This window comes from Microbacterium aurantiacum, from assembly GCF_021654035.1.
GTDB lineage: Bacteria > Actinomycetota > Actinomycetes > Actinomycetales > Microbacteriaceae > Microbacterium > Microbacterium aurantiacum.
Genome location: NZ_JAJPDW010000001.1, coordinates 1 through 114761, shown reverse-complemented (window position 1 = coordinate 114761; position 114761 = coordinate 1). Strand labels below are relative to the sequence as shown.

Here is a 114761-nt window from a genome sequence, read left to right as displayed (position 1 = left end):
CGACCGCGCGACCCAGGTGGCGCGGGAGATCAAAGCCGCCGACCTGCGAGCCCGGCGTGAGTACGCCGAGCGGCGGGCGCGCGGTGAGGACATCGAAGAGCCGTGGTTCGACGAGCGCGGCCTGGATGAGATTCGCGCGGATGTGGTGATGGACATGCTCCTCACCGCCGCGCCCACGATCGACCCCACCGGCGGTGGGCTCGCAGCGATCCGCGCGAGCGTGCAGGTCAGCATCCCCGCCACCACCCTCGCCGGAACCACCTCGGGTGGGGCGGAGCTGAACGGGAAGTGCGCGATCGACCCGGCCACGGTGCGGATCCTGACGGGGAATGCTCCCGGGTTCGACCGGGTGTTCCTCCACCCCGTCACCGCGGAGGTCTTGACCACGGATCGGTACACCCCGACGGCGGGGATCAAGAGGTTCCTGCAGGCCCGATACGTGCGGTGCGCGTTCCCTGGCTGCCGGCGACCGGCGATGCGATCCGAGATCGACCACCACCAGGAGTACAGCAAGGGCGGCAAAACCAAGGGCGACAACCTCGGCCCCTGCTGCACCCGCCACCACGTGACCAGGCATGCCGCGGGATGGACCGTCGAACAACTCCCCGGCGGAAGACTGCGATTCACCGCACCCTCCGGAGCGGTCTACATCGAAGACCCACCACCCCGAGTGATGTTCCTCCCCGATCCAGAACCCGAACCGGAACCGGAACTCGCGAACGCACCCTTCTGACCTCAGCGTCCGACGCTGTGCTGCGACGACGTCCAGAAGTTGCAGGCCGGGACCATGGTCTACCGCGCTGGCGATCAGGCCACGCCCGAGAAGGCTGGCGAAGCGTGATCTAGCGGGATTCGGTCTGACTCTCCGTCCGCGGGGCGAGACCGAAATGAACAAGCTCCGGGTCGGTCAGCATGCGCGAACGGATGAGGAACCGCATGCCGGTCGGACCCTCGACGCTGAAGCCGGCACCACGGCCGGGAACGACGTCGATGGTGAGATGCGTGAATTTCCAGTACTCGAACTGCGACTCCGACATGTAGACCTCGATCGGATCGTCGAGACCGGCATCGATCGTCCCGAGGAGGACGTCGCTCGGACCGGTCAGGAACATCCCGACCGGGTAGCACATCGGGGCGCTGCCGTCACAGCATCCGCCCGACTGATGGAACATCAGCTTCCCGTGCTGAGCGGTGAGGGTGCGCAGCAGGGCCGCCGCCGCGTCGGTGACGGCGACCCTGCTCAACGTGGGCTCAGTGCTCAAAAGAAGCCCATCGCGCCTTCGGCGTACGACACCAGCAGATTCTTGGTCTGCTGGTAGTGATCGAGCATCCTCAGGTGGTTCTCGCGCCCGATGCCGGACTGCTTGTAGCCACCGAACGCCGCGTGCGCCGGGTACTGGTGATAGGTGTTCGTCCACACGCGACCGGCCTCGATCGCGCGACCCGCACGGTAGGCGATGTCACCCGAGCGGCTCCAGACACCGGCACCGAGACCGTAGAGGGTGTCGTTGGCGATGTGGATCGCGTCGTCGAAGTCATCGAACGACGTGACCGAGACGACCGGACCGAAGATCTCCTCCTGGAAGATCCGCATGTCGTTCGTGCCCTCGAACACCGTCGGAGCGACGTAGTACCCCTCGCTGAGATCGCCGCCGAGGTCGACGCGCTCGCCACCGGCGAGCAGCTTCGCACCGCCCTCCTTGCCGATCTCGATGTACGACAGGATCTTCTCCAGCTGATCGTTCGAGGCCTGCGCACCGATCATCGTCGCCGGGTCCAGCGGGTTGCCCTGCACGATCTTCGACACCCGGTCGAGGCCGTCACCGAGGAACCGGTCGTACATCGACCGCTGGATGAGCGCACGCGACGGACACGTGCACACCTCGCCCTGGTTCAGCGCGAAGAACGTGAAACCCTCCAGCGCCTTGTCGTAGTACGCGTCGTTCTCGCGCGCGACGTCGTCGAAGAACACGTTGGCGCTCTTGCCCCCGAGTTCCAGCGTCACCGGAATGAGGTTCTGCGACGCGTACTGCATGATGAGGCGCCCGGTGGTGGTCTCGCCGGTGAAGGCGACCTTCCGGATGCGCTTGTGCTGCGCGAGCGGCGCCCCCGCCTCGATGCCGAAGCCGTTGACGATGTTCACCACACCCGCCGGCAGCAGGTCGCCGATGATCTCGAACAGGAACAGCAGGGATGCCGGGGTCTGCTCCGCCGGCTTGATGACGACGCAGTTGCCCGCGGCGAGAGCCGGAGCGAGCTTCCACGTGGCCATGAGGATCGGGAAGTTCCACGGGATGATCTGCCCGACCACACCCAGCGGCTCGTGGAAGTGGTACGCGACGGTGTCTTCGTCGAGCTGGCTGAGCGACCCCTCCTGGGCCCGCAGCACACCGGCGAAATAGCGGAAGTGGTCGACGGCGAGCGGGATGTCGGCGGCGAGCGTCTCGCGGACGGGCTTGCCGTTCTCCCACGTCTCGGCCACCGCGATCTTCTCGAGGTTCTCCTCGATGCGATCGGCGATCTTGTTGAGGATCACCGCGCGTTCGGCGGGCGTCGTGCGCTTCCACGACTCGAACGCCTTCCAGGCGACATCCACGGCACGGTCGATGTCTTCCACGGTTCCGCGGCCGACCTCGCAGAACGGCTTCCCCGTGACGGGGGAGATGTTCTCGAAGTACTGGCCTTTCACCGGCTCGACGAACTCGCCGCCGATGTAGTGGCCGTAGCGGGAACGGTACTCAGCGACCGATCCGCGCTGTCCGGGGGCGGCGTAGACGCTCGAGACGCCTTCTTCGACGATGGTCATGCTCTCTCCTCGTGTCCTCTTCGACAGGGGGCGCGACGGGCGATGTCGCGCGGTGCGTCGACGCTACGTCGCGGAACGTTGCATCCCGTTGCAACGGTGAGCCGGGCTCGTCACCCGTGCGCGGCGAGCCGCTCCAGGCGCGCCACGAGCGGAGCGCGCTTCGGGGAGCGGGCCGGGAGCATCCGCAGACACAGCTCCAGGAGCTCCGCGTCATCGTGCCCGAGGTCGGTGTCGGCGAAGGCGAGGAGGACGTCGACGCTCGCCTCCGTCATCAGCGCATCGCGGAGCGAGGTGCGCACGGTCTCGCGCACCTCGGCGACGCCCGGCGCGACTGAGTCGGGGAGGACGTCGCCGTGGAAGGCGGCGAGCGCCACCCGATGCGCGCCGCGGTGCAGGAGCGACAGCACCTGGTGGGCGTCGGTCTCGAGCTCCACCGTCAGCCGGTAGGGCCGCGACGCCGGGACGAGGGCGGCCGCAGTCCGCTCGAGCGCGCGGCGGAGCCGCACCATCTCGGCGCGGAGGGTGACGGCGGACGAGCCGGCATCCTCTCCGTAGACGAGGTCGCCGAGGCGCTCCGCCGACATCCCCTGACGGTGGGTGGCGAGGACGAGGAGTAGCTCCGCGTGCCGCGGCGACAGCTCGATCACCGTCTCCGTCCCCTCCCGGACCACCTCCAGCAGCGCGCGATCGCGACCGAGCACGCGCAGAGTGAACCGGTCGGCCTCGGTCGCCCGCGTGGACGGGCGGGACGACGGTGGCCGCGAGGACGGGCGCGACGCGCGGGCGGCGTCCTGCGCACGCGCCCGCAGCCGGGCGACGAGGAGCTCGCCCTCCACGGCGCGCACCGTGGCGTCCACGAGGAGCTGGGCCTGAGGCGTCACGGCCTCGGCCTCCCCGGTCACATCGATCACCCCCAGGATGCGGCGCGTCTCGGGATCGTGGACGGGCGCCGCCGTGCACGACCAGGGCTGCACGAGCCGGTTGTAGTGCTCGGCGCCGCGGATCTGGACCGACCGGTCGAGGCGGAGCGCCGTGCCGGGTGCGGCCGTGCCGACGGCATCCTCCGACCAGTTCGCCCCCTCCACGAACCCCATGTCCCCCGTGAGGGAGCGCACGCGTCGATCGCCCTCCACCCAGAGCAGGCGCCCGGCGGCGTCGCCCACGGCGACGGCCACCCCCGAATCCTCCGGCGTCCCGGGGAGGAGGAGGGCGCGGACCATGTCGATGACGGACGCCAGCGGATGCGCGCGGCGATACTGCTCGAGTTCCTCTGCGGACAGGTCGAGCGGCGGCAGGTCCTCCGCGCCGACGAAACTCTGCAGCGATCGTCGCCACGACTCCCGCACGAGCGGACGGATGTCGGCGAGTCGATGATCCTCCGGATTGCCGGCGACGAGCTCGTCGTGGGCGCGCTCGATCAGCAGGCGCGAGGTGGCGGGTGCGACCTCGAACCGCGCGGACCACGGCGACGTCATGCGGCTCCGATCATCGGCGAAGGAGCGGTGGCGTCGAGTCTAGGTCGGACCGCCCTCGGAGGACAGGGCGCGGGCCATCATGGAGCCATGGCATCCACACGGTCCGTCGCCCAGTCCCTCGTCCGCCGCCTGACGCGGTGGGGCGCGGCATCCGTCCTCATCGGCGGTGTCCTCGCGATCGCTCCCCGCTCACGCGCGTTCGGGCTGCAGACGCTGATGTGGGGCGCGATCGACCTCGGCATCGCCGTGTTCACGGGGAAGCGGACGTCGTTGCCGAAGAAGTCCGCCCTCCGCCGCATCCTGCTCGTGAACACCGCGCTCGATGTCGGCTACGTCGCCACCGGGGCCCATCTCGCGGTGCGCACACCCGCGTTCGGCGGCCGGCTCACCGCCGCCGACCCGCGCGGTCACGGGTTGGCGATCATCATCCAGGGCGCCGCGCTGTTCGTGTTCGATCTCGCCGCGGCCCGCCGCCTCTCGCGCTGACGCGAGGGTAGCGAAGGCCCCCACGGGACGGAAGACCCTGTCTCCGGGCGCCCCGACACCTCACGCTGGAAGGGTCCACGAGAGGAGAACGTCATGAAGGCAGTCCAGTATCGCGAGGTCGGCAAGGGCCCGGAGGTCGTGGAGGTCGACGTCCCCGAACCCGGTCCGGGGCAGATCCGGCTGAAGGTGACCGCTGCGGGGCTCTGCCACTCCGACTGGTTCGTCATGGACCTTCCCGCCGAGCAGTACTCCTACGGACTCCCCCTCACGCTCGGACACGAGGGCGTCGGGGTGGTCGACAAGCTCGGTGCGGGGGTCGAGGGGATCGAGGTCGGCGGATCGTACGCCGTCTACGGTCCCTGGGGGTGCGGCCTGTGCCACGCCTGCGCGACGGGCCGGGAGAACTACTGCCCGCACGCCGCCGAGCTCGGCATCGCCCCTCCCGGGCTGGGGGCCCCCGGCGCTATGGCCGAGTACATGATCGTCGACGACAAGCGGCACCTCATTCCGCTCGGCGACCTCGACCCGGTGCAGACGGTGTCTCTGACGGATGCCGGGCTCACGCCGTACCACGCGGTCAAGAACGCCCTCCCCAAGCTGCGCCCGGGATCGACGGTGCTGGTCATCGGGGTCGGCGGTCTCGGTCACGTCGGCATCCAGATCATCCGCGCCCTCAGCCAGGCCCGCGTCATCGCGGCCGATCTCGGTGAGGACAAGCTCGCCCTCGCCCGCGAGGTCGGCGCCCACGAGACGCTCATCTCGGGCGCCGACACCGCCGACCGCGTGCGGGAGATGACCGGCGGTCGCGGTGTCGACGCCGTCTTCGACTTCGTCGGCGCGGGTCCCACGCTGGAGACGGCACGCGCCGCCGTCGCGGTCGACGGGCACATCGAGATCGTCGGGATCGGCGGCGGCACCCTGACCGCCGGGTTCTTCGCGACGCCCTTCGGAGCGACCGTCCGCGCACCCTATTGGGGTTCGCGGTCGGAGCTGATGGAGGTGCTCGACCTCGCCCGGGCCGGCGCGATCTCGGTCCACGTCGAGACCTTCGGCATCGACGACGCCGTCACCGCCTACGGAAAGCTCCACGACGGCACCGTCCGCGGACGCGCGGTCGTCGTGCCCTGAGGCAATCCCACGCGCGAAGCGCCCGGTCCGACAGAACACCTCTGCCGGACCGGGCGCTTTCGCGTGCGCTTCTACTCCGTGCGGGCCCGCATCCGTGCCCGGGCGACGAAGGTCGCCGCGGTTCCGAGGAGCCCGAGGATCAGCGCGCCGATCACGAAGGGCGCGGGGCTCGATCCACCGGTGACCGCCAGGTCACCCGGATCGGATCCGGATGCCGGAGCCGGGGTGGCCGACGAGGTCGGCGTCGGCTCGGCCGTGGGCGTCGGGTCCGGCGTCGGGGTGGGCTCCGGGTCCGGGGTCGGGTCCGGGGTCGGGTCCGGCGTCGGCTCGACCGGGAGCTCAATGCGGATGTCGTCCCAGCCGATCAGGCGGCTCTCCGCGCCGAGCACGGCGAGCTTGTGATCGCCGAGCGGCATGTCCTCGGGGATCGTCACCTCGATCGTTCCCGTCACCTCGAACTCACCGAGGTCGATCGGGTCCGAGAAGAGCAGCACCGAGACGGTCGGGTCGCTCCCGGGGATCGTGACGGTGATCGTCTCGCCCGGGGCGGCCGTGTCGGGAACGCTCACGCCACCGCGGTTCTCATCGACGAGGTCCTCCTCGATGACCGGTCCGGGCGGGGTGACCGCCGTACCTTCGCCCGCGGCCCAGAAGATGGCCCGCGCCACATCGCTGAACGCCCCCACCGGGTGGTTGCGGTACGACGGCGAGGTGCCGAAGACGAACGCGCGGGTGCCCGTGGGGCCGACCGCCGAGAACGCCGAGGGCTGGCCCGCGGCGTCCGCCTGGGTGCGTCCGGCCTGCGAGCCCGCCCAGTGCCCGGAGACGAACAGGTCCGCCGCGGCGTAGGACTGCTCGACCGTGGCGTTCTCGCCGAGTCCGGTGAACCAGACGAACGACGAGCCGAACGCGGTGTCCTGGGGGTAGTCCCCGAGGATGCCGTCGGCCGGCGTGTCGACCCGCGCGATGCCGTTGGACCCGCTCGTTCCGGTCACCGACGTGGCGGTGGTGACGCCGAAAGTACTCGCGAACGCGGCACCCGGGGCACCGCGACCGACCACGGGCTTGCCCGCGGCGATGTACGCGGCGACGGCGTCGCGGCCGGCCTGCTGATTCTGGTTGAAGGTCAGGTTGGCACCCACGAACAACAGGTCGATCGAAGACAGGTCGACCGTGCCGGCGGTGATCGTCGCACTCGTCACCGGCACGAGGTCGGTGAATCCGAGCTTGGTGAGCATGTCGCGATCGTCCGAGACGTTGACGTAGCCGATGCGCGGGAGGCGCAGCGCCGTGCTCTCGCCGTCGCGGATGGCGCGCCCATCGACGGCGACGAAGTCCACGCCGTAGATGTCAGCGACCGCGGCGGCAGCCGCCGCCCCCGCCTCGTCACGACGCAGGATCACCGTGCCGTCGGGGATCTGCGACAGCGCGATGCCCTCCCCGAGGAGCTCGACGATCGCCTGGTGGTCGGCAACGCCGCGCGGCTCGAAGGCCAGGTAGGTGCCGGCATCCGGAATCGATCCCGTCAAGGGCGCCTCGGTCACCGGCTCGACCGAGACCGCGGGGGCTGCATCCGTCGTCGTGCCGATCGCGTCGACATCGGCGCCCCACAGCAGCGACAGGCTCCATGCGGAGATGTCGTACATGTCGGGGACGCGCTCGGAGATGTCTGATCCGTCGGCGAGCAGCACGTTCGCAAGACCTCGGAGCGGCTGGTGCATGTCGACGTAGAACGAGCCGGGCTCGTAGGTCACGCCGTCCACGGTGAAGGGCGCGGTCGTCCGCGACACCTCGATGTTGTTGACCAGCAGCATCTGGGCGAGGGTCTGCGCGTCAGACTCCGAGCGCTGGTCATCCCCGGCCGGGATGACGTAGGCGCGCGGGTAGTCGGCGTTGTAAATGTCGGTCTCGTCCCAGATGTCGACCCACTCGGTCGGCACGCCCGCGGGGAGCTGTTCGGCGGTGATGTCGGCGGGGATGACGACGCTCGGTTCACCCGCGAGGCCGCGACGGAAGATCTCGATCTGATTGTCGAGGAGCGCGGCGCCGTTGTCGGCGACGTAGTCCACGACCGTCTCGACGACGATCTCGGCGACCTCGATGTTCACCGCGGCCCGCTCGGCGTTCCGGGGGTCCGACGCGGGGTTCAGGCGCCCGAGCGGCAGCTCGACCGTGTTGGTGATCGCGCCCTGGTACGCCACGTACTGCGGTGCGAAGATCGGGGGCCAGTCGTCCCAGCCCGAGCGGATGTCGCGGTACGGGATCTTGATCTTCCCGGTGTTCGTGGTCGTCGCCGACCCGTTCTCGGCGAGGTAGGTGTTGCCGGGGATGTTCGCCTCGACGACGGCCTTCTCGATCTCGAGCGCCGTGGAGTACGCGTGCGGGAGGAACAGGTCGTACTCGTAGTTCTCGCCGTGCGGGGGTCCGCAGGGCTCGACCTGAAGCACATTGGTGTACCCGTGGATGTCGATGAAGTACGTCGGCTGGATGACGCTCGCGAGATCACGGGTCAGCGACGCCTCGGCCGAGGCGCCGGTGATGAAGTCGCGGTTGGGGTCGTAGCCGTTGACCGTCCCCCGCTGGCCGAGCGCGCGGCCGTCGGGGTTGTTCGTCACGGTGAAGTACAGCCGGTTGTTCGAGATGAAGTCGAGCACCGCCGGGTCATCGCTGGTGGCGAGCTTCTCGATGTAGTTCAGGGTGGCGTCGGTGCCCTCCCACTCGTTGCCGTGGATGTTGCTGTTGAACCAGACGGGGATCTTGTAGCCGTCCTTCAGCGCGGTGTCCGCGGCCGCGGCCGCAGGGTCGTACTTGACCTTCGTGCGCCAGGCATCCTGCTGGGCGGTCTGCTCGGGCGTCTCCGGGCTCGTCACAGTGACGAGGTAGATGTCGCGGCCTTGCTGGGACGTCCCCACGACCTGGGTCGACACCCGGTTCGACTCCGCCATGACGCGCGTGAGGAACGGTGCGATCTCGTCGTAGGGGATCACGCCGCGCAGGATCGAGGCATCCGTCTCCAGATCCGGGAAGACCTGCAGCGCCGGCTGCACCGGGTACTGCGTCGGCATGTCGATCAGCGGCGATGCGGGTCGGACGAGGGGGATCGCCGGCGATTCGACGGCGGCGAAGGCGGGGGTGGCGACGACGGCGGCGGTGGCGAGGACCGCGGCGCACCCCACCCCGGCGATGAGGCGTTTCAGCACGGATGGGCTCCACTTCAGGTTGGTCGCCGTCACCCTAGGGACACTGTGTTTCCGCCGAGCGGCGCGATGTTACCGCTCCATCAAGCGGCGTGAGACAAACGCCACGCAGACATGGGGAACGCATGCGGTTCTGTCAGAATCTGCGGGTGCGTTTGACTCGATCCCTCCCCGTCCTGGCCGCCCTGACGGCCGCCTTCCTCCTCAGCGGCTGCACCGCCTCCGTCGGCGACCTCACCGGAGGCGACACCGCCGTCCGCGACGAGGACAGCGGAGAGGTCACCGAATCGGGCCAGGCCGACGTCTTCACCCTGTCCGTCGGCGACTGCCTCGACGAGCAGACCGGCGAGGAGATCTCCGACGTCCCCCTCGTGCCCTGCAGCGAGCCGCACGACATGGAGGTGTTCGGCGAGATCACCCTCGACGACGGCGAATGGCCGGGCGTCGACGTCGTCGGCCAGCAGGCCGATGAGGGCTGCTACGCCCAGTTCGAGGTATTCGTCGGCCTGCCGTACGAGGAGTCGACGCTGCTGTTCAGCTCGTATATGCCGACCCAGCAGGGCTGGGAGGAGTTCGACGACCGTCTGGTGTCGTGCCTGATCATGGACCCGGCCGGCAAGACCACCGGCTCCCTGAAGGACTCCGGGATCTGAGCTTCGACGGCGCCGGCTCGCCGGGGGTCAGCGCGACGCCCACCAGGCGAGCAGGCGCCGCTCGGCCTCCTCCTCGCCGACGATGCCCTCGTCCAGGCGCAGATCGAGCAGGAAGCGGTACGCCTCGCCCACCTCGCGACCCGGGCTGATGCCGAGCACCTCCTGGATGCGGTTCCCGTCGAGTTCCGGGCGCATCGCGCCCAGCTCCTCCGCCTCGGCCAGTTCGTCGATGCGGCGCTCGATGTCGTCGTACGCGCTCGCCAGCCGTCGCGCTTTGCGGGCGTTGCGGGTGGTGACGTCCGCGCGGGTGAGGATGTGCAGGCGCTCGAGCTCATCGCCCGCGTCGCGGACGTAGCGCCGCACGGCGGAATCCGTCCACGCCCCCTCGGCGTACCCGAAGAACCGCAGGTGCAGCTCGATGAGTCGGGTCACCGCCGTGGTGGTCGCCGCGTCGAACCGCAGGGCGTTCAGGCGCTTGCGCGCCATCCGCGCACCCTTGACGTCATGGTGGTAGAACGTCACGCCGCCGCCGCTCTCGAGGCGGCGCGTGGCGGGCTTGCCGATGTCGTGGAGGAGCGCCGCGATGCGCAGGGGCACATCCGGCGCGGCCCCCGGGTGGCGCGCGTGCTCGAGCTCGATCGCCTGCCGCAGAACGGTCAGCGAGTGCTCGTAGACGTCCTTGTGGTGGTGGTGCTCATCCACCTCGAGACGGAGGGCCGGTACCTCCGGGAGGAACTCCTCCATCAACCCCGTCTCCACCAGCATCCGGATGCCGCGCACCGGGTCGTCGGAGGCGAGGAGTCGCACCAGCTCGCCCTGCACCCGCTCGGGGCTGACGATCGACAGCGACGAGCGCAGCCGCGCCATGGCCGCGACCGTGTCGGAAGCGACCTCGAAGCCGAGCTGGGCGGCGAAGCGCGCCGCACGCAGCATCCGCAGCGGGTCGTCGCCGAAGCTCACCTCGGGATCGGCCGGGGTCCGCAGTGTCAGGGCGAGGAGGTCTTCGACACCGCCGGTCGGGTCGACGAGCGTCTTCGCGGGGACACGCAGCGCCATGGCGTTCACGGTGAAGTCGCGGCGGACGAGGTCGCCCTCGAGCGTGTCGCCGAACTCCACGGTGGGCTTGCGCGTCACCCCGTCGTAGCTGTCCGCGCGGTACGTGGTGATCTCCACCTGTTCCCCGGCGACCTTCGCGCCGATCGTGCCGAACGCGCGTCCGACATCCCACTGGACGGAGGAGATCGGGGTGACGATCGCGAGGATCTCGTCCGGGCGCGCATCGGTGGTGAAATCGAGGTCGTTCGTCGTGCGTCCGAGCAGCGCGTCGCGCACCGGACCACCGACGACGGCGAGATCGCGGCCCGCCGCGGCGAACGCGTCGGCGAGCGTGGACACCACGCGGGACTCGGCGAGCGCGCCGAGACGCGCGATGCCCTCGGCCATGTTGAGCATCCCTTGAGCCTACCGAGGCCCGCCCTCGGCATCCGGTGCGAAGCCGAGGAATCCCGTGAAGAGCAGCTCGCGCACGCGCGGCAGGAGATCGGCGCGCAGGGCCCCGGCATCCACCTCGAGCAGCTGGGCGATCGCGTCGATGAGCGCGCCGACGGCGAGATCCCCGTCGCACGCGCCGACGAGGGCGGCGAGCGCCGGATCGACCGACAGGGAACGCGCGAATCCGCCGCCCTGGCGCAGTTCGATCACCGTCGGGTCCTCCTCGCCCGGGCGATGATGACGCACCTCGGTGACGTCGCCGGAGACTCGGAGGACGGATGCCGCGACCGCCGCATCGTCCATGTCGGCGAGCCGGTCGTGGGCCGCGAGCGCCTCCGCGAGGTGCGCACCGAGGCCCCCCTGAGGAAGGGGCTGGGTGACCGTCTCGTACCGGGCGAGGGTCGGCGCGTCACCGCCGGCCGGGCGCCGGAGCAGGACGTAGCCGAACCCGATCCCGGTCACGCCGCGCGCGGCGAAGTCCTCGAGCCAGGCATCGAGGAGCCGATCGAACTCGCGGGTGCCCGGGACGGTTCCGCCGTCGCGGATCCACAGCTCGGCGTAGGCGAGGGGGTCGGTGCGCTCGCGCTCGACGACCCATGCGTCGACCGGAACCGGCGACGTGTCGACCCATTCGCGCACGCGCTCCAGCCCCGGGACACCGTCGCGCGTCTCCCAGTTGCCGAGCATCTGGGCGACACCGCCGGGGACGAGATGCTCGCCCACGTCGCGGATGACGGAGGCCACGAGCGCATCGCCGATCATCCCGCCGTCGCGGTACTCGTACGCGGGGACGCCGGTGCGTCGCGGGGTGATGACGAACGGGGGGTTCGAGATGACGCGGTCGAAGCGCTCCCCGGCGACCGGAGCGAACAGGCTCCCCGCACGCGCGTCGATCCCGGTGACGCCGTTGAGGGCGGCGTTCAGCCGCGCGAAGGCGAGGCCACGCTCGGAGATGTCGGTCGCGACGACCTCCGCGACGTGCTCCCGGGCGCGCAGGGCCTGGATGCCGCATCCGGTGCCGAGGTCGAGGGCGCGCGCGGCGGGGGTCGGCAGCTGCAGCTCGGCCAACGTGAAGGACGCGCCCCCGACCCCCAGGACGTGGTCCTCCGGCAGTGGTCCCGCCAGGGCCGCCTCGTCGAGGTCGCTCGCGATCCACCAGTGGCCGTCGCCGGTGCCGACGGCGTAGCTCTGCGGGCGGATCAGCGCCGTCGGGGCCACGCGGGTGCCGTCGGTCGTCGCGAGTCCCAGAGCGCAGAGGCCCGCGACGCCCGTGCGCGGGAGGGCGGCGGCGACGGATGCCTCGTCCTGCGGCATCCCGAGCACGAGGAGTCTCGCGAGGACGGCGAGGGCGTCGCCGCGGTCGCCGAGGACACGTAGCGCCGGCCCGCGCACGCCGCGACCGACCGCGTCGTCGTTGTCGGCGCCCCACGCGGAGCGCACCCCGTCGGCGGTGAAGCCGGCGGCGCGGAGATCGGCGGCGAGTCGTTCGCAGCCCTCGCGGTCGGCGGTCGGGAGGGGAAGCGGCGGGACGGCGGGCGGGGTGGCGGGCGGGGTCACCCCACCATTGAACCCTGCCGCGCGTCATCCGGTCCGCGTGTGCCCTCGCGGAGCGTTCTCAGGGGCCGGAGGGGAAGCGGACCGTAGAATCGCCTTCGATTCGTGCGGTCGACATCGCACGGGAGCGAACCGAACGTATGACCGTGATCCCCCTCGCCCGTCCCGCACGCCGTCCTCCGCGACGCCGGCGCGTCGGCGCGACGGTCGGCGCAGCGCTCCTGAGCCTCGTGCTGCTCCTCGCACCGACGACCGCGAATGCGGCCACGACCCCCGCGCCGACCCCGACACCGACCGCGTCCGCGGCGGTGTCCGAGCCCGGTGAGGTCGCCTTCACGCTCTCACCGCTGGGGGCCGGCATCCTGCGCCCCGGCGAACGACTCGCGGTGTCGGTGACCCTCACCAACGGCACGGATGCCGCCACCCCGACGGTTCCGGTTCGGCTGTGGCTCGGCGGCGAGGCCGTGCGCGACCGGGCCGCACTGACGGCGTGGCTCGACGGCGAGGGACGACTCGACGGGCTCGAGGAGGTCGCCGCGACCGAGCTCGAGGCGGTGCCCGCGGGCGGCGAGCGCACCGGAGGGATTTCGGTCGAGGCCGACGACCCCCGGCTGTCGGGACGCGCCCCCGGTGTCTACCCGCTCGCGGCGAGCTACGACCTCGACGGGGAGACCGTCACGGCGGTCAGCGTCGTCGTGGTCCCCGATGACGGTGCTGAGACGACCATCGGGGTCGTCGTCCCGCTGACCGCTCCTGCCCTGAGCACGGGCCTTCTCAGCGCGACGGAGCTCGCCGCGCTGACCGCTCCCACCGGGGCGCTGACGAGTCAGCTCGACGGGGTGGAGGGCACACCGGCGATCCTCGCTGTCGACCCCGCCATCCCCGCCGCGATCCGCGCGCTCGGCTCCCGCGCCCCCGCCTCCGCGACGCAGTGGCTGGAGAGACTGATTGCCCTCCCCAACTCCCGTTTCGCCCTGCAGTACGGCGACGCCGACGTCGCGGTCCAGCTCGCGGCGGGCCTCGAGCGGCCCCTCCGCCCGCTCGGGCTGGCGTCCTTCCTGACCCCGCAGGACTTCGTTCCGGTCGCTCCGACCCCGGGCAGCACCCCGACCCCCGCGGACACCCCGACGCCCACGCCCACCGCGACGGTCGTCCCGGGCGAACCGGTAATCCCCGACACCGACGAGCTGCTCGACATCGGCGGCGGTCGCGACGCGGTGTTCTGGCCGGCACCGGGAACCACCTCGCCCGCTTCGGTCGCCCAACTCGGCGGCATCGAGGCCGACAGTCGCTCCTCCCTGACGATGCTCCCCTCCACCGCGACCACCGCCGGGGCAGACGGTGGCACCGTGCCGGCCCGTGGTGACGCGGACGGCGCGGCGGTGCTGGTGTACGACGCGGCGGTCTCCGACGCGCTCCACGAGGCGAGCCTGCGCGAAGAGGGGTCCCTCCGCGGCGCGCCCCTGGCGGCGGCATCCGCTTATCTGTCCTTCGCGGCCGCCGAGACCCCGGGCCTTCCCGTCATGGTGACCCTCGACCGCGAGGCCGAGCGTTCCCGCGTCGCGCTGCGGGCGGTCCTGACCGCCGCCGCGCAGTACCCCGGCGCCACGGCGGTCACGCTCGGGGCCCTCGCCTCTTCGCCGGCCGTACCGGTCACCCCGCTCGACGGTGCCCCGTCCGCCGAACGCGTCGACGCGGCATCCGCTCTGATCGCCGACGAGGATGCGCTCGGCCGTTTTGCGACGATCCTCGACCAGCCTTCCCTCCTCACCGGACCGGAGCGCGCCGAGGTCCTGCAGCTCCTCTCGGTGGGATGGGTCGATCAGCCCGATGCCGCCGCCCGTGCCGTTCAGCTGCACCGCGGCACCACCCGGACGACGCTGAGTTCCGTGGAGCTCCTCCCGACGAGCACCATCAATCTCTTCGGCTCCGGCGCAGGGCTGCGGTTCTGGGTGCGCAACGACCTCGAATGGCCGGTCAACCTCGTGCTGTACGCCACCCCGGGCGATCTCCGCCTCGACGTGCAGCGCGCGACGCCGGTGGTCGCCTCTCCGCAGAGCAACACCCGCGTCGAGGTGCCCGTGCAGGCGCGTGTCGGCAGCGGCGACGTCGTCATCGACCTCCAGCTGCGGAGTCCCGCCAGCATCGCGATCGGAGACTCGGAGCGGGTGGAGGTCAACGTCCGCGCCGAGTGGGAGGGCGTGGGCATCACCGCGCTGGCCGTGCTCGTCGGGGGGCTCTTCGTCCTGGGTGTCGTCCGCACCGTCCTGAAGCTCCGGGCGCGACGGCGTGGAATGTCCGCCACCCCGTGAGCCGGCCCCGCGCGGACACCCTCCGTTCACCTGCGCGGGAATGGGCGACAGCTACCATGGGTTGATTCATCGAGCAGGATCGATATGTCCACATCCCGTGAGAACCGCAGAGAAGGGGGCGCAGTGCGTCACGTCATCATCATCGGATCCGGCCCCGCCGGGTACACCGCCGCGATCTACGCCGCACGCGCGAACCTCGAGCCCCTCGTCGTCGCCAGCTCCGTCGAAGCCGGCGGTGAGCTGATGAACACCACCGAGGTGGAGAACTTCCCCGGCTTCCCCGAGGGCATCATGGGTCCCGACCTCATGGCCAAGATGCAGGCCCAGGCCGAGCGGTTCGGCGCCGAGGTCCTCTACGACGACGTCGTCTCGCTCGACGTCTCGGGCCCCGTCAAGCGCGTTACGCTCGGCAGCGGCGCCACCCACGAGGCGCACAGCATCATCTTCGCCACCGGCTCCGCGCCGCGGAAGCTCGGCATCGAGGGCGAAGCGCGCCTCTCCGGCCACGGGGTGTCGTACTGCGCCACGTGCGACGGGTTCTTCTTCCGCGAGAAGGTCATCGCCGTCGTCGGCGGCGGCGATTCGGCGATGGAAGAGGCGACGTTCCTGACGAAGTTCGCCTCGAAGGTCTACGTCATCCACCGCCGCGAAGAGCTCCGCGCGTCGAAGATCATGCAGGAGCGCGCATTTGCGAACGAGAAGATCGAGTTCGTCTGGAACAGCGCCATCGTCGACATCCTCGGACAGGATGCCGTCTCCGGCGTCGTGCTCGAATCCACCGTCGACGGCTCGCGTCGCGAGCTCCCCCTCGACGGCGTGTTCGTCGCCATCGGCAACGACCCGCGGACGCACCTCGTCCACGGCGCGCTCGACCTCACGCCCGAAGGCACGATCGCGGTCGACGGGCGTTCGTCGCGGACCTCGGTTGCGGGCGTCTTCGCCGCCGGTGACGTGCTCGACCCCACGTACCGTCAGGCCGTGACCGCAGCCGGAAGCGGTACGGTGGCGGCACTGGACGTCGAGCACTACCTCGCCGGCCTCGGCGAGGCCGGTGCCCCTGAGCCGGAAGCCGACCCGATCGAAGGCCGGCCCGAGGTCAACGTCGCCTGACGCGGCATCAGGAACAATCCTCCGGCGTCGTGTGTTGACGCCCCTGTACGACTTCCGATCGAAGGAGAAAACATGACTGCCAAGGCGACGTCTTCGGCGACCTGGGAGCAGGACGTGCTCCAGGCCGAGGGACCCGTGCTCGTGGACTTCTGGGCGGAGTGGTGCGGCCCGTGCCGCATGGTCGCTCCCGTTCTGGATGAGATCCAGAACGAGAACCCCGACAAGCTCACGATCCTCAAGCTCAATGTCGACGAAAACCCCGACCTCGCGATGAAGTACCAGATCACGTCGATCCCGGCGATGAAGGTCTTCAACAAGGGCGAGGTGGAGACGACCATCATCGGTGCGAAGCCCAAGTTCGCTCTGCAGCAGGATCTCGCCAAGTACATCGGCTGATCCCGTTAGCGAAGAATCCCCGCTCGGAAATGAGTTCTGAGCGGGGATTCTTTGCGTTCGGGCGATATATGCGCGATCCGGAATGTCTGTTTACGAGGCGTCGACGCGCACCGTGGCGTCCCAGCGCCGATGAGTGTTCGCCTCGCCGAGGAGTCTCCACACCGCCGTCGTCAGCTCCGGGTAGTCGAGTGAGATCTGGCGGAGGACGCGGTAGTGACGAGCGGCATTCGGGCGGGATCCGCCGTTAGCCGCGATGTTCTCGGCGCGCAACGTGAATACCACGAGCTCATCGACGGAGGGAAGGTCCTCCATGAAGTCCCAAGGATCTTCGCCCCCGCGGAGGCGCTCCGCGATGAGAACGGAGAGCTCGTCCGCTGCTTCGGCACGGAGCAGCTCGAGACTGGCTCGGCGCTGCGGGGAGTGATCTGCGGAACTCACACCACAAGCCTACGTCGCCGAACCCGATCGCGGGCTGGGTGTAGACAGCTCCTCTCAGGCTGACCCGTATCCCGATTCGCCCAGCTCCTCCAGAATGCGATTGAGATCCTGGATGCTGGCGAAATCAATGTTGATCTGGCCCTTTTTCGCGGCAAGGGTGATCTTCACACGCGTGTTCAGGCGATCTCCGAGGCGCTCCGCGAGGTCGTCGAGGTGTGCACGGCGCGCGCCGGCTTGTGCCTTCCCCGGCCGGGTCCCGGCGCCTTCGAGGGTCTTGGCGGCAGCCTCCGCCGCGCGCACCGAGAGATCTTCGTTGATGATCTTGTCGGAAAGGCGCTGCATCGCCTCCGGCGTCTCGACGGAGAGGATCGCCCGCGCGTGGCCGGCGCTGAGGACGCCCGCGGTGACGCGCTGTTGAACGGGAACCGGCAGCTTCAGGAGCCGGATGGTGTTGCTGATCTGCGGACGCGAGCGACCGATCCGGGTGGCGAGCTCCTCCTGGGTGATTCCGAAGTCGGCGAGGAGCTGCTCGTAGGCGGATGCCTCTTCCAGCGGATTCAGCTGCGAGCGGTGGAGGTTCTCCAGGAGGGCGTCACGGAGAAGGTTCTCATCAGACGTGTCTCGCACAACCGCAGGGATCGTCTCGAGGCCGGCCTCGCGAGCGGCCCGCGTGCGCCGCTCCCCCATGATGAGCTCGTAGGTACCCTCATCCGTGGGGCGAACGACGACGGGCTGCAGCACGCCGAACTCGCGCACGCTGTGGATGAGCTCGGCGAGATCATCGGGATCGAAGTGGGTGCGCGGCTGCCGCGGGTTCGGCACGATCGTGTGCGGATCGATCTGCATGAGCCGGGCACCGGGAACGGCGACGAGATCCTCGGTCGAGTCCCGCGTCTCGTCGCTGCTCACAGCCACGGACGCGGCTTCCGAGGAACCGATCGCCTCGGGTGCGGCATCCGACGGCGCGTTCTTGGGGAAGAAGACGTCCGAGGGGCGTTCTTCTGTCGGTTCGGCGGTGGGGATGAGCGCCCCGATCCCGCGACCGAGGCCTGTGCGCTTGGCCATCAGGCGCTTCCTTCCTTCGATGACGCGTGATCGCGTCGAATGAGTTCCACCGCGGCTTCGCGGTAGGCGATCGCGCCGGCGGACTGGCCGTCGTACGCGATGACGGTCTGTCCGAAGCTCGGGGCTTCCGAAACACGGACGGACCGGGGGATGACGGTGCCCATCACCTCGGAGGGGAAGTGCTGACGCACCTCCTCGGCGACCTGCTGCGCGAGGCGCGTGCGTCCGTCGTACATGGTGAGCAGAATCGTGGAGAGGTGAAGCCGAGGATTCAGGTGCTTCTGGATCATCTTCACCGTGCCGAGCAGCTGGCTGAGGCCTTCCAGCGCGTAGTACTCGCACTGGATCGGGATGAGCACTTCGCTCGCGGCGGTGAATGCGTTGATCGTGAGGAGCCCCAGCGACGGTGGGCAGTCGATCAGGACGAAATCGAGGTGGTGGTCCTCCGTGGCGAGGTAGTCGTCGAGCGCTGTGCGCAGACGATGCTCGCGTGCGACCTGTGAGACGAGCTCGATCTCGGCGCCGGCGAGGTGGATCGTGCTCGGAGCGCAGAGCAGCCGCGGCGATTCGGGGCTGACCTGGATGATGTCAGCGAGGGGGAACTCATCGATCAAGACGTCGTACACACTCGGGGTGTCCGCGGTGTGGGGGACACCCAGTGCCGTCGACGCATTTCCCTGCGGATCGAGGTCGACGACGAGGACCTTCGCCCCGACGGATGCCAGCGCGGCGGCGATGTTCACCGCGGTCGTCGTCTTTCCGACGCCGCCCTTCTGGTTCGAGACCGTCAGGACGCGGGTCTTTCCGGAGAGTTCGACGTCAGTGCTCTCGAGACGCCGTCGTCGTGCGGAGAGGTCCGCGAGTTCGCGGGCCAGCGGGGTGTCATCGAACGAGAAGGATGCGGAAGAAGACTCCGTCTCCTCGGGTTGTTTCACGTGAAACACTCTCCCTCTCGCGCGTCAGAACAACGTCCTCCACTCTAGGCGATCCCACCCCCACCACCCGCCTCCCGGTGATCGAGACCGGTCTCGATACACCGCGCTCCGCGCGTTCCCCGGTGATCGAGTAGCCGCGCAGCCGCGTACCGAGATCCCCCACCCCACCCCACAGCCTCAGCACACGGCGCTCCCCGCGTTCCCCGGTGATCGAGTAGCCGCGCAGCGGCGTCCCGAGATCCCCCCCACCCCACAGCCTCAGCACACGGCGCTCCCCGCGTTCCCCCGGTGATCGAGTAGCCGCGCAGCGGCGTACCGAGATCCCCCACCGCACCCCAAAGTCACAAGACGTCGCGCTTCGCGCGTTCCCCGGTGATCGAGTGGCGGCACAGCCGCATACCGAGATCCTCTACCGACGTTTCACGTGAAACGCTTCTTACCTAGCCGTGACACCGCGCCCATATCGCCGGCGACCAGCGCGAGGCGCTTTGCCCGGCCCCATCCCTGGACCTGCTTCTCCCGACGAAAAGCATCCTCGACGCGGTCATACTCCTCGGAATAGAGCAACACGACGGGAAGCCTGACCGCGGTGTATGCCGAACCTTCTCCGAATTGATGCTCCTCCACACGACGTGAGAGGTCGAGCGTACTACCCACGTAGAGAGAACCGTCCGCGCACTGAAGGATGTACATCCATGCCATCACTGCATCTTTGTGGGTTTGCGTGAGCTGACGGCATGAGGATCTGGGATCGGTGGACAACACAGGTCGGCGCGTCCCCGGGGGAGGAGGGGATCTCGGTACGCCGCTTCGCGGCTACTCGATCACCGGGGGTGACCCCATCCCGTGGTCGAAACCGGCGGGGATCTCGGTCCCTGCACCGCGGCTACTCGATCACCGGCATGACTCGCACGAGTTTCACGTGAAACATTTCCCGCTGGCTTTGCTTCGGTGGTCGAGTGCCGCGCGGAGCGCGGTGTACCGAGACCGGATGGGGGATCTCGATACGCCGCTTCGCGGCTACTCGATCACCGGGGGGGTGACCCCATCCCGTGGTCGAACCCGACGGGGGATCTCGGTACGCCGCTTCGCGGCTACTCGATCACCCGCATGACTTGCACGCGTTTCACGTGAAACATCCCCCGCGCCGGCTTAGTTCCGGTGGTCGAGTGCCGCGCGGAGCGCGGTGTACCGAGACCGACTGAGGGATCTCGGTACGCCGCTCCGCGGCTACTCGATCACCGGGGGGTGACCCCATCCCGTGGTCGAACCCGGCGGGGGATCTCGGTCCCTGCACCGCGGATACTTGATCACCGGCATGACCCGCACGCGTTTCACGTGAAACATCTCCCGCGCCGGCTTAGCTCCGGTGGTCGAGTGCCGCGCGGAGCGCGGTGTACCGAGACCGGCTGAGGGATCTCGGTACGCCGCTACGCGGCTACTCGATCACCGGGGGTGACCCCCTCCCGTGGTCGACGCCGGCGGGGATCTCAGTCGCTGCACCGCGGCTACTCGATCACTGGCATGACCCCCACGCGTTTCACGTGAAACATCTCCCGCGCCGGCCTTGTTTCGGTGGTCGAGTGCCGCGCGGAGCGCGGTGTACCGAGACCGGCTGAGGGATCTCGGTACGCCGCTCCGCGGGTACTTAATCACCCGGGGGTGGCACCATCCCGTGGTCGACGCCGGCGCGGAGGACCTCGGAACACCGCAACCCTGGGGTCAGCGGCGGATGGTGCCTCGGAGGACGCGGGTGGGCTCGGTGAGAACACCCTCACCCACGATCTCGACACGCGCATCGACGACGCTGAACTTCCGAAGTTGCTTCTGCGCCGCGGCGATCTCGTTCTGAGCGTTCGCGCCCTTGAGCAGAACCAATTCGCCGCCGTCACGAACGAGAGGCGCGGTCAGCGGCAACAGCGTGCGCAGCGCACTCACTGCCCGCGCGGTGACCGCATCCATCACGGGACCCCGACTCCAGTCCTCGGCACGGGCGCGCACAACCTCGACGTTGTCCAGCTCGAGCTCGCGTACCTGCTCCCCAAGCCACTGCACACGGCGTTCCATCGGCTCGACCAGGACCCACTCGACGTCCGGGCGCGCGATCGCGAGCACGAGACCCGGGAGGCCCGCGCCAGAGCCGATGTCCGCGACACGCCCCGAAAAGAAAGGCGCGATGATCGCGCTGTTGAGGACGTGACGCGTCCACAGGCGGGGAAGTTCCAGAGGACCGATGAGGCCTCGCTCCTCGCCCTGCTCCGCCAGCGCGGCTGTGAATTGACGCGCGACAGCCAGGCGCGAGCCGAAGATCTCCTCAGCGGCTACCGGCTCGGCCTCGACCGTCGCAGCCGGCGTTTCACGTGAAACGTCGTCCGACACGTCAGGCGCGGCGGATCACGGTGTGACGATCCGCTCCTTCACCGTACGACTCCGAAACGAAGCCGCGCTCGGCGACGACATCGTGCACGAGCTTCCGCTCATAGCTTGACATGGATGGGAGCGACGCCTGCGAGGCACCCTCTTCGATCTTCTGGATCGCTCGATCCACCAGACCTGCCAGCTGCTGCTGACGGGTGTCGCGAGATCCACCCACATCCAGGATGAGGCGCGAGAATCGACCCGTCTTCGCCTGAACCGCGATGCGCGTGAGTTCCTGCAACGCCTGAACCGTATCGGGATCGGCGATCAGTGAGACCGAACCTCCCTCGGGGGCCTCGACGGACACGTACGCACGACCGTTTCGCACGTCGAGATCGAGGTCTCCGTCGATATCGGCGATGTCGAGCAGGCCCTCCAGGAAGTCTGCGGCGACGTCCCCTTCCTGCTCGAGCTCCTCGATCGTCGGTTCGGTACGGTCCGCGCTCACGCGGGGAGTATCGATGTTCGTCATGACTGTTCCTTCGTGGAGGGGTCGCCGCTCACGCGGACGACGTGCCGTTGTCGCCCGGGGTCGAACCCGGCTGCTTCTGGGCCTGCTTCTTCGCCCGCTGCTTACCGACCGGCTGCTGCCGCTTCGGCGTCGCCGCCTTGGCATGCTCCGCCTCTTCGTACAGACGCTTCTGCTCGGCGAGGTACTTCTCCATGGGGACGACCTTGCCCGACACGTCGATAGCCTTGCCCTTGCGAGCGAGGCGCTCCTCGCGCGCCTTCGCGGCCTCGGAACCCGGCGTCGGCATCTCACGGATGACGAGGAACTGCTGACCCATCGTCCACAGGTTCGAGACGAACCAGTAGATGACGACACCCAGCGGGAAGAAGACACCGGAGAAGACGAACGCGAACGGCAGGACGTACAGCATGATCTTCTGCATCTGGTACGCCTGGCCGGTCTTGGCCTCGGGCGACAGGTTCTTCGAGATGATCTGCAGCTGCGTGAAGAACTGGGACACGATCATCAGGACGACGAGGACCAGCAGAATGACGATCGCTGTCGTGTTGCCCGTGTTGAACGCGTCGATCAGCGTCTCGTGGAGCGAGGCGACCCCGAAGAGCTTCGCGTCGTAGAACTCCTGCGTCAGCTCCGCGGTGAGGAGTCCGACACCGCCGATGCCCGCCTGCGCTTGACGCGTGACGTCGTTCAGCACGCTGAACAGGGCGAAGAAGATCGGCATCTGGACGAGGAGCGGGAGGCAGCTCGCCACCGGGTTCGTCCCGTGCTTCTTGTACAGCGCCATGGTCTCGCGACTCATGGCCTCACGGGAGAGCTGATCCTTCTTGCCCTTGTACTTCTCCTGAACTTTCCGCAGTTCAGGGGCGATTTCCATCATCTTGCGCTGGCTCTTGATCTGCCGCACGAAGAGCGGGATCAGGGCGGCACGCACGATGATGACCAGGCCGACGATGGACAGCACCCAGGTGATGCCGTCGGCGGCCGGGAGGCCGATGGCCGTGAACAACGCGTGCCAGGCGACGAGCACGAGCTCGACGACCCACTTCAGCGGCCACAGGATGGTGCCGATCAGGTCGAAGCCGCCACCGCCGGCGGGAGCCGGAGTGGACGAAGCGGTGGCGAGCAGAAGATCCATGCGGAGGATCAGTCCTTTCCGGTGGGGGACGGCACGACGAAACCCCGGGAGGTCAACGCGTGCGGGAAGTCTCTGTGGGGCGGGACGTCATCTTCGCCGCCGAGGGCCCAGGGATGGCATCGCGCGAGTCGCGCCGCTGCAATGACCGTTCCTTTGACGACCCCGTGCTGCTGGACCGCGCCGACCGCGTACGCGGAACACGACGGGTAGTACTTGCAGACGTCTCCGTACATAGGAGACACCGTCGCACGATATCCATGGAGAAAGGCGAGAACCGCATTCCTCGGGAGGAGGGGAACCGAGCGCAGGGAGTCGGATGCCGCGAAATGCGCGTCGCCGACGGCATACGACGGCAGGACGCTCATGCGCGGACTCGGGAGAGGGACCGTGTGACGTCGTTGCGGAGCTCGACATACGGAGCAGTTGCCGCGCTGGGTAGCGCGCGGATCACCACGTCCGTCCCGGCGTCGACCTGCGAGTCCGCCAGACTCGCGGCGGATACAGCTTTGAGCCGTCGGCGCACAGTATTGCGCACGACGGCTCCGCCGACCTGCTTGCTCACGATGAAGCCGAAGCGGACGGCATCCGATTCCCCCGTCGTCCTGACGTAGGTGATCGTGTGCGCGCCCGCACTCCGACGCCCCCGACGGACGACGGCTTTATAGTCCGCGCCGCGGGTGAGTCGGTTCGGCCTCGCGAGCACCGCTCGGGCTCAGGCCGAGAGCTCGGTGCGGCCCTTGGACCGACGCGCGGCGAGGATCGAACGGCCGGCACGCGTGCGCATGCGGGCACGGAAACCGTGCTTCTTGGCGCGACGACGGTTGTTGGGCTGGAAGGTGCGCTTGCTCATGGGATATCTTCCGGGTCAGGGTCACCGGGACGCTCGAAACCGGGGACTCTCGTACATGGGGACTGGCCGATAGGCACAAGTCAACCGATTAAGGGTACGTCGAGAGGCGCCAGAACTCAAACCGGGAACTGAACGGGCCAGTATGCACGAGCGTCCGAGCCTCGCGAAGATGCGACACACCGCGCGCCTCAACCCTGCGGGCTTGATACCGGGGGCGCCGCTGACTAGCGTGTCTGAGTCAGTTATCCACAGGTCCGGCGTGATGTTTCCGCGGGAGTGTGCACAACAATCAACACCCCCGGGGGGACCATGTCACCGCACGATGTACCGGATGTCCCCGTCTGGTCCGCGGTGCTGGGCGAACTCGCCGTCGACGATCGCATCACTCCTCAGCTGCACGGCTTCCTGAATCTTGCGGTGCCGCAGGGCGTCATGGGCGGCACGCTGTACCTCGACGTGCCGAACGACCTCACCGCCGCGCAGTTCACCAAGCGCATGCGGATGCCGATCATGGAGGCTCTCGCGAGGGTTCCTCAGGATGAGGCTCCGGCCTCGACCTTCCGTGTCGTGGTCAACCCCGAGCTGATCGAGAGCGCCGACTCCGAGCCGGAGCCGGAGGCGATCCCCGCCACGATGACGGCGGCGCAGACGTTCACCCTCCCGCGCTCACCGTTGGAGGAGCCGGTGGAGGTCTCTTCGGCGGCCCCCCGTACGGACACGCGACTCAATCCGAAATACACCTTCGACAACTTCGTCATCGGTCAGTCCAACCGCTTCGCCCACGCCGCTGCGGTCGCCGTCGCCGAGGCACCGGCGAAGGCATACAACCCTCTCTTCGTCTACGGCGATTCGGGTCTCGGCAAGACCCACCTCCTCCACGCCATCGGCGACTACGCCATGAGCCTGTACTCCGGCATCCGCGTCCGGTACGTCTCGAGCGAGGAGTTCACGAACGACTTCATCAACTCGATCGCGAACAACCGCGGTTCGGCGTTCCAGGCGCGGTATCGGGATGTCGACATCCTCCTGATCGACGACATCCAGTTCCTGCAGGGTCGCGCCGAGACGCAGGAGGCGTTCTTCCACACCTTCAACACCCTCCACGATCACGACAAACAGGTCGTGATCACGAGCGACGTGCCGCCCAAGCACCTCACCGGCTTCGAAGACCGCATGCGGAGCCGGTTCGAGTGGGGTCTCATCACCGATGTGCAGGCTCCCGACCTCGAGACGCGCATCGCGATCCTCCGGAAGAAGGCGCAGTCCGAGCGGCTGCACATCCCCGACGAGGTCATGGAGTACATCGCCACGGTGGTGTCCTCGAACATCCGCGAACTGGAAGGCGCTCTCATCCGCGTCTCGGCGTTCGCCAGCCTGAACCGGTCGAACCTCGACACGTCTCTCGCACAGACGGTGCTTCGCGACATCATCGATCAGGATGACGCGAACGTCGTCTCGCCGACGGACATCATCACGGCCACGGCGCAGTACTTCAAGCTCACCGTCGACGACCTGTACGGCTCGAGCCGCTCGCAGTCGGTCGCGATCGCCCGACAGATCGCCATGTATCTCTGCCGGGAGCGGACGAGCCTCTCCCTCCCGAAGATCGGTCAGCTCTTCGGCAACCGCGATCACACGACCGTGATGTACGCGTACAAGAAGATCAGCGATCTCATGAAGGAGCGCCGCTCCATCTACAACCAGGTGACCGAGATCACCACGCAGCTCGGCCGCAACGGCCGCTGACCTCTCCTCGGCCGCGCGAAACGGTCGGAAATCACTTGACACGATCGCGTCGGCGGCGGCACAATCCGCGTTTCGCCCGCGTTCTGCACAGTGTGGAAAAGCTGTGGATAACTTTCCGCGACGCCGGAATCCCTGTGCACGATCCGGGGATGCCTGTGGATAACTGGGGATAACCGTCGCGGCGGTCGTGAACCGATCACAACTCCGTCCGCAGCCGATCCACAACTCACACGAATGTGATTCCGGTGTCCCGCAAGTGATCGAGCGAGTTGTCCACAGTTTCCACAGGCGTTAACACCATGACAAAGAAAGAGGGATTAAGGGTCGAGCCGGTGACCTTGTCGTGAACCGACCGGGGAAACGGATGCCGCTCCGCGACGCCCGCACATCCGACACAGGTGCGGGGTTCACCGGGGACTAGCATGAGAGGCCCAGCCCGCTGTCAAGGGAGCATTCGTGAAGTTCCACGTCAATCGTGATGTGTTCAGCGAAGCCGTGTCGTTCGTCGTCAAGCTTCTTCCGCAGCGGAATCCGCAGCCGATCCTGGCCGGTGTGCTGATCGAAGCCGGCGAAGACGGTCTGTCGCTGTCCGCCTTCGACTACGAAGCATCGGCCCGCACCACGATCGAGGCGACGATCGACGACCCCGGCACGATCCTCGTGCACGGGCGTCTGTTGTCCGAGATCGCCAGCCGTCTCCCGAACGCTCCGATCCAGATCGAGGTCGATGACGACGGCGGCATCCTGCTCTCCTGCGGTTCCGCACGCTTCACGCTCTCGTCGATGCCGGTTCAGGAATACCCCGCGATCCCCGAGGTCACGGGCGACTCGGGGCTCGTGCCGGGTGAGGATTTCGCCACCGCCATCGCGCAGGTCGCCTTCGCAGCCTCCCGCGACGACGTCACCCCCGTCCTCACCGGTGTGCAGCTCGAGGTCTCGGGCACCCATCTCAGCCTCGTCGCGACCGACCGTTACCGCGTCGCCCTCCGCGAGATCCCGTGGGACGGCGGCGGATCGGCCTCGGACGAGGCCACGACCGCGCTCGTCCCCGCCCGTACCCTGACCGAGGTCGGCAAGACGTTCTCGCACTCCGGGGACATCTCGATCGCCTTCTCGGGATCGGGCGACCGCGAGATCATCGCCTTCACCGCCGGCAACAAGACGGTCACGTCGCTGCTGATCAAGGGCAACTTCCCACCGGTACGCCGGCTGTTCCCCGAGCAGACCGAACACCACGCCGTCGTGAACACCGCCGAGCTCGCCGAAGCCGTTCGCCGTGTCGCGCTCGTGCTCGACCGCTCCGCTCCGCTGCGCTTCACCTTCACCACGGATGCCGTGTCGATGGACGCCTCCGGAACCGAGCAGGCGCGGGCGACCGAGTCGGTCGACGCGAACCTCGTCGGCGAGGATGTCACGCTGGGTCTCAACCCCCAGTACCTCCTCGAAGCGCTCGGCGCGGTCAAGAGCGAGTTCGCGCGGATCACGTTCACCTCGAGTGACAACGCGAACAAGCTGAGCCCGGTCCTCATCACGCCGCAGACCTCGGTCGATCGCGCCGGCGAGGAGTCCTTCCGCTACCTGCTGCAGCCGAACCTGCTCCTGCGGTGACGGATGCCGGCACCGACGTCCTGTCGGCGCCGCTGATTAGGCTTGACCGGTGATCGTCGAGCACCTGAGCCTCCGTGACTTCCGCAATTACGCGGAAGCGGAGGTCGCGCTCGTCGCCGGGCCCAACGTGTTCGTCGGCAGCAACGGTCAGGGCAAGACGAACCTCGCGGAAGCGATCGGTTTCCTCGCGACGCTGGGGTCGCACCGCGTGTCGACCGACGCGCCGATGGTCCGCGACGGGGTGGATGCCGCGATCGTGCGAGCGCGCCTCCGTCACGCCGACCGGCAGGTGCTGCTCGAGGTGCAGATCAATCGGCAGGGGACGAACAAGGCCCGTATCAACGGCTCTCCGGCGAAGCCCGCCGAACTCCCGCGCTACGCCCAGATCGTGCTGTTCGCGCCGGAAGACCTCCAGATCGTGCGCGGCGATCCGTCCGCGCGGCGCCGCTTCGCCGATCAGCTCCTGGTGCAGGTGTCTCCGCGGATGTCCGGGGTCCTCGGGGACTACGACCGCGTGCTCAAGCAGCGCAACGCCCTGCTGAAGTCGGCGCGGGCGCGCGGCATCCGCGGTGAAGCGCTGTCGACGCTCGATGTCTGGGACGACAAACTGGTCGCCCTCGGCACGGAGATCATCCGGATGCGCGGGCAGCTCGCCGACGAACTCGCCGGTCCGCTCGCGTCCGCGTACGCGTCGATCGCGGGCGCAGACCATCGCCCCGAGATCGAGTGGTCGCGTTCGATCGAGGGTTTCGATCCCGATGCGGAGGACGCACCGCCCACCGCCGACCCGGCAGCTTCCGGCGCGACCGATGACACCGGGGAGGGAGATGTGATCGCGGCGCGGTTCCGGGCTGCTCTCGCGGCGAAGCGCTCCGCGGAACTCGAGCGCGGGATCACGCTCGTCGGGCCCCACCGTGACGATCTCCTCCTGCGTGTCCGCGGGCTGCCGGTGAAGGGGTACGCGTCGCACGGGGAGTCGTGGTCGGTCGCACTCGGACTGAGACTCGCCTCGGCCGAGCTCCTGCGCGCACAGTCGTTGCGCGGGGATCCGGTCCTGATCCTCGATGACGTGTTCGCCGAACTGGATGCCGGACGCCGGACACGATTGGCTTCCCTCGCAGCCGACTACGAACAGGTCATCGTCACCGCCGCGGTCGAAGAGGATGTCCCGGAGGCGCTGACCGCACGGGTCGTGCGTGTCGAGGCCGGCACGATCGTGGGGAACGCGGATGCCGGAGAGTGACACCGGCGCGCCCGTCGCGGAGGTCCCAGAGACGGTGGCGACGTACCTGCGGTTGCGTGGACTCGAGCCGTCGTCCACGTCGTGGCGGCGCAAGAAGCGTCGGCGTCGGGACGACGACGAGAATCAGCCCTTCACCACAGGTCGCGATCCGAAGGGGGTCGCCGATGTCCTCGCCGACCTGACCCGGGAGTCCGGGTGGGATCGCGAACTCGCCCGTGAGGATGTCGTGCGTGCGTGGGCGGAAGTGGCGGGTGAGGGGACGGCGCAGCACACCCGACCGGTGGCGTTCACCGAGGGCGCCCTCACCGTCCAGGCCGATTCCACAGCCTGGGCCAAGCAGCTGCAGCTCATGCGTGCGCACATCCTCACAGAGATCGTGCGCCGGTTCCCCGAGGCGGGGGTCGAGACCATCCGTTTCGTCGGACCGGACGTCCCCTCGTGGAAATGGGGTCCCAGAACGATTCCAGGGCGCGGCCCGCGCGATACCTACGGCTGAGCCACGTCCGATATCGTCCGGAACGATTTCCGCGCGCCACAGGGGCGTAGAGGCGTTGCCGGCGAGGCAAAGTTGATAGACTGGCCGGGCCCCTGCCCATCGATGTGGAGCGCTCTCACTTATGACGTCCGATAACCCTGGAAGCGTTCCCGAGGAACCCGAATCGCGACCGTCCTCCGCGGTCCCCAACGAGTACGGTGCCGACGCCATCCAGGTGCTCGAGGGACTCGAGGCCGTGCGCAAGCGTCCCGGCATGTACATCGGCTCCACCGGTGAGCGGGGTCTGCACCACCTGGTCTACGAGATCGTCGACAACTCCGTCGATGAGGCCCTCGCCGGCTACTGCGACGCGATCGAGGTCACGATCCTCGCCGACGGCGCGGTGCGCGTGGTCGACAACGGTCGCGGGATCCCCGTCGACATGCACAAGACCGAGGGCAAGTCCACGGTCGAGGTGGTCCTGACCGTCCTGCACGCCGGCGGAAAGTTCGGCGGCGGCGGATACGCGGTCTCCGGTGGTCTGCACGGCGTCGGCTCGTCGGTCGTGAACGCCCTCTCCTCCCGCCTCGAGGTGGAGGTCAAGCGCCAGGGTTCGGTGTGGCGTCAGTCGTACGCGACCGGTGGTGTCTCCCAGGCGCCGCTCGCCAAGGGCGAGGACAGCACCGAGACGGGGACGACGATCACGTTCTGGCCCGATGACACGATCTTCGAGACCGTCGTCTTCGACTACGACACGCTGCGCACCCGCTTCCAGCAGATGGCGTTCCTCAACAAGGGGCTGCGCATCAGCCTCCGCGACGAGCGCCCGGAGGGGCTCGTCGACATCGACGGTCTCGCCGATGCGGATGCCGCACCCCAGCCTCGCAGCGACAGCTTCCTCTACGAACGGGGCCTCGTCGACTACGTCGAGCACCTCAACCGCGTCCGTCACGCGGAGGTCGTCAACGACGAGATCATCGAGGTCGAGTCCGAGGACACCGAACGGAAGATCGCGATGGAGCTCGCGATGCAGTGGACGACGAGCTACACCGAGAACGTCTTCACCTTCGCCAACACGATCAACACGCACGAGGGCGGCACGCACGAGGAGGGGTTCCGGGCGGCGCTCACCACGCTGGTGAACCGCTATGCCCGCGCGCAGAACCTCCTCAAGGAGAAGGACGACAACCTCACGGGTGAGGACATCCGCGAGGGGCTCACCGCCGTGATCTCCGTGAAGCTCTCCGAGCCCCAGTTCGAGGGTCAGACCAAGACCAAGCTCGGCAACACGGAGGCGAAGGCCTTCGTCCAGAAGGTCGTCGGCGACAAGCTCGGGGACTGGTTCGACCGCAATCCCGTGCAGGCCAAGAACGTCATCCGCAAGGCCATCGACGCGGCATCCGCGCGTATGGCGGCACGCAAGGCCCGCGAGACCGCGCGACGCAAGAGCGTGTTCGAGTCGGCGGCGATGCCCGACAAGCTGAAGGACTGCACGAGCAAGGATCCCTCGATCAGCGAGATCTTCCTCGTCGAGGGTGACTCCGCAGGTGGTTCGGCCGTGCAGGGCCGCGACCCGCACACCCAGGCGATCCTGGCGTTGCGCGGAAAGATCCTGAACGTCGAGCGCGCGCGCCTGGACAAGGCGCTGTCGAACAAGGAAGTCCAGGCGATGATCCAGGCCTTCGGCACGGGCATCGGCGAGGACTTCAGCATCGACAAGGCGCGGTATCACAAGATCGTGCTGATGGCGGATGCCGATGTCGACGGTCAGCACATCACCACGCTGCTGCTCACCCTGCTCTTCCGCTACATGCGCGGACTCATCGAGGCCGGCTTCGTCTACCTCGCGCAGCCGCCGCTGTACCGCCTGAAGTGGTCGAACTCGCCGCACGAGTACGTCTTCAGCGATCGAGAGCGCGACGCACTGCTTGCCGACGGCATCGCCTCCGGCAAGCGGATCCCGAAGGACAACGCGGTGCAGCGCTACAAGGGTCTGGGCGAGATGAACGCCAAGGAGCTGTGGGAGACCACGATGGACCCCGAGACCCGCACCCTCAAGCAGGTGACGATCGATGACGCCGCCGCGGCCGACGAGATCTTCACCGTGCTCATGGGCGAGGACGTCGAGTCGCGGCGCGGGTTCATCCAGCGCAACGCCAAGGACGTCCGCTTCCTCGACATCTGATCTCGTCGCCTCACGCGCACGGAATTCACCGGAATCGAACTGAGAACACATGACTGACGAAGAGCGCCCCGCCGCTGCCGCACACAACCACGGCCACATCGACCAGGTCGACCTGCAGGCCGAGATGCAGCGCAGCTACCTCGACTACGCGATGAGCGTCATCGTCGGTCGCGCGCTGCCGGATGTCCGCGACGGACTCAAGCCCGTGCACCGCCGCGTGCTCTACGGCATGTACGACGGCGGCTTCCGTCCCGACAAGTCGTTCTCGAAGTGCGCCCGCGTCGTCGGCGAGGTGATGGGTCAGTACCACCCGCACGGCGACTCGGCGATCTACGACGCCCTCGTGCGTCTCGTCCAGCCGTGGTCGATGCGCTACCCGCTCGCGCTCGGGCAGGGGAACTTCGGTTCTCCCGGGAACCAGGGGGCCGCGGCCCAGCGCTACACCGAGACGAAGATGGCTCCGCTCGCGCTCGAGATGGTGCGCGACATCGAAGAGGAGACCGTCGACTTCCAGGACAACTACGACGGTCAGACGCAGGAGCCGACGGTCCTGCCGGCGCGGTTCCCGAACCTGCTCGTCAACGGCTCGGTGGGTATCGCGGTCGGTATGGCGACGAACATCCCGCCGCACAACCTCCGCGAGGTCTCCTCCGGCGCGCTGTGGGCGCTGGAGAACCCCGAGGCCACCCGCGAAGAGCTTCTCGAGGCGCTCATGGAGCGCATCCCCGGCCCCGACTTCCCGACTGCCGCGCAGATCCTCGGCACGAAGGGCATCAAGGAGGCGTACCGCACCGGTCGCGGCTCCATCACGATGCGCGCCGTCGTCAGCATCGAAGAGATCCAGGGCCGCACGTGCCTGGTGATCACCGAACTGCCCTACCAGGTGAACCCCGACAACGTCGCGGTGAAGATCAGCGACCTCGCCCGCGAGGGCAAGATCACGGGCATCGCCGACATCCGCGACGAGACCTCCGACCGCACCGGCCAGCGCCTGGTCATCGTGCTCAAGCGCGATGCCGTGGCGAAGGTCGTGCTGAACAACCTGTACAAGCACACGCAGCTGCAGGAGAACTTCGGCGCGAACATGCTCGCGATCGTCGACGGTGTTCCCCGCACCCTGCCGCTCGACGGGTTCATCTCGTACTGGATCACGCACCAGATCGAGGTCATCGTCCGCCGGACGACGTATCGCCTCCGCGAGGCCGAGAAGCGCATGCACATCCTGCGTGCGTACCTCAAGGCGCTCGACGCGCTGGACGAGGTGATCGCGCTCATCCGCCGGTCGCCGACCGTGGATGAAGCCCGCGGGGGTCTGAAGTCGCTGCTGGACATCGATGACATCCAGGCCGATGCGATCCTGTCGATGCAACTGCGTCGTCTTGCCGCGCTGGAACGCCAGAAGATCATCGACGAGGCCACCGAGCTCGAGGCGCGGATCGAGGACTTCAAGGACATCCTCGCCACCCCGGCCCGGCAGCGCTCGATCATCCACGAGGAGCTCACCGCGATCGTCGACAAGTTCGGCGACGACCGGCGCACCCACATCCTCCCCGGCTTCGACGGCGACATGTCGGTCGAAGACCTCATCCCCGAGGAGGAGATGGTCGTCAGCGTCACCCGCGACGGCTACATCAAGCGGACGCGCAGCGACAACTACCGTTCGCAGCACCGCGGTGGCAAGGGTGTGAAGGGTGCACAGTTGCGCGCCGACGACGTCGTCGAGCACTTCTTCGTCACCACGACCCACCATTGGCTGCTGTTCTTCACGAACAAGGGCCGCGTCTACCGCGCCAAGGGCTACGAGGTCCCCGAGGCCGGTCGCGACGCGAAGGGTCAGCACGTCGCCAACCTCCTCGCGCTGCAGCCGGGTGAGGAGATCGCGCAGATCCTCGACATCCGCGACTACACCGCCGCGACCTACCTGGTCCTGGCCACCCGCAGCGGCCTGGTGAAGAAGACCCGTCTCACCGAGTACGACACCAACCGTCAGGGTGGCATCATCGCGATCCGCCTCCGCGCTCAGGACGAGGAGGACGGCGACGAACTCGTCAGCGCTCTCCTCGTCGACGAGGACGACGACATCCTCCTCATCAGCCGGCACGGCATGTCGCTTCGCTTCACGGCGACGGATGCCTCGCTCCGACCGATGGGTCGTTCCACCGAGGGCGTGAAGGGCATGGACTTCCGCGGCGACGATTCGCTGCTGTCGGCATCCGTCGCCCGAGATGATGCGTTCGTGTTCGTCGTGACCGAGGGTGGTTACGCCAAGCGCACCGCCGTCGACCAGTATCGGACGCAGAATCGCGGTGGACTCGGCATCAAGGTGGCCAAGTTGCACGAGGAACGCGGTGATCTCGCGGGCGGTCTGATCGTCTCGGAGGTGGACGAGGTCTTGGTGGTTCTTGCCAGCGGCAAGGTGGTACGCTCTGCCGTGGCCGAGGTCCCCGCCAAGGGTCGCGACACGATGGGTGTCGTGTTCGCCCGCCCCGATGACGAAGATCGCATCCTCGCGATCGCTCGGAACGGTGAGCGAGGCCTGGCCGAGGAGGCGCCCGTCGAGAGCGACGAGGCAGCCGAGCCCGCATCGGGCACCGAATCCGAAGCCCCTTGATCCCGCCGAAGGGCGCCGTCCGAGAGAGTATTGACGCATGAGCACGGTAGCCGACAAGCTCGCCCGCAAGTCCAGTAGCAAGACCAGTGCGAAGCAGGTCCGCCTGCGCCTGGTGTACGCCGATTTCTGGTCGGCGGTCAAGCTGTCCTTCCTCGCGGCGATCGCCCTCGCGATCGTGACGGTGGTGTCCTTCGTCCTGATCTACCTCGTCGTGCAGACGACGGGTCTGATCGACCGGGCTGACGAGTTCTTCGGCAGCTTCTCGGACGGCAACTTCCTGCTGTCGCAGTTCATCAGCCTTCCGCAGGTGCTGGCATTCGCCGCCGTCGTGGCGATCCTGAACCTGGTCGTGGTGACGGTGCTCGGGGCGGTCACCGCGGGCATCTACAACCTCGCCGTGAAGGTGACCGGCGGCCTGCTGGTCGGCTTCACCTCGAACTGACCCTCCGGACGTCGCTCCGATTCGTGAAAACCGCGCGATTCGGGTAAAGTCTTCGAGGTTGACCGACGTGCGAACGCCGGTCGCAAGCGGGGCTATAGCTCAGGCGGTTAGAGCGCTTCACTGATAATGAAGAGGTCCCAGGTTCAAGTCCTGGTAGCCCCACCACCGCACATTTCGGGGCCTTAGCTCAGTTGGTAGAGCGCCTGCTTTGCAAGCAGGATGTCGGGAGTTCGATTCTCCCAGGCTCCACAGGACAGGAAAGCCGGCCTTCGGGCCGGCTTTCGTCGTTTCCACCGTGATCCCCATCCGTCGTAGGGTGAAGCATGGATTTGCGGGTCGCGGCGTATGCCGTCATCGTCGACCCGGATGATCGACTTCTCCTGGCGCACTGGAATGAGGGGCGCCGCGCCGCGTGGACGCTTCCCGGCGGCGGACTGGAGGCAGGCGAGGATCCCGAGCGCGCGGCTCGCCGCGAGGTGCGGGAGGAGACCGGCTACCGGGTGGAGCTGAAGGGCCTTCTCGGCATCCACTCGCGGGTGATCCCCCCGACACGGCGGCTGGTCGACGACGCGACGGTGCCTCTGCACACCCTGCGTATCGTCTACCGCGGCGAGGTCGTCGGAGGGAAGCTGCGCAACGAGGTCGACGGGTCCACGGATCGCGCGGAGTGGTTCCCCCGTGCGGGAGTGCGGCGCCTGCAGCGGGTGAAGCTCGTCGACATCGCTCTGCGCATGTACGACGACGCGTGAGTCCTCGAACCCGCGCGGACCGATGCCGTCAGCCGAGCGGCTGGGAGATGTCGGCCACGATCGCATCGTAGGCGGAGATCAGGTCGTCCGCGTCGACGAAGAGACTGAAGCCGTGGGCGCCGGCGCCCATGGCGATGCGCTGTCCGGCGATGCGCTCATCGGCGTAGACGGGCCACTCGGTCGCGCTGCCGATGGGGACGATGGTCCCGCGCTCATAGCCTGTGGCGGCCAGTGCCCGATCGGGATCGGGGAGTTGCAGCTTGTTCACGCCCACGACCGTGCGGAGCTTCGGCCAGGAGATGCCCCGGTCGCCGGGGACCAGTGCGAACAGGTACGTGTCGTCGCTGCGCTTGACCACGAGGGTCTTCACGATCGTCGACGGCGACACACCGAGAAGCCCGGCCGCCTCCTCGAGGGAGTGTGCGGCCGGGCGTTCCCGGAACTCGACGGTCAGGCCGCGTGCCGTGGCGGCATCGCGGACCCGCGCGAGAGGATCACTCATCCGGTGCGCGCAGCGGGTCGTCCGCCACCCACAACTCGTCGTCGGCACGGAGCGTCTGCCACGCGGCGTAGATGACGCCCAGAGCGGCAGCGGCACCGAGGATGATGGCGATGACGCCGCCGGCGCCCATCCCCTGCTTCTTCGGCTGCAGGCCCGAGAGCTGCGACGAGATCTTCTTCGTCGCCTTTGCACCGTACTTGTCGGCCTTCTTGGCGTACTTCTTCGCGTCGGGGAGGGACAGGCCCTTGCCGGCGGCGAAACGGGCACGCGTGTCGTTGGCGGCATCCCACACCGACAGTGCGGAGCCTACGACGGCACCCGCGGCCGGAACGACCGCGTCGTTGAGCACGCGCCGCGACACGGTCACGCTCTTGTCCACATAGGGGGCTGCGTACTTCTCGTACCCCTGCTTCACCTGCGGCGTGATCTGCTCGCGCCGGAAGTTGCCGAGCTGGTGCCCCGCCTCCCGTGCGATGCCCGCGGCTTCGTTCACGAGAACCTGCTGCGACTCCCACAGGCTGTTCGCCTGCTTCTGGAGCTTGCGGAGTTCCTTCTTGCGCTTACGGCTGAGGCTCACAGTGCCCTCCATTCGGCCCGGACTGATGTAGTCCCATCCTGCCAGACCGCCTTCTCGACGGCAGGGGTTGGACAGAACTCTGGAAGAATGTTACCCATGCCCATCCACACCGCTGTCGCCACCCTGCACACCAACCACGGCGACATCGTCGTCAACCTCTTCGGCGACCACGCCCCCCGCACGGTTCAGAACTTCATCGGCCTCTCCGACGGCTCCGCGTCCTGGACGCACCCGTCCACCGGCGCCGCCGGCGAGGGCCCTCTGTACAAGGACGTCATCTTCCACCGCATCATCGCGGGCTTCATGATCCAGGGCGGAGACCCGCTCGGTGTCGGCACCGGCGGCCCCGGCTACACCTTCAACGACGAGATCAGCCCGGAGCTGACCTTCACGGAGCCCTACAAGCTGGCCATGGCCAACGCCGGCTCGCGCCGCAACGCCATCACCGGCGAGGTGCAGGGCACCAACGGTTCGCAGTTCTTCATCACCGTCCCCGGTCAGGGTGGTCGTGGCCCCGAGTGGCTGCAGGGCAAGCACACCATCTTCGGTGAGGTCGCCGATGACGCCTCCAAGGCCGTGGTCGACACGATCAGCGGCGTTCCCACCGCGGCCGGTGACCGTCCGGTCGAGCCCGTGGTCATCCAGTCGATCGACATCGTCTCGGTCTGATCCGCCCTTCGTGACCAGCGATCAGTTCCGCCGGAACAGCGAGAACTACTGCTACCGGCATCCGGACCGGCAGAGCTTCGTGCTGTGTCAGCGGTGCCTGCGCACCATCTGCCCGGAATGCCAGACACCGGCCGCCGTCGGCGTCGTCTGCCCGGAGTGCATGAAGGAGCAGCAGAAGGCGCAGTCCCCGGCGCAGAAGAAGGCGGAACGTCGCTGGTCGCGCGCGCGTCCGATGGCGATGGCGGTCTCCGGGGGCCGCCCGATCGTGACGTACGCGATCATCGCGCTGACCGCGTTCGTCTTCCTGCTCCAGCTGATCCCCGTGCTCGGCCCGCAGGTCGAGAACGCCCTGCTGTTCTGGGCGCCCTACATCTACTCGGAGGGGGCGTTCCAGCCGTGGCGACTGGTCACGGTGGCGCTGGTGCACTCCGGCTTCTGGCACGTGGGACTGAACATGCTCGCCCTGTGGCTGATCGGCCGCAGTCTCGAGCCGCTCCTCGGGCGATGGCGGTTCCTCACGCTCTACGTGCTGAGCGCGATCGGCGGATCGGTCGCGGTCGCGCTGCTGTCACCGCTCACGCCCGTCGTCGGGGCATCCGGCGCGATCTTCGGACTCTTCGGTGCCCTGCTGATCATCGGCCGCCACATCGGCGCGAACATCACGGGCATCGCGATCATCCTCGGGATCAACCTCGTGATCGGCTTCATCCCGGGCTTCAACGTGTCGTGGCAGGCGCACATCGGCGGCCTGCTGACGGGACTTGCGATCGGGTTCCTCTTCACGCGGACGAAGAAGAAGAGTCAGCGGACGGTGCAGATCCTCCTGCTCGCGGCGGTCGCCGCGGTCCTGGTGGCGCTGCTGTTCGTGCCTGTGCTCATCTGATCCCCGGCCACCCGGAGCGGGAAGTTATCCACAGGCCTATCCCCAGTTGGGGATGAATCACACGGGTGTAATTCCTGGAATCCGACCGGTTCTCAGCGCCAGCGCGTGGTCATCAGGAAGCCGATGAAGGCGATGCCGAAGCCGACGACCAGGTTCCATCCGGCGATGCCGGGGATGGGGAACTGCATGCCGCTCAGGTAGAACACGAGGATCCACACCAGTCCGACCAGCATGAGGCCGATCATGATGGGCTTGAACCACACCGGGTTGGGCGCGGCCTCACCTTCTGCGCGCTCGATCAGCGAGTCTTCGTCGTTGCCGCGTCGTGCCATGCGCTCGATTCTAGCCGGGAGGAACCTCCCACCGCCCTATGCGAGAATCGCCGGGTGGAGCAGACCCGAGCGAGCAGGCGTCAGGCCGCGGCGCGCCCGCGCCCTCGGCGGCGCGTCTCGATCATCGGCGTCTTCGGCGAACTGCTCATCACCGCCGGTGTGCTGGTCATGCTGTACGTGGTGTGGCAGCTCTGGGTCGGCGACCTCATCTACGGGGCGCAGAACAACGCCGCCGCGGAGGAGCTGTCCCAGACGTGGGCCGAGCAGTACACACCGCCCGAGCCGGACGGTGAGGTTCTGCCACCTGAGGAGCCGGCATCCGTCGAACCGGTGATCCTGCCGGAACCTGCCGACACCGAGGTGTTCGGCATCATGCGCGTCCCGCGTTTCGGTGACGACTACGCCGTGCAGATGGCGGGCGGTGTCACCCGCGCCGGAACCCTGGACACCATCGGCATCGGCCACTACCCGGGAACGGCGATGCCGGGCGAGGAGGGCAACTTCGCCGTCGCCGCGCACCGCACCACCTACGGCGCGCCCTTCAACCGCATCGCCGAACTGAAGGTGGGCGACGCGATCGTGGTGGAGACCCCCGCCGGGTGGTACACCTACCGCTTCCGGACGCTGGAATACGTCACCCCGAGCGAGACCGATGTGCTCCGCCCTGTGCCGCAACAACCGGATGTCCCCGCCAACGGAAAGTACATCACCTTGACCAGCTGCTCACCGATGTTCTCCCTGGCCGAGCGCATCGTCGGCTACGGCGTGTTCGAATCGTTCACGCCGTACGCCGACGGCCCGCCCGCGGCCCTCAGCGAAGGACTGGCCTGATGTACGGCGCCCTGTGGCGGATCCTTCCCGGCCCGTGGTGGATCCGGCTCCTGATCGTTCTGATCCTCCTGGCCGCGGTGCTATACGCCCTGGCGTTCTACGTCTTCCCGTGGGTGAGCGAGTTCGTCAACCCGCAGGAGGTCACGGTCGAGTGAGCGCACGCGCGTGAACGCCGTGCTCGTCGTGGACAACCACGACAGCTTCGTCCACACCCTCGTCGACTACCTGCACCAGCTCGGGGCCACCACCGACCTGCGCGAGGCCGACGACATCACGGATGCCGCAGCAGCGGTCCGCGGATATTCCGGGGTGCTGGTCTCCCCCGGTCCGGGCCGTCCCGCGGACGCCGGCGCATCGATCGACGCCGTCCGCGCGGCCGTCGATGCCGGCATCCCCCTCCTCGGCGTGTGCCTCGGACACCAGGCGATCGCGGAAGCGTACGGGGCGCGCGTCGACCACGCGCCGGAGCTCATGCACGGGATCACCTCTCCCGTGCATCACGGAGGCGATCCCCTCTTCGCCGGACTCGCCGAGCCCTTCACCGCCACGCGCTACCACTCCCTCGCCGTGATCGAGGAGACCCTGCCGGCGGAGATCGTCGTCACGGCGCGGACCGAGAGCGGCGTCGTCATGGGGATCCGCCACCGCAGCGCACCCGTCGTGGGCGTGCAGTTCCATCCCGAGAGCGTCCTCACCGAGGGTGGGCATCGGCTCCTCGGCAACTGGCTCGCCGATCTGGGGTTCACCGACGCCGCGGAGCGGGGCGCGCGACTCACTCCGCGTCAGGCGCCGGTGCAGTAGGTGAGCGTGATCTCGGAGCGGTAGGGCACGTCGCCGGGGGCGAGGGACTGCGCGGTCACCGTCGGCTGGGGCGTCGCCGTGCAACCGCCGTCCTCCTGCGGGATCACGGTGAGTTCGAGCGCCTCCAGCTCACGCGTCGCGGCATCCAGCCTGTACCCGGTGACGTCGTTGATCGTCACGCGACCGGAGGCGACCACGAGGTTCACCGCGGTGCCCACCGCGATGGAGGATTCCGCCGTCTGGTCGGCGGAGATCACGATGTTCTCGGCAAGCGCCGGGTCGTTCCGCGAGCTCACGGTCCCGAGGGTGAGGCCTGCCTGCTCGAGCGCCGCGGTGGCTTCGTCGCGGGTCAGCCCCGCGAGCTCGGGGACGGTGGCCAGCTCCTGACCGCGCGAGACGAACACCCGCACCTCCTGCCCGGGCGACATCGAGGTGCCGGGGGCGGGTTCGGTGCGGATCACGTTGCCGACGGCGACGTCGATGGAGTCCTCCTCCACGCGGATGGCGAGGAGGTCGGCGTCGGCGAGCTCCGCGTTCGCCCGGTCGTACGTCATGCTCGAGACGTCCGGGACGACGGCGGCGTTGGTGGGGACGTCGGTGGGCTGCAGGGAGAGCACCCAGATGACGACGGAGATGAGGAGCACGGCGAGGACCGCCACCCCCGACCAGATCCACGCGACCGGGGGCCCGGCCTGCGTGCGCTTCATCGTCGTGTCGGTGCTCAGCTGGCGGAGCGAGCGTGCCGTCTCGGCCGCCTGACGGGGGTTGGGACCGTACAGCTCGCTCGTGAGCGCACCGAGTGCGCGCTTCGACGGCGCACGCCCGTCGATGGTCGCGTCGAGTGCCTCGCGGAAGCTCGCGGCATCCTGATACCGCTGGAAGGGGTCCTTCGCCAGCGATCGCAGCGCGACGGCGTCGAGCGATCGCGGGACGGTGTCGCGGATCTCGGACGGCGCGACGGGGGCTTCGCTGACGTGCTGATAGGCGACGGCGACCGGCGACTCGCCGCGGAACGGCGGCCGTCCGGCCAGCAGCTCGTAGAGCACGACGCCGGTGGAGTACAGATCGGCGCGCGCGTCGACGGGTTCGCCCTTGGCCTGCTCGGGCGAGAAGTACGACGCGGTTCCGATGATGGCCGTCGTCTCGGCGACGGTCGAGGAGCTGTCCGACACCGCGCGGGCGATGCCGAAGTCCATGACCTTCACCTGTCCGGCATCCGTCACCATGACGTTGCCGGGCTTGATGTCGCGGTGGACGACACCGGCGCGGTGCGAGTACTCGAGGGCCTCGAGGATGCCGTCGACGTATCGGATCGCCTCGTCGACGGGAACGGGGCCCTCGGCGATGATGTCCTTGAGCAGTGCGCCCTTGACGAGCTCCATCACGATGAACGGCACGGGGCGGACGACGCCGTCCTTGCCGGTCTCGGAATCCTCGCCGGCGTCGAAGACGCGGACGATGGTGGGGTGGGCCATGCGGGACGCCGCCTGCGCCTCGAGGCGGAAACGCGTACGGAACGCGTTGTCGCCGGCGAGGTCGCGATCGAGGATCTTGATGGCCACCTCGCGCCCGAGGGTGAGGTCGTATCCGCGGTAGACGCTGGCCATACCGCCGCGCCCGATGGGCTCGTCGATACGGTAGCGGCCGGAAAGCACGCGCGGATCAGCGGTCACTGTCTCCCCCTGTCTGGAACATCAGCCACACTAGCCGAGCGCCCGGGCGGCGACCTGGGAACAGGCCGCCGCCCGGGCGATGTCGGATGCGTGCGCCTTACTCGTCCGTGGTCGGGTTCGGGTCGGGCGTCGGGCCGGGGGCCGGGGGCTGCTCGATCGTCGCGGTGGCCTCCGGGGAGGTCGGCGAGGTGCGCTCACCCGACGGTCCGCCCGAGCAGGTGACCGTGTAGGTCACGATGAGCGTGCCGCTGCCGTTGTTCGGGATCGTGATCTGCGCGTTCCGGTCGTTCGCGCCGAAGGACGAGGACGACTGCCCGTTGGCGAACGTGCCGTTGGAGGCGGTGAGGTTGTACGCGCTCGGAGACCCCTCGCCCGACGGACAGGTGTACCCGGGCCAGCTGACATCGATCGCGCCGCCGGGGGCGACCGTCGCCGAGTTCAGCGCCGGGGCTCCCGGGGTCTCGAGGGCCGTCTGCTCGCCGTACGCGGTGAGGTTGATCGTCGTCCCGGCGGGGACGCGTCCGGTCGGGTCGACGGTGTAGACCAGTCCGACCTCGCCCTCGGTGGGGGCGGCGTTTCCGGTGGTGCAGCTGGCGACGAGGTCGACGCCTTCCAGGACTCCCCGCGCGTCGTCGCACGACAGGCCGATGAGACCGAGGGAGTTCACGTCGACCCGCTCCTCCGTGGGGGTGGGATCGGGTGTCGGGGTCTCTTCGGTCTGGGTGGGGGTCGGTGTCGTGGGGGCGGGCTCGGGGTCGCCCTGGTTCGCGAGCACCGCCCAGAGCGTTCCGCCGAGGACCAGGAGGAGGAGGACGATGAGCGCGATCAGCGGCCACGTCCAGGGGCTCCGCTTCTTCTTCTCGGTCGTCGCCTCGGCGTCGGGATCGGCATCCGCGTCGAGGGGGACGGCGGCCGTGGCGGGGAGCAGGCGGGTCGCGGCCTGGGTGTCGCTTCCGGCGGTGAGGAGCTGTGTGACGTCGTCGACGCCCGCCGCACCCGCGATGGCGGGGACCGCGGCCACGGCGGCGGCCATGTCGCCGTGGCGGAGCGCGGTCGCCGCCCGGGCGACGGCAGCCGCGGTGGCGGGGCGCTCCTCGGGCTTCTTGGCGATCATCGCCATGACGAGGTTCTGCACCGGGACGGCGACGGTCGCCGGCAGCGGCGGGGGCTGCTCGTTGATCTGCGCCATCGCGATCGCGACCTGCGATTCGCCGGTGAACGGTCGACGACCAGCCAGGCACTCGTAGGCGACGATGCCCAGGGAGTACACGTCCGTCGCGGGGGAGGCCGGGTGGCCGGACGCCTGCTCGGGCGAAAGGTACTGGACCGTCCCCATGACCTGGCCGGTCGCGGTGAGCGGAACCTGGTCGGCGATGCGCGCGATGCCGAAGTCGGTGATCTTCACCCGACCGTCGGGGGTGATGAGGAGGTTGCCGGGCTTGATGTCGCGGTGCACGAGTCCCGCGGCGTGCGCGGCCTGCAGCGCGGAGGACGTCTGCGCGACGATGTCGAGGGTCTTGTCGCTGGAGAGCGACCCGTCGCGCTCGAGGATCGTCGACAGGGCCTCGCCGGGGACGAGCTCCATGACGAGGAACGCCGAGCCCGCCTCCTCGCCGTAATCGAAGACGCTGGCGATGCCCTCGTGGTTGACGAGGGCGGCGTGCCGGGCCTCGGCGCGGAAGCGCTCGAGGAAGCCGGGATCCCCCATGTACTCGTCTTTGAGGATCTTGATCGCGACGGTCCGCCCGATGACATGGTCGGTGGCTTCCCACACTTCACCCATGCCGCCGATCGCGATCCGCGAATCCAGCTCGTAGCGGCCGCCGAAGGTCACTCCTTGCGTCGGTCTCATCTGCCCAGCACCGCCTCCATGACCTGTTTCGCGATAGGCGCGGCGATGGTGTTGCCGCTGCCCGATTGTCCCTGACCGCCGCCGTCCTCGACCACGACGGCCACGGCGACCTGGGGGTCGTCCGCCGGAGCGAATCCGGTGAACCACAGTGTGTACGGCGCACCCGCGCCGTTCTCCGCGGTACCGGTCTTACCGGCCACGTCGACCCCGTCTATTCTTGCACCCGACGCCACGCCGTCTGAGACATTGGCGACCATCATCTCGAGCAGGTCCGCCGCGACATCCGGCTCCATCGCGCGGCCGTACTCGGTCGGGTCGAAGGTCTGCTGGACCGACAGATCCGGGCCGATCACGCGGCGGATCATCTGGGGGTTCATCACGAGTCCCTCGTTGGCGATGCCGGCGGAGACCATGGCGATCTGCAGCGGTGTCGCGGTGACCTGGCCTTGGCCGAACCCGGTCAGCGCGGTCTGCGCGTCGTCGAGTCCGCGGGGGTAGCTCGACGGTGTCGAGGTCAGTGGGATCTCGAAGCTGGAGTTGAACCCGAACTTCTCCGCTTCCTCGCGGATGGCGTCATCGCCCAGCTCCACGGCGAGCTCGGCGAAGGGGATGTTGCAGCTCAGCCGCATCGCCGTCTCCAGCGTCACCTCCGCGCCCTCTCCGCACGTGCCGCCGCTGGCGTTGCGCAGAACGCTGGAGGACTGGGGCAGACGGTAGGAGGCCGGGTTGGGGAAGGTGGATTCGGGCGTGTACTCGCCGGAAGCAAGGGCGGCGGAGGCGACCACGAGCTTGAACACGGATCCGGGCGGGTTCAGGTCGCCCGCGATCGCGCGGTTCGACAGGGGCTTGCCCGGGTCGGCGACGAGTGCGTCGTACGCCTCGTTGACCTCGGCCGTGCGATGAGAGGCGAGCAGGTTGGTGTCGAAGCTCGGGCTGGACACGAGGGCGAGGATGCGGCCCGTGGACGGGTCCATCGCCACGACGGCGCCCTCGAGGTCGCCGAGTGCGTCGTACGCGGCCCGCTGAACCTCGGCATCCAGCGTCAGGGCGACGTTCGACCCGCGCGGCGGCTGACCGGTGATGATGCGGTCGAGGCGCGAGAAGAACTGCGACCCGGAGGTGCCGCTCAGCGGCTGGTTCATCGCCAGCTCGAGACCGGTCGCCGCGCCCAGCGCGGGGTTGATGTAGCCGGTGACGGGCGCCCACATGTCGGGGTCGACGTACTGACGCTGCCAGCTGTACACGTCGTCGGACGGAACCGAGGAGGCGATCACGGCGCCGCTGGCGATGATCGACCCCCGCTGGACCTCGTAGGAGTCGTAGAGGGCCCGGGTGTTCTGCGAGTTCTGCTGCAGGGCATCGGCCTGCACCACCTGGATCCAGCTGACCGATCCGAAGAGGGCGAGGAACATCGCGAGCATCACGATGCTGAGACGTCGGAGTTCTTTGGTCATGTCAGCCGATCACCACCCGGGGACGACTGCGGACGGCATCCGAGATCCGCAGCAGGAGTGCCACGATGATCCAGTTCGCCACCAGGGAGGATCCGCCGGCGGCGAGGAACGGGGTCGTGAGGCCGGTGAGCGGGATCACCCGTGTCACACCGCCGACCATGATGAACACCTGCAGCGCGATCGTGAACGACAGCCCCGTCGCGAGGAGCTTGCCGAAGTCGTCCTGTCCGGCGAGGCCGATGCGGATCCCGCGGCTCGTGAACACCATGTACAGGCAGAGGATCGCGAAGACGCCGATCAGGCCGATCTCCTCGCCGAGGCTCGGCAGGATGTAGTCGCTCTCGGCGACGGGCGTCAGGTACGGCCGACCCTGGCCGAGGCCCGTGCCGACGAGACCGCCCTGGGCGAGACCGAAGATGCCCTGCACCAGCTGGTAGCTGCCGCCGGGGGCGTCGATCACCGCGGGGTTGAAGGCGTCGAGCCAGTTCGTGAAGCGTCCCTGCACGTAGGGGAGCACGCGGGTTGCCGCGAACGCGCCGACCGCGACGAGGACGAGGCCGATGAAGACCCAGCTCGTCTTCCCCGTGGCGACGTAGAGCATCGCCACGAACATGCCGAAGATCAGCAGGCCCGTGCCGAGGTCGCGCTGGAGCACGATGATGCCGAGGGAGACGAGCCAGAAGACCAGGACCGGGCCGAGTTCGCGGGCGCGCGGCCACGTGATTCCGAGGATCTTGGTGCCGGTGGTGGTCAGGCTCTCCCTCGTGCGCACGAGGTAGCCGGCGAAGAAGATCGCCAGGCACAGCTTCGCCAGCTCGCCCGGCTGGAACGTGAAGAAGCCGACGTCCACCCACACGTCGGCGTTGCCGCCGGCGCTCAGCCCCGGAATGACGGGGAGGACCAGCAGCAGGATGCCGACGAAACCGAAGATGTAGGTGTAGCGGAAGAGCACCCGATAGTTCTTCAACAGCACGACCACGGCGATCGCGAGGACCACCGCGATCCCCGCCCAGGCCAATTGGCGCGTGGAGAACGCGCCCCAGCCGAACCGGATCGCGGCGATGTCGAGCCGGTAGATCATCGCGATCCCGAGCCCGGTGAGCAGGGTGGCGATCGGCACGACGAACGGGTCGGCATCCCGTGCCACGAGGCGCAGCACGATGTGGAGGGCCACGACGAGCGCCGTGAGGCCGCCGCAGTAGATGAGGAAGCGCCAGTTGATCTCTCCGAGCGCGCCGAGCTGCACCAGCGCGACGGCCGACCAGGTCAGCGCGAGCGCGAAGATCAGCAGGGCGAGCTCGCGGTTGCGCTGCGTCTGCGGGACGCGGAGGCGCCGCAGGGCCCGAATGACGGCGGTGTCGCTCGAGACCGTATCGGGTGCGTCGGGGCGTGCCGGTGCCGCGCTCATCCGCCTCCTCCTGCCGTCTCACTGATCGTGGCGACGATACGACGTGCGTCTGGGAGGGAGCTCGCCGAGATGGTCTGCTCGATCGTCGCCTGCGCGAACTCCGGAAGCGAATCGAGCGGGATGCCGGTGTCTTCGTAGGGGTTCGACAGGGAGATCGGGCCGATGTCCTGTTGGACGCCGCGGAAGATCACCACGGTGTCTTCGTCGGCGCCGACGTAGTAGCGCGTCTGCGTCCACTGGTAGCCGCCCCACAGGCCCACCGCGAGGATGCCGAGGACGAGCACCACGCCGATGATCCAGCCGAACCGGCGGCGGCGGCCGCGTCGACGGTCTTCCTCGATGAGCTCCTCGAGGAACTCCGCGGCGGGCTCGAAGTGGGTCGGTTCGTTCGCCGCCTGCCGGTTGGGATGCAGCCAGCTGGTGCGTCCGGGGCGGGCTGCGGGCACCTCGATGCCCTGCGGGTTCGACGCGGAGCCGACGATCGTGGGGGTCCCGGAGAACACCGGATGCGCGCCGCCGACGTCGGCGATGACGATCGTGACGTTGTCGGGAGCGCCGCCGTCGAGGGCTTGCTTGAGCAGGATGTCGGCGGTGCGGCCCGGGGTGAGTCCCTGGCTGAGCGCCTTCGCGGTGTGGGCGTCGTCGACGACGCCGGAGAGGCCGTCCGAGCAGAGCAGCCACCGGTCGCCCGGCTGCGTCGGCATGATGAACGTGTCGAGCTCGGGGTTCGGATCCATGTCGCCGAGCACCCGCATGAGGACGGACCGGCGCGGGTGGTAGCGCGCCTCTTCGGGCGTGATGCGGCCCGAGTCGACGAGGCGCTGGACGAACGTGTGGTCGGTGGTGATCTGGGTGAGCTCGTCGTCGCGGTACAGGTAGATCCGCGAGTCGCCGATGTGCGCGATGACGGCGTAGTCGTTGACCATCACCATGGCGCTGACGGTCGTGCCCATCCCGGCGAGTTCGGGGCGGACGTCCACGGTGTCGATCAGCGCGCGGGCGGTCTCCGAGACGCCGTCCCGCAGGGCCCGTTCAGCATCCGACGGCGACGCGTAGGGGTGGTCGAGACGTTCGAGCCGGGTGACGGCGATGCTCGAGGCGACGTCGCCGCCGGCGTGACCGCCCATGCCGTCGGCGACGAGGAACAGGTTCGATCCGGCATAGCCGGAGTCCTGGTTGTTGGAGCGCACCTTGCCGGTGTGCGAGATCGCGGCGCTCGAGCCCTGGAAGACCATGTGGAGGGTTCCGCTTACGCCCGCAGCTCGAAGGTCGTCGCGCCGACCTTGATGGGAGCGCCGAGGGTCACCGGGACGGGCGTCGACACGCGGGCGCCGTCGTGCCAGGTGCCGTTGGTCGAGTCGAGGTCCTGCAGCATCCACTGCTCGCCCCACAGGATCAGGCGGGCGTGGTGGCTGGAGGTGTAGTCGTCGCGGATCACGAGACCGGACTCGCTCGAGCGGCCGATCGTGAGCGGTTCGTTTCCGAGCGGGAGCTCGAGTCCCGCTTTCGGGCCCGACGTGATGACGATGCGCGTCGCCGACGTGGTCGTCGCCGGCCCGCCCTTGGCGCCGTCGCGCGGAGCGGAACCGGATGCCGGGCGGTCGGTCACGGGCGCGGTGGTGTTCGCTCGGGGCGCGGCCGGCGCCGGCGCGGGGGCCGCGGCCGCGGGTGCACCGGCCTCGGCGGGCTCCGGCATCCGTCGCACCTTGACGCCGAACAGGTCGGCGCGCAGCGAGTAGACGACGCCGAAGACGAACGCCCACAGCAGGACGAGGAAGCCGATGCGCAGCAGGAGGAGAGTCAGTTCGCTCATGCGAGGGGTCCGCCTTCGCGCAGATCGTAGGCCCGCGTCGCGTCGGCCGCAGGGAGGGGCGGACGCGGCGGAGTGGCGGCCTGGGCGACCACGCGGAAGACGATGTCGGTGCGTCCGATGGTCACCACGGAGTCGGGGGCGAGGGCGGCTTCGCCGACCTTCTGGCCGTTGAGTTTGGTGCCGTTGGTGGACTTCAGGTCGCGCACCATGGCGCGCTCGCCGTCCCACAGGATCTCGATGTGCCGGCGCGACGTTCCGGAGTCGGCGATGGTGATGTCGGCGTCGCTGCCGCGCCCGATGACGGTGCGGGACTTCGCGAGGGTGTGACGTTGACCGTCGATGTCGACGACGCCGCGCCAGGAGACCTCGCCGCCTTGGGCGGTGGCGCTGTCGACGCGGAGCGTTCCGGTGGACAGTTGGGGATCGCGCTCGAGGGTGATCGAGACGGGGCCGGCGAAGCTGTAGCCCTGAGCCTTGGCGTGCTTGTGGACCAGCGTGTCGAGCTCGTGGATGAGGGCCCCGCCGAGGGCCGCCATCTTCTCGTCGTCGGCGGGGGCGAGGCGCACGGCGAACGTGTTGGGCGCGAGGATGCGGTCGCGGGTGACGACGGCGGCCTTCTTGTCGAGTTCGCTGCGAAGAGCGGAGGCGATCTCGACGGGCTGGATGCCGCTGCGGAAGGTCTTCGCGAACGCGCTGTTCACGGCGCGCTCGAGACCTTTCTCGAAGCTGTCAAGTAGTCCCACGGGGCTCCTCGGAGGGCGGTTCCGGTTGGTACATGGTAATTGCACATGAGCATCGGTGCCGTGCGAGTGGACGAAGGGAGGGAAGTGCGGGCGGTCGGGCCGTCGTCGGGCGGGTCGGGTGCGTCCTCGGGTCATTCTGCCCCGTCGGGGCGCTCGGGCGCGATTCCGCGGGCGGATTCGGGCGTGATATCCTCGCACAGTTGCGTCGGCAGGGGACTGCCGTTCGCGCGAGTGGCGGAATAGGTAGACGCGCTGGCTTCAGGTGCCAGTGCCCGCAAGGGCGTGGGGGTTCAAGTCCCCCCTCGCGCACAGCGAGGCCCTGTATGGAAATACAGGGCCCTGTGTTTGGAAATACGAAGAACGACGCGGCCGGAGCGATTTCGCTCCGGCCGCATCGTTCGTTTCGGGGTTCGTGGGCGTCGCGCGCGGGACTGGGAGCCCGGGGGCGCTGTCGGATGCAACACGAGTAGCCCCTTTCGGGGCTGCTCGCGGTGGTGTTCAGTTCGGGTGTGGCTGTTCGCTCAGTGCGGGAGCGGGTTGCCGTGTTCGTCGGTTCGTCGGCGCTGGCGCTGCTTCGGTGAGTCGTCGATGGCGGCCTTGTATTTGGCTTCGAGGAAGCTGACGATGCGTCGGATGTTCGACAGCGCGAATGCCATGGCGGCGCTGAGTGCCTGGTACGCGTAGCCGCGGGGGCGGCGCTTTTCGGGGTTGCCGAGGTCGGTGGCTGCGTCGGATTTGACGTACTGGTTGTTCGACTCGACGTGGCTGCGCAGTCCGTACCATGCCCTCCACTCGTCGCTCTTGTGCTCGAAGGCCTGAAGGCGCTTGATGACGCGCATGCTGACGGCGTCCTCGGGGGCGAGCGTGAACGTCCTCTTCTTCAGGACGGGCTTGACCTGCTTCTTGGTGGCAGGGTCGATACACATCACGTTCGACAGATCGGGGTATGTGAAGCGCAACCGGCCCTCGTGGTCGGGGCGGCCATGGTCCTTCAGTTGATACGCGGTGCGTGACGCGAGCCGCGCCTGATAGGTCCGCTGGTCGATGCGGCCGGCCTTGAAGTCGACGCGTGCGGTGACGAGATGTTCGGGCATCCACTTCACGTAGGGGCGGCCGCCGACGAAGATGACGTCGTCGATGGCGCCGTGCAGCCCGCTGTTCTTGACCTTGTAGTCAAAGACGGTGCGGAATCGCTTCGCCATCAGGGGCTTCTGGAAGTTCTCTACCTTGGAGCCGTCGCGGTAGAGGCGGTCGCCGATGAGGAGTGCGCGTTCGTGCTCGCCGAACTCGCGGCAGTGGTAGTCCACAGCAATGCGGGGACCGTGCTTGGTGTGGCCGGGCTGGTGCATGACGACGGCGGTGGTGAGCACTGCTCGACGACGTCTCAGCGGAGTGGGCGGCGCGCTACCGGAGCATCGCTCGCCTTACCCGGAACCTCGGCCGCTTGCCCCGCCGCAGCGACGACGGCGTCGAGAACCGGGACGTCTCCTGGGTCGCCGACCAGCGGCGCTCAACCACGCTGACACCGACGCAGTGGCAACTGCTGTCCCTGTTGCCGGGGTGGGCCGAAGGGACGCGGGATGTCCAATGGTTCGAGCGCGCCGAGGAGCGGCGGGTGTTCATCACCCGCCACGGCCGTCTTCCCCTGTCCGAAACGCCGAGAAGCCGGAGCGGTCACTGGCGCACTGGTACTCCCGTCAGTGCGTAGCGGTCCGCGACGGCCTGCTATCTCGGGAGCGGGACGAGGCGCTCGCCTACGCGATGCGCGGACTGCCCGAGTGATGGGTAGGGGTCGGCGGCGCCGGGAGACTCCGGAGAGCAGCCCACGCCCACGTTGATAAAGTTATCAGCGCTCATTCCTGGCCGTGGGCGCCGATGACGTACCGGCGCACCAGGGGCGATGGCTGGAGAACGCCGCGGACTTCGAGGCCACCGTTACAGTGTGGGCCATGGCAGATGATGGGATTCGCACCTACAACACCGTCGTCGGTTGATTCATCGCGATTGGGGTGGCGTTGTTCGCGGGCCTCATGTGGTGGGCGGCCGGCTCCCCCGGTCTCGGTGACATCGGCAAGCCGCTCCTCGCCGGCGAGTACGGCTGCTGGAGCGGCGGCGGCCAGGGGCTCGGTGCCACGACAGGGCCGACCCTCACCGTCCGCGACGGCGAGGTCGTCGGCGCGTCCTACTTCAACATGACCACCGGGGACGATGACCCGGTGCCGTTCAGCAACGTCGAGATCCTGTCGACGACAAGAGTAAGAGTGGACAGTGTCCATCCGCTGGGCGACAACATCCCCGGCACCTTCGTCTGCGAGAAGTAGCCGCTCCCACCGGCCCGCGATCGTCTTGGGGACCGCGCCATGCGATCTGCGGGCGCGGACGGGGTCGCCGGGGGAGGGTTCGGTTCGAAACCGATGGCTGGGTAGGCCACTTCGCGGATTGAGCATGTGTCGGCTGCGGTCCGAGTGCTCGCTGCATCTCGGCGGCCGGGGCGCCTGGCATTCGAGCTTTACGACCCGGCGCCGAGCCAGGTGATCCAGTCGACGATGGCAGGCACGGGGTGGCCCTGCTCGAGCGCCCTTGCGGGGCTCTTTCCGTCGAGTTCCTCGACGGGGGTGGTCATGACGTTCTGTGTCTCGTACGGGCCGTAGTCGCCGGGCATCGCAGCGAGCACCGCGCGTAGGCCAGGCAGCAGTTGCCCACGATCGGTTAGCTGCCACGGCGGGATCACGGTGACCTTGTCCACAGCGGCGCTCCTCAGGTCTTCTCCGTCGACAAGGCGGCGGACAGCGGACGGGTGGACGCCGAGTCGGACGGCGACGTCCTCCACGGAGGGCCACCCGCGCATCTCCTCCTCAATGACCTCCGCCGACCATCGTTCGTAGGCGGCGTTTTCACGCGTAGCCTGCTCGGAGAACGCGCGCGGAGGAATGCCAACTGCGATCGCGAAGGCCATGTCGGCGGGCGCGAGTGTCTGCTCCGGGCTGGGCCGGTCAGGTTCGTCGGTCATCGTCACCTCAGCCGGCGTCTTCGTCGCAGGTGTGCGGCGTCAGGATCCCCGACGGGGCACACGCCGCGGGGCTGCCAAAGCCCCACCCCGGCTGGAAGGCTTCGGCCGGAGTTCCGCGTTCCTCGCTGCTGCGCACCTCGCACCAGACGATGATCCGTTCCGGATCCTGCTCAGTTGCGTCGTCATTCCGCGCCGCGTTCACGCGCTGGCCCCTACTGCGTGGACCGGCCGCGTGCGTATGCGTCCCGGTGACGGCGGAGTCGGTCGCGTTTGCGACGCCATTGGCGGCGAAGCTCGTCTTGGCCGTCGGGGCTGCTGGCCAGAGTCAGCCAGGTGTCGGCCGTGTCGACGTCGCGGATGGTGATCCCGGTCTCCGGGTTGGGCGCGAGGATGCCGGTGAGGGCGCGTGGGGTGTGCTGTTCGTAGAGCTTTTCGGGCCAGGGCTGGTCGTCGACCCAGAGCACGGGGCGCCCCCGGGTGGCGGCGGCGATGACGCGGGCTTTCCACTGGCTGGACCGCTCACCGTACCGTGGCTTACCTGTGAGGACGGGGAGCTCGGGCAGCCCCAGAGGGCGGGCGAAGTACGTGTTGGCCCACCGGTCCCACGTGGTGGCTAAGCGGACATCGACGCCGCGTTCGAGCAGGGACTGCACCCACGCGACGCCCGTGGCGGAGAGGAAGTGGCATCCGGTGTGGGTGCCGTCGTCGTCCCATGGTGGGGCGCCGTGGGAGAAGCGCGGGTATTGGTCGTAGGTCAGGGTGATCTCGATCGCGACGACCTCTGTCCGCTCACCCGGGAACGGCTCCGGGACACGCAACACCCCGTCGACGTCCAGATCGACGACCGGTCGGTATCGGTCGTCACCGCTGTCTGCGGAGCCGGTGCCCGGCGACGGTTGTTCACCAGGGGTCTCATTGGGGTCAGTCATGGGTGGGCCTCGTCGCTGTGAGGATTTCGAAGAGGGGCGGAATCTCCATATGGAGGGTCTCGAGATCGAGGAGGCCGAGGTTTCCGGGGAACCCGTCGCGACCCAGAGCAACCACCCGGCGGCCGTCCGGAAGCGCGCCGCTGCCGGCAACATGCATGTGACCGTGGACGAGCAGCGCCGCATCGACCGCGCCCCACACCCGGGTGACCTGCTGACGGGACCGGGTGGACGCTTCCAATGCGGCGTCGGGCCACCCCTGCGGGTTCGTCCGCAGCACGTCCCCTACCTCAGGCACCGGGGTGCCCTCGGGAGACTCGTGGGTCAGGAGCACGTCGGTGGGGCCGCCGGCAATCGCCGCGGCGACCTGTTCGTCGGTGATCTCCTCGTCCGGCCACCAGTCCCGGCCCTCGACCCGCCAGAGCCGGTCCACGGACGCGGCACCACCCAGGGACAGCACTCCCCGGCCGCCGACGCGGACCCGGGATGGTCGCGGCAGCAGCCACGTGACCTCCGACACTCGTACCGCCTGACCCGGGTGCGCCGCCAGCAGCGGGGTGATCTCGCCCCATGCCTCGTGATTGCCGAGCGTGACAAACACGCGGGTGATCTCCGTGGCGGTGAAGATCGCGTCGGTGGCCACAGGGTCCACCCACCAATCGCCGACCTGGAAGATGGTCGTCACGTCCGGCGCGAGCCGCCGGATCGCGGGCGCCCACGCCCTTAGCCAGCCGAGGTTGCCATGCCAGTCCCCGCTCACCGCCACCCGCCGATCCGGTAGGTCGACGTTCGCTGCGCTCTCGAACACCCGCATTCCGACCCTCATCCTCGCCTCGGCTGACGCGCGACCCACCGCCGCCCACGTCCCACCCTGCCGCCACATCGTCACGCCGCGACGGCATGCGTCCCAACAACTGCGAACACCGCAAGAGCACGGCCGAACTCCGGCAAATCATTGACTCCGAAGCGATGGACGAATCAGAGGAAAGCCTGTGCACAGGCGTCTCACACGACGAGCCTGACGAGGCGGACACGGCTGACGCTCACGACGACGAGAGTGAGCCGATGTTCCCTGACGGGTACCTCGAGGAGCTGCGGGATGAGTGGCCGGACTAGCCAGCGCATCGGGCTGGTCACCCGCCCCGGTGACTTCATCAGTCGCAGCGAAGTCAGGCGGTTCACCCAAGGCCTCGAGAAGTTCCGGGTCGTCATCTTCGACTTCGAAGGCCTCGACCTCATCGGGCCCGGCTCGCCGACGAACTCTTCCGTGTTCTTCCTTCACAATCAAATGCGCGGACCGTGGACGATTGAGGCACCGCTTCTCCCGAGAAGGCGACCGCGTAGAGCGTGGCTAAGGTTACTGAAGTGATCACAGGTGAACTGAAGAGCAAGATCGACCGCGTCTGGGACGCCTTCTGGTCGGGAGGCATCAGCAACCCGCTCGAGGTGATCGAACAGATCACCTACCTGCTGTTCATCCGCCGCCTCGACGACCTCCAGACCCTCGCCGAGAAGAAAGCCCGCATCACCAGCGCCCCTGTCGAGAACCCCGTTTTCCTCCCCGGACAGTCCGAGCTGCGGTGGAGCCACTTCAAGAACACATCGCCCGAGGTGATGTTCAAGATCGTCAGCGACGAAGTGTTCCCGTTCCTGCGGGAGATGGGTGACGGCACCACCTACAGCGAGCACATGAAGGACGCTCGCTTCACGATCCCGACCCCGGCTCTGCTCTCGAAGGTCGTGGACATGCTCGACGGCATCCCGATGGCCGACCGCGACACCAACGGCGACCTCTACGAGTATCTCCTGTCGAAGATCGCGTCCGCCGGCGTCAACGGGCAGTTCCGCACCCCACGCCACATCATCGACCTCATGGTCAAGATGACCGCACCGACCCCGAACGACGAGATCTGCGACCCCGCGTACGGCACCGCCGGGTTCCTCGTCGCCGCATCCGAATACGTGCGCGACGCCCACGCCGAAGCGCTGCTCGATGCCGCGCAGCGACGGCACTTCCACCACTCGATGTTCCACGGGTACGACTTCGACAACGTCATGCTCCGCATCGGCAGCATGAACATGCTCATGCACGGCATCGAAGCGCCCGACATCCGCTACCGCGACTCGCTGTCCGAAGGCGCAGCGGGTGATGCTGAGAAGTACACGCTCATCCTCGCCAACCCGCCATTCGCTGGCTCCCTGGACTACGAGTCCACGGCGAAGGACTTGCAGCGCACTGTAAAGACGAAGAAGACGGAGCTTCTCTTCCTCGCACTCTTCCTGAAACTCCTCAAGCCCGGCGGCCGCGCCGCCGTCATCGTCCCCGACGGAGTCCTGTTCGGCTCCAGCACCGCGCACAAGACGCTCCGCAGGTCCCTCGTCGAAGATCAGAAGCTAGATGCCGTCATCAAGCTCCCATCGGGAGTCTTCCGCCCGTACGCCGGTGTCTCGACCGCGATTCTGTTCTTCACGAAGACGAACTCGGGTGGCACTGACGACGTGTGGTTCTACGACGTGCGTGCCGACGGCTTCTCCCTCGACGACAAGCGCAACCCCGTCGACGCGAGCGACCTGCCGGACGTGCTGGCGCGCTGGCGCAACCGAGATGCGGAGAAGGATCGTGAGCGCACCGACCAGTCGTTCTTCGTGCCCAAGGCCGACATCGTCGCGCAGGGGTACGACTTCTCCCTCAACCGGTACAAGGAAGTCGTGCACGAAGAAGTCGAGCACCGCGCGCCACTCGACATCATCGCCGACATCGAGAAGCTGGATTCCGAGATCGCCGCCGACCTCGCCGAGCTGAAAGCGATGCTCGCATGAAGATGGTGGAGTTGAATTCAGTCGCCACGATCGAGCGTCGAGCAGTCGATCCCAGGACGTTGGCCCCGCAGACCCCTTACCTCGGTCTGGAGCACATCGAGCGAGGCGGACGCATCGCTGGCCGCAGCACAGTCGGGGAAGCCGAGCTTGCGAGCACAAAGTTCCTGTTTACGCCTGAGCATGTGCTGTTCGGCAAGCTTCGCCCGAATCTCGGGAAGATCAGTCGACCAAGTTTCGCGGGCGTATGCAGCACCGACATCTTGCCTATTCTCCCTGGCTCCCAACTGGACAGGAACTACTTGGCCCATTTCCTCTCCCAGCCGGCCATGGTCGACTACGCCGCATCACGCACGTCCGGGGCGAACCTGCCTCGCCTAAGCCCGGACGTGTTGGCGACCTTTCCAATCCCGTTGCCATCGCTGGAGGAGCAGCGGCGGGTTGCCGCGATCCTCGACCGCGCCGACGCGATCCGCGCCAAGCGACGCCGGGTTCTTGCTCAACTTGAAGACGTTACCCCCGCGCTATTCGCCGAGATTCGTTCGGCATCGCAATGTACGTCAATCGCGCTCGCAGACGTCGCCGAGATCTGGGACTGCCCCCATTCCACGCCGAAGTGGACGAAACAAGGCGTTGTGTGCCTGCGCACCTCGAACCTCACGGTAGGCGACTGGGATTGGAGTGACACGCGCTTTGTCGACGAGGAGCAGTACGTCATCCGCTCAAAGGGTGGCGGCGCGCGCGCCGGGGACATAGTTCTCAGCCGCGAGGGAACCGTCGGTATTGCTGCCATCGTGCGCGCCGACATGCGTGTGTGCATGGGTCAGAGACTTGTGCAGGTACGGCCCAGGCCGGACGCTCTGCTCCCCGAATGGGCGCTCTCATGTCTGCTCACGGCGCTGGAGCCGACGCGGATCGCGAAGTCGATGGTCGGCTCGACCGCTCAGCATCTGAATGTGAAAGAGTTGCGCGCTCTTCGCATTCCTGTACCGAGCCTCGACGTCCAACGTGCCTTCGCCGAACGGGCCGCGCGGAGTAGCCGCAGCCGGGACCTCTCTTCTCAAGCTCTAGCCGCCGACGATGGGCTATTCGCGTCGCTTCAGTCGCGTGCATTCCGAGGGGAGCTGTGACCGGTGCCGGTTGAGATGAGGATGTGGCGGATCGACGGGGCGACGCCGCGACCGATGTCGCCGGCTGCGCTGCCGACGGAGAACGAGCTCCACCAGTTCCTGAGGAAAGACCCGTCGCTGCTTGGAATCCCGCTGCTGGTGATCGGTAGCGAAGTCCCGACTCCGTATGGCAAGCGGTTGGACCTTCTTGCTGTTGACGGCGACGGAAACCTACATGTGCTGGAACTGAAGCGGGATAAGACGCCGCGCGAGGTCGTGGCGCAGGTGCTCGATTACGGATCGTGGGTGTCGATGCTCTCGCGCGACGATGTGATCGATATCGCGGAGAAGTACCTCAGCCAGCCGTTCGAGAGCGCGTTCGAGGAGGTCTTCGGATCGGCACCGCCCGACGAGCTGAACTCTGAGCTGCAGCTAACCGTCGTCGCCTCGGCTCTCGATGCGAGTTCCGAGCGGATCGTCACATACCTGCGGAGCTTCGGCGTGCCGATCAACGCGGTGTTCTTCACGTACATCGAGGATGACGACCGGCGGTACCTGGCGCGGTCGTGGCTCGCCACGTCCGTCGATGCTCCCGCCGCGGCGAAGGTGAAGTCGACGTCGAAGCGTGCCCCGTGGAACGGTGTCGACTGGTACGTGTCGTTCGGTGGTGACCGGTCGTGGGAAGACGCTCGCCGGTTCGGCTTCGTCTCGGCCGGCGGGGGCAAGTTCTACACGCAGACCATCCGCGCCGTCCCCGAGGGTGCACGCATCTGGGTCTACATTCCGCAGACCGGGTACGTGGGCGTGGGCAGGACGACCGGTCCAGCCGCTCGGTTCGCCGACGCCCGGGTCACCGTGGACGGTGCGGCGGTGCCTCTCGCGGCGCAGTCGCTGCGTGGCTCGTACGACCACGCTGACGCCGCCGATGACGACGATGACGAATGGGTGGTGCCGGTGTCGTGGATCAGGACGGTCCCGGTGAGTGAGGCCTACCGCGAGAAGGGTCTGTTCGCGAACCAGAACAGTGCCTGCAAGCTGCGGCAGGAGTTCACTCTCGACCGGCTCGCCGATCGTTTCGGCATTCACGACGACCAGTAGGTTCTTCCCCATGGGGAACTTCGACTTCGTGCGCCAGGCGTTGCCGCCGCTGCACGATGACTGCGTGCACGCGGAGTCGTATTTAGCTTCCGACCCGCGTTCCGCGTGCTTCTACAGCCGCCGCGTGGTGGAGCGTCTTGTCGACTATCTCTACGACGTGCTGTCTCTGCGGGTGCCGTACCGTGACGACCTCGCCGCGAAGATGGGCGATGCCGAGTTCAAAAGTGTGGTGCCGGCAGCGATCACCCAGAAGCTGAACGCGATCCGACGCATCGCGAACACGGCCGTCCACGACAACCGGCAGATCCGCGCCGACGTGTCCCTCGCGGTGCTTCAGGAACTGTTCCATGTCGTCGTGTGGGCCTCGTACCACCACTCGCCGCGCCCGGACGTGGTGCCGCTGCAGAAGCAGTTCGACCCGACGCTGGCAGCCAGGGCCGCGCCGCTGTCTCGCGAGGAGGTCGCTCGGCTCGCGAAGAAGTTCCAGGAGCAGGACGAGGCCCACGCCCGAGAGCTGGCCGAGCGCGATGACCGGCTGGCCGCGCGCGATGCCGAGATCACGGAACTGAAGAAGCAGATCGCCGCCGCCCAGGCCGCGGTGGCCCCGGACACGCACGACTACGACGAAGCCGCCGCACGTGATCTGTTCATCGACGTGCTGCTGCGTGAAGCGGGGTGGCCGCTCGACCAGGACCGGGACCGCGAGTACGAAGTCCACGGCATGCCGAACGCCGAGGGCAGGGGGTTCGTGGATTACGTGCTGTGGGGCGCCGATGGGTTGCCGCTGGCGGTCATCGAAGCGAAGCGGACGTCGAACTCCCCGGAGGTCGGTCAGCAGCAGGCGAAGCTGTACGCGGACTGCCTGGAGCGCGAGTTTGGTCGTCGCCCGGTGATCTTCTACACCAACGGGTATGTGCACCGGATCTGGGATGACGCCGGCGGGTACCCGCCCCGCGAGATCCAGGGGTTCTACACCCGTGACGAGCTGGAGTTGCTGATCCAGCGCCGCCACACCAAGCTGCCGTTGTCGGCGCAGACGGTGAACACGGACATCGCTGGCCGCCCGTATCAGGCGCGTGCGATCAAGGCGGTCGCGGACGCGTTCGACCGGAAGCAGCGTGAGGCGCTGCTGGTGATGGCGACCGGGTCGGGGAAGACACGCACGACGATCGCGCTGGTCGATCTGCTGCAGAAGGCGAACTGGGTCAAGCGGGTGCTGTTCCTTGCTGACCGGCAGGCGCTGGTCAACCAGGCTGCCAACGCGTTCAAGGCGCACCTGCCCGGTTCGACGACGGTGAACCTGCTGACGGAGAAGGTCACCGACGGGCGGGTGTACGTGTCGACGTACCCGACGATGATGAACCTGATCAACGAGGTCGACGACGACCTGCGCCGGTTCGGGCCCGGCTACTTCGACCTGATCGTTATCGACGAAGCGCACCGCTCCGTGTACGCGAAGTACGGGGCGATCTTCGACTACTTCGATGCCATGCTCATCGGCCTCACCGCCACCCCGAAGGACGAGGTCGACCACAACACCTACCGGCTGTTCCACCTCGAAGACGGCGTCCCCACCGACAACTACTCCCTCGAAGAAGCCGTCAGCGAGGGCTACCTCGTCCCCCCACGCGGTGTCAGCTTCGAAGGTGGATTCCTGCGCACCGGCATCCGGTACGACGACCTCAGCGAAGAGGAGAAAGACCAGTGGGACACCCTCGACTGGGGCGAGGACGGCCCGCCGGATGAAGTCGGCGCCGAGGAGATCAACCGGTTCCTGTTCAACGAAGACACCGTCGACAAAGTCCTCGAGACGCTGATGGTGCGCGGGTACAAGGTCGCCGGCGGTGACCGGCTCGGCAAGACGATCATCTTCGCGAAGAACCAGAAGCACGTCGAGTTCATCGAGAAGCGGTTCAACCTCGCCTACCCCGAGGACGCCGGACACTTCGCCCGTGTCATCACCCACGGCACCCCGTACGCGCAGTCCCTCATTGACGACTTCTCCATCGCCGACAAAGCTCCCCACATCGCGATCAGCGTCGACATGCTCGACACCGGCATCGACGTGCCCGAGGTCGTCAACCTCGTTTTCTTCAAGATGGTGCGGTCGAAGTCGAAGTTCTGGCAGATGATCGGCCGCGGCACACGCCTGTGCCCCGACCTGTTCGGCCCCGGCGAGGACAAGAAGGACTTCCTCGTCTTCGATTTCTGCGGCAACCTGGAATACTTCAGCCAGGACCTCCCAGGCACCCAGGGCTCCACCCAGAAGTCACTGTCCCAGCGGCTGTTCGAAGCGCGCCTCGGCCTCGTGACCGCGCTCGGCGACGCTGAACCCGAGCTGCGGTCGGCCACCACCTCCGTACTGCACGGGATCGTCGCGGGGATGAATCTCGACAACTTCGTCGTCCGCCCGTACCGCGCAGCCGTCGAGGAGTTCGCCGAACTCGACGCGTGGCAGCAGTTCACCCCCAACAAGACGGAGCGTATGCTGCACCTCGCCGGGCTGCCGTCCTCGGTGAGGGACGACGACGAGGAAGCGAAGCGGTTCGACCTGCTGATCCTCCGCCGACAGCTCGCGCAGCTCGAAGGCGACGCGGTCGTCGCAGAGCGGATCCGCGAACGCGTCCAGCAGATCGCCGGTGCCGTCCTTGCCAAGACGACCATCCCTTCAGTCGCCGAGCAGGCGGTGCTCCTGGAGGCGGTCGCCGGCGACGAGTGGTGGGTAGACGTCACTCTCCCCATGCTGGAACTCGCCAGGTTCCGGATCCGGGGTCTGGTGCGGTTCATCGAGAAGACCACCCGAAACCCCGTCTACACCGACTTCGAAGACACTCTCGGCGACGGCGTCGAGATCGACCTCCCGCACACCACCCCGGGCACGAACTTCGAACGCTTCCGGTCCAAGGCCGAGGCCTACCTCCGCCAGCACCTCGACAACCTCGCCCTCCAGCGCCTCCGCCGCAACCGGCCCCTCACCCCGAGCGACCTGTCGGAGCTGCAGAGCATGCTCGTGGACGCCGGCGCCGGCCCCATCGACATCGAATGGGCGGCAGAGCAGAACGGCGGCCTCGGAATCTTCATCCGCAGCCTCGTGGGACTCGACCGGTCCGCCGCGATCGAAGCCTTCGAGAACTACCTGGACGACACCAAGTTCACTGTCGACCAGCTCCGGTTCGTGAATCTCATCGTCGACGAACTCACCCGCAACGGCGTCATGGACCCCGGCCGGCTCTTCGAACCGCCGTACACCGACCACGCCCCGACGGGTCCCGACATGATCTTCCCCGATGCAGACGTCGACGCCCTGGTCCGCACGCTGCGAGACATCCGCGCGACGGCAATCGCGTCTAACGTCGCCTGACCTGCTCGGGCTACTTGGTGGCCTCCCACTGACGCCCGCAGGTGAGGTCGTTTGGCGGGATGGGCCCGGGCCGGCCTGCGAACGACGCGGCGCCTCTAGCTGTACTGGTCGGGGACGTTGATCAATCGAGACATGGGCGGTCGGTTCCCGCAGGCTGTGTGCGGGCGGTGCTGGTTGTAGTGGTGGAGCCACCCGGATAGCGCGTCCCGGCGTTCCTGCTCGCTGAGGTAGCAGCGGGCATAGGCCCACCCGTCGGCCATCGTGCGGTGGAACCGCTCAACCTTGCCGTTCGTTTGCGGCCGATACGGGCGTGTCCGTTTCGGGACGATCCTGAGCGCCTCGCACGTATCGCTCCACAGGCCGGACCGGTACGCGCCGCCGTTGTCTGACAGAACCCGCTCGATGGTGACTCCGCGGCTGGCGAACCACGCCACAGCGCGCTGCAGTACGTCGACGGCAGTCATCGCTGTTTCATCGTCTCTGACTTCGGTGTACGCCACTCGGGAGTGGTCATCGATGACGGTGTGCACGAAGGCATAACCGAGCTTTGGGCCGCCGTACCGGTTGCGTGCCTTGTCTGGGGTGGCGGCGCGGTTCTTCTCGCCTTGCTGGCGGCCGACGTAGCGCCAGCCCCCGCCGTCGGGGATGTTGCCGATCTTCTTCACGTCTACGTGCACCAGCGATCCTGGGTAAGGGCGCTCGTACCTGCGGATCGGCTCTCCGGTCGCACGGTCGACATAGGAGAGCCTGTTCAAGCCTGCGCTGGTCAGGATGCGGTGCACGGTGGACGGCGCGATTCCAAGCCGCGCAGCGAGCTGGATCGGCCCCTCTCGCAATCTCACTCGGAGACTCAGGCATCGCTTCGTCACCTTCTGACTCGTTCTGCCGGGCGAGTTTCTCGGCCGTGAGGATCGATCCTGCATCGTCTCGCCGGCACGGTAACGATCGGCCCACCGCTTGACGGTAGGCCAGGCGACTTGAAAACGCGCGGCGACTTCACTTATCGGCCAGCCCTCATCAACGACCAGGCGGGCTACTTTCAATCGGTGACGGGGCGTTAGCGCCGCGTTCGCGTGGGGCACTTTTCTTCTTCCGTTGTCGAGACGGCCAGCGGCGTTCGCCACTGGCCGTCTCTGAGAGAGGGTGCTGATGCCGCTACGCGACGGCTGTTCCTTCGAGCTCGATCAGCTGTCCGGGGATGGCAAGGCGGGTGACCTCGAGCATCGTTGTGGTCGGCGCTACTCCAGCGGCTCCGAGCTTTCCCGCGAGCACCCCGTAGTGCGGGAACAGAGCGTCGACGTCGGTGGTGTACACGTTGAGGCGGACCAGGTTGGACAGAGACATCTCGGCCGCCGTGAGGACGGCTTCAAGGTTGTCGACCGCCAGAGCGAGTTGTGCGGCCATATCGCCATCGTGTTCAGGTCGGCCGTCCGCGCTCATCGCGGTCTGACCCGAGATGTACAGCGTTCGCGTCTCCCCGGATACGGCCTCGCCCTGGTTGAAACCCATCTCCTGAGACCACGTCACCGGGTTGACTGCTGTCCGTTCCATTGCCACTCCATTCGGTTCTACCGCCGACGTCCGTCGGCGTATGAGCGCCGTGACTGACGCTCGGCTACAACTCTCTCGATGAATCACGACACCCTGTGTCGTGTATCTCGGCGAGGATGTCCGTATGCGTGCGGATCGGCTTGTGTCGCTGGTGCTGCTACTGCGCCAGCGGGGCCGCATGACTGCGGACGGGATCGCGGCAGAGTTGGAGGTGTCCACGCGCACGGTGCTGCGCGACATGGAAGCCCTCTCCACCGCTGGTGTCCCGATCTACGCCGACCGAGGCCGTTACGGCGGCTTCTCGCTGCTACCCGGGTTTCGAACCGAACTGACCGGCCTCAACCACGACGAAGCGCTCGCACTACTCACCGCGGGCTCGAGACGTGGTGAGAAGATTTTCGGGCTCAGCGCACCACTCGCCTCCGCTATGCGCAAGGTCGTCGACGCATTACCTGAGGCGCACCGAGAGACGGTGGGCGATGCAGCCCAGCGTTTCCTCGTGGAACCCGAGATCGACCTGCTTTCACGGCGGCCGATCTCTGAGGACATGGCTGACGGGGTGATGAACAACGTCCGCCGAGCCGTGCTCACCGGCAGAAAACTCCGCTTCGAGTACGCCGCCCCCGACAAGCCACCGCGCTCTCACACCGTCGATCCGATCGGCCTCGTCACCGTCCGCGGCCGCACCTACCTCCTCGCCGCAAAGTCAGGAGAAGATCGGACCTACCGTGTGTCGCGGATGCTGAGCGCCGAACAGCTTCCCCAGGCAGCGGATCGTCTGGCCCGAGTCGACCTCGACCGTGTCTGGGCTGAACGGAGCGCGCAGTTCCTTTCCGAGAACCACATACCTGTGATCGTCCGAGTTAGAACGTCGCGACGAGAAGAATTGTCGAATACTGCACGCGCGATTCGGGTCGAAGAACCAGAGCCTGACGGGTGGCTTCGCCTCGACGTGGCATTCGAGGACCTACGCCACGCCGTCTGGGCGATATGGCAACTCGACATCGATGCGCAAGTCATCTCTCCAGAAACCCTTCGCGAGGCTCTCACCGAACGAGCTCGACAAGTAGCCGCCCTCTATCAGTCGTGACCCTCGCTCGTCCGTTTCATTGCGCACCGTCCCCGTTCGATCAACGTCCCCGATCAGTACACCTAGCCGACGTAGTCGGTGCATTCCCGGAGACGCGGCGTGAAGGGCGTGATCTGCCCGAGGCCGCCGGTGGTGTCTGTCGCGCTCATGGTGCTGAAGGTTCTCAACACGTGTGTGGTCGATGTCCGCTGCGGCACTAGCCTTTGACTGACGCGGCTAGGTCGAGGGGGAGCGCCGATGGATTTTGTCAGCCTGGCGCTGAAGGGTGTTCCGAATCTGGCCAAGGCGGGGCCGAAGGTTCTTGTCCCGCTTGCCGCTGGTACAGCCGCTGCGGTCGCTGCCGGGGCCAAGGGAGTGGTGGACCACCGGAAGGGAAGCACCATCCGCCGCGAAGCGATCCAGCGGCTTCAGGCTGCGCTGTCGGATCTCAACGGTGCTGAAGTCGAGACCGAGGCTGCCGCGGGCGAGTATGGCGAGTTCCAGATCACGGTCCATAAGGAGAACCTCGGACGCTTCGCCGATTGGCTCGAACGGAACCAGGCGCAGGTCAAGCGACTCAACTTCAAGAAGGTCGATGGTGTGCGGATCCGGGTTCCGAACATTCCGAAGTACGTCGCCGGAGTCCAGGGGATCACGACCGGATTGACCGGGTTCGTCAGTGCCGTGGGTGCGGGGGCGGCGGCTCCCGCAGCTGCACTGTGGGGTGTGTCCACCTTCGCGACAGCGGGTACGGGCGCTGCCATCTCGGGGCTGAGCGGTGTCGCCGCGACGAACGCGAGTCTTGCCGCTCTTGGCGGCGGTACGCTCGCCGCGGGTGGTGGCGGGATGGCGGCCGGCGCTGCCGTGCTCGGCCTTACCGCGGCAGTGCCAGCGCTCCTCGTCGGCGGCTTCACGATGGGGGTCGTCGGGGCGAAGACCAAGACGAAGTCGAAGAAGTTCGCTGCGGAGGTCGCGGTGGAAGTCGAGCGCGTCGCCCTTGCCCGGGACCTCCTCCACGCGGTACAAGACCGGATCGCGGAGCTGCGCGATCTGCTCGACTCCATGTCGCGACGCTCGTCCGCGGCGCTGGACGCGCTGGAGTCGGTGGAATTCAACGCCGAGAAGCACGCCAGCGAGTTCCTCCGCGCCTACCAGCTCGTCACCGCAGTGAAAGAGATCCTGAATACCCCGATCCTTGACCCCAAGACGGGGGACCTCAGCGAGGCCTCGGTCGAGATCATAAGGAAGTACGCATGAGCCAGCCCACTCCCATCCAAGCTCTCGGCAAGGCCGCGAAGGGGGTGCTCCCCAAGCCCAGCCCTGCGATGGTCGTGGACACCTTCAACCTCGTGCTCGCGTCCGCGAACCAGTGGGTCAAGGTGATCAACGAGGAGAAGACGAAGCGCGAAGAGATTCGCGCTTGGGAGCACACGCAGCTCGAGATCATCCATGTCCAGCGGGACTTCCTGCTGACCGCCCTCGACAAGACTTTCGACGAACGACGTGAGAACTTCCGGCGGTTGTTCGACAACCTCGACGCCGCACTCGTCTCGGACCGTGAAGATGCGGCGGCGCAGGTGGCAGAGATCCTCGGAGCGATCACCGAGCTTGCACAGACCAGTCCATTCAAGGACCTCAAGAGTCCTGCGCTCGTTGTCCAGGAGTTCCTCCAGGGCGGTCGAGTCATCGAACTCTGACTGAGCGTCTTACCAGAGTTCCGGCCATCGTGGTCGTCGCGGCCATGAGCGACAACGTCGCTTGAGCGCGTAACCGGTGCCAGCGTCGTGCATCCTCGGACCGAGGCGCCGACGGCCTACCGGCGTTAAGGGCGCGTTAGCGTGAGTCACGAAGAACGTGTCGGGGAACGACATCTAACCATCTGTCGGATCGCGCAAGGGGCGAGATGACCGGTGCCCGCACGGAGCTTCCCGCAGCCGTTCCCGGGTGCCTCGATGGCTCCGGCGAACCCCGGGCTTTCAGATTCGGGCGACGAGAGTCTGCGCGTCGACTTTCATCTTGGTGCGGAATGCGGCGCGGTCACCACCCTGCTTCCACCCAAGGTCACCCTCGTACATTTTCTTCATGGCGGGGAGCACTGTGTAGATAAGGTCGGTGACTGCGGTGAGTCGCATCTCGGGAATTGAAGTGAACGAGCCACCGGCGAAGCTGATGGCGCGGGCGGCGATGTCGAAGTCACCGTTCACCGCGAGAGTCAGCTCGCAGCCGAAGCCGAGGGTAGTCGACGTGATGCTGAACCTGCCGGGGCCGAATACGGTAACCGGCTTGGCGAGGAGAGTCAGCAGCTCGGGGCGGTCGGACTGCACACCCTGAGCGATGGCGGTCTGGTAGCGCAGCGGGTCTCGCACCATGACGTGGTCGAAGGCGTCGATGTCGACGCCCGTACCGGCCGGCTGACTTGCGAACCAGCGGTTCACGAGCCAGAGGAAGAAGTCCGGGTCATCGAAGTGCAGCGGTGATGTGGTCGATGCCACCGACACGTTTGGGTCGACGGACAGGATGGCGTTCTTGAGAGCCGGAATGACCTTGTTATCGATGTCGCCGTCGTTGTGCGAGGCGACGACGAGGAGGTATTCGTTCGCGCCATGCTCGCTGATCAGGATGTCGGTGGCATCCAGCGTGTACTGAGGCGTGACGGGCACGCCGTGCCGCACGCGTGAGCGCAGGGCGTTGAACCAGTAGAGGCGGGCGGAGAGCACCTCGGGTCGCCGTCCGGGAACAGCCGGGTGGAGGTCCGGGTCGGTGAGCGGCGGCTGCAGCATGAGACTGCCGAGAATGTCGGGGTCTTCGGAGATGCTCCCCCATCCTCGCCGAGCGGCGGTGAGGTCCGGTTTGGCCTGGGCAAGCTGGGCCTGCATCTGCGTGAGGGAAGCTGTCGTATTAAGCAACATGGGTCGACCGCGGAGGAATCGCTTGCTGAGGTTGGACACTCTGGGCTCTATCTCTTCTCGATCTTCTTCATCAGTACGATGTGCTTGACGTCGCAGTGCGACCACGCCATGAAGAAGTACCAGGGCCTCTTGTTCGGGTAGTGCAGACGAGTCTTCACGTCGACTTCGCGGCTGCTGGGCACGTCTCGGCTGGAGACGGACACAAGCACCTGAGACCATGATGTCCGACTTGCCGAGTTGTCCAGGCTCAGAACGACCCCGTGGTCCAGTCGCGTGTCATCGGCGTTGATGTCTTCGCTGTATAGCCCGAGCTGCGGGGTTCTCACTTCGAACGACACCTCGAGACCACGTTTGGCGATTCCCATGATCACGAGGCGCGAGACGAGGCCGTATCCTTCGTGCCGGACGTGAAGCCAGTATCGCTCGACGGCGGTGGTGTGGGCGTCGCACACCAGGTCGAGAGAGGGGCCGGCGTAGGGGATGTTGTTCTCGTACCGTTCGACGGCGACGACAACCCTGCCCAGTGGCAGGAGGACCCAGCTCACGACCAGTACGGCCGAGGCGGAGAGGAGTGCTGCGACAAGCCATCCGAGCACGGGGACCTTCTCGAAGTACTCCTCGAGCTTGGGCTCCAACCACATGAAGGTAAGCACAGCCGCGGCCAGCCGCACCGTCTCGATGACGGCGGTTACCCATACCCTCACGAGGGAGGATCTTCTTCGAGGACACGGTGGATGAAGATCCACAGCGCGTCGTCGCTGGTGCCGAAGATCACTCCGTCGCGACGTAGTGTGACCGAACGGGTCGTTTGACTGTAGAACTCCACGCCTTCGACGATGAAGGTGCGGTACTCGTGCCTGAGCAGCCCCTGGGCGCCGGAGGGACCGTGTTCGGCTAGCGCGTCGACGACTTCCGCTGACACCTCGTCCTGCGTCGAATCTGACAGGCTCGTCTCTGATGCGCCGCCGAACTCGACCCGGCGAATAGCGAACCCCTCATGGAGTGCTCGCGCGGCCGCTCGCAACAAGGCCGCGCCGCCGAAACGCGGGACGCGCACGTCATGTTCTAGGTCCTCGAATGACGTGGGCGGCGCGCCGGTGGTGTTCTCCACCAGGTCTAGGGCCGCCGTCTGCCTTTCTGGACCGCGAAGTACGAGTTGTCGCGGGGCCACGGCGCCATTCTGCCGGAAGCCATCCCCATTGCGCATGCGCGACGGCAACCAACTTGCGTGGTGTCCGCTTGTCGGTTCGAGTGTCGGGCCCTTCCTTGGGTTGTCGGGGGCCGCGAGAACACTGACCGGCTCCAGCGTGAGTGGATCGCACGGAGTCCGGATGCATCCCTCATAGTCTCGATCCGGGCGCGACGGGGCGCTGGAGACCACCTTTGAGTGCCCGCCAGAATCTGTCCATTGACCAGGATCTTGTAAACGTCGGAGGCTTACCGTGGAAACGGTCGGAAACGGCCTCCCGCGGAGCCCTTGTCCCGACTGGCCTCGCGGGATAACCAAACAGACCTACAGCGAATGTGCGGACAGCCGGTCGGGGAGAGATCCCCGACCGGCTTCGTCGTTTCCGCGTCGGTCAGATGACGCCGAGGGCGAGCATCGCGTCGGCGACGCGCGTGAAACCGGCGATGTTCGCGCCGGCGACGTAGTCCCCGGGGGTGCCGTATTCGTCCGCCGTCTGCAGGCAGCGGTCGTGCACGGCGCGCATGATCTCCTCGAGCCGCTTCTCGGTGTAGTCGAAGTCCCAGAAGTCGCGCGAGGCGTTCTGCTGCATCTCCAGCGCACTCGTGGCGACACCGCCCGCGTTGACCGCCTTCCCGGGCGCGAAGGCGACCCCCGCCTCGCGCAGCGCGCGCACCGCGGCGGGACTCGTCGGCATGTTCGCGCCTTCGGCGACGATGCGGCATCCGTTGCGGATGAGCGCAGCCGCGCCGTCCTCTTCGAGTTCGTTCTGCGTGGCGCACGGGAGCGCGATGTCGCAGGGGACATCCCAGATCGAGCCGCCGTCGATGTAGCGGACGCCCTGACCGCGCGCGGCGGCGTAGTCGCTGACGCGACCGCGGCGACCGTTCTTGATCTCCTTCAGCAGCGCGAGATCGATGCCCGCCTCATCGACGGCGTAGCCGTCGGAATCGGAGCAGGCCACCACCGTGCCGCCCAGCTGATGGATCTTCTCGATCGCGTACAGCGCGACGTTCCCGGAACCGGAGACGACGACGCGCGTGCCGTCGAGGCCCTCGCCGGAGGCGCGGAGCATCTCGTCGACGAAGAACACCGTGCCGTAGCCGGTCGCCTCGGTGCGCACCTGCGAGCCGCCCCAGCTGAGCCCCTTGCCGGTGAGGGTGCCCGACTCGTAGCGGTTGGTGATGCGCTTGTACTGACCGAACATGTACCCGATCTCGCGCTGACCGACACCGATGTCGCCCGCGGGAACGTCGGTGTACTCGCCGAGGTGACGGTAGAGCTCGGTCATGTACGACTGGCAGAACCGCATCACCTCACCCGCGGAGCGACCGCGCGGGTTGAAGTCCGAACCGCCCTTGGCCCCACCGATCGGGAGCCCGGACAGGGCGTTCTTGAAGATCTGCTCGAACCCGAGGAACTTCACGATCCCGAGATACACCGACGGGTGGAACCGCAGTCCGCCCTTGAACGGACCCAGCGCGGAGTTGAACTCGACGCGGAACCCGCGGTTCAGCTGTACCCGACCCTGGTCATCGGTCCACGGCACACGGAAGATGATCTGACGTTCCGGCTCGCACAGGCGCCGGATGATCTCGGCGTCGGCGTACTCGGGGTGCTTTACCACCACGGGGCCGAGGCTCATGAGGACCTCTTCGACCGCCTGGTGGAACTCGGCTTCCCCGGGGTTGCGGTGGACGACCTCGTCGAAGACGACAGCGAGGGACTGCTCCAGTGCGGGCACGGCTGCTCCAGTTCGGGTTGTTGCGTGAGGGATTCGCCGGCGCAGACGGCGCGAAGGGGGATGACGACGTTCCCGTGACCATCCAGGCATGCGCGGGCGCCCCGGTCAAACCGAAGTCGTCGTCGCGCCGGTTTTGCCGTCGCCGCCGGAGGGGAAAGGATGGGCCGGTGCTCGACGGCCCGCCCCTCGCCGAGTGGCTGCCGGTGTCGGCCGCCGCTCTGGTCTTCCTGCTGCTCGCGGCGGGCATCGCCGGATGGGTCGACGCGGTCGTCGGCGGTGGCGGACTCATCCAGCTTCCCGCCCTCGTCATCGCCGTTCCCCAGGATGTCGCCACGCCCTACGTCCTCGGCACGAACAAGCTCTCCTCCTTCTTCGGCACTTTGACGGCGAGCTGGGTGTACCTGCGCCGCATCCGCGTGCAGCTGGTACTCCTCGTCCCCCTCGTCGCGGGCGCGTTCTCCGGCTCGGCCGCGGGTGCAGCCGTCTCGCGGTTCGTGCCGCGCGAAGTGCTGACACCCGTCGTCCTCGTCGCGGTGGTGGCCGTGGCGGCGTACACGTTCCTGAAGCCCTCGATGGGACTCGAGCACGAGCCGCGCTTCACCGGCGGTGTCGCCGTCGTCTGGCGCGCGGCGCTCATCGGCGTCGGAGTCGGCTTCTACGACGGGCTCCTCGGCCCCGGCACGGGGTCGTTCTTCGTCATCCTCCTCGTCGGCGTGCTCGGCTTCGGCTTCCTGCAGGCCAGCGTCAACGCGAAGGTCGCGAACCTCACCACCAACCTCGCCGCGCTCGCCGTGTACGGCGTCCACGGCGAGATCCTCCTCGTCCTCGGTCTCGCGATGGCGGCGGTGAACATGGCGGGCGGCTTCGTCGGCGCGCACATGGCGACCCGGCGCGGCAGCGCGTTCGTGCGGGTGGTGTTCCTCGTCGTGCTCGGCATCCTCATCGTCAAGCTCGCCTGGGACACGGTCGTCCAGTTCACCGGGTGAGTCGGTTCACCGGGTGAATCGGCGGCGGATCCCGACGGACGCCGCGCCCGCGCGTCAGGCGCCGGTCGAGGCGCGGGGGACGAGCGTCGTCGGCAGCTCAAGGGACGGCCGCTCGACCGACCGACCCTCCGCGGCGTCGGCGAGAAGCCCGACGGCGGTGGCGGCCATCTCGCGGAGCGGCTGACGGATCGTCGTGAGCGGCGGCTGCAGCCACCGCGCCCCGCGCACGTCGTCGAACCCGACGACGAGGACATCCCGCCCGATCGACAGACCGGCCTCCGCGATCGCGCGGTAGGCGCCCGCGGCCATCTCGTCCGAGCACGCGAACAGGCCGATCGGTCCGTCGCCGGGGATCTCGGTGAGAGCCCGCGCCGTCGCCCGCCGCGCCTGGCCCGACGTCCAGTCGGCGCGTTCGCGGACGACCACGGCGCCCGGCATCCGTCGCTCCGTCTCCGCTTCGAACCCCTGCACCCGCGCACGACCGAAGCGGAACGTCGGCTCCCCGGCGATCACCACGAACCGGCGCGCCCCCCGGTCGATCAGGTGGGCGGCGGCATCCGTCCCCCCGGCGTGGTCGGTCGTGCCGACGTTCCACAGCGGCAGGGAGGCGTCGCCGCGCGGACCGAGGAGGACGATCGGGATGCCGGCATCGGCGAGCACCGTCACCTGCGACGCGGTCGGGGTGATCACCCCGATCACGACCCCCGCCGACCCCCGGGAGCGGATGCGCATCGGCCAGTCGTCGCGCGGCGCATCGCGTTCGGTGGTGAGCACGAGGTCGTAGCCGAGTTCGGCCGCCGCGATCTGCGCCCCCGCGGTGACCTGCTCCGAGTACGGGTCGTGGAACCGACCGAGCACGAGGTCGATGAGGCGCGACGTGCCGGTGCGCGGACGTCCGCGGCGCTCGCCGTCGCGCCGATAGCCGAGGTCGCGGGCGGCGGCGAGCACCCGGGCACGGGTCTCGGCCGCCATCTCACCGCGGCCCCGCAGGGCCCGCGAGACCGTCGTGACGCTCAGCCCGCAGTGCGCGGCGATCGCGTCGAGGGTTGGACGCGGTTCCGGGGTCACCCCGCTATTTTGCGCCAATTCATCGCGCGGCATCCGCTCGGGTGGAAAAGTGGGCCACCGCATCGATCGATGGAGAGGATTCGAGATGTCGACGACGACACCGCGAAGTGCCCTGCGCGTTGCGCTCATCGGCACCGGCTTCATGGGCCGCGCGCACGCGCAGGCCTGGCGCACCGCCCACCGGTTCTTCGACCTGCCGCGCGAGCCGCAGCTCGCTGTCGTGGTCGGCCGCGACCCGGAGCGCACCGCCGCCGCCGCGACGGAGTTCGGCGCCGAGGGGTGGAGCACCGACTGGCGCGCCGTGCTCGCGCGCGGCGACATCGACGTGGTCGACATCTGCACGCCCGGCGACACCCACGCCGAGATCGCCACCGCCGCGCTCGAGGCGGGCCTCCACGTCCTGTGCGAGAAGCCCCTCGCGAACGACGTCGCCGAGGCCGAGGCGATGGTGGCGGCGGCGGATGCCGCGGCCGCAGCATCCGGCGCGGTGAGCATGTGCGGGTTCAGCTACCGCCGCACCCCGGCTCTCGCGCTGGCCCGCCGTTTCGTCCAGGAGGGTCGGATCGGCGAGATCCGGCACGTGCGCGCGCAGTACCTGCAGGACTGGCTGAGCGACGCGGATGCCCCCTACACATGGCGCCTGGACCGGGCGCGCGCCGGGTCGGGAACCCTCGGCGACATCGGCGCGCACTCGATCGACGCCGCGCAGTGGATCACGGGCGAGGCGATCATCGGTGTCTCGGCGACGATGCAGACCTTCGTCGAGACCCGCCCGGTGCTCGGCGAGCAGGTCGGGCTCGGCGGGCGAGCCGCGCAGGGAGCCGCGCGCGAGCGGGTGACGGTCGACGACGCCGTCGCCTTCACCGCGCGCTTCGCGTCCGGGGCGATGGGGGTCTTCGAGGCCACGCGACTGCCGACGGGACACCGCAACTCGAACCGCATCGAGATCAACGGCGACCGGGGCTCCGTCGCGTTCGACTTCACCCGCATGAACGAGCTCGAGTACTACGACGCCGCCGACGATGCGGGGGCCCAGGGGTTCCGCCGCATCCAGGTGACCGAGGCCGAGCATCCCTACACGGAGGCCTGGTGGCCGGCCGGTCACGGGCTCGGGTACGAGCACCTCTTCACCCACCAGGTGGTCGATCTCGTCCGCGCCATCGCCGGCGACGGACCCGCCGAACCCGGCTTCGCCGAGGCTGCGGGCGTGCAGCGGGTCCTGGCCGCGGTCGAACGCAGCGCCCACGATGACAGCCGCTTCACCCCCGTGGAGCCGGCACCGAAGAAGGAGAACCCGTCATGACATCCCGCCGTGCACTCGTCGTCCGCGGAGGGTGGGACGGGCACAAACCCGTCGAAGCCACGGAGCTCTTCCTGCCGTTCCTCCGCGACAACGGGTTCGACGTCACCGTTTCCGAGACCAACGACGTCTACGTGGATGCCGACCTCATGGCCGCGACCGACCTCATCGTGCAGAGCGTGACGATGTCGGAGATCTCCCGCGAGGCCTTCGCCGGCCTCCGCGACGCCGTGCGCGCCGGCACCGGGCTCGCCGGCTGGCACGGAGGGATCGCGGATTCCTACCGCAAGGAATCGGACTACCTCCACCTGATCGGCGGCCAGTTCGCGACGCATCCGTCGAAGGCGCCGGAGCAGTGCGGCGCGGGCGAGTCCGACAACTTCCTGCCCTACACGGTCGAGATGACCGAGCTCGGCCGCACCCATGAGATCACCGCGGGGATCGCCGACTTCTCCCTCGACACCGAGCAGTACTGGGTGCTGCACGACGACCTCATCGACGTCCTCGCAACGACCACGCACCCCGTTCAGCCCTATCATCCGTGGCACCGGCCGGTGACCTCTCCCGCAGTGTGGACGCGTCACTGGGGCGATGGCCGCATCTTCGTGGCGACGCCGGGGCACTCCCCGGAGGTCCTCGCCGATCCGAACGTCCGCACCATCGTGGAGAGGGGGATGCTGTGGGCAGCCCGCACCGCGTAGGCATCGTCGGGCTCGGGGTCATCTCGGGTCAGTACCTCGCCACCCTCGAGGGTGTCTCCGGCATCCGGATCACCGCCGTCGCCGACCTCGACGCCTCTCGGGCGGAGGAGGCCGCCGCCCGCATCGACGGATGCCGCGCCCTGTCGGTGGCGGAGCTCCTCGCCGACCCCGGGGTGGACACCGTGCTAAACCTCACGATCCCGGCCGCCCACGCCGAGATCGCCCTTGCCGCGCTCGCGGCGGGGAAGAACGTCTACGGCGAGAAGCCGCTGGCGGCGACGCTCCCCGACGCGCAGCGCATCATGGCCGAGCGCGGCGACGCGTGGGTCGGCGGCGCTTCCGACACGGTGCTGGGGACCGGCATCCAGACGGCGCGCGCCGCGGTCGACGAAGGGCTCATCGGCCGCCCCCTCTCGGCGACGGCGACGTGGGTGTCGGCGGGGCACGAGTCGTGGCACCCGCATCCTGACTTCTACTACCGCGAGGGTGGCGGGCCACTGCTCGACATGGGGCCGTACTACCTCACCTCGCTCGTGCACCTCCTCGGTCCGGTCGTCCGCGTGACCGGAGTGTCGCGGCGCGCGCGCGACGAGCGGACCATCGCCACCGGTCCGCGGGCCGGGGAGCAGATCCCCGTCGAGGTCGACACGCACGTCACCGGCATCCTGGAGCATGCGTCGGGGGCCGTGTCGACGGTGGTGTTCAGCTTCGACGCCGTGCGCAGCGAGGCGCGACCCCTCGAGATCCACGGCGAGGAGGGATCGCTCACCCTCCCCGACCCGAACATGTTCGACGGCGACGTCGCCCTCGCGCGGCGGGGGGCCGAGTGGCAGACCCTCCCGGTCTCGGCGGGCTACGCCGACGCCGGCCGCGGGATCGGGCTGATCGACATCGTGCGCGGCGGTCGCGGCGCGGACGGCTCGGTGGCTCTCCATGTGCTGGACATCATGAGCTCCCTGCTCGAGTCCGGCCGTCGAGGTGCTCCGCTCGACCTCGTGACGGCCGTCGCGCGCCCGGCGCTCGTGCCCCTCACCCCCCGGGAGGTGTGGTCCCGAGAGGCCTGAGCGGATGCCGCGGTGAGAGGATCGGAGGATGGAAGCCGATGCGCGCGAAGAGCTCCGGGCGCTGCGCGCGCGGGCCTACGGGCCGGGCGCTGACATCCACGAGGACCCCGTCGGACGCGAGCGGCTGCGCGAACTCGAGACGCTCGTGCAGGAGCAGGCGCGCGCGCGAGCGGATGCCGCGTCCCCGCCGGCCGCGGAGCCCGAGGGACCCGCGGGATCCGTCGCACCGGAGCCCGAGGCCGATCGAGACACTGTGGCGGAGGACGCCACCGCGGACACCGCCGCGCCTCGACGGATCTCCCCGGGCTGGTGGGCGGCATCCGTCGTCGCGGCGCTCGCCGTGGGCGCGGCAGGTGCCGTCGCGATCACCGCGGTGAGTGAGGGTGCGAGCAGAGCCCAGGTCATCGCCTCCCTCCCCCCGGAGCCCGAGGTCCCGTGGCCGCGCTTCCTCGGCACGGAGTTGGACGATTCCACCGTGTTCCGCGAGTTCTTCGGGCTGACGCCCGTGAGCGCGGAACGGCAGTGGGCGGGTCCGGGTTCCGACATGTGCCTCGCCGTCTTCCGGAGTACCGAGGCCGACATGACGGCGTCCCCCAGCGGGTATCGGTGGGCATGCGGCACCCGATCCTTCCCGCCCGCCGTGCAGTTCGAGGTCGTGTCGGCGGATGCCCTGCCGGAGGAGCTGGTCGCGCGCTTCCCGGTCGGTACGGAGCTGCAGTTCATGTACGTGCCCTCGCCCCGGGACGACGTGGACGCCCCGCGCATCGAGGTCACCGAGGTCGCACCCGCGGACGCCGACGACGTCGACCCGCAGGATTGAGCTCAGACCCCGTCGAGGGCGGGCAGCAGCACGAAGACCATCTCCTCGACCTCGCGGCCGAGTCCGGGCGCGAACGACGTCGTCCGCGAGACCTCGGTGAACCCGTTGTGGCGGAGCACCTCGATCGAGCCGGCGTTGTGCGCCGCGCACCGCGCGAACAGCGGGCGGACCGGCTCGATCGACACCAGCTGACGCAGCGCCTCCGTCGCGATGCCGCGGCCCCAGACCTCCCGTGCGGTCCAGAAGCTCACCTCGCGGTCGCCGTCGACGGTGAACGCCGCGACCGTTCCGGCGAACGAGCCGTCGGCGACGATGACCCGTTGGATCACGTCGTCGCTCGCGCGCTGGCGGGCCATCCATGCATCGAACTCCTCTCGGGAATCGGGATCGGATGCCGTGAACGCGGCCTGCCGGACGCCGTCGGGATCGCGCATCATCGCGAAGACGTCGTCGAGGTCGTCGTCGGTGAGGGTGCGAAGCTCGATGTGGGTCACGGGGACACCGTACCCAGAGCCATCCCCACGGAGAAGGGGACTCCCGCGTGGAGGGGAGTTGTCGATACCATGTGCGTGTCACGCTTCGGCGTGGCCTATCCGGGGGGATCCGTCGGCGCCCGGGCTTGGAGCATCGCTCAGCCCGGGCGTTCGATGGGAGTGCGCATGACCCCGCCGCACCCGCTCCGCCGTGTGCAACATTTCCGTCACTGTCCGACACCCCCCTCGCGACGCGGCCGTCGCTTCGTTAGCGTGGAACCGCTCCGGCGCGCACGGCTCCGGGCGCGGAAGAACGGTATGGAATGAGCACGCAGGGCACCGTCAAGTGGTTCAACTCGGAGAAGGGCTTCGGGTTCATCGCACCCGACGAGGGCGGTGCGGACGTCTTCGCCCACTACAGCGCGATCGACGCCAGCGGCTACCGCTCCCTCGAGGAGAACCAGCGCGTGGAGTTCGAGATCGCCCAGGGCCCCAAGGGCCTGCAGGCGGAGAACATCCGCCCGCTCTGATCTCGAGCGCCCCGCTGGGCGCTCAGGAACGGTCGCCGCGCACGAGCTCCAGACCCGCACCGGCGAACTGACGCAGCGTCGCGTCCGGCAGGAACGCGCGTGCGAGCGCCGGTCCGATGCGGGCGAGGTCGCTCTCGTCGCGGAAGATCAGGTACATGGTCTCGTACCGCGGGTGGAACTTCTCCTTGAAGCGGTGCAGCGACCCGAAGCCGTAGACCGGCTCGAGCATGTCGGCGAGCTTGTCACTGAGGACGGCGATCATTCCGGCATCCGGCGGATAGTCGTGCGCGAGGGGCGCCCCGGAGAGCGACATGATCTCCGCGCCCTCTTCGGAGAAGAGCTTCGCCGACGAGCCGATGAGGAACTCCATCACCGGACCGAAGCCGCCCTCGCGCCGGCGCATCAGGTCGAGCGTCCAGCCGCGCACCGCACCACCCCCGCCGTAGACCGGCAGCCACGACAGGAACCCGTCGACGTCGCCCTCGGGGGAGATGGCCAGGGCGAGTCGCACCTCGGGGTCTTCGGCCTCCTCGAGCGTTCCGAGCGTGAATCCCATCTCGGGCAGCCCCTTGTCGCCGACCCACATCTCCGAGATCGCGCGGAGCTGCTGACGCACGCCCCAGCTCTCGTCGGCGAGGCGCGTCATCCGGAACGTCATCTCCTCGCGCCCCGCGCGGTTGAGCGAGGAACGCACCGAGTTCCACTGCTTCCCGGTGAACGCCAGCCCCGGCAGATCGACGATGGTGTCGTCGGCCACGACGATGCTCCGCCACGTCGGGGGGACCGCCGCGCGGGTGGCCTCGTCCGAGCTGAAGAAGCACGGCACGAGGCCGGCCTCCTCCGACATCCGGATGAACTCCGTGACGGATGCCGCGCGGGTCTCGACCGGACCGAGCGGGTCGGCGAGGGCCAGGGCCACCCCCGAGCGCCGCTGGTGGGCGACCATCCCTCCCGAGGTGCGGGCATACGCCATGCCATCCCACGTGGTCATCCACGAGAGCGTCCCGCCGCCCGACGCGCGCAGCATCTCCTTCGCCGCGTCGGCATCGGGGGTGGGGCTGAGGCCGATCCGGGACCGACGGCGGGCGCGGAAGGCGCCGCGGACGATCAGGAGGTAGATCAGCATCCCGAGCCACATCAGGGCGCTTGTGAGGGCGAGCTCGGTCTCCCCGTCGATGACACCCTCGACCTGCTGCTCGCTGGCGATGATGATCGCGGCGACGACGGCGGCGCCGAGGAGGATGTTCAGACCCGCCAGGATGATCGTCACCACCCACGACCAGCGTCGTCCGCGGCGGAGTCCATTCGCGACGAGCAGGATGATCAGGGTGTCGACCGCGAGGTCGATGAAGCCGCCGGATGCCGGTTCGGTGGGGCCGAACAGGCCGTTGGTGGGGACGAGGACCGTGATGATCTGGATCGCGCCCAGCACGAGGACGCCGAAGAAGGCGATCAGCCGCTGCTCCCGGACCGTGGTACGACGGAGCTTGAGCGATCGGTCGACGGCGAGGATGAGGACGACCGCCAAGAAGTGCTCGAGATCGGCGAGCGAACCCCAGAACAGCATCGCGATGAAGACGAAGGAGAGCACGACCAGCCACGCGCGGACCCGCCACGGGGGACGGAACAGACCGACCGCCGCGGCGATGCAGGCCATCGTGCCGCCCGAGGCGCCCACGTCCAACGCCTGCGCCTGAGTCTCGGCCCACGCCCACGGGGTCAGCGACAGCACCGAGAGGAGGAGCGCCGTGGCGAGGACGGCGAACAGCTGACCCACCCAGAAGTAGGCCAGTGCCACGCGGGAGCCGCGGCGGAACTCAAGATACGCCATCCCCGCGAAGCTGCTGATGGTGAGGACGTACACCCACGGGTGGTCGACGAAGAACGTGCCGACCACCGGGGTCCACCAGCGGCCTTCGGCCAGCGCCGGGAGCCCGTAGGCCACGACGTCGAAGGCGGGGGCGTCGATGAACGCCGACCACAGCCCGCCGAAGACGACGCCGACGGCGAGGATCACCGCCACGAGGGTCAGCGTCGCCGGGATCCGGCGGAGGACCGTGAGGACGACGGGGGGCGACTTCCGGGACGCTTCCTCGCTCATGGGCATCACCCTAGCGAGATGCGTCGGTCACCGTCCGCCGAGTCGGGCGTGATCGGCCAGGGCCGCGGCGTCCTCCGCGTCGCGCAGTGCCCGCCGGGCGGCATCCAGGGCGGTCACCGGATCCTGGGCCTGACGGGCCTCGGCGAGCTCGCGCTGGGCGCGCAGCAGACGGGCGCGCGCGTCGGCGCCGGCGCGCGTGTGGGCGATCGCCGCTTCGCCGCGGGCGACGGCGCCGCGGGCGGAGGCAAGGGTGCCGGGAAGGGCGGTGCGGGCGCTCCGCAGTCGCTGCTGCGCCGTCCGTGCGTCGCCGAGGGTGAGGTCCAGTCGATCCCGCAGACGCGCCACCCGATCCACCGTCGCCGTGGGCGTGCGCTCCGCGGTGGCGTCGAGTGCGTCGATCCCGTCCTGCACCGTGCGGATCTCCGCGCCCAGGCGCTCGGCATCCGCGGGCTCCAGCGCGTCGCGCGTGGTGACCGCCTGACGCACGGCGGACCGCGCGGCCTCGAGCTCTCCGCGGACGGCGGAGGCGGCCTGCAACGTCAGGCGGTGGGACTCCTCGAGGATGCGCGCCTCGGCCTCTGCGGCGCGGATCGCCCGCTCGGCGGCGGCGAGATCGGCCAGGACGCTCACGGTCGGGTCGCCCAGACCCTGCTCGGCCGCGGTGAGAGCCTCGTCGGCGCGGTGCGCGGCGGCCGATGCCTCCCGGGCCGCCTCGGCGGCGGCGCGCCACTCGCTCTCGTCGAAGCGACGGGAGAGCTCCGCGACGAGCGCAGCGGGGTCGCCGATCGTCGCGCGGAGGGTGGTGAGCCGCTCGCGCGCGGCGCGCACCTGGTCGGCGGCGGAGACGTTCTGCCGCACCCACTCCGCATGCTCCGCGCGGGCGGCCTCGATCCGGCCCAGTGCTTCGCCGCTCCGGCGCTGGATGCGCTGGCTGGCGCGGCGGATCTCGTCCGGGCGGAGGTCGGCCTGCGAGAGCGCGGCGTACTCCGCGAAGGCGTCGTCGCGCACGTGCTGCGCCGTCAATCGCGCCCGGCGGAGGCTCGTCGGCGCGGTGCCGCCGTAGAGCGCGCCGGACAGCCCGAGCTCGAGGTCGAGCTCGTCGACCGCCTCGTCCAATCGGACGAGGTCGGCGCCGGCCCGCGTGCGCAGCGCTTCGGCGGCCGCGCGGGCGCGGGGCGAGCGTCGCGCGCGGCGCAGGGCCCAGACGACGATGACCACGCCCAGGGCCGCGATCCCGAAGACGACCACCGAGGGGAGGAGGGCGTCGACGATCTCGCGGACGTCGTCAGGCATCGGCATCCTCGACGAGCAGCAGCCGCCGGAGCGCGTCGACGTCGCTGACGACCGCCTGCGCGCCCTCGGACTCGTGGGGCCAGCTGAATCCCCACGTGACGAAGACGACGGGGATGCCCTGGATGCGCCCGCCGTCGATGTCGTGATGGCGGTCGCCGATCAGCACCGGCCGCGACGTGTCGACGCCGGATGCGCGCAGGCGCCGCAGCGCCTCGGCGATGATGTCGGACTTGGCGCTGAGCGTCTTCTCGTCCTGCGTCGCGCCGGCGATCGCGGTGAAGGCGGGCGACAGGTCGAAGTGGTCCATGAGCGCGACGACCTGCACCTCGGGCTTCGAGCTCGCCGTCGCCTGCGGGATGCCGGCCGCAGCGATGTCGTGGATGAGGGTGTCGACGCCGTCGAAGACCCGGGCGCCGGTGGTGTACCCCTCCTGCTTCGACAGCGAGCGGTAGAACGCGACGGCTTCGGTGGACTGCGCCGGAGTCATCCCGACGTTCACCTGGAAGGACTCGTACATCGGCGGGCCGATCCAGTGCACGAGCTCGTCGCGCGTCGGGGCCGGCAGTCCGAAGTGCTCGAGGGTGACCGTCAAGCGGTGGAGGATGCCGACCGAGGCGTCGACGATGGTGCCGTCGACGTCCCACAGCACGCAGGTCCAGGGAGAACGGGAGGGCATGCCCCCACGCTACAAGTCCGCGACGGAGGCGCGGACCGAGATCAGCTCAGGATGCCGAAGCCTCCGAGGTCGGAGATCGCTCCGCGGGCGATCAGGAAGCCGACGATTCCGACGATCCAGGCCGTGTTCTCCGCGGCCGTCCGCTGAAGCCACACCGTCATCCGCTGGAGCGGCCGATCGATCACCCGGTGCGCCAGCGTACGGAAGAGGAGGAGCACGAGGGCGGGGAGGGTCATCACCACGCAATATGCGGCCACGGCCGGCACCTGGGTGATCGGAGCGAGATCCGATGATGCGAGGACGGAGATCGCGAGCAGGTAGGGCAGCATCGTCGCGAGTTCGATGACTCCGGCCCCCACCGCGACGGCCATCACGCCGATCGGCCTCGTCGTCGGGTCCAGAAGGCGGTCTCGCCAGCGGCTGAGCCGCCCGGGGCCGGGCTCCATCCCGTCGTCGGGCGAGGGACGGGCGCCTCCGGAGTCTGGCGCGGTCCGACTTCCGGCGGTGACGGATGATCGCGCGTGCGACGACGTCGGGATCGCGAAGGCCACGATCACCAGCGTGCCGCCCACGAGGAGTCGACCCCACTGGCCCGCGGACGAGGCGAGCGCCTGCTGTGCGACCTCCGCGAGGTTGACGGCGCCGAGGAGGATCAGCACTCCGACGGCGAAGTAGAACCCCGCGACCGTCGCCAGATACAGCAGCACGCGACCGGCGCGCACCCTCCCCGGCGCCACGAGGAGGAAGAGCGGGATGAGGAGGGTGCCGATGCTCAGCGAATCCACGAGCGCGAGGACGAGCAGGGTCACGGGCAGCGGCACGCCGGGAAGGAGGTCCATGCTTCCACCGTCGACGACGTGACCCGCGGTGCACATCGGCCGAACGGCCGAAACCGATCGGAGAGTCCTCGTCCTTTCGACGGAGGACCCGGGATGCCCGCCGTGGTTGCATGGGTGCATGCCGGCGATGACGATCTCGTGGCGCGGGTGGATCCGCGCACACCGCCCCGCCGTCGATGCGCTCGGGTACGCGATGATCGCCGTCGTGAGCGCCGCCGTCGGGATCACCGGCCTGTGGAGCTCCTACTCTCTTCTCTCCGAGCCCGCGTCCCCGTGGTGGTCTCTGGTGGCGGGTCTCTCCGCCGCGGCCCTGATCCTGCTGCGCGATCGTGCCCCGCTCCTCGGCGTCGCGATGGCCGGTGCGCTGCTCGTCGGCGACGTCCTCACGGTGGGCGGGATCGTGCCCGTCATCGTCACGCTCGATCTGCTGTACGCCGCGGTGGTCGCGGCGACCCCCCGCGTGCGTCACCGCATCCTGTCGGTCATCGTGGTCTTCGTCGTCGCCTCGGCGCTGGGGACGGCGGTCGGTGCGGGCGACCCCCGCGTCGGGATCTTCATGGCCCTGCAGACCACCGGACTCCTCGGCGTCGCGTACTGGTGGGGAACCTCGACGGTGCAGTCACGCGAGCTGGTGGCGCTGCATCGCCAGCGCGCCGAGGACGCCGAACGACTGGCCGTCCGCGATCGGCGGGCGGCGGTCGAACGGGAGCGGGAAGCGATGGCGCGTGAGCTGCACGACCTGGTCGCCGGACACGTGTCGGCGGTCGCCATCCGCGCCGAGGCGGCGCTGAGCGATCCCGGCGAGTCCGAGCGGGACACCTCGGCCCTCCGCGCCGTGCGTGATTCGAGCCTGCACGCGCACGCTGCGCTCCGATCGATGATCGCGGTCTTGAGGACCGGCGACGAGGTGCCCGTCGTCAGTGCCGGCACCGCGGCGATCCCCGCGATGGTGCGCGAGGCCGAGCGTTCGGGGGTGACGGTGAACCTCTGCGCCGACCTCACCGACCCGCTCCCGCCGGCCGTCGATCATGCCGCGGCCCGGATCGTCCAGGAAGCGCTCGCGAACTGCGTCCGGCACGCGGCCGGCGGGGAGGCGAACGTGCACCTGACCGCGGACACGCGGGAGGTGGGCGTCCGCGTGGTGTCCCGGGGCGGGGAGCCGATCACCACGCCCGCGTTGCCCGGGAGCGGGTGGGGTCTCGAGCTCCTGCGCGAGCGCGTGCGTGCACTCGACGGGACGCTCGAGGCCGGGCCGACGGCATCCGGATGGTCCGTGCACGCCCTCCTTCCACGGGAGGTGCCGGTGTGACGGCGCCCCGAGTCCTGCTCGCCGATGACCACGGGGCGATCCGGGAGGGTCTCCGGATCATGCTCGAGTCGCACGGGATCGACGTCGTCGGAGAAGCGGCGGACGGTGTCGTCGCGGTGCGCAACGCGCGCGCCCTCCGTCCGGACGTCGTCCTCATGGACCTGCGGATGCCGGGGATGGACGGCGTGGAGGCGACGCGGCAGATCGTGGCGGAGGGGTGCGGTGACGTTCTCGTCCTCACCAGCTTCGACGAGCAGGAGCTCGTGGCCGATGCGCTCACCGCGGGAGCCGTCGGCTTCCTGCTGAAGACCGTCGACGCCCCGTCGCTCGTCGCGGCGGTTCATTCGGTGGCGAACGGGGACGGGGTGCTCGACCCTCGGATCACCCGCCGCGCGCTGGGGCTCATCCCGCGCTCGGCTCCCGACGGAGAGGCGTCCCCGACGGCGTCCGGCGGTCGTCCCGAGGCCGACGCGGTGGCCGCTGCCGGCCTCACCGACCGCGAGAGGGGCGTCCTCGAGACGTTGGGCGAAGGCCTGTCGAACGCCGAGATCGCCGCGCGGCTCGGGATCTCGCTCACGACGGTCAAGACCCACGTCTCGAACGTCCTCGGGAAGCTCGGCGCACGCAGCCGCGCGCATGCCGCGGCACTCGCGCGCACTCGGCGCTGAGACGCGGGGCGTTCGGCGACCCGGCTCGCGTCAGAAGAGGCGGAGGTGCCCCGAGTCGACGCCCTTCATGCCCTCGTAGTCGAGGGTCACACAGCGGATGCCGCGGTCCGCGGCGAGCACCTTCGCCTGGGGCTTGATCTCCTGGGCGGCGAAGACGCCGCTCACCGGAGACAGGTGCGGGTCGCGGTCGAGGAGCTCGAGGTAGCGCGTGAGCTGCTCGACACCGTCGATGTCGCCGCGGCGCTTGACCTCGACCGCGATCGTGCCGCCGGCGGGGTCGCGGAGCAACAGGTCGACCGGACCGATCGCGGTGGGGAACTCACGGCGGACGAGGGTGAGGTCGTCGCCGATCACCTCGACCTGCTCGGCGAGGAGACGCTGCAGGTCGGCTTCGACGCCGTCCTTCTGCAGGCCCGGGTCGATGCCGAGTTCGTGCGACGAGTCGTGAAGCACCTCGTAGATGCGCACGAGCAGCGCGTCGCCCGTCTTCGCGTGCGTGACGCGCCAGTACTCCTGCACGCCCGCGGCGGCGGAGTCGGCATCCGGCTCCTCGACATCCAGACGGCAGGGCGGGCTCATCCAGTTCAGCGGCTTGTACGATCCGCCGTCGGAGTGCACGAGCAGGCTTCCGTCGCCCTTGTGGACGAGGAGGCGGGTCGCCAGCGGAAGGTGAGCGGTGAGGCGCCCGGTGTAGTCGACCGAGCAGCGGGCGATGACAAGACGCACCCGTCGAGCCTAGTCGCGCGCGGGCACCTCGTCGCGGTCGCCCGTCCGGTCACCGGAGACGGGGGTGCGGTGGCCGCCGCCCACGGTCGAGGTGGCCAGGGGCTTGGCGGCACCCGAGGCGAAGCCCGACATCGCGATGAGGGCGACGATGATCCACAGGGTCGGGAGGATGCCGATCTGGTGGCTGATCCAGCCGAGCACCGGCGGGCCGCAGAGGAACGCGAGGTAGCCGATGGTCGCCGCCGCCGACACCGAGGCGGCGGCGCGCTTGGGATCGTCTGCGGCCGCCGACATCCCGAGCGGGAAGCCGAGCGACGCGCCCGCGCCCCACAGGGCGACACCGACGAGGGCGATCGGGAGCGACGGCGCGAGGATGAACACCACGAGACCGACGCCTGCGGCGACGGCGAGGATGCGCAGCGTCCAGACGCGACCGAAGCGGTCGACCAGCGGACCGCCGATGACGCGGAAGACGGTCATCGCGACGGAGAAGACGGTGAGGGCGACCGCGCCGAAGGCCTCGGTCTCGCCGTGGCCGTCCACCATCGCGATGGTCAGCCAGTCGTTCGCGCTCCCCTCGGCGAAGGCCATGCCGAGCATGATCACGCCGATCGCATAGGTGCGCGGGGTCTTCCACACCGCGGCCAGCTCCGCGAAACGCTCGCGGCGGGTCGGCGTGGGCGCGTCGCCGTCGAGCACCTCGTCGCGCTTCGGCACGAAACCGAGCGCGACGATCCCCGCGACGAGGGCCAGGATGCCCGCGAGGCCGAGGTGCCACTGCACGCCGACCTGCCACGCGGCCATCGCGATGCCGGCACCGGCACCGGCGACCGTGCCGAACGAGAAGAAGGCGTGGAAGAGAGGCATGAGGGTGCGGCCGAAAGACTGCTCGACGGCGGCCGCCTCGACGTTCATCATGACGTCGGTCGCGCTCATCCCGAGCCCCACGAGGACGAGGGCGGCGGCGGCGAGCTCGAAGGACTGCGCCACCTGCACGGCGAGCCCCACGAGGATCAGACCCGCGGAGAAACTCGCGATCGTGGCGACCATGCCGCGTCGTGCCCCCCACCGCGCGACGATGACGTTCGCCAGCGACAGGCCCACGATCGAGGCGGCACCCATGACGAGGAGCAGGATGCCGATGCCGAAGTCGTCGGTGTCGAGCGCCTGCTTCACGGCCGGCAGACGCGACGCCCAGGAGGCGAAGCCGAGGCCCACCACGAAGAAGATCGTGAAGATGGCGGTCCGCCAGCGCACGAGCTGGGAGCGGGTGAGGGTCTGATCCACCGGTGCATGGTATCGAATCGATTCGACCGTCCGCTACGTGGTGGGTACGATCGGGGCGTGAACATGCGCCGGGCGACCATCGCCGACGTCGCCCGCGAGGCGGGCGTCTCCCCGTCGACGGCATCCGTCGTCTTCAGCGGCAAGACGCCGGTGTCCGAGGCCACGCGGGGGCGCGTCCTCGCGGCGGCCGCGTCGCTCGGGTACACCGGGCCCGACCCGCGCGCCGCCTCGCTGCGCCGCGGCCGTTCAGGAATCGTCGGGGTGGTGTTCGAGGAGTACCTCGGCGCAGCCTTCCTCGATCCGGTGAAGACGCTGATGATGGACGGCCTCGCCGACGGGGTCGCCCCGCTCGGGGCAGGGCTGCTGCTCCTTCGCGACGACATCGCCGGCTCCGGTGCCTCGCTGACGACCGCCCCGCTCGACGCCGCGGTCCTCATCGGCTGCAGCGGTCATCTCCGCGCCTCGCTCGACGTCGTCCGCGCGCGCGGCATCCCGGTCGTCGTGGTGGAGGGGGATGCCGGCGACGACGTGCCACGGATCGGACTGGACAACCGCGAGGCGCAGCGCCAGGCGGCCAGCCACGTGTGCGCGCTCGGCCACCGCCGGGTCGCCGTCGTCGCGCTGCCCCTGTCGGGCGGGTGGCAGCGCGGGTGGATGCCCGACGACGCGCGGATCACCGTCGACGTGACGCGAGAGCGTCTGGCCGGTGCGCGGGACGTCTTCCCGGATGCCCGGGTGTGGGCGGCCGCGGGCAGCTTCATCGCCGAGGGGCTCGAGGCCGGGCGTGCGCTGTTCGCCGATGCCGCCGAGCGGCCGACGGCGGTCCTCGCCCAGAGCGACCTGCTGGCCGCCGGAGTCATCCGCGCTGCCGAGGAAGCGGGGCTTCGCGTCCCCGAGGACGTCAGCGTCACGGGATTCGACGGCATCGCGGTGGACGGCCTCGCCCCCTACGAACTGACGACGCTCCATCAGCCCGCGGCCGAGAAGGGCCGCGCCGCCGGGCGGGCCGTCACGGCGATGATCGAAGGCGGACAGGCGGCGTCCATCCAGTTCACGTGCACATTCCGCGAGGGCAATACCACCGGACCTCCGCCGGGAGAACCCGGAGCTGCGCGGTAGACTATCCCCCGACCCCGATCGCCCGAGCCGTGCACGCCCGCCGGCCGACGACCAGAGGAGGCCGTCTCTGCTCGCCCTCCTGCTCGCCTTCGCGATCGTCCCTCTCCTCCTTCCGCTGCTGACAGCGAAGCTCGGCGCGCGCGTCTTCCTCGTCGCCGCAGCGCTTCCCCTCGTCGCTTTCGCGCACGCCGTCTGGCTCGGCCCGGAGGTGCTCTCCGGCGGCGTCCCCTTCTCGTCGTACACCTGGATCGCGCCGCTCGGCATCGAGCTGTCGATGCGGATGGACCTGCTGTCGTGGCTGATGACGCTCATCGTCACCGGCGTCGGCGCGCTCGTGATGATCTACTGCCGCTGGTACTTCCGCGGCAAGACCGACGGTCTCGGCCAGTTCTCCGCCGTCCTCCTCGCCTTCGCGGGAGCGATGTACGGGCTCGTCCTCACCGACGACCTCGTCGTGCTGGTGATGTTCTGGGAGATCACCAGCGTCTTGTCCTACCTCCTCATCGGGTACTACAACAACCGCGCCGCCAGTCGTCGTTCCGCCCTGCAGGCGCTGCTCGTGACGACCCTCGGGGGCCTGGTCATGCTGATCGGCGTCGTGCTTCTCGTCGTCGAGTCGGGCACGACGTCGATGACGACGATGCTCTCGGATGCCCCGACCGGAATGGTCGTCGACGTCGCCCTCGTCCTCGTGCTCGTCGGTGCGCTCAGCAAGTCCGCGATCTTCCCGTTTCACTTCTGGCTGCCGGGCGCGATGGCCGCTCCCACACCGGTGAGCGCCTATCTCCACGCCGCAGCGATGGTGAAGGCCGGCATCTACCTCATCGCCCGTTTCGCCCCCGTGTTCGCGTTCGCCCCCACGTGGCGCCCGATCGTGATCGGCCTCGGCGTCTTCACGATGCTGCTCGGCGGATTCCAGGCGCTCCGCGAGACCGACCTCAAGCGTGTCCTCGCTTTCGGCACCGTCAGTCAGCTCGGCTTCCTCACCGTGATCCTCGGCTTCGGCACCCGCGACGCCGCGCTGGCCGGCCTCGCTCTGCTCCTCAGCCACGCGCTGTTCAAGTCCGCGCTGTTCCTCATCGTCGGCGTCATCGATCGCCAGCTGTCCACGCGAGATCTTCGCGAACTCAGCGGGCTCGGCCGACAGGCGCCGGTGCTGGCGACCGTTTCGATCGTCGCGATCTGCTCGATGGTCGGCGTCATCCCGACCCTCGGATTCGTGGGCAAGGAGACCGCGCTCGCCGCGCTCCTCACCGAGACCGAGAACGGCTCGGTCTGGGGGCTCGTCGCCCTCGTCGGCGTCCTCCTCGGCTCGATCCTCACCGCCGCCTACGGCGCGCGATTCGTGTGGGGGGCGTTCTGGTCCAAGAAGGATGCCGACGGCGGCATGAAGACGCGGACCGAGTGGCCCCGGCCTCCGATCGGTTTCGTCGCGTCCCCGCTCGTGCTCGCGGGGCTCACCCTCGTGGCCGGGTTCGCGGCTCCGGCCCTCGATCGCGCCTTCGCCCTCTACGCCGATCTCTCGCCGGTGTCATCGCCCGGCATTGCGGCTCCCGAGTACGCGGGCTACCTCGCGCTGTGGCACGGGCTCGAGCCGGCGCTCTTCCTGTCGCTCGGAACCATCGCGATCGGGCTCGTGATGTTCTGGCTCACTGCGCGGCGCGATCTCTCCGCCCGCATGCTGCCGTTCACCGCCGCCGACGTCTACAACGCCAGTCTCCGAGGAATCGCCCAGCTCTCGGTGTGGACCACGAGCCTCACCCAGCGCGGATCGCTGCCCATCTACGTCGGCACCATCTTCATCGTCCTCGTGGCCGCCGAAGGCACCGCGCTCCTCGCGAGCCCGGTCTGGCAGGCCGAGCTCGTCGCGTACCAGACACCCATGCAGCTGGTCGTCGCGCCGATCATGATCGCCGCCGGCCTGGTCGCGGTGCGGGCGCGCAAGCGCTACACCGGGGTCGTCCTGGTGTCGGTCACGGGCCTCGGCATGGTCGTGATCTTCGCCACGAGCGGAGCTCCCGATCTCGCGCTCACCCAGATCCTCGTCGAGACGGTCACCCTCATCGCGTTCGCCCTGGTCCTGCGCCGTATCCCCTCGCGCATGGGCGACCACAACGCCTCCGTCGCCCCGATCACACGGGCGGTGATCGGCGGTGCGGTCGGCGTCACGATGGGTCTCATCGCCCTGGTCGCCACCGGCGCACGCATCCGTACTCCGGTGTCGGAGAACTACCCCGACCTGGCGTACGAGCTCGGGCACGGCAGCAACGTCGTCAACGTCACCCTCGTCGACATCCGCGGCTGGGACACGATGGGCGAACTCTCGGTCCTCGTGCTCGCGGCCACCGGCGTGGCCTCCCTCGTCTTCGTCACCCACCGCTCCGACACGCTGTCGCGGGCGATCGCTCCGCTCCCTGCGGCCTCCGGTCGCAGCCGCCGACCGCTCGTGGAGACCTCCGAGGGCGTGCAGCCGAGCGAGACGGGATCGACGCGCGGGAGCACCGCATGGCTCGTGGGCGGGCAGAAGGTGCGTCCCGAGGAGCGCTCCTTCATCCTCGAGGTGATCGTGCGGATCCTCTTCCACTCGATCATCATCGTGTCGCTCTACCTCCTCTTCGCCGGTCACAACCTGCCCGGCGGCGGCTTCGCCGGAGGCCTCGTCGCCGGCATGGCCCTCGTGATGCGCTACGTCGCCGGCGGGCGTTACGAGCTCGGTGCGGCTGCTCCGACGGATGCCGGGCGCCTTCTCGGCGTCGGTATGACGATCGCCGTCGCCTGTGCGATCGTGCCCCTCTTCTTCGGCGTCGCCCCGCTCACGAGCACGTGGTGGGAGGCGGAGATCCCTGTCTTCGGCCACGTCGAGTTCGTCACCTCGACGCTGTTCGACGTCGGGGTCTACCTCGTCGTCATCGGACTGGTCCTCGACGTCCTGCGGAGCCTCGGCGCCGAGGTCGACCGACAGGGCAAGCAGGCCCGACTGGGGGTGAGCGCCTGATGGACGCATCCCTCATCCTCATCATCATCATGGCCGTGCTGTTCGCGTGCGGCGTCTACGCGATGCTCGAGCGGAGCCTGACGCGGGTGCTCATCGGGTTCCTCCTCCTCGGCAACGCCGCGAACCTGCTCATGATCATCGCCATGGGGAATCCGGGGATCGCGCCGTTCTACGGTGCCGGTGACCGAGAGGAGATGTCCGATCCCCTGCCCCAGGCGCTGACGCTCACCGCCATCGTCATCACCTTCGCGATCTCCGCTTTCCTCCTGGCCCTCATCTACCGGTCGTGGCAGCTCGGCCAGGCCGACGACGTCTCGGACGACGAGGCCGACATCGCCGTGCGCGAACGCACCGGCGACCCCGGCGAGACGATGGACGACGAGACCGAGATCGAGGACGCCGACGCGGAGGACACCACCGACTTCGTCGGGCTCGCCTCCACGCCGATCACGGTGCTCGGCAACCGTGACCTCGCAGGACTCTCCGACGACGCCGGTGTCGATCGCCCCGCCCCCCTCCGCGGCGACCGCCGCGCCGCGAGCGAGGACGACGACGCATGACCGAGATCGCCCCCGCCCTCGCGCCCCTGTTGGTGACGCTGCCCCTCCTCGGAGCGGCGATCGCCCTCATCGCCGGTCGTCATCGGCGCACCCAGGTCGTCGTCTCGGTCGTGACGCTGACGGTCGTCTGCGTGATCGCCGCCATCCTCCTCGCGGTCGTCGACGGCGGCGATCAGGCCATCGCGGTCTCGGTCGGCGGCTGGCCGATCCCGGTGGGCATCGTCATCTACGTCGACCGGCTCGCGGCGCTCCTGGTCATGGTCTCCAGCGTTGTGCTGCTGGCGGTCCTCCTCTTCTCTGTCGGACAGGGCGCGGCCGACGGCGACGACGACACGCCGGTGACGATCTTCCATCCGACCTACCTGATCCTCGCGGCCGGGATCTTCACCGCGTTCATCGCGGGAGACCTCTTCAACCTCTATGTCGGCTTCGAGATCCTCCTCGTCGCCTCCTACGTCCTCATCACCCTCGGCGGCACCGAGTCGCGCATCCGGACCGGTGTGGTCTACATCGTCGTCTCGCTGGTGTCGTCGATCCTCTTCCTCGCCGCGATCGCGATGATCTACGCCGCCCTCGGGACGGTGAACATCGTGCAGATCTCCGAGCGGATGCCGGAGCTCCCTCAGGAGACGCAGCTCGTCCTCCACCTGCTCCTGCTGCTCGCGTTCTCGATCAAGGCCGCGGTCTTCCCGCTGTCGTTCTGGCTCCCCGACTCGTATCCGACGGCCCCCGCCCCTGTGACGGCGGTGTTCGCAGGACTCCTCACGAAGGTCGGCGTCTACGCGATCATCCGCACCGAGACGGAGATGTTCCTCGACAACGACGTGAACACCCTGCTGCTGTGGGTGGCGATGGCGACGATGATCGTCGGGGTGCTCGGGGCCGTCGCGCAGGCGGAGCTCAAACGCATCCTGTCGTTCACCCTCGTGAGCCATGTCGGCTACATGATCTTCGGGCTCGCGATCGCGACGCCGGCGGCGATCGGCGCGACGATCTACTACATGGTCCACCACATCGTGGTGCAGACGACCCTGTTCCTCGCGGTGGGACTGGTCGAACGCCGCGCGGGCAGCACGTCGATCCTCAAGGTGAAGGGACTGATGAAGGCGGCTCCGCTCATCGCGGTGCTCTACTTCATCCCGGCCGTCAACCTCGGCGGCCTCCCGCCCTTCTCCGGTTTCATCGGCAAGTACGCGATCTTCGACGCCGCAGCCGAGGTCGGCAGCCCGCTGATGATCACCCTCATCGTCGCCGGCATCGTCACGAGCCTGCTGACGCTCTACGCGCTGATGCGCGCGTGGAACCTCGCGTTCTGGCGTGAGGGAGAGGATTCGGTCGAGACCGATGCGCGCATCGAATATCTCGGCGATGCCCCCGCCGCCGGCATCCAGACCGAACGTCGCGTCATCCCCCGCATCATGACCGCGTCCACCGCCGGCATGGTGGCCCTCACGGTCGCGCTGACGGTGTTCGCCGGCCCGCTGTACGACGTGTGCACCCGGATCGGCGCCGCGTTGCTGGAGCCGGTCACCCTGGTCCAGCTGGAAGAGCAGCACCAGATCAGCACCGGCGGCGACGACAAGAGCCTCGACGTCGACCAGGGGGGGACACCGTGACCGCACCCGCGACCCTCCCCGACGGACGCGCGCGCCGCGTCTTCACGATCCTCTGGCGTCAGCTGCCGTTCTTCGTATGGCTCATCGCGCTGTGGATGTTGCTGTGGGGACAGTTCACGTGGACGGCCTTCGTGACGGGGCTCGTCGCGGCGATCGTCGTCACCCGGATTTTCCGCCTGCCACCGGTGGAGCTGTCGGGCCGGGTGAACATCTGGTACGGACTCGTCTTCGTCGTCACCTTCTTCCTCGCCCTCATCCGCGGTTCGCTCCTGGTCGCGTGGCAGGTGATCGATCCGCGTCGGCTGCCTCACAGTGCGATCATCGCGGTGCCGCTGCGCACCGACGACGACCTCATCATGACGCACACCGCGGTCACGGCATCCCTCATCCCCGGGTCGCTCCTGGTGGAGGTCGACCGGCCCCGTCGGATTCTGTACCTGCACGCGCTCGGCGTGGCCACCCCGGAGGATGCCGCGCACCAGCGCCGCGCCGTCCAGGGGTGGGAGGCGCGGATCGTCCGGGCGGTCGGGTCGCGCGCACAGCTCGAGACCATCCGGAAGGCCGCGGTGGACACACCCCGGCAGGGAGGGGCGTCGCTGTGAGCATCCTCATGATCGCGATCTACGCCGTCTTCGGCGTCGCGGCGTTGCTGATCCTGTGGCGCATCATCGTCGGCCCGTCGATCCTCGACCGCGCGGTCGCCTCTGACGTGCTGCTGACGCTCGTGCTCTGCGTGATCGGCGCCGACATGGCGATCAACCACCACACCCGGTCGCTTCCGGCGATGCTGATCATCGCCGCGGTCGGCGTCTTCGGATCGATCGCGATCGCCCGCTTCGTCGCACGGAAGGACAACACCGACCAATGAGTCCCGTCGCATCCGTGAACGCCCTCGACGTCGTCGCGCTCGTCCTCATCCTCATCGGGGCGCTCCTGTGCCTCACCGCCGCGATCGGCCTGCTCCGTTTCCGCGACGTCCCCACCCGGCTGCACGCCGCCACAAAGCCCCAGGTGCTGGGGTTTATCCTCATCTGCCTCGCGATCGCCCTCGCCCTGGAATCGTGGGCGGTCGTGGCCTTCCTCGTGCCGGTCGTCCTCGTGCAGCTCGCCACCGCGCCGCTGTCGGCGCACATCGTCGGGCGGCAGGCCTACCGCAACGGCACCATCGACCGTCAGTCGCTGTCGATGGACGAGCTCGCGGAGTCGAAGCGCACGCCTCCCGCCGCGGGGGGCTGAGCAGGTCTTTCGCATCCGCTCCGTCAGGGAGCGAGGTCGACGGGCGCGCGCCGGCCGAAGGTGTTGCGCAGTGCCGACTGCGCCGCGTACCAGCCGGAGAGTCCGTGCACGCCGGGGCCCGGCACGGTCGACGAGCCGCACAGGTAGAACCCGTCGAGAGCCGTCCGCCACGGGTCGCGCGAGAGCACGGGGCGCGCGAGCAGCTGCCACAGGGTCGCCGCTCCCGCGCTGATGTCGCCGCCGACGTAGTTCGGGTTCTGCTCGCTCAGATCGACGGCCGTGGCGCTCCGGTGCGCGATGATGAGATCGCGGAAGCCGGGCGCGACGCGTTCGATCGTCCGGGTGATGGCCTCGGTCTGGTCGACGTCGGACCCCGCCGGCACGTGCGTGTACGCCCACAGCACGTGGTGGTCGCCGGGAGCGCGCGAGTCGTCGAGCACCGACGGCTGCGAGACGAGGACGTAGGGGTCTGCCGCGTGACGGCCCCGGGCGACCTGGTTCTCGGCCCACGCCATGTCGGCGCGCGTGCCGCCGAGATGGACCGTCCCCGCCTTCCGCACCCGTTCGTCGGCCCACGGAACCGGGCCGGAGAGGGCGAAGTCCACCTTCGCCGCCGCGTTCCCGTGCCGGAACCGCGAGAGCGCACGCCGGTAGCGGGCGGGCACGCGATCCCCGGCGAGGGCGAGGAACGCCCGGGGGGTGATGTCCATCACCGTCGCGCGGGCGGGTGGCAGATCGGACAGGCGCCGGATGTCGTGTCCGGTGACGACCTCGCCCCCGTGGGCGCGGATGTCGGCCACCAGCGCGTCCGCGATCGCCTGGCTCCCGCCGCGCGGGATCGGCCAGCCGCCCGCATGGGCGTGCGCTTGGAGGGCGAGACCTGCGCCGGCGGCTACGAGGCTCGGCTGGCGCACGATCGCGTGCGCCGAGACGCCGGTGATCATCGCCGGCGCCTGCTCCTCGCGGAAGCGCGCGTTCCACACCGGCGTCCCCTGCTCGAGGACGCGCGCGGCGAAGATCGCGGCGGCGATCGGATCGTCGGGGATGCCGAGGAGGTTCGATCCGGTGAAGCGGGCGACCGCGAGGGCGCGGTCGGCGAGGGGCCCGATCATCCGCCGGTACGCCGGCCCGTCGACGCCGAGCTCGTGGGCGGTCCGTGCGAGGTCGACGTACGCGACCCCCGCCGGTCGCCCCGGAAGCGGGTGGGCGAACGACACCTCGGGGGTGAGGAGCTCGAGGCGTTCGGCGAGACCGAAGGCCCGGAAGAACGGCGAGGCGACCGCCAGGGGGTGCACCGCCGAGCAGATGTCGTGGTGATAGCCGGGGAGGGTCAGCTCCGCGGTCCGGGTGCCGCCGCCCGGTGTGTCGGAGCGCTCGAAGACCTGGACTCCCAGACCCGCGCGGGCGAGGGTCGCGGCGGCGGCCAGACCGTTGGGTCCGGAGCCGACGACCACCACGTCGGGAGAGGTCACTCCCGCTTCTCCGGGGGATCGACCTGCTCGGGGTGCTCCGCGGCCTCGTGCGCGTCATCCGCCTCGGCGACGTCCTCGCGCGCCTCACGATCGGCCTGCGGGCCGGGCTCCTCCTCGGGGACGTCGTCGCGGATCACCCGGTCGTTCTCGAGCCGGGCCTGCGCCCGCCCCTCGGCGAGGAAGGCCAGGCGGCGCAGGGTCTCGGTGTTGCGGATGCGCATGATCGGGGCCCAGAGGAACCGGGGGATCCGGGCGGCGAGGCCCGCGACCGGCTCCTCGCCCATCCGGACGATGCAGTGATCGCCGCGCGGGCGGACGTCGATGACGACGACGGCGCGGCCGAAGGGGCCGATCCGTGCGCGTAGCCGCAGCCGGCGCGGCGGGTCCCACTCGACGACCTCGGTGCGGTCGTCGATGAGGACCGGCCAGATGCCGAGCGAGTGGTGGATCTCGGCTCCGGCCTGCGGCCAGTCGCCGGTGACGTCGCGCATGCGCGCCGCACCGACCACCCACACCGGGTACAGCCAGCCGTCCGAGAACACCGCGAACACGTCATCCGGCGTGCTGCGGACGATGCGGGCATTCCCGGTGGCCACGGACGCCGCCTCAGTCGGTTCCGGAATCGAAGGCCGCGGCCTCGCTGGCGGCATCGACCGCGTCCGCCAGCTCTTCACCGCGCGCATCGGTCGGGGTGACCGACCCGGTGATCTCCTCGGCGCCGCCCGCGCTCAGGGTGCCGACGAGCTCGCCGGTCGCTCCGCCGATGATCCCGGCGGCGGCGTAGTGCTCGAGGCGCGCGCGCGAGTCTGCGATGTCGAGGTTCCGCATCGTCAGCTGACCGATGCGGTCGGTCGGTCCGAACGCGGCATCCCCCACCCGCTCCATCGAGAGCTTCTCGGGTGCGTAGGACAGGTTCGGCGAGACGGTGTCCAGGATCGTCCAGTCGTCGCCGCGACGCAGGCGCAGGGTGACGGTGCCGTTGATCGTGGACCCGACCCACTTCTGGATCGACTCGCGCAGCATGAGCGACTGCGGCTCGAGCCAGCGGCCCTCGTACATGAGGCGACCGAGCCGGCGGCCCTGCTCGTGGTAGGTCGCGAGCGTGTCCTCGTTCAGGATGCCGTTGACCAGGCGCTCGTAGGCGATGAAGAGCAGCGCCATCCCAGGCGCCTCGTAGATGCCGCGCGACTTCGCCTCGATGATGCGGTTCTCGATCTGGTCGCTCATGCCCAGGCCGTGGCGCCCGCCGATGCGGTTGGCCTCGAAGACCAGCTCGACCGGGTCGGCGTACTCGACCCCGTTGAGGGCGACGGGGCGACCGGCGTCGAAGGTGACCGAGACGTCCTCGGTCTCGATGGCGACCGCGGGGTCCCAGAACCGCACGCCCATGATGGGGTCGACGACCTCGAGCGAGACCTCGAGGTGCTCGAGCGTCTTCGCCTCGTGGGTCGCACCCCAGATGTTCGCGTCGGTCGAGTAGGCCTTCTCCGCCGAGTCGCGGTAGGGGAAGCCGTGCTCGGTGAGCCACTCGCTCATCTCCTGCCGACCGCCCAGCTCGGTGACGAAGTCGGCGTCGAGCCACGGCTTGTAGATGCGAAGAGCGGGGTTGGCGAGCAGGCCGTAGCGGTAGAACCGCTCGATGTCGTTGCCCTTGTAGGTCGATCCGTCGCCCCAGATGTCGACACCGTCCTCCTTCATCGCGCGGACGAGGAGCGTGCCGGTCACGGCGCGGCCGAGGGGCGTGGTGTTGAAGTACGTCTTGCCGCCGGAGCGGATGTGGAAGGCGCCGCACGCGAGGGCTCCGAAGCCCTCCTCCACGAGCGCGCGCTTGCAGTCGACCAGGCGCGAGATCTCGGCGCCGTACTCGAGCGCGCGGCCGGGGATCGCGGCGATGTCGTCCTCGTCGGGCTGGCCGAGGTCTCCGGTGTACGTGCAGGGGACGGCGCCCTTGTCGCGCATCCACGCCACGGCGACGGAGGTATCGAGCCCCCCGGAGAAGGCGATGCCGACGCGCTCGCCGACGGGCAGGGACTGAAGGACCTTCGACATGCCCTCCAGCTTAGTGAGCGGCATCCGTCTCTCTATCACGGGGAAATCACCCTCCGCAGGGGTTTGCCGAAGCGGGGTTTGTGAACGAGAGTGTGACGATGGCACTCCACGTCAACGCCGACAACTTCGTGCGAGCCGAAACGGACCGCATGTTCGCCGACATCCAGGCGGATGCGGGCGGCATCGGCGTCTTCCGCCATAACCGCGAACCCGCGTCGATCGACGCCCAGACGGTCATCCGCCTCAACCGCGACACTCTCTACAGCTTCGCGATCGCCGATCTCGCCGCCGGCGCGACGCTGACGGTGCCGGATGCCGGCGCCCGCTACGTCTCGGTGATGATCGTGGACAACGACCACTACATCCGCGCGGTGCTCCACGAGCCGGGGGAGTACGACCTCGCGGAGCTCGCCCCCGAGTCCCGCTACGTGCTCGTCGCGGTGCGCACCCTCGTCGATCCCGCCTCCCCGGCGGACGTCGAGGCGGTCGCGGCCGTTCAAGACGGTTTCGTGCTCGACAACGACGGGGCGGAGACCTTCTCACCGCCCGCGTACGACGTCGCGTCGCTCGACGCCACGCGCACCGCGCTGCTGAGTCTCGCCAGTGGACTGCGCGCTTTCGAGCGCACCTTCGGCGGCCCCGACGAGGTCGACCCGGTCCGTCACCTCATCGGCACGGCCGCCGGGTGGGGCGGACTGCCCCTCACCGAGGCGTCATATGTGGGTGTGGCGCCGAACCTTCCGGTCGGGCACTACGAGCTGACGATGCGAGACGTCCCGGTCGACGCGTTCTGGTCGGTCTCCGTCTACAACGCGCGCGGCTACTTCGAGCCGAACGGCGACGACCGCTACAGCGTGAACAGCATCACCGGCGTCGCCGACGAGGACGGGGCGATCACCGTGCGCTTCACCCCGCCGGGAGAGGCCACCGGTCCGAACGACATCCCCCTGCCCGAGGGCTGGAACTACCTGCTGCGGCTGTATCGGCCGCGCGAGGAGTTCCTCGAGGGGCGGTGGGAGGTGCCCGACCTCGTGCGGCTCGACGCCGCCGTCGTCGCCGAGGTCGAGGTCTCCGATCAGCCCGCGGCTGAGCCCGCGGATGAGCCCGAGGACGACCCCGAAGAACCCGAAGCCCCCGCCGGGCGCTGAGCACGGCGGCGTCCGAGGAAGACCACTGCGGCGCCCACGAACAGGATCCCGACGGCGATCCCGACGACGTACACGGCCACACCGGCGTAGCCCGGGGGCTGGAGGGCGGGATTGTTCGGGTTCAGGAACGGGTAGGGGTACCAGAACGGATCGCCCGTGACCGGGTTGGTGACGAGGGTCCCCCGCACCATCGTGTAGACCACCCAGACGATCGGGAACGCCACGATCGCCCACATCGCCCGCCACACCAGCGCGCGGCGGCGCGGCCCGAGGAAGAGGTCGAGGGCGAGGAACAGAGGCGCCACGACGTGAAGGACCTCGTTCGACCAAGGCACGGTCGTCCCCGGGGCGAGCTCGATCCCCCGCAGCAGCAGGTTGTAGACGATGCCGGTGATCACCATGTAGGTCGTCACCGACGCCAGCGCCACGGCCAGTGGCCTTCCGTCGGTCCTGGCCGGGTGGCGGAGCCCGTGCACCCCCGCGACGGCGAGCACGATCGCCGCGGAGACATTGGAGAGGATCGTGAAGAAGCTGAAGAAGTTCGCCACGGTCGTGGTCACGTCGCGGCCGGCGTCCAGCGCGATGTCGACGGTGAGGGCGAGCTGACTGACGACGGCGGCCACCACCGCGGCCGCCATGGCGAGGCGCAGGATCTGCCAGATCCGATCGCGCGTGCGGGCGTGCATAGGGTGACTGTAGTGGTCTGCGACGCCCGATAGACTGAGGTCTAACCGTGTCGACAACGGGGGGAAAGCCCATGCCAGGCATCGTCATCGTCGGAGTCCAGTGGGGGGACGAGGGCAAGGGCAAAGCCACCGACCTCCTCGGGGAACGCACCGACTGGGTCGTGAAGTTCAACGGCGGGAACAACGCCGGCCACACCGTGGTGATCGGCGACGAGAAGTACGCCCTGCACCTGCTGCCCTCCGGCATCCTCTCGCCCGGCGTCAACGCCGTCATCGGCAACGGCGTCGTGGTCGACCCCGAGGTGCTCTTCAACGAGCTCGAGGCGCTCACCGCGCGCGGCATGGACATCTCGCGCCTGCGCATCAGCGCCAACGCGCACCTCATCACCCAGTACCACCGCACGCTCGACAAGGTCACCGAGCGCTTCCTCGGCAAGCGCCAGATCGGCACCACGGGCCGCGGGATCGGACCGGCCTACGCCGACAAGATCAACCGGGTCGGCATCCGCGTGCAGGATCTCTTCGACGAGAACATCCTGCGCCAGAAGGTCGAGGGCGCGCTCGACCAGAAGAACCACCTCCTCGTGAAGGTCTTCAACCGCCGCGCCATCACGGTCGATGAGATCGTCGACGAGCTGCTGTCCTACGCCGAGCGCCTCCGCCCGATGGTCGCCGACACCGGGCTGCTCCTCAGCGAGGCCCTCGACCGTGACGAGGTCGTCGTCTTCGAGGGCGGTCAGGCCACGATGCTCGACGTCGACCACGGCACCTACCCGTTCGTCACCTCGTCGTCCGCGACCGCGGGCGGGGCGGCGACCGGCTCGGGCATCGGTCCCAACCGCCTCGACCGCATCGTCGGCATCGTGAAGGCGTACACGACCCGCGTGGGCTCGGGCCCGTTCCCCACGGAGCTCTTCGACGAGAACGGCGACTTCCTGCGCTCGCGCGGGTTCGAGTTCGGCACGACCACCGGGCGCCCCCGCCGCGTCGGCTGGTACGACGCCCCCATCACCCGGTACGCCACCCGGATCAACGGCATCACCGACCTCGTGCTCACCAAGCTCGACATCCTGACCGGACTCGACCGGATCCCGGTGTGCGTCGCCTACGACGTCGACGGTCAGCGCTTCGACGAGGTGCCGGTGAACCAGTCCGACTTCCACCACGCGCGGCCGATCCTGGAGTACCTCCCCGGCTGGAAGGAGGACATCTCGGGCGCCCGCACGTTCGAGGACCTCCCCGTCGCGGCGCAGGAGTACGTCCTCGCTCTCGAGGCGATGAGCGGCACGCGCATCTCGGTGATCGGCGTCGGCCCCGCGCGCGACGCGGTCATCGTCCGGCACGACCTCGTGGACTGAGCCCGTGCGCTTCCTCGTGGGCGGCTACACCGCGGACGCGGAAGGTTCGGCGACGGGCATCGCGCTCCTCGATGCCGGGTCCCCCGACGATGCGCTCGCCGGGGGTGTGCTGCGCGGTGCTGGGGATGCCGTCGCAGTGACGGGGTCTCCGTCCTGGATCACCCCGCACCCGACGCTCGACGTCGTCTACGCCGCTCTGGAGGGAGCGGGGACCGTGCAGGCGTTCCGTCGTGTCGGCCCCGAACGCCTCGCGACCCTCGGTGTCGCGGTCCCGGCGGGGGACGCGGTCTGCCACGTGGCGGTCTCTCCCGACGGCGCCTTCCTCGTCGCCTCGTGCTGGGGGGACGGGCGCGTCGTGCGGATGGGTCTGGATGCCGCAGGTCTCCCGTCGCGCCCCGTCGAGTCCGCTGCTCCCGTCGATCCGCATGGTTCGGCTGCGACGCAGGCCCATACGGCGGCCGCGTCGGGCGGGACGGAGGAGGTCATCGACCTCGCCGCCGCCGCCCGCGCCCTCCGCGAGGCGGCGGGCGCGGAGTTCGCTCACCTCGTCCCGGAGCACGATCGCGATGAGGTCCCGCACCCTGCGACGCCGGAGCAGCCGTCCGCGGAGACCGCGCGCACCCCGCACGCGCATCAGGCGCGGTTCCTGCCACCCGGCCTCGTCGCCACCACCGACATGGGGTACGACACCGTGCGCCTCTGGAGCGTCACGGCCGACGGCCTCCGCCACCGGCAGGACGTGGTGCTGCCGCGCGGATCCGGCCCGCGCCACACCGTGTGGCATCCGAGCGGTCACCTCTACGTCGTCACCGAGCTGTCTCACGAGGTCTTCGCCCTCGCCCCCGACGTCACGGGGGCGTGGCGCATCGTCGCCGGGACGAGCCTCGGCGCCGGCATCCTCCCCGATGACACGGCGGCCGAGCTCGCGATGTCCCATGACGCCGAGACGCTGTATGCGGGCGTGCGCGGGACCGACACCATCGCGGTCCTCCGCGTCCGCGGCGGGGGCGAGGCGCTCAGCCCGGTCGCGCTCGTCGAGGCGGACGTGCGGTGGCCGCGCCACCACCTCGTGGTCCGCGACACGCTGCTGGTGGCCGGACAGCATTCCGACGACGTCGTCTCGCGCCCGCTCGATCCCCGCACGGGTATCCCGGGACGGGTCCGGCACCGCGCGTCGGTCGCGTCGCCGAGCTGCCTGGTGCCGCTCGGCTGAATCCGGGCTCGGCCGTCCGATGGGGGCGCCGCGCCGCCGCCGTCAGGTGACCGGCCGGGTCTTGGCGTCCTGCCGGGGGATCACGACCTGCTTGATGATGAGCAGGATCGACGCCGTCACCGGCACGGCCACGAGGGCACCGAGGAGGCCGAGGAGCGTCCCGCCCACGAGCGCGCCGATGACGACGAGCGATCCCGGGACCGAGACGGCCTTGCTCATCACCCGCGGCGTCAGTACGTAGGCCTCGACCTGCATGTAGACGAGGTAGGCGAGGGCGAAGATGAGCGCCGCGAGCGGGTCGAGGAACAGGGCGACGCTGGAGCCGATGATCCAGAACAGCACCGGACCTACGAGCGGGATGATCGTGATGCTGAACGAGACCACCGCCATGAGCGCCCCGAACTGCAGGCCGAGCAGCAGGTACATGATGAAGGTGAAGGTGGCGTTGAAGAAGGCCAGCACCACCATGCCCATGAGGTAGCCGCCGATCGAGTCGGTGATCTGCTCGGTGAGGTCGGCCGTCTTGGCACGCGCGTGCGCGGGGACGAGCCGGTAGAGGCCCTGCTTCATCGACAGCAGCGACGCCAAAAAGTAGAGGCTCAGGACGATCACGATGATGCCGCCCGAGATCGCCGAGCCGATGCCGACGACCACGCGGAGCACGCCGCCGCCGAGGGTCGCGATGATGCCCGGGTCGGAGAGGAACTTCTGGATCTCGGCCGTCAACGCCTCGACCGGGTCGCCGAAGGTGCTCTCGGCCCACCCGTAGAAGGATGACTGCTGGAAATTGGCGATGAGGGAGGGGACGTCGTCGATGAACTGCGCGATCTGACCGACGACCGTCGGCACGATGAGCAGGAGGACGCCGATCAGGATCAGCGCGAAGACGGCGTAGACGATGACGATGCCCCACGCGCGGGGAACGTTCTTGCGCTCCAGCCACCGCACGGCGGGATCGAGTGCGAGGGCGACGAAGAGGGCGAGGGCGACGTAGATGATGATCGTCGACAGGTTGCCGAACGCGATGCCGAGCGCCAGGGCGACGAGACCGCCGAGGGTGAGGGTGAAGCCCACCGCGAACGGGTTGTTCAGGCTCGCCCAGCGCTGCAGGGCGGCCCGCGGGGGAAGGCCGCGGCGGGAGTCGTCGGGGGCGTCGGAAGAGGCCTCGGTCGGCGCGGGCACCTCGGCGGGCGAGGCTGCGGTCGAGGGCGGCTCGGCGGTCATCCTCACACTCTAGGACCGCGGCGTCGCGCGGTAGTGTCGGGGCGAGGAGGATTCACCCATGAAGGACGACCCGCGCGCCACCCTGCTCCGCCTGCGCAGCAGCATCGACAACATCGACGCCTCGCTGGTGTATCTCTTGGCCGAACGGTTCAAGTGCACCAAGCAGGTGGGCGAGCTGAAGGCCGAGTTCGGGATGCCGGCCTCGGACCCCGCGCGGGAGGAGCAGCAGGTCGCACGCCTGCGGGCCCTCGCGGAGGAGGCGGACCTCGACCCCGCCTTCGCGGAGAAGTGGTTCAACTTCGTCGTCGCCGAGGTGATCCGCCACCACACCGAAGCGGCCGACGGGCGCTGAGCACCCGCCGGCCGCGTGCCGGTGCGTCCCCGATCAGGGAGTCGCGCGGCGGAGGATGCCGTACGCCGTCGCCGACAGCACCGCCACCACGCCGAGGACGAGGAACGCTCCGCCGAGGATGCCCAGCTCGGCGAACCAGATGAAGACGGGTCCCCACGCGTTCAGGCGCCCGATGAGGAACATCGCCAGGACCAGCAGCGCGCCCAGCCCCACGAGCACCACCGTCAGGGCGATGCCGCCGAAGCGCTTGTAGATCGTCGCCGAGGTGAACCCGACGATGAAGAAGAGCATCGCGATGCTGAAGTAGAACAGGCCCGCAACGGCCGCGCCGGCATCCCAGATCCCGGGCAGGGCGAAGAAGTAGCCGTTCATGCCCCAGCCGTTCGTCACCGTCTCGATGAACGCACCGAGGACGAACACGATCGCCAGGATCAGCGCGGTCATCGCGGCGGTGAGGAGGGTGCCGAAGAAGAACTCGCGCCGGCTGACGCTCATCGCCTGCGAGAACGGGAAGGTCAGGGTGAGGGCCTGGACGCCGACGACGCCGAAGTACCACAGCGGTGCCTGTGCTCCGCCGCCGAAGAGGTTGCCCGACCCGCCGTTGCCGATGATCACGCCCCAGATCGCGAGGGTGATCAGCAGCGTGCCGGACAGCACGATGAGGGGGATCCAGATGTATGTCTGGCGATTCACCAGCTGCATCCGGACCACGTTCAGGAGGCGGGGCCCGCCGGTGCGGCGGGGTGAAGCGGTGACGGCGGTCATCGGAGGGCTCCTTCGTCGTGACGCGCGGACGCGGACTGCTGGGTGGTGCGCACGATCAGCTGCTGCAGCGAGACCGGGGCGACGTCGAGGCCGTCGTCGGCCAGACGGACGCGGTCGGCGTGGGTGAGTTCGCCGAGGACGGTGACGCTCGACACGTGGCCGAGGCCCTCCCGGTGGAGCACTTCGCGGCCCGCCACGAAGGCGTCGACCCGGGCGCTGTCGCCGACGATGGTCGCGGCGCGTCCGCGGACGGCATCCGTCTCCTCGTCCATGATGATGCGCCCGCCGTCGATGACCAGGACGCGCTCGATGAGGTTGGAGACCTCGTCGATGAGGTGGCTGGAGAGGATGATCGTCCGGGGGTGCTCGGCGTAGTCGGCGAGCAGACGGTCGTAGAAGATCTGCCGGGCCACGGCGTCCAGGCCCAGGTAGGGCTCGTCGAAGAAGGTGATCTCGGCGCGGGAGGCGAGGCCGATCACCACTCCGACGGCGGACAGCTGACCTCGCGAGAGCTTCTTGATCGTCTTCTTCATCGGCAGCTGGAAGTCGTCGACCAGCTGATCTGCGAGGTCCTGGTCCCAGTTCGGGAAGAACAGGCGCGCGATGCGGAACGCGTGACGCGGCGTGGCGTCGTCCGGGTACTTCTGGCTCTCGCGGACGAAGCACATCCGCTGCAGCACGTGGGGATTCTCGTACGGGCGCTCTCCGAAGATGCGCACATCGCCGGAGGTGGCGAAGTTCTGCGCGGTCAGGATCGACATGACCGTGGTCTTGCCGGCGCCGTTGCGGCCCAGGAGGCCGTAGATCGTGTCCTTCTCGATGGCGAAGCTGATGTCGTCCACCGCGACGGTCTCGCGGTAGCGCTTGGTGAGGCCGGTGACCTCGATGACGGCGGTCATCTCGGGAGTCCTTCCGTGGTCGGGGGAGTGTGGTGTTCCGCACGTTCGCGGATGAGGGAGGTGAGGGTGTCGGCGCTCAGACCGAGGCGCGCGGCCTCGGCCAGGAGCGGCTCGAGATAACGATCTGCAAACGCTTCGCGCCGGTCCGAGAGGACGCGGTCGCGTGCTCCCGGGGCGACGAACATGCCCACCCCGCGTCGCTTGTACAGCACGCCCGAGTCGACGAGCATGTTCACTCCCTTCCCCGCGGTGGCGGGATTGATGCGGTAGAACGCGGCGAGCTCATTCGTCGACGGGACCTGGGATTCTTCGCTCAGAGTCCCGTCCACGATCTGCTCCTCGATCGCCTCGGCGATCTGCAGGAAGAGTGCTTTTCCGTCGTCATTCACGGAGCCTCCGATCGGGGTGCTTACCCGGTTCATTACTTGACCAACTAACCATGCAAGCAGCCTCATGTCAAGACGCCGTTCTGCACTCGGGCGGGTTTGCGTGCGGCATCCATCTCTGATTGCCTCGTAGAAGGGCCGTCTCGGCCCACACGACCAGTCCGCGCCCCCGTCACCCCGAGAAGAATCGGGTGAGGAGATGGGGTCGTACGGTCGGTGATCTGGGTGGGGAACCCGATGTACCCCACCGGTAGCGATGTCGCTGGGGTGCCCTGCTGCCCTGCCGTCGCCGATGATCACCACCCGGGCGCGACCGATGCGGCCCTGCCTGCTCGCGGGCCGTCGAGGTGTGACCAGTGACCGTCGCTCATGCAATCGAGGTCGAGAACCTCTACAAGGTCTTCGGGAAGAACCCGAAGCAGGCCGTGAAGCGGCTGAAAGCCGGGGAGAGCCGGACGGATGTCGCGGATTCCGGCACCGCCGCCGTCATCGACGCCGGCTTCACCGTCTCGCCCGGAGAGATCTTCGTCATCATGGGTCTCTCCGGCTCGGGGAAGTCCACCATCATCCGGATGCTCAACGGACTGCACGACGCCACCGCCGGCACGATCCGTGTGCAGGGCGACACCATCACCGACATCCCCGCGAACAAGCTCCGGGAGATCCGACGGGACCGGGTGTCGATGGTCTTCCAGCACTTCGCCCTCCTGCCGCACCGCACCGTGGCCGACAACGTCGCCTACCCGCTCGAGCTCCGCGGCGTCGGCAAGACCGAGCGGCTGGCCAAGGCGGAGGAGATCCTCGGCATGGTGGGTCTCGAGGGATGGGGCGACAAGCTCCCCTCGGCGCTCTCGGGCGGCATGCAACAGCGCGTGGGCATCGCCCGGGCCCTCGCCGCCGACACCGACATCCTCCTCATGGACGAGGCCTTCAGCGCGCTCGACCCCCTCATCCGCCGCGAGATGCAGGAGCAGCTGCTCTCGCTGCAGCAGAAGCTGCAGAAGACCATCGTCTTCATCACCCACGACCTCAACGAGGCGATGTTCCTCGGCGACCGCATCGCGGTGATGCGCGATGGTCGCATCGTGCAGATCGGCACGCCCGAGGACATCCTCACCGACCCCGCCAACGACTACGTCGAGCAGTTCGTGCAGGACGTCGACCGGGCGCGCGTCCTCACAGCGGCGAACGTCATGGAGCGGCCCCGCCCCGTCGTCACCGACAGCGGCGGCCCCCGCACGGCGCTCCGTCAGATGCGCGACGCCTACTCCTCGGCCGCATACGTCGTCGGTCGCGATCGGCGCCTCCTCGGCATCGTGACCGACCGCGACGCGGTGAAGCTCGTGCGACGCGGCGAGAGCGCGCTGACCTCGGTGCTCAAGCCCGTGCCGCAGAGCGTCCCGCAGGACGAGGTGCTGATCAACCTCTTCGTGCCCGCCGTCGAGTCGCAGCTGCCGCTCGCGGTGACCGATGACGAGGGTCGCCTCGTCGGTGTGATTCCGCGCGTCACCCTGCTCGCCGCCCTCGGCCCCGGCCCCACCGACACCTCGGAGATCACGATCCTTCCCCGCCCCATGCCCTCCACCGAGATCGACGCGCTGCTCGGGGACTCCGTCGACGGAGTGCCGGCCGCCGACAGCGAGGGGGTGCGCTGATGGATGGTTTCCGCGTTCCCGTCGGCGACTGGATCGACACCGGAGTCGATTGGCTCCGCGACAACCTCTCCGGCCTGTTCGACATCATCAGCATCGTCGTCCGCTTCCTGGTCGACGGACTCACGGACGTCCTCATCGCCGTCCCCGTGCCGCTGGCGATCGTCGTCTTCGCCCTGCTCGGCTGGTTCTTCCGCTCCTGGCAGATGGCGATCGGCACCGCCGCGACCTTCACGCTGATCGTCGCGATGAATCTGTGGGTGCCGGCGATGCAGACGCTCTCGCTGGTCCTCGTCGCCACGGTGGTGGCCCTCCTCATCGGCATCCCGCTGGGGATCTGGTCGGCGCGCAACGACACCGTCCGCGCGATCCTCAAGCCGATCCTGGACTTCATGCAGACGATGCCGGCCTTCGTCTACCTGATCCCCGCCATCACGTTCTTCAGCATCGGCGTCGTCCCGGGCGTCGTCGCGACGGTCATCTTCGCGCTGCCCCCCGGGGTGCGTCTGACCGAGCTCGGCATCCGCGGGGTCGACTCCGAGACCGTCGAGGCGGGGCACGCGTTCGGCGCGAAGCCCGGGCAGATCCTCCGCGGCATCCAGCTGCCGCTCGCGATGCCCACCATCATGGCGGGCGTCAACCAGGTGATCATGCTGGCCCTGTCGATGGCGGTGCTCGCGGGCATCGTCGGCGCGGACGGCCTCGGCAAGATCGTCGTGCAGTCGGTGTCGACCGTGAACCTCTCCCTCGGCGTCGAGGCGGGCCTCGGCGTCGTGATCCTCGCCGTCTTCCTCGACCGCGTGACCGCCTCGCTGGGCAACCCCGCCGACTACCCGCGGTCGCTCCGGGCGAAGCTCGGGCGCGGGCGTGCGATGCGCGGCTCCGGCGGGCCCGCCGTCACCGAGAGCGCGGACGCGTCTGCCGAGGCCGAGCGCGAGATCGCGTCCCCGCGGCGCGCTCCGGTCGGCGGCGGCGGAGCGCTGTAGACCTCAGAACCCACAACTGAACACCGATACGGAACGAATGCGATCACACATGAAGAAGATGAAGGGAAGCACCATGCGAAATCGGAAGCTCACAGGAATCCTCGCCCTCGGCGCGGCGGCGACGCTCGCGCTCGCCGGCTGCTCGAGCGACGGCGGCGACAACGGAACCGCGGACGCCGGCTCGGAGGAGATGGGCACCATCACGCTCGGGTTCCTCCCGTCGTGGACCGACGGCCTCAGCACCGCGTACCTCCTCGAGAACCAGCTCGAGAAGCTCGGCTACACCGTCGAGATGCAGGAGCTGACCGAGGCGGGTCCGCTCTACGCCGGTCTCGCCCAGGGCGACGTCGACATGTACCCGTCCGCGTGGCCCGAGGTCACCCACGCCTCCTACATGGAGGAGTACGGCGACAGCATCGAGGACATCGGCGCCTACTACGAGGGCGCGGTGCTCACCATCGCCGTCCCCGACTACGTCGACATCACCTCGATCGAGGACCTCAAGGGCAACGCCGACATGTTCGGCGGCGAGATCGTCGGCATCGAGCCGGGCGCCGGCCTCACCGGTGTGACGCAGGACTCGATGATCCCCGCGTACGAGCTGGGCGACGAGTACACGCTCCTCACCTCGTCGACCGCGGCGATGCTCACCGAGCTCGAGAACGCGATCGCAGCCGAGGACGACATCGTCGTGACGTCGTGGCGTCCCTTCTGGGCCAACGACGCCTACAACCTCCGCGACCTCGAGGACCCGCGCGGCGCCATGGGCGAGCCCGAGGCGCTCCACTTCCTCGGAACGAGCGACTTCTCGGAGCGCTTCCCCGAGGCGGCCGAGCTGATCGCCGGCATCCAGCTGGATGACGCGCAGTACGCCTCGCTCGAGGACATGGTCGTGAACGAGTACGGTCAGGGCCAGGAAGCCGAGGCCGTCGAGGCGTGGATCGAGGCCAACCCCGACGCGTTCAGCACGCTCATCGCGGACTGATCTGAGAACCTCTCACGGGCGGGCGGCCTTCGGGTCGTCCGCCCGTGGCAGTTCCCGCATGACCTTCTTCTCCAGCGTCTCGATCGCCTCATCGGACACCGCGATCAACCCGTCCAGCTCCTCGCGCACGCGGCGGTAGGCGCTCTGCCGTTCGGCAGGGGTCGCGGCCTCGTCCACGGCGATGTTCAGCAGTCGCTGGGCGGTCGCGAGGCGCTTGCGCTCGGCATCCGTGAACTCCGAATCCCGCAGGCGCTTGGCGTCGCGCTCGGCGAGGTCGAAGGCGACCTCGAAATCGGTCACCGCCTCGCGATACTCGCGGAGCTCCTCGGCGGTGATGCGGGCGTCGAGCCCGTCAGGCCGCAGATGGTCGGCCCGGCGCTTCGCCCGCAGGAACGCGGCGGTGAGGGGCTGGCGCCCGTCGCTCATCGCGGGGTACGCGATCATCTTCGCGACGTCGAGCTCGTAGTCCAGCCATCGCGCGGTGATCTCGTCGTGCGTCGCGAACAGCCGCTCGAGGGTGCTCGGTCGCTTCTCGCCGGACGTGACCTCGGACTGCTTCTGCTTCTTCTTCTCCGGCTTCGCCGGGAGCGGCGGGAGGATCACACCGGTCTCGGCGGCGCGCAGCTCGGCGCGGGCGCGGATGAGTTCGAGCTTCTGTTTGTGGCGGCGACGGGAGGCTGCCTGCAGGGAGTTCCACGCGCCGGCACCGACGCCGAACAGCGGGAACGCCAGCCACCAGAAGTTGCCGAGGAAGTCGAAGAAGGGTTCCACGATCTCCTCAGTGGTCCTCGGACGGCGCGCGCCGCGAGGGCACGGGCCAGGTGGGCTGCGGGGACGTGGGCTGCGCGGTCGTGGGCGGCGTGACGGCCGGCGGCGGGCTGTTCCAGCGGAGTCCCGCGACACCGCGACGCGCGGTGTCCTGCGCGTCGCGCTCGGCGACGTCGAAGGCGGCTTCCATCGCGCCCACGGCGTCGCGGTACTCCACGAACTGCGCCGCGGTCATCTTGGCCCGCGCGGTCGCCGGTCGCAGCCGCTGCGCATCGTGCTGCGCTCGCAGGAACGCGTGCGTCGACGGATGCCGCGCATCGAGCATCTGGGGGAAGGACAGCGCGGCCCCGGCATCCGTTTCGTACACGAGCCAGCGCGCGGCGATCGCATCGTGACGGGCGAGGAGCTGCTCCAGCGGAAGCGGGGCGCTCCGCCCGCTCTGCGCGAAACGCACCTGCACCGCCTTCAGTCGATCGCGGCTCGCGCGAAGGTGCATGGCCGCCGCACGCTCGGCGGCCTTGGCGGCCTGGATCGCGCGGCGCTCCTCGGGTGGGGTGGCGGCGAACGGCACGCCCCCGCGCGCGGCCTTGGCGCTCAGCGCGTCCGCCCGCGCGGCCCGGACGTCGGCGCGCGCCGACTGCAGGGCCTGGTAGGCGCGGTATTGGTCATGGCGGGCAGCGTCGAGTTCGAGACGCCGCGCGCGTCGACGCGGCATCGTGACGGCGCCGTAGCCGACCGCACCGAGGCCTGCGGCCGTCGGAGCGATCCACCACCAGCTGCCGAGGAAGAACAGGACCGGCTCCACGGTGACATGCTAGTCGCGCCGGGAAGCGCGTGCCGCGGACTCGGGGTCAGCGTTCAGCCGCGGGGTGTCCACCGCCGCTGATCAGCCGAACAGCAACGCGAACACCGTCGCCCCGCCGCCGACGAGCAGCAGGGAGACGATCGTGACCCACGCCACGACCTTGATCCGCTTCTGCCGGGTGTCGGCGAAGCCCGCGTATTCGTCGTCCTGAGCCATGGCGACAGTTTAGGACTCGGTGATCACAGCGCCGAACGCTGCGGGGAGCCTGGCGGAGGAGACCGAGCGCAGCTCGGCGACCGGGACGGTGAACTGCCCCTGGACCTCGAGCTCGGCGGTCTCGGCGACGTCGGTCACGCCGATGCGGAGGACGGGGTATCCGCGCCCCTCGCACAGGCCCCGGAACTTCACGTCGTCCTCGCGCGGCACGCTGACGATCACGCGGCCCGTCGACTCCGAGAAGAGCGCGGTTGCGGCATCCACTCCGTCGCGCTCGATGATCTCGTCGAGCCACACGCGGGCGCCGACGCCGAAGCGCGTCACGGCCTCGGCGAGGGCCTGGCCGAGGCCGCCACCCGAGAGATCGTGGGCGCTGGAGATCAGACCCTGGAGCGAAGCGGCGTGTACGAGCTCGGCGAGACGCTTCTCGGCGCCGAGGTCGACCGCCGGCGGGCGTCCGCCGAGGTGGTCGTGGATGGTCGCCGCCCACTGCGAGCCGCTGAGCTCGGTGGAGGTCACCCCGAGGAGGTAGATGTTCTCGCCCGCGTCCTGCCAGCCCGACGGGATGCGGCGCGCGACGTCGTCGATGATGCCGAGGACGCCGACGACCGGGGTGGGGAAGATCGGGGTGTCGCCGGTCTGGTTGTAGAAGCTGACGTTGCCGCCGGTGACCGGGATGCCGATCTCGAGGCATCCGTCGGCGAGGCCCTCCACGGCGCGGGAGAACTGCCACATGACCTCGGGGTTCTCGGGGGAGCCGAAGTTCAGGCAGTCGGTGACGGCGGTGGGGACGGCGCCGGTGACGGCGACGTTGCGGTACGCCTCGGCGAGGGCCAGCTGCGCGCCCTGGTACGGGTCGAGCTGGCAGTAGCGGCCGTTGCAGTCGGTGGCGATGGCGAAGCCGAGGCCGGACTCCTCGTCGACGCGGATCATGCCCGCGTCGTCGGGGAAGCTGAGGGCGGTGTTGCCGAGGACGTAGTAGTCGTACTGGTTGGTGATCCACGACGTGTCGGCGAGGTTCGGGCTGGCCACGAGACGCAGGAACTGGTCGCGGAGCTCGGCCGGGTCGCTCGGACGTTGGAGAGCGGATGCCGAGTCCTCGCGCAGCGCGTCGATCCACGTCGGGTAGGCGACGGGGCGCTCGTAGACGGGGCCGTCGACGGCGACGGTGGCGGGGTCGACGTCGACGATCTTCTCGCCGTGCCAGTAGATCTCCAGACGCCCATCGCCGGTCACCTCGCCGAGGACGCTGGTCTCGACATCCCACTTCCCGACGACCTCGAGGAAGGCGTCGAGCTTCTCGGGGGCGACGATCGCCATCATGCGCTCCTGGCTCTCGCTCATGAGGATCTCCTCGGGCGTGAGCGAGGGGTCGCGGAGGAGCACCTTCTCGAGGTCGACGCGCATGCCGCTGCCGCCGTTGGCGGCCAGCTCGCTCGTCGCGCACGAGATGCCCGCGGCGCCGAGGTCTTGGATCGCCTCGACGAGGTCGTCGCGGTAGAGCTCGAGGCAGCACTCGATGAGCACCTTCTCGGCGAACGGGTCGCCGACCTGGACGGCCGGGCGCTTGGTGGGCCCGCCCTCGGAGAAGGTGTCGGAGGCGAGGATCGAGGCGCCGCCGATGCCGTCGCCGCCGGTGCGCGCACCGAAGAGGACGACCTGGTTGCCGGCACCGGTGGCGTTGGCGAGCTTGATGTCCTCGTGGCGCATGACGCCGACCGCGAGGGCGTTGACGAGCGGGTTGCCCTGGTAGACCGCGTCGAAGACGGTCTCGCCGCCGATGTTCGGCAGTCCCAGGCAGTTGCCGTAGAACGAGATGCCGCTGGTGACGCCGTGCACGACGCGGGCGGTGTCGGGGTCGTCGATCGCGCCGAAGCGCAGCTGGTCCATGATCGCGACGGGGCGGGCGCCCATGGAGATGATGTCGCGGACGATGCCGCCGACGCCGGTGGCGGCGCCCTGGAACGGCTCGATGTAGCTCGGGTGGTTGTGCGACTCGACCTTGAAGGTCACCGCCCAGCCCTCGCCGATGTCGACGACGCCGGCGTTCTGGCCCATGCCGACCATGAGCCGTTCCTTCATCGCGTCCGAGACCTTCTGGCCGAACTGGCGCAGGTAGATCTTGCTGGACTTGTACGAGCAGTGCTCGCTCCACATGACGGAGTACATCGCCAGCTCGCCCGAGGTGGGGCGGCGGCCGAGGATCTCGCGGATGCGGTCGTACTCGTCGGGCTTCAGTCCGAGGGCGCCGTAGGGCTGCTCCTTCTCGGGCGTCGCAGCGGCATTGTCGACGGTGTCGGCGGCGGGGCGCGCGGGCGTCGAGGGGGTGAGGGTGGTCATGCGGCTGAGCTCCAGGAATCGCGGGCGCCGGACGCGATCAGTCTAGTTGTGCCCCGACATCACTCGCGAGCAGCCCCGGGCGGTGCGTGAGGCTTATCGGCGAGGAGCCACTAGCGTGAGGGCGGGTGCCTCCGGCGGCCGCGTCCGGGCGGCTGTCCGTGCACGAAGGAGAACCGCATGTCCGTAGGCCTGCTCGCCGTCGTCGACGACATCCTGTCCGCGGCGCTGAAGGCGAGCGCGAAGACCGCGGGCGTGGTCATCGACGACGCGGCCGTGACGCCGCAGTACGTACAGGGCATCACGCCCGCGCGGGAACTGCCGGTCGTGTGGAAGATCGCCCTCGGAAGCCTCGTCAACAAGTTCGTCATCATCATCCCCATAGCGCTGCTGCTCACGGCCTTCGCGCCGTGGGTGCTGCCGTACCTCCTCCTCATCGGCGGCGGGTTCCTCTGCTACGAGGGTGCCGAGAAGGTGCTCGAGTGGTTCGGCGCGCACCATGAGAGCGAGGATGATGGGGCGCGGGATGAGAAGAAGCTCGTCTTCGGTGCGATCCGCACGGACCTCATCCTGAGCACCGAGATCATGCTGATCGCTCTGTCGAACCTCGACCCGGATTTCGGGCTCGGCATGACGTTGGCGGCCCTCTCGGTCATCGGGCTCGGCATGACGGCGCTCGTCTACGGCGTCGTCGCGCTGCTCGTGAAGATCGACGACATCGGCCTCCGGTTCATGAAGAGCCCGTCGCGACGCGTCCGGCGGACCGGTGCGCGCGTGGTCGCGTCCATGCCCACGGTGTTCCGCGTGATCAGCGTGGTCGGCACCGTCGCGATGCTGTGGGTGGGCGGTCACCTCGTCATCGCGAACCTCGCCGAGACGGTGTGGCACGGCCCGTACGACCTCCTCCACGCGATCACGCATCTCGTCGAGGCGGCGGGCCCCGTGGTGGTCTGGGTGGTCGACACCGCGGTGTCGGCCGTGTTCGGCCTCGTCGCCGGTCTCGTCATCGTCGGCGTCGTGATGGGGATCCGGCGCCTTCTCCCTTCATCGCGGAAGGCGGGCGCAGGACACGCGGCTCCTCCCGCGGACTGATCGTGCGGTCACGAGAAGTGTCGGTATCGCTACTCGATGACACTAGGTGTCGCGCCGGAAGGACACTTCTGAGGGTTGCGCGGCATCCTTGTCGTGACACTTTCCTGAGACAGGCCGCCTGGCGGACCTTGGGAGGCGCCAGCGCACACGGCGAGGAACAGGGCGATTGATGGCACCTCCCGCAGGGGAATCTGGACTGATCATTATTCGGGTGGCATGTGTTTGCTACTTGTATTCTCGGAGCATCTTCTCCGGTGAATGGATCGTCGTGCCTTCTGCTGTCAAACGTCCGGCCGAGCGTGAACGCTGGTCATCCACTCGATTCGTCCTTTTTGCCTTCACGTTCAACGCGTTGTGTTTGTTTGTGCTCCTGGCGAATCTGCTCACCGGCAATGTCTGGTGGAAGGTCGCGGTGCCGATCGCTGTCGTTTGCCTTCTTTTCGGGGGTCTGGCGGGGTTCCTGGCCAGGAGATTGCGGCTCAAAGAGCGATAGGGGCGAGCTCAGTCGTAGGCGCGTCGACCAACGGAGATTCTCAACCGGTCATCCCGGGCTGTATAGTCATCGTGTGCTGACTCTTTCTTCTCGTCTTGATGTGATGAACCGGCTCGGTCGGGCGATGGCCGATCCGTCGCGTTCGCGGATTCTGCTGTCTTTACTGGCTCTTCGGACATCCGGTGGGGGTAGGGCTCGCCGGGTGATGGTCGGCGTGTAGGGGTCGAGGTCCCCGAGGATCAGAAGCGCTAACTCTCTGATCTACCCCGAGGACCTCGACGTGCTTCACCCTACTTGGGGGTGCGCTTCGGCGCGCTCTGCTTGCTGTCCGTGTGCCCGCTGTGACCTGCTGGTCGGCCTTCCCGGTGTTCATGTCGAGCACGTCGACCGTCGCGACGGGCTGCTGGTCGTGACGGTCTCGAGCCCCGCCGCGCCTGCCGGGTGCCCGTCGTGCGGTGTCGTCGCGACAGGTCGAGGGCGCCGCCGGCGGGTGCTGCATGACGTGCCCGGAGCGACCCGGGTGCGGATCGTGTGGCGGCAGCGGGTCTGGCGATGCGACGACGAGGGCTGTCTGCGGAAGACGTTCACGGAGCAGCTGCCGTCGCTGGTTGCCCGGCGCGGGTCGATCACGACGCGCGCTATCGGCTGGGCGATCGGGCAGCTGCGTCGCGAGCACGCCACGATCGCGGGCCTGGCCCGGCAGCTCGGGACGTCGTGGAAGACGGTGTGGCGGGCCGTCGAACCCGAACTCGTCAAGCTGGCCGTCGATGAGACCCGGTTCGAGAACGTCACCACGCTCGGCGTCGACGAGCACATCTGGCACCACGTCGACCCCCGCAAGCGCGGCCCGAAGGAGTTGACCGGGATGGTCGACCTCACCCGCGACGAGCACGGAAAGACGCGGGCCCGGCTGCTGGATCTCGTCCCGGGCCGATCGGGGAAGGCGTATGCCTCCTGGCTCGGTGATCGTGGCGACGCGTTCCGGAAGAACGTGCGAGTGGCAGCTCTCGATCCGTTCGCGGGTTACAAGACTGCGATCGACGACAAGCTGCAGGACGCCACCGCGGTGCTCGACGCGTTCCACGTCGTCAAGCTCGGCACCGCCGCCGTTGACGAGGTCCGCCGGCGCGTCCAACAAGACACCCTCGGCCACCGCGGCCGCAAGGGCGACCCGCTCTACGGGATCCAGACCATCCTCCGCGCCGGCGCC

Annotated in this window: 108 protein-coding genes, 3 tRNA genes and 3 pseudogenes (1 of these 114 running past the window's edge); 57 read left to right on the top strand and 57 right to left on the bottom strand. The window is 68.8% G+C overall.

The genetic code is table 11. The annotated features are described in order from the left end of the window. Window positions 1-733 carry the 3' portion of an HNH endonuclease signature motif containing protein gene (locus tag LTL01_RS00560; RefSeq protein ID WP_236966982.1) on the top strand. 611 nt of this gene lie to the left of the window's left edge, so only the last 733 of its 1344 coding nucleotides appear in the window; its start codon lies off the left edge, out of view; it ends in the stop codon at window positions 731-733. 109 nt (window positions 734-842) lie between these two features. Here LTL01_RS00560 and LTL01_RS00555 read toward each other — a convergent pair whose 3' ends face one another. The 3 genes from LTL01_RS00555 to LTL01_RS00545 all read right to left on the bottom strand — a co-directional run bounded on the left by LTL01_RS00555 (window position 843) and on the right by LTL01_RS00545 (window position 4281). Then, window positions 843-1244: a DUF779 domain-containing protein gene (locus LTL01_RS00555; RefSeq protein ID WP_372461273.1), complete on the bottom strand. Its 402-nt coding sequence runs from the start codon at window positions 1242-1244 to the stop codon at window positions 843-845. 14 nt (window positions 1245-1258) lie between these two features. Next, the gene (exaC, locus tag LTL01_RS00550; RefSeq protein WP_236966980.1) at window positions 1259-2806 is read right to left on the bottom strand and encodes an acetaldehyde dehydrogenase ExaC; all 1548 of its coding nucleotides are present in this window, start codon (window positions 2804-2806) and stop codon (window positions 1259-1261) included. Between the two features lie 110 nt (window positions 2807-2916). Further along, the gene (locus LTL01_RS00545; RefSeq protein ID WP_236966979.1) at window positions 2917-4281 is read right to left on the bottom strand and encodes a helix-turn-helix domain-containing protein; all 1365 of its coding nucleotides are present in this window, start codon (window positions 4279-4281) and stop codon (window positions 2917-2919) included. A gap of 87 nt (window positions 4282-4368) precedes the next feature. Between LTL01_RS00545 and LTL01_RS00540 the strand changes: the two genes are divergently transcribed. Together LTL01_RS00540 and LTL01_RS00535 are read left to right on the top strand one after the other, a co-directional pair. Then, complete coding sequence (locus LTL01_RS00540; RefSeq protein WP_236966978.1) at window positions 4369-4767, top strand: DUF6992 family protein; 399 nt, start codon at window positions 4369-4371, stop codon at window positions 4765-4767. Window positions 4768-4860: 93 nt separating this feature from the next. Then, window positions 4861-5895: an NAD(P)-dependent alcohol dehydrogenase gene (locus LTL01_RS00535; protein WP_236966977.1), complete on the top strand. Its 1035-nt coding sequence runs from the start codon at window positions 4861-4863 to the stop codon at window positions 5893-5895. Window positions 5896-5966: 71 nt separating this feature from the next. Here the strand turns inward: LTL01_RS00535 and LTL01_RS00530 are convergent, their stop codons facing one another. Beyond that, a complete protein-coding gene (locus LTL01_RS00530) occupies window positions 5967-9128 on the bottom strand; it encodes a M14 family zinc carboxypeptidase (protein ID WP_236966976.1) in 3162 nt (1053 codons plus the stop codon). 113 nt (window positions 9129-9241) lie between these two features. Here LTL01_RS00530 and LTL01_RS00525 point away from each other — a divergent pair, with 113 nt between their 5' ends. Beyond that, window positions 9242-9745 (top strand): septum formation family protein, encoded by a 504-nt coding sequence (locus LTL01_RS00525; protein WP_236966975.1) that lies wholly within the window; start codon window positions 9242-9244, stop codon window positions 9743-9745. A gap of 27 nt (window positions 9746-9772) precedes the next feature. Here LTL01_RS00525 and LTL01_RS00520 read toward each other — a convergent pair whose 3' ends face one another. Together LTL01_RS00520 and LTL01_RS00515 are read right to left on the bottom strand one after the other, a co-directional pair. Next, a complete protein-coding gene (locus LTL01_RS00520) occupies window positions 9773-11197 on the bottom strand; it encodes a CCA tRNA nucleotidyltransferase (RefSeq protein WP_053546726.1) in 1425 nt (474 codons plus the stop codon). 9 nt (window positions 11198-11206) lie between these two features. Then, a complete protein-coding gene (locus LTL01_RS00515) occupies window positions 11207-12793 on the bottom strand; it encodes a DUF7059 domain-containing protein (RefSeq protein WP_236966974.1) in 1587 nt (528 codons plus the stop codon). Window positions 12794-12936: 143 nt separating this feature from the next. Between LTL01_RS00515 and LTL01_RS00510 the strand changes: the two genes are divergently transcribed. The 3 genes from LTL01_RS00510 to trxA all read left to right on the top strand — a co-directional run bounded on the left by LTL01_RS00510 (window position 12937) and on the right by trxA (window position 16608). Beyond that, on the top strand, window positions 12937-15102 hold the full coding sequence (locus LTL01_RS00510; RefSeq protein WP_236966973.1) for a DUF6049 family protein: 2166 nt from the start codon (window positions 12937-12939) through the stop codon (window positions 15100-15102). Window positions 15103-15225: 123 nt separating this feature from the next. Further along, window positions 15226-16212 (top strand): thioredoxin-disulfide reductase, encoded by a 987-nt coding sequence (gene trxB / locus LTL01_RS00505; RefSeq protein WP_053546723.1) that lies wholly within the window; start codon window positions 15226-15228, stop codon window positions 16210-16212. A gap of 72 nt (window positions 16213-16284) precedes the next feature. Continuing rightward, window positions 16285-16608, top strand: coding sequence for a thioredoxin (gene trxA, locus LTL01_RS00500; protein WP_236966972.1), 324 nt, complete (start codon window positions 16285-16287; stop codon window positions 16606-16608). A gap of 90 nt (window positions 16609-16698) precedes the next feature. On the opposite strand, the gene LTL01_RS00495 is transcribed toward trxA, so the two are convergent. The 10 genes from LTL01_RS00495 to rpmH all read right to left on the bottom strand — a co-directional run bounded on the left by LTL01_RS00495 (window position 16699) and on the right by rpmH (window position 23921). Continuing rightward, the gene (locus LTL01_RS00495; protein ID WP_053546721.1) at window positions 16699-17046 is read right to left on the bottom strand and encodes a hypothetical protein; all 348 of its coding nucleotides are present in this window, start codon (window positions 17044-17046) and stop codon (window positions 16699-16701) included. A 54-nt stretch (window positions 17047-17100) separates the two neighbouring features. Further along, a complete protein-coding gene (locus LTL01_RS00490) occupies window positions 17101-18111 on the bottom strand; it encodes a ParB/RepB/Spo0J family partition protein (protein WP_236966971.1) in 1011 nt (336 codons plus the stop codon). Continuing rightward, a complete protein-coding gene (locus LTL01_RS00485; protein ID WP_053546719.1) occupies window positions 18111-19046 on the bottom strand; it encodes a ParA family protein in 936 nt (311 codons plus the stop codon). Before LTL01_RS00485 ends, LTL01_RS00490 begins: the two co-directional genes overlap by 1 nt. 420 nt (window positions 19047-19466) lie before the next feature. Beyond that, window positions 19467-19748, bottom strand: a complete 282-nt coding sequence (locus LTL01_RS00480; protein WP_236966970.1) for a GIY-YIG nuclease family protein — start codon at window positions 19746-19748, stop codon at window positions 19467-19469. 1020 nt (window positions 19749-20768) lie between these two features. Beyond that, window positions 20769-21425, bottom strand: coding sequence for a 16S rRNA (guanine(527)-N(7))-methyltransferase RsmG (gene rsmG / locus LTL01_RS00475; RefSeq protein ID WP_236966969.1), 657 nt, complete (start codon window positions 21423-21425; stop codon window positions 20769-20771). A 1-nt stretch (window position 21426) separates the two neighbouring features. Next, the gene (locus LTL01_RS00470) at window positions 21427-21936 is read right to left on the bottom strand and encodes a Jag family protein (RefSeq protein ID WP_053546716.1); all 510 of its coding nucleotides are present in this window, start codon (window positions 21934-21936) and stop codon (window positions 21427-21429) included. Between the two features lie 28 nt (window positions 21937-21964). Continuing rightward, entirely contained in the window at window positions 21965-23071 is a 1107-nt protein-coding gene (gene yidC / locus LTL01_RS00465; protein ID WP_236966968.1) for a membrane protein insertase YidC, read from the bottom strand. 8 nt (window positions 23072-23079) lie between these two features. Next, window positions 23080-23436 (bottom strand): membrane protein insertion efficiency factor YidD, encoded by a 357-nt coding sequence (gene yidD, locus LTL01_RS00460; RefSeq protein ID WP_236966967.1) that lies wholly within the window; start codon window positions 23434-23436, stop codon window positions 23080-23082. After that, a complete protein-coding gene (gene rnpA, locus LTL01_RS00455; protein WP_236966966.1) occupies window positions 23433-23774 on the bottom strand; it encodes a ribonuclease P protein component in 342 nt (113 codons plus the stop codon). Before rnpA ends, yidD begins: the two co-directional genes overlap by 4 nt. Before the next feature lie 9 nt (window positions 23775-23783). Further along, a complete protein-coding gene (gene rpmH, locus LTL01_RS00450; RefSeq protein WP_053546712.1) occupies window positions 23784-23921 on the bottom strand; it encodes a 50S ribosomal protein L34 in 138 nt (45 codons plus the stop codon). A gap of 309 nt (window positions 23922-24230) precedes the next feature. On the opposite strand from rpmH, the pseudogene LTL01_RS14900 reads away from it, so the two are divergent. The 11 genes and pseudogenes from LTL01_RS14900 to LTL01_RS00400 form a co-directional block, all read left to right on the top strand. Further along, window positions 24231-24399, top strand: a pseudogene (locus LTL01_RS14900) (chromosomal replication initiator protein DnaA); the annotation flags it as partial. Continuing rightward, window positions 24372-25667: pseudogene (gene dnaA / locus LTL01_RS00445) on the top strand (chromosomal replication initiator protein DnaA); the annotation flags it as partial. The pseudogenes LTL01_RS14900 and dnaA, both read left to right, overlap by 28 nt. A 456-nt stretch (window positions 25668-26123) precedes the next feature. Further along, window positions 26124-27275, top strand: coding sequence for a DNA polymerase III subunit beta (dnaN, locus tag LTL01_RS00440; protein ID WP_053546710.1), 1152 nt, complete (start codon window positions 26124-26126; stop codon window positions 27273-27275). A 49-nt stretch (window positions 27276-27324) separates the two neighbouring features. Continuing rightward, complete coding sequence (gene recF / locus LTL01_RS00435; protein ID WP_236966964.1) at window positions 27325-28518, top strand: DNA replication/repair protein RecF; 1194 nt, start codon at window positions 27325-27327, stop codon at window positions 28516-28518. Continuing rightward, on the top strand, window positions 28505-29014 hold the full coding sequence (locus LTL01_RS00430) for a DciA family protein (protein WP_236966963.1): 510 nt from the start codon (window positions 28505-28507) through the stop codon (window positions 29012-29014). Before recF ends, LTL01_RS00430 begins: the two co-directional genes overlap by 14 nt. A 121-nt stretch (window positions 29015-29135) precedes the next feature. Continuing rightward, entirely contained in the window at window positions 29136-31178 is a 2043-nt protein-coding gene (gyrB, locus tag LTL01_RS00425; protein ID WP_236966962.1) for a DNA topoisomerase (ATP-hydrolyzing) subunit B, read from the top strand. Window positions 31179-31227: 49 nt separating this feature from the next. Continuing rightward, on the top strand, window positions 31228-33789 hold the full coding sequence (gyrA, locus tag LTL01_RS00420; RefSeq protein ID WP_236966961.1) for a DNA gyrase subunit A: 2562 nt from the start codon (window positions 31228-31230) through the stop codon (window positions 33787-33789). A 37-nt stretch (window positions 33790-33826) separates the two neighbouring features. Beyond that, a complete protein-coding gene (locus LTL01_RS00415) occupies window positions 33827-34231 on the top strand; it encodes a DUF3566 domain-containing protein (protein ID WP_236966960.1) in 405 nt (134 codons plus the stop codon). Window positions 34232-34319: 88 nt separating this feature from the next. Further along, window positions 34320-34396 (top strand) — tRNA-Ile (locus LTL01_RS00410). An 11-nt stretch (window positions 34397-34407) separates the two neighbouring features. Beyond that, window positions 34408-34480 (top strand) — tRNA-Ala (locus LTL01_RS00405). A 74-nt stretch (window positions 34481-34554) separates the two neighbouring features. Further along, window positions 34555-34980, top strand: a complete 426-nt coding sequence (locus tag LTL01_RS00400) for an NUDIX hydrolase (protein ID WP_236966959.1) — start codon at window positions 34555-34557, stop codon at window positions 34978-34980. A 28-nt stretch (window positions 34981-35008) separates the two neighbouring features. Here the strand turns inward: LTL01_RS00400 and LTL01_RS00395 are convergent, their stop codons facing one another. Both LTL01_RS00395 and LTL01_RS00390 read right to left on the bottom strand, forming a co-directional pair. Beyond that, on the bottom strand, window positions 35009-35482 hold the full coding sequence (locus tag LTL01_RS00395) for an aminoacyl-tRNA deacylase (protein ID WP_236966958.1): 474 nt from the start codon (window positions 35480-35482) through the stop codon (window positions 35009-35011). Continuing rightward, window positions 35475-36059, bottom strand: coding sequence for a DNA helicase (locus tag LTL01_RS00390; protein WP_236966957.1), 585 nt, complete (start codon window positions 36057-36059; stop codon window positions 35475-35477). The genes LTL01_RS00395 and LTL01_RS00390 overlap by 8 nt, the downstream gene beginning before the upstream one ends. Window positions 36060-36155: 96 nt before the next feature. On the opposite strand from LTL01_RS00390, the gene LTL01_RS00385 reads away from it, so the two are divergent. After that, a complete protein-coding gene (locus tag LTL01_RS00385) occupies window positions 36156-36728 on the top strand; it encodes a peptidylprolyl isomerase (protein WP_053546702.1) in 573 nt (190 codons plus the stop codon). A 10-nt stretch (window positions 36729-36738) separates the two neighbouring features. After that, window positions 36739-37611, top strand: a complete 873-nt coding sequence (locus tag LTL01_RS00380) for a rhomboid family intramembrane serine protease (protein ID WP_236966956.1) — start codon at window positions 36739-36741, stop codon at window positions 37609-37611. A 92-nt stretch (window positions 37612-37703) separates the two neighbouring features. Here LTL01_RS00380 and LTL01_RS00375 read toward each other — a convergent pair whose 3' ends face one another. Then, window positions 37704-37943, bottom strand: coding sequence for a cell division protein CrgA (locus tag LTL01_RS00375; RefSeq protein ID WP_053546700.1), 240 nt, complete (start codon window positions 37941-37943; stop codon window positions 37704-37706). A 54-nt stretch (window positions 37944-37997) separates the two neighbouring features. On the opposite strand from LTL01_RS00375, the gene LTL01_RS00370 reads away from it, so the two are divergent. Genes LTL01_RS00370 through LTL01_RS00360 form a run of 3 tightly spaced genes read left to right on the top strand, consistent with a single transcriptional unit; the run spans window position 37998 to window position 39575 of the window. Further along, a complete protein-coding gene (locus LTL01_RS00370) occupies window positions 37998-38774 on the top strand; it encodes a class E sortase (RefSeq protein WP_236966955.1) in 777 nt (258 codons plus the stop codon). Continuing rightward, entirely contained in the window at window positions 38774-38929 is a 156-nt protein-coding gene (locus LTL01_RS00365; RefSeq protein WP_236966954.1) for a hypothetical protein, read from the top strand. The genes LTL01_RS00370 and LTL01_RS00365 overlap by 1 nt, the downstream gene beginning before the upstream one ends. Before the next feature lie 10 nt (window positions 38930-38939). After that, the gene (locus LTL01_RS00360) at window positions 38940-39575 is read left to right on the top strand and encodes an anthranilate synthase component II (protein WP_236966953.1); all 636 of its coding nucleotides are present in this window, start codon (window positions 38940-38942) and stop codon (window positions 39573-39575) included. Here LTL01_RS00360 and pknB read toward each other — a convergent pair. The 7 genes from pknB to LTL01_RS00325 form a co-directional block, all read right to left on the bottom strand. Further along, complete coding sequence (gene pknB, locus LTL01_RS00355; protein ID WP_308195158.1) at window positions 39557-41248, bottom strand: Stk1 family PASTA domain-containing Ser/Thr kinase; 1692 nt, start codon at window positions 41246-41248, stop codon at window positions 39557-39559. The genes LTL01_RS00360 and pknB overlap by 19 nt on opposite strands. Window positions 41249-41345: 97 nt before the next feature. Further along, window positions 41346-43100 carry a serine/threonine-protein kinase gene (locus tag LTL01_RS00350; RefSeq protein WP_236966952.1) on the bottom strand — a complete coding sequence of 585 codons (1755 nt, stop codon included), beginning with the start codon at window positions 43098-43100 and terminating at the stop codon, window positions 41346-41348. After that, window positions 43097-44554: a peptidoglycan D,D-transpeptidase FtsI family protein gene (locus LTL01_RS00345; protein WP_236966951.1), complete on the bottom strand. Its 1458-nt coding sequence runs from the start codon at window positions 44552-44554 to the stop codon at window positions 43097-43099. The genes LTL01_RS00350 and LTL01_RS00345 overlap by 4 nt, the downstream gene beginning before the upstream one ends. A 1-nt stretch (window position 44555) precedes the next feature. Further along, a complete protein-coding gene (locus tag LTL01_RS00340) occupies window positions 44556-45962 on the bottom strand; it encodes an FtsW/RodA/SpoVE family cell cycle protein (protein WP_236966950.1) in 1407 nt (468 codons plus the stop codon). Next, the gene (locus LTL01_RS00335; RefSeq protein ID WP_236966949.1) at window positions 45959-47197 is read right to left on the bottom strand and encodes a PP2C family protein-serine/threonine phosphatase; all 1239 of its coding nucleotides are present in this window, start codon (window positions 47195-47197) and stop codon (window positions 45959-45961) included. Before LTL01_RS00335 ends, LTL01_RS00340 begins: the two co-directional genes overlap by 4 nt. Window positions 47198-47211: 14 nt before the next feature. Beyond that, window positions 47212-47775 carry an FHA domain-containing protein FhaB/FipA gene (locus LTL01_RS00330; protein ID WP_236966948.1) on the bottom strand — a complete coding sequence of 188 codons (564 nt, stop codon included), beginning with the start codon at window positions 47773-47775 and terminating at the stop codon, window positions 47212-47214. Next, entirely contained in the window at window positions 47772-48518 is a 747-nt protein-coding gene (locus LTL01_RS00325) for an FHA domain-containing protein (protein ID WP_236966947.1), read from the bottom strand. Before LTL01_RS00325 ends, LTL01_RS00330 begins: the two co-directional genes overlap by 4 nt. Before the next feature lie 225 nt (window positions 48519-48743). Between LTL01_RS00325 and LTL01_RS00320 the strand changes: the two genes are divergently transcribed. Then, a tRNA-Leu gene (locus LTL01_RS00320) sits at window positions 48744-48827 on the top strand. Window positions 48828-49039: 212 nt separating this feature from the next. Here the strand turns inward: LTL01_RS00320 and LTL01_RS00315 are convergent. Continuing rightward, window positions 49040-49888, bottom strand: a complete 849-nt coding sequence (locus tag LTL01_RS00315) for a hypothetical protein (RefSeq protein ID WP_236966946.1) — start codon at window positions 49886-49888, stop codon at window positions 49040-49042. A gap of 639 nt (window positions 49889-50527) precedes the next feature. Here LTL01_RS00315 and LTL01_RS00310 point away from each other — a divergent pair. Further along, window positions 50528-50839 carry a hypothetical protein gene (locus LTL01_RS00310; RefSeq protein WP_236966945.1) on the top strand — a complete coding sequence of 104 codons (312 nt, stop codon included), beginning with the start codon at window positions 50528-50530 and terminating at the stop codon, window positions 50837-50839. 188 nt (window positions 50840-51027) lie between these two features. Here LTL01_RS00310 and LTL01_RS00305 read toward each other — a convergent pair whose 3' ends face one another. Genes LTL01_RS00305 through LTL01_RS00290 form a run of 4 tightly spaced genes read right to left on the bottom strand, consistent with a single transcriptional unit; the run spans window position 51028 to window position 53268 of the window. Next, complete coding sequence (locus LTL01_RS00305) at window positions 51028-51534, bottom strand: hypothetical protein (protein ID WP_236966944.1); 507 nt, start codon at window positions 51532-51534, stop codon at window positions 51028-51030. A 1-nt stretch (window position 51535) separates the two neighbouring features. Next, window positions 51536-51730 (bottom strand): hypothetical protein, encoded by a 195-nt coding sequence (locus tag LTL01_RS00300; RefSeq protein WP_236966943.1) that lies wholly within the window; start codon window positions 51728-51730, stop codon window positions 51536-51538. A gap of 10 nt (window positions 51731-51740) precedes the next feature. After that, window positions 51741-52457: an HAD domain-containing protein gene (locus LTL01_RS00295; protein WP_236966942.1), complete on the bottom strand. Its 717-nt coding sequence runs from the start codon at window positions 52455-52457 to the stop codon at window positions 51741-51743. Next, window positions 52450-53268, bottom strand: coding sequence for a metallophosphoesterase family protein (locus tag LTL01_RS00290; RefSeq protein WP_236966941.1), 819 nt, complete (start codon window positions 53266-53268; stop codon window positions 52450-52452). The genes LTL01_RS00295 and LTL01_RS00290 overlap by 8 nt, the downstream gene beginning before the upstream one ends. 551 nt (window positions 53269-53819) lie before the next feature. Between LTL01_RS00290 and LTL01_RS00285 the strand changes: the two genes are divergently transcribed. The 4 genes from LTL01_RS00285 to LTL01_RS00270 are packed head-to-tail and all read left to right on the top strand — an operon-like array spanning window position 53820 to window position 60839. After that, window positions 53820-55274, top strand: coding sequence for a type I restriction-modification system subunit M (locus LTL01_RS00285; RefSeq protein ID WP_236966940.1), 1455 nt, complete (start codon window positions 53820-53822; stop codon window positions 55272-55274). Beyond that, entirely contained in the window at window positions 55271-56401 is a 1131-nt protein-coding gene (locus tag LTL01_RS00280) for a restriction endonuclease subunit S (protein ID WP_236966939.1), read from the top strand. Before LTL01_RS00285 ends, LTL01_RS00280 begins: the two co-directional genes overlap by 4 nt. A 15-nt stretch (window positions 56402-56416) precedes the next feature. Beyond that, complete coding sequence (locus LTL01_RS00275; RefSeq protein WP_236966938.1) at window positions 56417-57478, top strand: DUF8606 domain-containing protein; 1062 nt, start codon at window positions 56417-56419, stop codon at window positions 57476-57478. Window positions 57479-57488: 10 nt separating this feature from the next. After that, on the top strand, window positions 57489-60839 hold the full coding sequence (locus LTL01_RS00270; protein WP_236966937.1) for a DEAD/DEAH box helicase family protein: 3351 nt from the start codon (window positions 57489-57491) through the stop codon (window positions 60837-60839). Window positions 60840-60934: 95 nt separating this feature from the next. Here LTL01_RS00270 and LTL01_RS00265 read toward each other — a convergent pair whose 3' ends face one another. Both LTL01_RS00265 and LTL01_RS00260 read right to left on the bottom strand, forming a co-directional pair. Next, the gene (locus tag LTL01_RS00265) at window positions 60935-61921 is read right to left on the bottom strand and encodes an IS481 family transposase (RefSeq protein WP_236967700.1); all 987 of its coding nucleotides are present in this window, start codon (window positions 61919-61921) and stop codon (window positions 60935-60937) included. A gap of 73 nt (window positions 61922-61994) precedes the next feature. Next, the gene (locus tag LTL01_RS00260; RefSeq protein ID WP_236966936.1) at window positions 61995-62390 is read right to left on the bottom strand and encodes a RidA family protein; all 396 of its coding nucleotides are present in this window, start codon (window positions 62388-62390) and stop codon (window positions 61995-61997) included. A 100-nt stretch (window positions 62391-62490) separates the two neighbouring features. Between LTL01_RS00260 and LTL01_RS00255 the strand changes: the two genes are divergently transcribed. The 3 genes from LTL01_RS00255 (at window position 62491) to LTL01_RS00245 (ending at window position 65156) form a co-directional block, all read left to right on the top strand. Then, window positions 62491-63480: a helix-turn-helix transcriptional regulator gene (locus LTL01_RS00255; RefSeq protein WP_236966935.1), complete on the top strand. Its 990-nt coding sequence runs from the start codon at window positions 62491-62493 to the stop codon at window positions 63478-63480. Window positions 63481-63717: 237 nt separating this feature from the next. After that, the gene (locus tag LTL01_RS00250; RefSeq protein ID WP_236966934.1) at window positions 63718-64716 is read left to right on the top strand and encodes a hypothetical protein; all 999 of its coding nucleotides are present in this window, start codon (window positions 63718-63720) and stop codon (window positions 64714-64716) included. Then, window positions 64713-65156: a hypothetical protein gene (locus LTL01_RS00245; protein WP_236966933.1), complete on the top strand. Its 444-nt coding sequence runs from the start codon at window positions 64713-64715 to the stop codon at window positions 65154-65156. The genes LTL01_RS00250 and LTL01_RS00245 overlap by 4 nt, the downstream gene beginning before the upstream one ends. Before the next feature lie 279 nt (window positions 65157-65435). On the opposite strand, the gene LTL01_RS00240 is transcribed toward LTL01_RS00245, so the two are convergent. The 4 genes from LTL01_RS00240 to gdhA all read right to left on the bottom strand — a co-directional run bounded on the left by LTL01_RS00240 (window position 65436) and on the right by gdhA (window position 69289). Then, entirely contained in the window at window positions 65436-66335 is a 900-nt protein-coding gene (locus tag LTL01_RS00240; RefSeq protein ID WP_236966932.1) for a hypothetical protein, read from the bottom strand. Window positions 66336-66415: 80 nt separating this feature from the next. After that, the gene (locus tag LTL01_RS00235) at window positions 66416-67072 is read right to left on the bottom strand and encodes a hypothetical protein (RefSeq protein WP_236966931.1); all 657 of its coding nucleotides are present in this window, start codon (window positions 67070-67072) and stop codon (window positions 66416-66418) included. Further along, window positions 67069-67479 carry a hypothetical protein gene (locus tag LTL01_RS00230; protein WP_236966930.1) on the bottom strand — a complete coding sequence of 137 codons (411 nt, stop codon included), beginning with the start codon at window positions 67477-67479 and terminating at the stop codon, window positions 67069-67071. The genes LTL01_RS00235 and LTL01_RS00230 overlap by 4 nt, the downstream gene beginning before the upstream one ends. Window positions 67480-67948: 469 nt before the next feature. Beyond that, complete coding sequence (gdhA, locus tag LTL01_RS00225) at window positions 67949-69289, bottom strand: NADP-specific glutamate dehydrogenase (protein WP_272877660.1); 1341 nt, start codon at window positions 69287-69289, stop codon at window positions 67949-67951. 176 nt (window positions 69290-69465) lie between these two features. Here gdhA and LTL01_RS00220 point away from each other — a divergent pair, with 176 nt between their 5' ends. Beyond that, entirely contained in the window at window positions 69466-70284 is an 819-nt protein-coding gene (locus LTL01_RS00220; protein WP_236966928.1) for a TSUP family transporter, read from the top strand. 54 nt (window positions 70285-70338) lie between these two features. Here LTL01_RS00220 and LTL01_RS00215 read toward each other — a convergent pair whose 3' ends face one another. Continuing rightward, a complete protein-coding gene (locus tag LTL01_RS00215; RefSeq protein WP_236966927.1) occupies window positions 70339-71352 on the bottom strand; it encodes a LacI family DNA-binding transcriptional regulator in 1014 nt (337 codons plus the stop codon). Between the two features lie 85 nt (window positions 71353-71437). Between LTL01_RS00215 and LTL01_RS00210 the strand changes: the two genes are divergently transcribed. Genes LTL01_RS00210 through LTL01_RS00195 form a run of 4 tightly spaced genes read left to right on the top strand, consistent with a single transcriptional unit; the run spans window position 71438 to window position 75237 of the window. After that, complete coding sequence (locus LTL01_RS00210) at window positions 71438-72655, top strand: Gfo/Idh/MocA family protein (protein WP_236966926.1); 1218 nt, start codon at window positions 71438-71440, stop codon at window positions 72653-72655. Next, window positions 72652-73353 carry a ThuA domain-containing protein gene (locus LTL01_RS00205; protein WP_236966925.1) on the top strand — a complete coding sequence of 234 codons (702 nt, stop codon included), beginning with the start codon at window positions 72652-72654 and terminating at the stop codon, window positions 73351-73353. The genes LTL01_RS00210 and LTL01_RS00205 overlap by 4 nt, the downstream gene beginning before the upstream one ends. Then, complete coding sequence (locus tag LTL01_RS00200) at window positions 73332-74417, top strand: Gfo/Idh/MocA family protein (RefSeq protein ID WP_236966924.1); 1086 nt, start codon at window positions 73332-73334, stop codon at window positions 74415-74417. The genes LTL01_RS00205 and LTL01_RS00200 overlap by 22 nt, the downstream gene beginning before the upstream one ends. 28 nt (window positions 74418-74445) lie before the next feature. Continuing rightward, the gene (locus LTL01_RS00195) at window positions 74446-75237 is read left to right on the top strand and encodes a hypothetical protein (RefSeq protein WP_236966923.1); all 792 of its coding nucleotides are present in this window, start codon (window positions 74446-74448) and stop codon (window positions 75235-75237) included. A 2-nt stretch (window positions 75238-75239) separates the two neighbouring features. Here the strand turns inward: LTL01_RS00195 and LTL01_RS00190 are convergent, their stop codons facing one another. Beyond that, on the bottom strand, window positions 75240-75731 hold the full coding sequence (locus LTL01_RS00190; RefSeq protein WP_236966922.1) for a GNAT family N-acetyltransferase: 492 nt from the start codon (window positions 75729-75731) through the stop codon (window positions 75240-75242). 302 nt (window positions 75732-76033) lie between these two features. On the opposite strand from LTL01_RS00190, the gene LTL01_RS00185 reads away from it, so the two are divergent. Further along, a complete protein-coding gene (locus tag LTL01_RS00185; RefSeq protein WP_053546663.1) occupies window positions 76034-76240 on the top strand; it encodes a cold-shock protein in 207 nt (68 codons plus the stop codon). A 22-nt stretch (window positions 76241-76262) separates the two neighbouring features. On the opposite strand, the gene LTL01_RS00180 is transcribed toward LTL01_RS00185, so the two are convergent. From LTL01_RS00180 to LTL01_RS00165, 4 genes are read right to left on the bottom strand one after another with little or no spacing between them, the layout of a single operon-like run. Next, window positions 76263-78341, bottom strand: a complete 2079-nt coding sequence (locus tag LTL01_RS00180; protein WP_236966921.1) for a bifunctional lysylphosphatidylglycerol flippase/synthetase MprF — start codon at window positions 78339-78341, stop codon at window positions 76263-76265. Between the two features lie 27 nt (window positions 78342-78368). Then, window positions 78369-79634: a coiled-coil domain-containing protein gene (locus LTL01_RS00175; RefSeq protein WP_236966920.1), complete on the bottom strand. Its 1266-nt coding sequence runs from the start codon at window positions 79632-79634 to the stop codon at window positions 78369-78371. Then, complete coding sequence (locus LTL01_RS00170; RefSeq protein ID WP_053546660.1) at window positions 79627-80310, bottom strand: HAD hydrolase-like protein; 684 nt, start codon at window positions 80308-80310, stop codon at window positions 79627-79629. The genes LTL01_RS00175 and LTL01_RS00170 overlap by 8 nt, the downstream gene beginning before the upstream one ends. 41 nt (window positions 80311-80351) lie before the next feature. Beyond that, the gene (locus LTL01_RS00165) at window positions 80352-81149 is read right to left on the bottom strand and encodes a GAP family protein (protein WP_053546830.1); all 798 of its coding nucleotides are present in this window, start codon (window positions 81147-81149) and stop codon (window positions 80352-80354) included. 118 nt (window positions 81150-81267) lie between these two features. Here LTL01_RS00165 and LTL01_RS00160 point away from each other — a divergent pair, with 118 nt between their 5' ends. Continuing rightward, entirely contained in the window at window positions 81268-82458 is a 1191-nt protein-coding gene (locus LTL01_RS00160; protein WP_236966919.1) for a sensor histidine kinase, read from the top strand. Then, window positions 82455-83126: a response regulator gene (locus LTL01_RS00155; RefSeq protein ID WP_231717891.1), complete on the top strand. Its 672-nt coding sequence runs from the start codon at window positions 82455-82457 to the stop codon at window positions 83124-83126. The genes LTL01_RS00160 and LTL01_RS00155 overlap by 4 nt, the downstream gene beginning before the upstream one ends. Window positions 83127-83156: 30 nt before the next feature. Here the strand turns inward: LTL01_RS00155 and nucS are convergent, their stop codons facing one another. After that, complete coding sequence (gene nucS, locus LTL01_RS00150; protein WP_236966918.1) at window positions 83157-83852, bottom strand: endonuclease NucS; 696 nt, start codon at window positions 83850-83852, stop codon at window positions 83157-83159. 9 nt (window positions 83853-83861) lie between these two features. Then, window positions 83862-85139, bottom strand: coding sequence for an MFS transporter (locus tag LTL01_RS00145; RefSeq protein WP_236966917.1), 1278 nt, complete (start codon window positions 85137-85139; stop codon window positions 83862-83864). Between the two features lie 57 nt (window positions 85140-85196). Between LTL01_RS00145 and LTL01_RS00140 the strand changes: the two genes are divergently transcribed. The 7 genes from LTL01_RS00140 to mnhG all read left to right on the top strand — a co-directional run bounded on the left by LTL01_RS00140 (window position 85197) and on the right by mnhG (window position 92665). Further along, window positions 85197-86258: a LacI family DNA-binding transcriptional regulator gene (locus tag LTL01_RS00140; protein WP_236966916.1), complete on the top strand. Its 1062-nt coding sequence runs from the start codon at window positions 85197-85199 to the stop codon at window positions 86256-86258. Between the two features lie 67 nt (window positions 86259-86325). Then, window positions 86326-89253 (top strand): Na+/H+ antiporter subunit A, encoded by a 2928-nt coding sequence (locus LTL01_RS00135; RefSeq protein ID WP_236967699.1) that lies wholly within the window; start codon window positions 86326-86328, stop codon window positions 89251-89253. Next, window positions 89253-89813 (top strand): Na(+)/H(+) antiporter subunit C, encoded by a 561-nt coding sequence (locus tag LTL01_RS00130; protein ID WP_053546654.1) that lies wholly within the window; start codon window positions 89253-89255, stop codon window positions 89811-89813. Before LTL01_RS00135 ends, LTL01_RS00130 begins: the two co-directional genes overlap by 1 nt. Beyond that, window positions 89810-91429, top strand: coding sequence for a Na+/H+ antiporter subunit D (locus LTL01_RS00125; protein ID WP_053546653.1), 1620 nt, complete (start codon window positions 89810-89812; stop codon window positions 91427-91429). The genes LTL01_RS00130 and LTL01_RS00125 overlap by 4 nt, the downstream gene beginning before the upstream one ends. Next, window positions 91426-92031: a Na+/H+ antiporter subunit E gene (locus tag LTL01_RS00120; protein ID WP_053546652.1), complete on the top strand. Its 606-nt coding sequence runs from the start codon at window positions 91426-91428 to the stop codon at window positions 92029-92031. The genes LTL01_RS00125 and LTL01_RS00120 overlap by 4 nt, the downstream gene beginning before the upstream one ends. Window positions 92032-92039: 8 nt before the next feature. After that, window positions 92040-92297: an MrpF/PhaF family protein gene (locus LTL01_RS00115; RefSeq protein WP_272877654.1), complete on the top strand. Its 258-nt coding sequence runs from the start codon at window positions 92040-92042 to the stop codon at window positions 92295-92297. Next, window positions 92294-92665: a monovalent cation/H(+) antiporter subunit G gene (gene mnhG / locus LTL01_RS00110; RefSeq protein WP_236966914.1), complete on the top strand. Its 372-nt coding sequence runs from the start codon at window positions 92294-92296 to the stop codon at window positions 92663-92665. The genes LTL01_RS00115 and mnhG overlap by 4 nt, the downstream gene beginning before the upstream one ends. Window positions 92666-92688: 23 nt before the next feature. Here the strand turns inward: mnhG and LTL01_RS00105 are convergent, their stop codons facing one another. Genes LTL01_RS00105 through argG form a run of 3 tightly spaced genes read right to left on the bottom strand, consistent with a single transcriptional unit; the run spans window position 92689 to window position 96186 of the window. Then, complete coding sequence (locus LTL01_RS00105; RefSeq protein WP_236966913.1) at window positions 92689-94137, bottom strand: phytoene desaturase family protein; 1449 nt, start codon at window positions 94135-94137, stop codon at window positions 92689-92691. Further along, complete coding sequence (locus tag LTL01_RS00100) at window positions 94134-94733, bottom strand: SRPBCC family protein (RefSeq protein ID WP_236966912.1); 600 nt, start codon at window positions 94731-94733, stop codon at window positions 94134-94136. Before LTL01_RS00100 ends, LTL01_RS00105 begins: the two co-directional genes overlap by 4 nt. 10 nt (window positions 94734-94743) lie before the next feature. Continuing rightward, window positions 94744-96186 carry an argininosuccinate synthase gene (argG, locus tag LTL01_RS00095; RefSeq protein WP_236966911.1) on the bottom strand — a complete coding sequence of 481 codons (1443 nt, stop codon included), beginning with the start codon at window positions 96184-96186 and terminating at the stop codon, window positions 94744-94746. A gap of 98 nt (window positions 96187-96284) precedes the next feature. On the opposite strand from argG, the gene LTL01_RS00090 reads away from it, so the two are divergent. After that, window positions 96285-97334 carry a DUF1214 domain-containing protein gene (locus LTL01_RS00090; protein ID WP_236966910.1) on the top strand — a complete coding sequence of 350 codons (1050 nt, stop codon included), beginning with the start codon at window positions 96285-96287 and terminating at the stop codon, window positions 97332-97334. Here the strand turns inward: LTL01_RS00090 and LTL01_RS00085 are convergent. Further along, a complete protein-coding gene (locus LTL01_RS00085) occupies window positions 97262-98020 on the bottom strand; it encodes a Pr6Pr family membrane protein (protein WP_236966909.1) in 759 nt (252 codons plus the stop codon). The two genes, LTL01_RS00090 and LTL01_RS00085, sit on opposite strands and share 73 nt — an antisense overlap. Before the next feature lie 71 nt (window positions 98021-98091). On the opposite strand from LTL01_RS00085, the gene LTL01_RS00080 reads away from it, so the two are divergent. After that, window positions 98092-99378 carry an adenylosuccinate synthase gene (locus LTL01_RS00080; protein ID WP_053546646.1) on the top strand — a complete coding sequence of 429 codons (1287 nt, stop codon included), beginning with the start codon at window positions 98092-98094 and terminating at the stop codon, window positions 99376-99378. Between the two features lie 4 nt (window positions 99379-99382). Continuing rightward, window positions 99383-100591 (top strand): lactonase family protein, encoded by a 1209-nt coding sequence (locus LTL01_RS00075; protein WP_236966908.1) that lies wholly within the window; start codon window positions 99383-99385, stop codon window positions 100589-100591. Window positions 100592-100633: 42 nt separating this feature from the next. Here LTL01_RS00075 and LTL01_RS00070 read toward each other — a convergent pair whose 3' ends face one another. Then, window positions 100634-101815, bottom strand: a complete 1182-nt coding sequence (locus LTL01_RS00070; RefSeq protein ID WP_236966907.1) for an AI-2E family transporter — start codon at window positions 101813-101815, stop codon at window positions 100634-100636. A 58-nt stretch (window positions 101816-101873) separates the two neighbouring features. Between LTL01_RS00070 and LTL01_RS00065 the strand changes: the two genes are divergently transcribed. After that, window positions 101874-102167, top strand: coding sequence for a chorismate mutase (locus LTL01_RS00065; protein WP_053546644.1), 294 nt, complete (start codon window positions 101874-101876; stop codon window positions 102165-102167). A gap of 33 nt (window positions 102168-102200) precedes the next feature. On the opposite strand, the gene LTL01_RS00060 is transcribed toward LTL01_RS00065, so the two are convergent. From LTL01_RS00060 to LTL01_RS00050, 3 genes are read right to left on the bottom strand one after another with little or no spacing between them, the layout of a single operon-like run. Further along, a complete protein-coding gene (locus tag LTL01_RS00060; RefSeq protein WP_236966906.1) occupies window positions 102201-102932 on the bottom strand; it encodes a hypothetical protein in 732 nt (243 codons plus the stop codon). Further along, window positions 102929-103831 carry an ABC transporter ATP-binding protein gene (locus LTL01_RS00055; RefSeq protein WP_053546642.1) on the bottom strand — a complete coding sequence of 301 codons (903 nt, stop codon included), beginning with the start codon at window positions 103829-103831 and terminating at the stop codon, window positions 102929-102931. Before LTL01_RS00055 ends, LTL01_RS00060 begins: the two co-directional genes overlap by 4 nt. Beyond that, the gene (locus LTL01_RS00050) at window positions 103828-104220 is read right to left on the bottom strand and encodes a GntR family transcriptional regulator (RefSeq protein WP_053546641.1); all 393 of its coding nucleotides are present in this window, start codon (window positions 104218-104220) and stop codon (window positions 103828-103830) included. The genes LTL01_RS00055 and LTL01_RS00050 overlap by 4 nt, the downstream gene beginning before the upstream one ends. Window positions 104221-104573: 353 nt before the next feature. Between LTL01_RS00050 and LTL01_RS00045 the strand changes: the two genes are divergently transcribed. The 3 genes from LTL01_RS00045 to LTL01_RS00035 all read left to right on the top strand — a co-directional run bounded on the left by LTL01_RS00045 (window position 104574) and on the right by LTL01_RS00035 (window position 107840). Further along, the gene (locus LTL01_RS00045; protein ID WP_236966905.1) at window positions 104574-105872 is read left to right on the top strand and encodes a quaternary amine ABC transporter ATP-binding protein; all 1299 of its coding nucleotides are present in this window, start codon (window positions 104574-104576) and stop codon (window positions 105870-105872) included. Continuing rightward, window positions 105872-106855: an ABC transporter permease gene (locus tag LTL01_RS00040; RefSeq protein ID WP_236966904.1), complete on the top strand. Its 984-nt coding sequence runs from the start codon at window positions 105872-105874 to the stop codon at window positions 106853-106855. Before LTL01_RS00045 ends, LTL01_RS00040 begins: the two co-directional genes overlap by 1 nt. Window positions 106856-106928: 73 nt before the next feature. Continuing rightward, window positions 106929-107840, top strand: a complete 912-nt coding sequence (locus LTL01_RS00035; RefSeq protein ID WP_236966903.1) for a glycine betaine ABC transporter substrate-binding protein — start codon at window positions 106929-106931, stop codon at window positions 107838-107840. A gap of 12 nt (window positions 107841-107852) precedes the next feature. Here LTL01_RS00035 and LTL01_RS00030 read toward each other — a convergent pair whose 3' ends face one another. The 4 genes from LTL01_RS00030 to purL all read right to left on the bottom strand — a co-directional run bounded on the left by LTL01_RS00030 (window position 107853) and on the right by purL (window position 111969). Continuing rightward, on the bottom strand, window positions 107853-108611 hold the full coding sequence (locus LTL01_RS00030; RefSeq protein ID WP_053546638.1) for a hypothetical protein: 759 nt from the start codon (window positions 108609-108611) through the stop codon (window positions 107853-107855). A gap of 7 nt (window positions 108612-108618) precedes the next feature. Beyond that, entirely contained in the window at window positions 108619-109413 is a 795-nt protein-coding gene (locus tag LTL01_RS00025) for a hypothetical protein (RefSeq protein WP_236966902.1), read from the bottom strand. Between the two features lie 81 nt (window positions 109414-109494). Further along, window positions 109495-109629 (bottom strand): hypothetical protein, encoded by a 135-nt coding sequence (locus LTL01_RS14565; RefSeq protein ID WP_257730669.1) that lies wholly within the window; start codon window positions 109627-109629, stop codon window positions 109495-109497. 9 nt (window positions 109630-109638) lie between these two features. Then, window positions 109639-111969, bottom strand: a complete 2331-nt coding sequence (gene purL, locus LTL01_RS00020; RefSeq protein ID WP_236966901.1) for a phosphoribosylformylglycinamidine synthase subunit PurL — start codon at window positions 111967-111969, stop codon at window positions 109639-109641. 177 nt (window positions 111970-112146) lie between these two features. Between purL and LTL01_RS00015 the strand changes: the two genes are divergently transcribed. From LTL01_RS00015 to LTL01_RS00005, 3 genes and pseudogenes are all read left to right on the top strand, one after another. Further along, window positions 112147-113058, top strand: a complete 912-nt coding sequence (locus LTL01_RS00015; RefSeq protein WP_236966900.1) for a DUF808 domain-containing protein — start codon at window positions 112147-112149, stop codon at window positions 113056-113058. A gap of 566 nt (window positions 113059-113624) precedes the next feature. After that, window positions 113625-113717, top strand: a pseudogene (locus LTL01_RS00010) (transcriptional regulator); the annotation flags it as partial. A 114-nt stretch (window positions 113718-113831) separates the two neighbouring features. Then, on the top strand, window positions 113832-114761 hold a 930-nt coding region (locus LTL01_RS00005), incomplete at its 3' end, for a transposase (protein WP_443677116.1).

Excerpts from the sequence above, each read along its gene's own strand:
- exaC (WP_236966980.1), bottom strand. The coding sequence starts at position 2,806 with ATGACCATCGTCGAAGAAGGCGTCTCGAGCGTCTACGCCGCCCCCGGA.
- LTL01_RS00545 (WP_236966979.1), bottom strand. The coding sequence starts at position 4,281 with ATGACGTCGCCGTGGTCCGCGCGGTTCGAGGTCGCACCCGCCACCTCG.
- LTL01_RS00540 (WP_236966978.1), top strand. The coding sequence starts at position 4,369 with ATGGCATCCACACGGTCCGTCGCCCAGTCCCTCGTCCGCCGCCTGACG.
- LTL01_RS00535 (WP_236966977.1), top strand. The coding sequence starts at position 4,861 with ATGAAGGCAGTCCAGTATCGCGAGGTCGGCAAGGGCCCGGAGGTCGTG.
- LTL01_RS00520 (WP_053546726.1), bottom strand. The coding sequence starts at position 11,197 with ATGCTCAACATGGCCGAGGGCATCGCGCGTCTCGGCGCGCTCGCCGAG.
- trxA (WP_236966972.1), top strand. The coding sequence starts at position 16,285 with ATGACTGCCAAGGCGACGTCTTCGGCGACCTGGGAGCAGGACGTGCTC.
- LTL01_RS00490 (WP_236966971.1), bottom strand. The coding sequence starts at position 18,111 with ATGGCCAAGCGCACAGGCCTCGGTCGCGGGATCGGGGCGCTCATCCCC.
- LTL01_RS00480 (WP_236966970.1), bottom strand. The coding sequence starts at position 19,748 with ATGGCATGGATGTACATCCTTCAGTGCGCGGACGGTTCTCTCTACGTG.
- LTL01_RS00470 (WP_053546716.1), bottom strand. The coding sequence starts at position 21,936 with ATGACGAACATCGATACTCCCCGCGTGAGCGCGGACCGTACCGAACCG.
- yidC (WP_236966968.1), bottom strand. The coding sequence starts at position 23,071 with ATGGATCTTCTGCTCGCCACCGCTTCGTCCACTCCGGCTCCCGCCGGC.
- yidD (WP_236966967.1), bottom strand. The coding sequence starts at position 23,436 with ATGAGCGTCCTGCCGTCGTATGCCGTCGGCGACGCGCATTTCGCGGCA.
- rpmH (WP_053546712.1), bottom strand. The coding sequence starts at position 23,921 with ATGAGCAAGCGCACCTTCCAGCCCAACAACCGTCGTCGCGCCAAGAAG.
- LTL01_RS00430 (WP_236966963.1), top strand. The coding sequence starts at position 28,505 with ATGCCGGAGAGTGACACCGGCGCGCCCGTCGCGGAGGTCCCAGAGACG.
- gyrB (WP_236966962.1), top strand. The coding sequence starts at position 29,136 with ATGACGTCCGATAACCCTGGAAGCGTTCCCGAGGAACCCGAATCGCGA.
- gyrA (WP_236966961.1), top strand. The coding sequence starts at position 31,228 with ATGACTGACGAAGAGCGCCCCGCCGCTGCCGCACACAACCACGGCCAC.
- LTL01_RS00415 (WP_236966960.1), top strand. The coding sequence starts at position 33,827 with ATGAGCACGGTAGCCGACAAGCTCGCCCGCAAGTCCAGTAGCAAGACC.
- LTL01_RS00400 (WP_236966959.1), top strand. The coding sequence starts at position 34,555 with ATGGATTTGCGGGTCGCGGCGTATGCCGTCATCGTCGACCCGGATGAT.
- LTL01_RS00395 (WP_236966958.1), bottom strand. The coding sequence starts at position 35,482 with ATGAGTGATCCTCTCGCGCGGGTCCGCGATGCCGCCACGGCACGCGGC.
- LTL01_RS00385 (WP_053546702.1), top strand. The coding sequence starts at position 36,156 with ATGCCCATCCACACCGCTGTCGCCACCCTGCACACCAACCACGGCGAC.
- LTL01_RS00375 (WP_053546700.1), bottom strand. The coding sequence starts at position 37,943 with ATGGCACGACGCGGCAACGACGAAGACTCGCTGATCGAGCGCGCAGAA.
- LTL01_RS00365 (WP_236966954.1), top strand. The coding sequence starts at position 38,774 with ATGTACGGCGCCCTGTGGCGGATCCTTCCCGGCCCGTGGTGGATCCGG.
- LTL01_RS00350 (WP_236966952.1), bottom strand. The coding sequence starts at position 43,100 with ATGAGACCGACGCAAGGAGTGACCTTCGGCGGCCGCTACGAGCTGGAT.
- LTL01_RS00345 (WP_236966951.1), bottom strand. The coding sequence starts at position 44,554 with ATGACCAAAGAACTCCGACGTCTCAGCATCGTGATGCTCGCGATGTTC.
- LTL01_RS00340 (WP_236966950.1), bottom strand. The coding sequence starts at position 45,962 with ATGAGCGCGGCACCGGCACGCCCCGACGCACCCGATACGGTCTCGAGC.
- LTL01_RS00335 (WP_236966949.1), bottom strand. The coding sequence starts at position 47,197 with ATGGTCTTCCAGGGCTCGAGCGCCGCGATCTCGCACACCGGCAAGGTG.
- LTL01_RS00330 (WP_236966948.1), bottom strand. The coding sequence starts at position 47,775 with ATGAGCGAACTGACTCTCCTCCTGCTGCGCATCGGCTTCCTCGTCCTG.
- LTL01_RS00295 (WP_236966942.1), bottom strand. The coding sequence starts at position 52,457 with ATGACTGACCCCAATGAGACCCCTGGTGAACAACCGTCGCCGGGCACC.
- LTL01_RS00290 (WP_236966941.1), bottom strand. The coding sequence starts at position 53,268 with ATGCGGGTGTTCGAGAGCGCAGCGAACGTCGACCTACCGGATCGGCGG.
- LTL01_RS00280 (WP_236966939.1), top strand. The coding sequence starts at position 55,271 with ATGAAGATGGTGGAGTTGAATTCAGTCGCCACGATCGAGCGTCGAGCA.
- LTL01_RS00275 (WP_236966938.1), top strand. The coding sequence starts at position 56,417 with ATGAGGATGTGGCGGATCGACGGGGCGACGCCGCGACCGATGTCGCCG.
- LTL01_RS00270 (WP_236966937.1), top strand. The coding sequence starts at position 57,489 with ATGGGGAACTTCGACTTCGTGCGCCAGGCGTTGCCGCCGCTGCACGAT.
- LTL01_RS00260 (WP_236966936.1), bottom strand. The coding sequence starts at position 62,390 with ATGGAACGGACAGCAGTCAACCCGGTGACGTGGTCTCAGGAGATGGGT.
- LTL01_RS00250 (WP_236966934.1), top strand. The coding sequence starts at position 63,718 with ATGGATTTTGTCAGCCTGGCGCTGAAGGGTGTTCCGAATCTGGCCAAG.
- LTL01_RS00245 (WP_236966933.1), top strand. The coding sequence starts at position 64,713 with ATGAGCCAGCCCACTCCCATCCAAGCTCTCGGCAAGGCCGCGAAGGGG.
- LTL01_RS00240 (WP_236966932.1), bottom strand. The coding sequence starts at position 66,335 with ATGCAGGCCCAGCTTGCCCAGGCCAAACCGGACCTCACCGCCGCTCGG.
- LTL01_RS00210 (WP_236966926.1), top strand. The coding sequence starts at position 71,438 with ATGTCGACGACGACACCGCGAAGTGCCCTGCGCGTTGCGCTCATCGGC.
- LTL01_RS00205 (WP_236966925.1), top strand. The coding sequence starts at position 72,652 with ATGACATCCCGCCGTGCACTCGTCGTCCGCGGAGGGTGGGACGGGCAC.
- LTL01_RS00195 (WP_236966923.1), top strand. The coding sequence starts at position 74,446 with ATGGAAGCCGATGCGCGCGAAGAGCTCCGGGCGCTGCGCGCGCGGGCC.
- LTL01_RS00185 (WP_053546663.1), top strand. The coding sequence starts at position 76,034 with ATGAGCACGCAGGGCACCGTCAAGTGGTTCAACTCGGAGAAGGGCTTC.
- LTL01_RS00180 (WP_236966921.1), bottom strand. The coding sequence starts at position 78,341 with ATGAGCGAGGAAGCGTCCCGGAAGTCGCCCCCCGTCGTCCTCACGGTC.
- LTL01_RS00175 (WP_236966920.1), bottom strand. The coding sequence starts at position 79,634 with ATGCCTGACGACGTCCGCGAGATCGTCGACGCCCTCCTCCCCTCGGTG.
- LTL01_RS00170 (WP_053546660.1), bottom strand. The coding sequence starts at position 80,310 with ATGCCCTCCCGTTCTCCCTGGACCTGCGTGCTGTGGGACGTCGACGGC.
- LTL01_RS00165 (WP_053546830.1), bottom strand. The coding sequence starts at position 81,149 with ATGGACCTCCTTCCCGGCGTGCCGCTGCCCGTGACCCTGCTCGTCCTC.
- LTL01_RS00160 (WP_236966919.1), top strand. The coding sequence starts at position 81,268 with ATGCCGGCGATGACGATCTCGTGGCGCGGGTGGATCCGCGCACACCGC.
- LTL01_RS00130 (WP_053546654.1), top strand. The coding sequence starts at position 89,253 with ATGGACGCATCCCTCATCCTCATCATCATCATGGCCGTGCTGTTCGCG.
- LTL01_RS00125 (WP_053546653.1), top strand. The coding sequence starts at position 89,810 with ATGACCGAGATCGCCCCCGCCCTCGCGCCCCTGTTGGTGACGCTGCCC.
- LTL01_RS00115 (WP_272877654.1), top strand. The coding sequence starts at position 92,040 with ATGATCGCGATCTACGCCGTCTTCGGCGTCGCGGCGTTGCTGATCCTG.
- mnhG (WP_236966914.1), top strand. The coding sequence starts at position 92,294 with ATGAGTCCCGTCGCATCCGTGAACGCCCTCGACGTCGTCGCGCTCGTC.
- argG (WP_236966911.1), bottom strand. The coding sequence starts at position 96,186 with ATGTCGAAGGTCCTTCAGTCCCTGCCCGTCGGCGAGCGCGTCGGCATC.
- LTL01_RS00090 (WP_236966910.1), top strand. The coding sequence starts at position 96,285 with ATGGCACTCCACGTCAACGCCGACAACTTCGTGCGAGCCGAAACGGAC.
- LTL01_RS00085 (WP_236966909.1), bottom strand. The coding sequence starts at position 98,020 with ATGCACGCCCGCACGCGCGATCGGATCTGGCAGATCCTGCGCCTCGCC.
- LTL01_RS00080 (WP_053546646.1), top strand. The coding sequence starts at position 98,092 with ATGCCAGGCATCGTCATCGTCGGAGTCCAGTGGGGGGACGAGGGCAAG.
- LTL01_RS00070 (WP_236966907.1), bottom strand. The coding sequence starts at position 101,815 with ATGACCGCCGAGCCGCCCTCGACCGCAGCCTCGCCCGCCGAGGTGCCC.
- LTL01_RS00065 (WP_053546644.1), top strand. The coding sequence starts at position 101,874 with ATGAAGGACGACCCGCGCGCCACCCTGCTCCGCCTGCGCAGCAGCATC.
- LTL01_RS00060 (WP_236966906.1), bottom strand. The coding sequence starts at position 102,932 with ATGACCGCCGTCACCGCTTCACCCCGCCGCACCGGCGGGCCCCGCCTC.
- LTL01_RS00055 (WP_053546642.1), bottom strand. The coding sequence starts at position 103,831 with ATGACCGCCGTCATCGAGGTCACCGGCCTCACCAAGCGCTACCGCGAG.
- LTL01_RS00040 (WP_236966904.1), top strand. The coding sequence starts at position 105,872 with ATGGATGGTTTCCGCGTTCCCGTCGGCGACTGGATCGACACCGGAGTC.
- LTL01_RS00035 (WP_236966903.1), top strand. The coding sequence starts at position 106,929 with ATGCGAAATCGGAAGCTCACAGGAATCCTCGCCCTCGGCGCGGCGGCG.
- LTL01_RS14565 (WP_257730669.1), bottom strand. The coding sequence starts at position 109,629 with ATGGCTCAGGACGACGAATACGCGGGCTTCGCCGACACCCGGCAGAAG.
- purL (WP_236966901.1), bottom strand. The coding sequence starts at position 111,969 with ATGACCACCCTCACCCCCTCGACGCCCGCGCGCCCCGCCGCCGACACC.
- LTL01_RS00015 (WP_236966900.1), top strand. The coding sequence starts at position 112,147 with ATGTCCGTAGGCCTGCTCGCCGTCGTCGACGACATCCTGTCCGCGGCG.